The organism is Ectothiorhodospira sp. 9100, assembly GCF_022227565.1.
GTDB classification, from domain to species: Bacteria; Pseudomonadota; Gammaproteobacteria; order Ectothiorhodospirales; family Ectothiorhodospiraceae; genus Ectothiorhodospira; species Ectothiorhodospira marina.
The window spans coordinates 1-93,805 of the sequence record NZ_JAJNAN010000007.1; the positions used below are offsets into that span (position 1 = coordinate 1).

Annotated in this window: 87 protein-coding genes, 1 tRNA gene, 1 other RNA gene, 1 pseudogene and 1 riboswitch; of the genes and pseudogenes, 33 read left to right on the plus strand and 57 right to left on the minus strand. The window is 61.7% G+C overall.

The features are described 5' to 3' along the window. Positions 1–68: 68 nt before the first annotated feature. The 5 genes from LPW29_RS03620 to LPW29_RS03640 form a co-directional block, all read right to left on the minus strand. Positions 69–1,421 carry a vWA domain-containing protein gene (locus LPW29_RS03620; RefSeq protein WP_238626915.1) on the minus strand — a complete coding sequence of 451 codons (1,353 nt, stop codon included), beginning with the start codon at positions 1,419–1,421 and terminating at the stop codon, positions 69–71. After that, positions 1,418–2,518 (minus strand): ATPase, encoded by a 1,101-nt coding sequence (locus LPW29_RS03625; RefSeq protein ID WP_238626916.1) that lies wholly within the window; start codon positions 2,516–2,518, stop codon positions 1,418–1,420. Before LPW29_RS03625 ends, LPW29_RS03620 begins: the two co-directional genes overlap by 4 nt. After that, entirely contained in the window at positions 2,518–3,510 is a 993-nt protein-coding gene (locus LPW29_RS03630) for a hypothetical protein (protein ID WP_238626917.1), read from the minus strand. The genes LPW29_RS03625 and LPW29_RS03630 overlap by 1 nt, the downstream gene beginning before the upstream one ends. A 75-nt stretch (positions 3,511–3,585) precedes the next feature. Next, the gene (locus LPW29_RS03635) at positions 3,586–4,725 is read right to left on the minus strand and encodes a DUF5610 domain-containing protein (RefSeq protein ID WP_238626918.1); all 1,140 of its coding nucleotides are present in this window, start codon (positions 4,723–4,725) and stop codon (positions 3,586–3,588) included. 122 nt (positions 4,726–4,847) lie between these two features. Further along, entirely contained in the window at positions 4,848–5,267 is a 420-nt protein-coding gene (locus tag LPW29_RS03640; RefSeq protein WP_143050442.1) for a hypothetical protein, read from the minus strand. 106 nt (positions 5,268–5,373) lie between these two features. On the opposite strand from LPW29_RS03640, the gene LPW29_RS03645 reads away from it, so the two are divergent. Then, a complete protein-coding gene (locus LPW29_RS03645) occupies positions 5,374–6,315 on the plus strand; it encodes a sodium-dependent bicarbonate transport family permease (protein WP_238626919.1) in 942 nt (313 codons plus the stop codon). A 40-nt stretch (positions 6,316–6,355) separates the two neighbouring features. Here LPW29_RS03645 and trpB read toward each other — a convergent pair whose 3' ends face one another. Further along, on the minus strand, positions 6,356–7,585 hold the full coding sequence (trpB, locus tag LPW29_RS03650; RefSeq protein WP_238626920.1) for a tryptophan synthase subunit beta: 1,230 nt from the start codon (positions 7,583–7,585) through the stop codon (positions 6,356–6,358). 162 nt (positions 7,586–7,747) lie between these two features. Between trpB and zapE the strand changes: the two genes are divergently transcribed. Continuing rightward, positions 7,748–8,836: a cell division protein ZapE gene (gene zapE / locus LPW29_RS03655; RefSeq protein WP_370642777.1), complete on the plus strand. Its 1,089-nt coding sequence runs from the start codon at positions 7,748–7,750 to the stop codon at positions 8,834–8,836. Positions 8,837–8,872: 36 nt separating this feature from the next. Here zapE and tilS read toward each other — a convergent pair whose 3' ends face one another. The 4 genes from tilS to rnhB form a co-directional block, all read right to left on the minus strand. Continuing rightward, positions 8,873–10,159 carry a tRNA lysidine(34) synthetase TilS gene (gene tilS, locus LPW29_RS03660; RefSeq protein WP_238626922.1) on the minus strand — a complete coding sequence of 429 codons (1,287 nt, stop codon included), beginning with the start codon at positions 10,157–10,159 and terminating at the stop codon, positions 8,873–8,875. 6 nt (positions 10,160–10,165) lie between these two features. Beyond that, complete coding sequence (gene accA, locus LPW29_RS03665) at positions 10,166–11,122, minus strand: acetyl-CoA carboxylase carboxyl transferase subunit alpha (protein WP_238626923.1); 957 nt, start codon at positions 11,120–11,122, stop codon at positions 10,166–10,168. A gap of 87 nt (positions 11,123–11,209) precedes the next feature. Further along, a complete protein-coding gene (gene dnaE, locus LPW29_RS03670) occupies positions 11,210–14,737 on the minus strand; it encodes a DNA polymerase III subunit alpha (RefSeq protein WP_238626924.1) in 3,528 nt (1,175 codons plus the stop codon). A 116-nt stretch (positions 14,738–14,853) separates the two neighbouring features. Next, entirely contained in the window at positions 14,854–15,456 is a 603-nt protein-coding gene (gene rnhB / locus LPW29_RS03675; protein WP_238626925.1) for a ribonuclease HII, read from the minus strand. A gap of 185 nt (positions 15,457–15,641) precedes the next feature. Between rnhB and LPW29_RS03680 the strand changes: the two are divergent. The 7 genes and pseudogenes from LPW29_RS03680 to LPW29_RS03710 all read left to right on the plus strand — a co-directional run. Beyond that, positions 15,642–16,631 (plus strand): annotated as a pseudogene (locus LPW29_RS03680) (Gfo/Idh/MocA family oxidoreductase); the annotation flags it as partial. Between the two features lie 28 nt (positions 16,632–16,659). Next, positions 16,660–17,754, plus strand: a complete 1,095-nt coding sequence (locus LPW29_RS03685; protein WP_238626926.1) for a DegT/DnrJ/EryC1/StrS family aminotransferase — start codon at positions 16,660–16,662, stop codon at positions 17,752–17,754. Next, complete coding sequence (gene lpxB, locus LPW29_RS03690) at positions 17,747–18,919, plus strand: lipid-A-disaccharide synthase (RefSeq protein ID WP_255705495.1); 1,173 nt, start codon at positions 17,747–17,749, stop codon at positions 18,917–18,919. The genes LPW29_RS03685 and lpxB overlap by 8 nt, the downstream gene beginning before the upstream one ends. A 51-nt stretch (positions 18,920–18,970) precedes the next feature. Continuing rightward, a complete protein-coding gene (locus tag LPW29_RS03695) occupies positions 18,971–20,842 on the plus strand; it encodes a Na/Pi cotransporter family protein (protein WP_238626927.1) in 1,872 nt (623 codons plus the stop codon). After that, on the plus strand, positions 20,817–21,116 hold the full coding sequence (locus tag LPW29_RS03700; RefSeq protein WP_238626928.1) for a hypothetical protein: 300 nt from the start codon (positions 20,817–20,819) through the stop codon (positions 21,114–21,116). Before LPW29_RS03695 ends, LPW29_RS03700 begins: the two co-directional genes overlap by 26 nt. Positions 21,117–21,292: 176 nt before the next feature. After that, positions 21,293–22,150 carry a PH domain-containing protein gene (locus LPW29_RS03705; RefSeq protein WP_238626929.1) on the plus strand — a complete coding sequence of 286 codons (858 nt, stop codon included), beginning with the start codon at positions 21,293–21,295 and terminating at the stop codon, positions 22,148–22,150. Positions 22,151–22,179: 29 nt separating this feature from the next. After that, positions 22,180–22,356 carry a hypothetical protein gene (locus tag LPW29_RS03710; protein WP_238626930.1) on the plus strand — a complete coding sequence of 59 codons (177 nt, stop codon included), beginning with the start codon at positions 22,180–22,182 and terminating at the stop codon, positions 22,354–22,356. A 24-nt stretch (positions 22,357–22,380) separates the two neighbouring features. Here the strand turns inward: LPW29_RS03710 and lpxA are convergent, their stop codons facing one another. The 13 genes from lpxA to rpsB form a co-directional block, all read right to left on the minus strand. Beyond that, the gene (gene lpxA, locus LPW29_RS03715; protein WP_238626931.1) at positions 22,381–23,169 is read right to left on the minus strand and encodes an acyl-ACP--UDP-N-acetylglucosamine O-acyltransferase; all 789 of its coding nucleotides are present in this window, start codon (positions 23,167–23,169) and stop codon (positions 22,381–22,383) included. Continuing rightward, a complete protein-coding gene (gene fabZ / locus LPW29_RS03720; protein WP_238626974.1) occupies positions 23,166–23,615 on the minus strand; it encodes a 3-hydroxyacyl-ACP dehydratase FabZ in 450 nt (149 codons plus the stop codon). The genes lpxA and fabZ overlap by 4 nt, the downstream gene beginning before the upstream one ends. Before the next feature lie 62 nt (positions 23,616–23,677). Continuing rightward, complete coding sequence (lpxD, locus tag LPW29_RS03725) at positions 23,678–24,724, minus strand: UDP-3-O-(3-hydroxymyristoyl)glucosamine N-acyltransferase (RefSeq protein ID WP_238626932.1); 1,047 nt, start codon at positions 24,722–24,724, stop codon at positions 23,678–23,680. A gap of 5 nt (positions 24,725–24,729) precedes the next feature. Continuing rightward, a complete protein-coding gene (locus LPW29_RS03730; protein WP_238626975.1) occupies positions 24,730–25,212 on the minus strand; it encodes an OmpH family outer membrane protein in 483 nt (160 codons plus the stop codon). A 97-nt stretch (positions 25,213–25,309) separates the two neighbouring features. Beyond that, positions 25,310–27,613, minus strand: coding sequence for an outer membrane protein assembly factor BamA (gene bamA / locus LPW29_RS03735; RefSeq protein ID WP_238626933.1), 2,304 nt, complete (start codon positions 27,611–27,613; stop codon positions 25,310–25,312). 6 nt (positions 27,614–27,619) lie between these two features. Then, positions 27,620–28,981, minus strand: coding sequence for an RIP metalloprotease RseP (rseP, locus tag LPW29_RS03740; RefSeq protein ID WP_238626934.1), 1,362 nt, complete (start codon positions 28,979–28,981; stop codon positions 27,620–27,622). Then, the gene (ispC, locus tag LPW29_RS03745) at positions 28,981–30,192 is read right to left on the minus strand and encodes a 1-deoxy-D-xylulose-5-phosphate reductoisomerase (RefSeq protein ID WP_238626935.1); all 1,212 of its coding nucleotides are present in this window, start codon (positions 30,190–30,192) and stop codon (positions 28,981–28,983) included. Before ispC ends, rseP begins: the two co-directional genes overlap by 1 nt. Positions 30,193–30,300: 108 nt before the next feature. Next, positions 30,301–31,122 carry a phosphatidate cytidylyltransferase gene (locus tag LPW29_RS03750; RefSeq protein WP_238626936.1) on the minus strand — a complete coding sequence of 274 codons (822 nt, stop codon included), beginning with the start codon at positions 31,120–31,122 and terminating at the stop codon, positions 30,301–30,303. A 3-nt stretch (positions 31,123–31,125) separates the two neighbouring features. Then, on the minus strand, positions 31,126–31,872 hold the full coding sequence (gene uppS / locus LPW29_RS03755; protein WP_338018673.1) for a polyprenyl diphosphate synthase: 747 nt from the start codon (positions 31,870–31,872) through the stop codon (positions 31,126–31,128). Positions 31,873–31,898: 26 nt separating this feature from the next. Next, positions 31,899–32,456 (minus strand): ribosome recycling factor, encoded by a 558-nt coding sequence (frr, locus tag LPW29_RS03760; protein ID WP_238626937.1) that lies wholly within the window; start codon positions 32,454–32,456, stop codon positions 31,899–31,901. A 5-nt stretch (positions 32,457–32,461) separates the two neighbouring features. Next, entirely contained in the window at positions 32,462–33,190 is a 729-nt protein-coding gene (gene pyrH / locus LPW29_RS03765) for a UMP kinase (RefSeq protein ID WP_090252699.1), read from the minus strand. An 80-nt stretch (positions 33,191–33,270) separates the two neighbouring features. Next, the gene (tsf, locus tag LPW29_RS03770; protein ID WP_238626938.1) at positions 33,271–34,149 is read right to left on the minus strand and encodes a translation elongation factor Ts; all 879 of its coding nucleotides are present in this window, start codon (positions 34,147–34,149) and stop codon (positions 33,271–33,273) included. Between the two features lie 72 nt (positions 34,150–34,221). Beyond that, a complete protein-coding gene (rpsB, locus tag LPW29_RS03775) occupies positions 34,222–35,010 on the minus strand; it encodes a 30S ribosomal protein S2 (RefSeq protein WP_238626939.1) in 789 nt (262 codons plus the stop codon). Positions 35,011–35,216: 206 nt separating this feature from the next. On the opposite strand from rpsB, the gene map reads away from it, so the two are divergent. The 4 genes from map (at position 35,217) to dapD (ending at position 40,894) form a co-directional block, all read left to right on the plus strand. Next, the gene (gene map / locus LPW29_RS03780) at positions 35,217–35,987 is read left to right on the plus strand and encodes a type I methionyl aminopeptidase (protein ID WP_090252693.1); all 771 of its coding nucleotides are present in this window, start codon (positions 35,217–35,219) and stop codon (positions 35,985–35,987) included. A 10-nt stretch (positions 35,988–35,997) separates the two neighbouring features. Further along, positions 35,998–38,706 carry a [protein-PII] uridylyltransferase gene (gene glnD / locus LPW29_RS03785; RefSeq protein WP_238626940.1) on the plus strand — a complete coding sequence of 903 codons (2,709 nt, stop codon included), beginning with the start codon at positions 35,998–36,000 and terminating at the stop codon, positions 38,704–38,706. A gap of 85 nt (positions 38,707–38,791) precedes the next feature. Next, positions 38,792–39,985, plus strand: coding sequence for a succinyldiaminopimelate transaminase (dapC, locus tag LPW29_RS03790; RefSeq protein WP_090252691.1), 1,194 nt, complete (start codon positions 38,792–38,794; stop codon positions 39,983–39,985). Between the two features lie 87 nt (positions 39,986–40,072). Continuing rightward, a complete protein-coding gene (dapD, locus tag LPW29_RS03795; protein WP_238626941.1) occupies positions 40,073–40,894 on the plus strand; it encodes a 2,3,4,5-tetrahydropyridine-2,6-dicarboxylate N-succinyltransferase in 822 nt (273 codons plus the stop codon). Positions 40,895–40,974: 80 nt separating this feature from the next. Here dapD and LPW29_RS15465 read toward each other — a convergent pair whose 3' ends face one another. From LPW29_RS15465 to cysM, 4 genes are read right to left on the minus strand one after another with little or no spacing between them, the layout of a single operon-like run. After that, positions 40,975–41,103 (minus strand): hypothetical protein, encoded by a 129-nt coding sequence (locus LPW29_RS15465; RefSeq protein ID WP_255705485.1) that lies wholly within the window; start codon positions 41,101–41,103, stop codon positions 40,975–40,977. Between the two features lie 14 nt (positions 41,104–41,117). After that, positions 41,118–42,449, minus strand: coding sequence for a 23S rRNA (uracil(1939)-C(5))-methyltransferase RlmD (gene rlmD / locus LPW29_RS03800; RefSeq protein WP_238626942.1), 1,332 nt, complete (start codon positions 42,447–42,449; stop codon positions 41,118–41,120). Further along, entirely contained in the window at positions 42,446–43,246 is an 801-nt protein-coding gene (locus LPW29_RS03805; protein WP_238626943.1) for a 3'-5' exonuclease, read from the minus strand. The genes rlmD and LPW29_RS03805 overlap by 4 nt, the downstream gene beginning before the upstream one ends. Further along, the gene (gene cysM, locus LPW29_RS03810; protein ID WP_238626944.1) at positions 43,243–44,133 is read right to left on the minus strand and encodes a cysteine synthase CysM; all 891 of its coding nucleotides are present in this window, start codon (positions 44,131–44,133) and stop codon (positions 43,243–43,245) included. Before cysM ends, LPW29_RS03805 begins: the two co-directional genes overlap by 4 nt. Before the next feature lie 60 nt (positions 44,134–44,193). On the opposite strand from cysM, the gene LPW29_RS03815 reads away from it, so the two are divergent. The 4 genes from LPW29_RS03815 (at position 44,194) to LPW29_RS03830 (ending at position 51,299) form a co-directional block, all read left to right on the plus strand. Then, positions 44,194–46,185: a TonB-dependent receptor plug domain-containing protein gene (locus tag LPW29_RS03815; RefSeq protein WP_238626945.1), complete on the plus strand. Its 1,992-nt coding sequence runs from the start codon at positions 44,194–44,196 to the stop codon at positions 46,183–46,185. 7 nt (positions 46,186–46,192) lie between these two features. Then, positions 46,193–47,503 carry a TonB-dependent receptor plug domain-containing protein gene (locus tag LPW29_RS03820; RefSeq protein WP_238626946.1) on the plus strand — a complete coding sequence of 437 codons (1,311 nt, stop codon included), beginning with the start codon at positions 46,193–46,195 and terminating at the stop codon, positions 47,501–47,503. A 170-nt stretch (positions 47,504–47,673) separates the two neighbouring features. Next, on the plus strand, positions 47,674–48,552 hold the full coding sequence (locus LPW29_RS03825; protein WP_238626947.1) for an ABC transporter substrate-binding protein: 879 nt from the start codon (positions 47,674–47,676) through the stop codon (positions 48,550–48,552). Then, positions 48,552–51,299, plus strand: coding sequence for an ATP-binding protein (locus tag LPW29_RS03830; protein WP_238626948.1), 2,748 nt, complete (start codon positions 48,552–48,554; stop codon positions 51,297–51,299). The genes LPW29_RS03825 and LPW29_RS03830 overlap by 1 nt, the downstream gene beginning before the upstream one ends. Here LPW29_RS03830 and acpS read toward each other — a convergent pair. From acpS to rpoE, 14 genes are all read right to left on the minus strand, one after another. Further along, on the minus strand, positions 51,286–51,666 hold the full coding sequence (gene acpS, locus LPW29_RS03835) for a holo-ACP synthase (protein WP_090252672.1): 381 nt from the start codon (positions 51,664–51,666) through the stop codon (positions 51,286–51,288). The two genes, LPW29_RS03830 and acpS, sit on opposite strands and share 14 nt — an antisense overlap. Beyond that, on the minus strand, positions 51,666–52,406 hold the full coding sequence (gene pdxJ, locus LPW29_RS03840; RefSeq protein WP_090252670.1) for a pyridoxine 5'-phosphate synthase: 741 nt from the start codon (positions 52,404–52,406) through the stop codon (positions 51,666–51,668). The genes acpS and pdxJ overlap by 1 nt, the downstream gene beginning before the upstream one ends. Next, complete coding sequence (gene recO / locus LPW29_RS03845; protein ID WP_238626949.1) at positions 52,403–53,107, minus strand: DNA repair protein RecO; 705 nt, start codon at positions 53,105–53,107, stop codon at positions 52,403–52,405. The genes pdxJ and recO overlap by 4 nt, the downstream gene beginning before the upstream one ends. Next, positions 53,104–54,045, minus strand: coding sequence for a GTPase Era (gene era, locus LPW29_RS03850; RefSeq protein WP_255705480.1), 942 nt, complete (start codon positions 54,043–54,045; stop codon positions 53,104–53,106). The genes recO and era overlap by 4 nt, the downstream gene beginning before the upstream one ends. Continuing rightward, positions 54,042–54,725 carry a ribonuclease III gene (rnc, locus tag LPW29_RS03855; RefSeq protein WP_090252664.1) on the minus strand — a complete coding sequence of 228 codons (684 nt, stop codon included), beginning with the start codon at positions 54,723–54,725 and terminating at the stop codon, positions 54,042–54,044. Before rnc ends, era begins: the two co-directional genes overlap by 4 nt. Before the next feature lie 2 nt (positions 54,726–54,727). Further along, positions 54,728–55,099, minus strand: coding sequence for a DUF4845 domain-containing protein (locus LPW29_RS03860; RefSeq protein ID WP_090252662.1), 372 nt, complete (start codon positions 55,097–55,099; stop codon positions 54,728–54,730). A gap of 90 nt (positions 55,100–55,189) precedes the next feature. Then, positions 55,190–56,014, minus strand: coding sequence for a signal peptidase I (lepB, locus tag LPW29_RS03865; RefSeq protein ID WP_238626950.1), 825 nt, complete (start codon positions 56,012–56,014; stop codon positions 55,190–55,192). Between the two features lie 113 nt (positions 56,015–56,127). Beyond that, a complete protein-coding gene (gene lepA / locus LPW29_RS03870; protein WP_090252874.1) occupies positions 56,128–57,954 on the minus strand; it encodes a translation elongation factor 4 in 1,827 nt (608 codons plus the stop codon). Between the two features lie 125 nt (positions 57,955–58,079). Further along, positions 58,080–58,322, minus strand: a complete 243-nt coding sequence (locus LPW29_RS03875) for a glutaredoxin family protein (protein ID WP_090252657.1) — start codon at positions 58,320–58,322, stop codon at positions 58,080–58,082. Positions 58,323–58,326: 4 nt separating this feature from the next. Continuing rightward, on the minus strand, positions 58,327–59,778 hold the full coding sequence (locus tag LPW29_RS03880) for a DegQ family serine endoprotease (RefSeq protein WP_238626951.1): 1,452 nt from the start codon (positions 59,776–59,778) through the stop codon (positions 58,327–58,329). Positions 59,779–59,848: 70 nt separating this feature from the next. Then, positions 59,849–60,325 carry a SoxR reducing system RseC family protein gene (locus LPW29_RS03885; protein ID WP_090252655.1) on the minus strand — a complete coding sequence of 159 codons (477 nt, stop codon included), beginning with the start codon at positions 60,323–60,325 and terminating at the stop codon, positions 59,849–59,851. Further along, positions 60,322–61,308: a MucB/RseB C-terminal domain-containing protein gene (locus LPW29_RS03890; RefSeq protein WP_238626952.1), complete on the minus strand. Its 987-nt coding sequence runs from the start codon at positions 61,306–61,308 to the stop codon at positions 60,322–60,324. Before LPW29_RS03890 ends, LPW29_RS03885 begins: the two co-directional genes overlap by 4 nt. Before the next feature lie 4 nt (positions 61,309–61,312). Beyond that, positions 61,313–61,939 carry a sigma-E factor negative regulatory protein gene (locus LPW29_RS03895; protein WP_238626953.1) on the minus strand — a complete coding sequence of 209 codons (627 nt, stop codon included), beginning with the start codon at positions 61,937–61,939 and terminating at the stop codon, positions 61,313–61,315. 24 nt (positions 61,940–61,963) lie between these two features. Next, on the minus strand, positions 61,964–62,539 hold the full coding sequence (gene rpoE / locus LPW29_RS03900) for an RNA polymerase sigma factor RpoE (RefSeq protein ID WP_090252648.1): 576 nt from the start codon (positions 62,537–62,539) through the stop codon (positions 61,964–61,966). 347 nt (positions 62,540–62,886) lie between these two features. Here rpoE and nadB point away from each other — a divergent pair, with 347 nt between their 5' ends. Together nadB and LPW29_RS03910 are read left to right on the plus strand one after the other, a co-directional pair. Continuing rightward, positions 62,887–64,524, plus strand: a complete 1,638-nt coding sequence (gene nadB / locus LPW29_RS03905) for an L-aspartate oxidase (protein ID WP_238626954.1) — start codon at positions 62,887–62,889, stop codon at positions 64,522–64,524. A gap of 4 nt (positions 64,525–64,528) precedes the next feature. Continuing rightward, the gene (locus tag LPW29_RS03910; protein WP_238626955.1) at positions 64,529–65,374 is read left to right on the plus strand and encodes a sulfurtransferase; all 846 of its coding nucleotides are present in this window, start codon (positions 64,529–64,531) and stop codon (positions 65,372–65,374) included. Positions 65,375–65,380: 6 nt separating this feature from the next. Here the strand turns inward: LPW29_RS03910 and orn are convergent, their stop codons facing one another. Next, positions 65,381–65,926 (minus strand): oligoribonuclease, encoded by a 546-nt coding sequence (gene orn / locus LPW29_RS03915; protein ID WP_090252640.1) that lies wholly within the window; start codon positions 65,924–65,926, stop codon positions 65,381–65,383. Positions 65,927–66,022: 96 nt separating this feature from the next. Between orn and LPW29_RS03920 the strand changes: the two genes are divergently transcribed. Both LPW29_RS03920 and rsgA read left to right on the plus strand, forming a co-directional pair. Next, the gene (locus LPW29_RS03920; RefSeq protein WP_090252868.1) at positions 66,023–66,364 is read left to right on the plus strand and encodes a 4a-hydroxytetrahydrobiopterin dehydratase; all 342 of its coding nucleotides are present in this window, start codon (positions 66,023–66,025) and stop codon (positions 66,362–66,364) included. 19 nt (positions 66,365–66,383) lie between these two features. After that, the gene (rsgA, locus tag LPW29_RS03925; RefSeq protein WP_090252638.1) at positions 66,384–67,262 is read left to right on the plus strand and encodes a ribosome small subunit-dependent GTPase A; all 879 of its coding nucleotides are present in this window, start codon (positions 66,384–66,386) and stop codon (positions 67,260–67,262) included. A 24-nt stretch (positions 67,263–67,286) separates the two neighbouring features. Here rsgA and LPW29_RS03930 read toward each other — a convergent pair whose 3' ends face one another. The 8 genes from LPW29_RS03930 to LPW29_RS03965 form a co-directional block, all read right to left on the minus strand. Then, positions 67,287–68,132 (minus strand): hypothetical protein, encoded by an 846-nt coding sequence (locus tag LPW29_RS03930; protein ID WP_143050441.1) that lies wholly within the window; start codon positions 68,130–68,132, stop codon positions 67,287–67,289. Between the two features lie 22 nt (positions 68,133–68,154). Next, positions 68,155–68,499, minus strand: a complete 345-nt coding sequence (locus tag LPW29_RS03935; protein ID WP_090252631.1) for a histidine triad nucleotide-binding protein — start codon at positions 68,497–68,499, stop codon at positions 68,155–68,157. Positions 68,500–68,542: 43 nt separating this feature from the next. Beyond that, on the minus strand, positions 68,543–69,139 hold the full coding sequence (gene recR / locus LPW29_RS03940) for a recombination mediator RecR (RefSeq protein ID WP_090252627.1): 597 nt from the start codon (positions 69,137–69,139) through the stop codon (positions 68,543–68,545). 7 nt (positions 69,140–69,146) lie between these two features. Beyond that, on the minus strand, positions 69,147–69,473 hold the full coding sequence (locus LPW29_RS03945) for a YbaB/EbfC family nucleoid-associated protein (protein WP_090252624.1): 327 nt from the start codon (positions 69,471–69,473) through the stop codon (positions 69,147–69,149). A gap of 107 nt (positions 69,474–69,580) precedes the next feature. Continuing rightward, on the minus strand, positions 69,581–71,209 hold the full coding sequence (gene dnaX / locus LPW29_RS03950; RefSeq protein ID WP_238626956.1) for a DNA polymerase III subunit gamma/tau: 1,629 nt from the start codon (positions 71,207–71,209) through the stop codon (positions 69,581–69,583). A gap of 61 nt (positions 71,210–71,270) precedes the next feature. Next, an RNA gene (gene ffs / locus LPW29_RS03955) (signal recognition particle sRNA small type) lies at positions 71,271–71,367 on the minus strand. A 78-nt stretch (positions 71,368–71,445) separates the two neighbouring features. Continuing rightward, a complete protein-coding gene (locus LPW29_RS03960; RefSeq protein ID WP_238626957.1) occupies positions 71,446–74,991 on the minus strand; it encodes an ATP-binding protein in 3,546 nt (1,181 codons plus the stop codon). Continuing rightward, on the minus strand, positions 74,988–76,256 hold the full coding sequence (locus LPW29_RS03965; RefSeq protein ID WP_238626958.1) for a metallophosphoesterase family protein: 1,269 nt from the start codon (positions 76,254–76,256) through the stop codon (positions 74,988–74,990). Before LPW29_RS03965 ends, LPW29_RS03960 begins: the two co-directional genes overlap by 4 nt. A 110-nt stretch (positions 76,257–76,366) precedes the next feature. Here LPW29_RS03965 and ispG point away from each other — a divergent pair, with 110 nt between their 5' ends. Continuing rightward, the gene (ispG, locus tag LPW29_RS03970) at positions 76,367–77,596 is read left to right on the plus strand and encodes a flavodoxin-dependent (E)-4-hydroxy-3-methylbut-2-enyl-diphosphate synthase (protein WP_238626959.1); all 1,230 of its coding nucleotides are present in this window, start codon (positions 76,367–76,369) and stop codon (positions 77,594–77,596) included. Between the two features lie 20 nt (positions 77,597–77,616). Here ispG and LPW29_RS03975 read toward each other — a convergent pair whose 3' ends face one another. Next, complete coding sequence (locus LPW29_RS03975; RefSeq protein ID WP_238626960.1) at positions 77,617–79,053, minus strand: HDOD domain-containing protein; 1,437 nt, start codon at positions 79,051–79,053, stop codon at positions 77,617–77,619. 119 nt (positions 79,054–79,172) lie between these two features. Between LPW29_RS03975 and motA the strand changes: the two genes are divergently transcribed. The 7 genes from motA to LPW29_RS04010 all read left to right on the plus strand — a co-directional run bounded on the left by motA (position 79,173) and on the right by LPW29_RS04010 (position 84,277). Beyond that, positions 79,173–80,030 carry a flagellar motor stator protein MotA gene (motA, locus tag LPW29_RS03980; RefSeq protein ID WP_090252609.1) on the plus strand — a complete coding sequence of 286 codons (858 nt, stop codon included), beginning with the start codon at positions 79,173–79,175 and terminating at the stop codon, positions 80,028–80,030. Positions 80,031–80,036: 6 nt separating this feature from the next. Then, positions 80,037–80,891 carry a flagellar motor protein MotB gene (motB, locus tag LPW29_RS03985; RefSeq protein WP_238626961.1) on the plus strand — a complete coding sequence of 285 codons (855 nt, stop codon included), beginning with the start codon at positions 80,037–80,039 and terminating at the stop codon, positions 80,889–80,891. Positions 80,892–80,900: 9 nt separating this feature from the next. Next, positions 80,901–81,851 carry a LysR family transcriptional regulator gene (locus tag LPW29_RS03990; protein WP_238626962.1) on the plus strand — a complete coding sequence of 317 codons (951 nt, stop codon included), beginning with the start codon at positions 80,901–80,903 and terminating at the stop codon, positions 81,849–81,851. 57 nt (positions 81,852–81,908) lie between these two features. Further along, positions 81,909–81,983, plus strand: a tRNA-Val gene (locus LPW29_RS03995). A 319-nt stretch (positions 81,984–82,302) separates the two neighbouring features. Continuing rightward, positions 82,303–82,461 (plus strand): light-harvesting antenna LH1, beta subunit, encoded by a 159-nt coding sequence (pufB, locus tag LPW29_RS04000; protein WP_090252600.1) that lies wholly within the window; start codon positions 82,303–82,305, stop codon positions 82,459–82,461. Between the two features lie 90 nt (positions 82,462–82,551). Then, positions 82,552–82,749 (plus strand): light-harvesting antenna LH1, alpha subunit, encoded by a 198-nt coding sequence (gene pufA, locus LPW29_RS04005; RefSeq protein WP_090252597.1) that lies wholly within the window; start codon positions 82,552–82,554, stop codon positions 82,747–82,749. Between the two features lie 397 nt (positions 82,750–83,146). Further along, positions 83,147–84,277, plus strand: a complete 1,131-nt coding sequence (locus tag LPW29_RS04010) for a GGDEF domain-containing protein (RefSeq protein ID WP_238626963.1) — start codon at positions 83,147–83,149, stop codon at positions 84,275–84,277. Positions 84,278–84,863: 586 nt separating this feature from the next. On the opposite strand, the gene LPW29_RS04015 is transcribed toward LPW29_RS04010, so the two are convergent. Both LPW29_RS04015 and LPW29_RS04020 read right to left on the minus strand, forming a co-directional pair. Continuing rightward, positions 84,864–85,214 (minus strand): hypothetical protein, encoded by a 351-nt coding sequence (locus LPW29_RS04015; RefSeq protein WP_238626964.1) that lies wholly within the window; start codon positions 85,212–85,214, stop codon positions 84,864–84,866. A gap of 56 nt (positions 85,215–85,270) precedes the next feature. After that, entirely contained in the window at positions 85,271–85,645 is a 375-nt protein-coding gene (locus LPW29_RS04020) for a DUF6746 family protein (RefSeq protein ID WP_238626965.1), read from the minus strand. 241 nt (positions 85,646–85,886) lie between these two features. Here LPW29_RS04020 and LPW29_RS04025 point away from each other — a divergent pair, with 241 nt between their 5' ends. Genes LPW29_RS04025 through LPW29_RS04035 form a run of 3 tightly spaced genes read left to right on the plus strand, consistent with a single transcriptional unit; the run spans position 85,887 to position 87,884 of the window. After that, positions 85,887–86,330, plus strand: a complete 444-nt coding sequence (locus tag LPW29_RS04025; RefSeq protein WP_238626966.1) for a hemerythrin domain-containing protein — start codon at positions 85,887–85,889, stop codon at positions 86,328–86,330. 4 nt (positions 86,331–86,334) lie between these two features. After that, positions 86,335–86,580, plus strand: coding sequence for a DUF2249 domain-containing protein (locus tag LPW29_RS04030; RefSeq protein WP_238626967.1), 246 nt, complete (start codon positions 86,335–86,337; stop codon positions 86,578–86,580). Further along, a complete protein-coding gene (locus LPW29_RS04035) occupies positions 86,577–87,884 on the plus strand; it encodes a hypothetical protein (protein ID WP_238626968.1) in 1,308 nt (435 codons plus the stop codon). The genes LPW29_RS04030 and LPW29_RS04035 overlap by 4 nt, the downstream gene beginning before the upstream one ends. An 11-nt stretch (positions 87,885–87,895) precedes the next feature. Here LPW29_RS04035 and LPW29_RS04040 read toward each other — a convergent pair whose 3' ends face one another. Beyond that, a complete protein-coding gene (locus LPW29_RS04040; protein ID WP_238626969.1) occupies positions 87,896–88,375 on the minus strand; it encodes a DUF456 domain-containing protein in 480 nt (159 codons plus the stop codon). A 211-nt stretch (positions 88,376–88,586) separates the two neighbouring features. Here LPW29_RS04040 and LPW29_RS04045 point away from each other — a divergent pair, with 211 nt between their 5' ends. Continuing rightward, positions 88,587–89,243 carry a metal-dependent hydrolase gene (locus LPW29_RS04045; RefSeq protein WP_177169907.1) on the plus strand — a complete coding sequence of 219 codons (657 nt, stop codon included), beginning with the start codon at positions 88,587–88,589 and terminating at the stop codon, positions 89,241–89,243. A gap of 49 nt (positions 89,244–89,292) precedes the next feature. Here the strand turns inward: LPW29_RS04045 and LPW29_RS04050 are convergent, their stop codons facing one another. The 3 genes from LPW29_RS04050 to umuD all read right to left on the minus strand — a co-directional run bounded on the left by LPW29_RS04050 (position 89,293) and on the right by umuD (position 93,702). Next, a complete protein-coding gene (locus LPW29_RS04050; protein ID WP_238626970.1) occupies positions 89,293–91,368 on the minus strand; it encodes a TonB-dependent receptor plug domain-containing protein in 2,076 nt (691 codons plus the stop codon). Between the two features lie 151 nt (positions 91,369–91,519). Next, a riboswitch (cobalamin riboswitch) is annotated at positions 91,520–91,775 on the minus strand. A 221-nt stretch (positions 91,776–91,996) separates the two neighbouring features. Beyond that, positions 91,997–93,256, minus strand: a complete 1,260-nt coding sequence (gene umuC / locus LPW29_RS04055) for a translesion error-prone DNA polymerase V subunit UmuC (protein ID WP_238626971.1) — start codon at positions 93,254–93,256, stop codon at positions 91,997–91,999. Positions 93,257–93,267: 11 nt separating this feature from the next. Further along, a complete protein-coding gene (gene umuD / locus LPW29_RS04060) occupies positions 93,268–93,702 on the minus strand; it encodes a translesion error-prone DNA polymerase V autoproteolytic subunit (RefSeq protein WP_238626972.1) in 435 nt (144 codons plus the stop codon). Positions 93,703–93,805: the final 103 nt, after the last annotated feature.

Genomic DNA, 93,805 nt, shown 5'->3' on the forward strand with positions numbered 1-93,805 from the left:
ACAGGGGAGAGGGGCTCGTAACGTATCTTTCATCATCGGGGGTGCCTCACCGATGTGATGCATGAGAGTTAGTCCACCAGCACCAGCTTGCGGCCAAACGGTGCTGGCGTGGACTCATGCTCGGGTGGGACAACCCAAAGCACAGGCCAGTCCGGGCGGTAATGGGCCGGTCCCTGAAGGTCGGTAAGCACCACCCCTATGTCCGGTTGTTGCCGATCCGCCTCCTTGAGCAGGGGCGTGAAGTCGGTGCCTGCGCCCCCCTCGAAGACCAGATCCCGCAACGAAGACACCCCGGGCTCGAAGCGCTGCACCGAGCGCACGGCCAGATCCCCGATCACCAGGATCAGATTGGCGTCGGTGCGGCGCGTGATGGCCTCGATCTCGGTGGCAAAGCGCCCCAGCAAGCCCTCGTCGATGGACCCCGAGACATCCACCACCAGCACCAGCCGGGGGACGGCACGGGAGCCCACCATGCCCGGCTCCCAGGGCATGCGACGCCCGCCCGCCGTGCGCCCCTGATTGGCCAGGTAGGAGCGCGACGGGCGGGACCAGGACAGCTCGGGATGCCGGGTCAGACCACGGGTCAACTGGGTACGCAGCACCTGCTCCCAGGGCACCCGCACCCTGGGCAGATCCGCGAGCAGGGAGCGCAGCATGGAGAAGGCACCGTCACCCGCATGGGCCCGGCTGATGAGCTCGGCCCATTCCCGACTCTGCTCCGCCGCCGCCTCGGGTCGGCTCACATCCTCATCACTGGGAAGCAGATCCCGGGACTCTGCTCCATCCAGACGTCGCGCCCGTTCGGCCCGGGGGCCATCCTGCCTCGGACCGGGCTTGTCTTGAGCCCCGTCGCGGGTATCCTCACTACCCTCCCCCTCCGATCCCCCCTGATCGCCGCCCTCGCCGCGCCCGGACTCCCGCCCCTTGCGGCGATCGTCCACCTGGCGATAGAGCCGCTCGACGTCCCATTCCAGCAGGGCCTGTTCTGGCCCGTAGCGCATGTCGAGGGTCTCCTGCAGCAGGCGCTCCAAGGTGACCGCATCCTTGGGCAGTTCCAGCCAGTCCAGATGACTCAGGCTGGTATTGACGATGGCGTCGGCGCAAATATTGTACAGTTGGGCGTCCACAGCCCCCACCAGGCGTCTGAGTTCCTCCCGGCGCTGGGCATGGCGCAGGGCCACGTGCAGCACCTGGTGTGCCACCAGGCCCACCTGGCGCGGCAGGGGCAGATCCCCGAAGCCGGGCCCGTAATAGATGGTCTGACCATCATTGGCCGCCCTGACCGACTCCGGGAGTTCGTCCACGTCCTGGTGTTGCATCCACAGGGCCAGCCCCCCCGTGGACGGAGCGTACTCCACCATGGTCTGCACCGCTCGGGTCCCCCGGTGGCCAGCATGAACCGGGTCGTCGTAGCCCTTCATGCCCCTTGTTCCCGCTGGGCCATGTAGCGCTCATAGGCCGGGCTGGCCAGGATGGTGTTCTCCAGCCCGCGGGCCAGGCCCTTTTGCAGCAGCAGTTCCATGGTGAGGGTCTGGGCCTCGCGAATGGGCAAGGCCACATCGGCCCGGATATCCGGATACTGCTCGATGATCTCCAGGGCGCGGTTCATGGCTGTGGCATCCTCCACGGCGGCCAGCAGGCCATAGATCATGCCGTACAGGCCATCCAGGGAGCGCGGCAGCAGTTCCGCAGTGTCCGGCCCCGCATCCGCTGCCAGCAGCCGGGTGACGTCCACCCCCGACTGGATCTCCCGCAACACCCCGAAGAACTCTGCGGCATTGGCGGACCCGATGCGCCCCTGGACGAACAGACGCTTGGCCGTGTCGGAGATATCCGAGTGCAGCACGTTGGAGATATCCTCCCAGCCCCGCGGGCTTGAGCCGATCAGATAATCATTGGCGAGCTGGGTCTGGGTGTCATCCAGCTTGTCGGCCCGCACCTTCAGGTAGGCCATCACCTCCGGGGCAAAGCCACGCTCCAGGGCGTGTTCCAGGAAGGCGTCGATGGCTGTCTGCACGTTGAAGTGGAACATGCGATCGGCCAGGGCGGTGCCCATGTCGTGACTCACTGCCCCGTGAAAGCGGGCATTTCCTGCTGCCACCACCTGCCAGCCATCAGGCAAACGGTAGTGCCCCACGCGACGATCCAGGATGAGGGAATAGGCGGAGATCTGCAGGCGCTGATCGGCGGCGGTGAGTTCATCCAGGAACAGGATGCCCTCGGGCTGATCCGGCCCGGGCAGGAATTCCGGGGGAAACCAGACCGTACGGGATTGTTCCTCGTCGGCATAGATGGCCCCGCGGATGTCCACCGGCTCAATGGTGGTCAGGCGCAGGTCCACCAGGGGAACCCTGTAGTGCTCGGCCACCTGAGCAATGATGGAGGATTTTCCCACCCCGCGGGTACCCCAGAGCATGGAGGCGCGAAGCCGCAGCACCGGATCCGCGTATTGCTCGATCAGTGCCTGCTTGGCGGCGGCGATGGACACCGCCGGGATGTTCATGGGATTGCCCTGCATCAGTCGGGGACTCCTTCAGTGGATGGACCCTGTTCCCAGGCGGTGGCCATCAGTGGCTTGGGCAGCGGCGGGATCTCCATCACCGGCACCTCGCGGGACCAGCTCAGGAAGATGGCCAGCAGCATCACGGGTGGCACGCCGGTGGTCCACAGGGGCACCTGACCATCCTGCCCGAAATCGCCCCAGTACAGGATGGGGATGGCGGACAGAATGGCCAGCATCCCCTGTATGGCCAGGCTGCGCTGAAAGACCACCCGCCAGCGCTGCCACTTGAAGCGTTCATGAAAGTGCGCGGGGGATTGGGACAGGGTCTGTTCCAGGTGTGCCACCGTGGCCAGGAAGCGCTCCTCGGCCTCGCGCGAACGCTCCGGCTCCCGTCGGGACAGCTTCACGGTGGCCTTCCAGCCGCCGGGCATGAGTTGCAGGGGTCGCCAGGCCCAGCCCTGCACCGCCAGCAGGTCACCGGGCAGATGAATATCACCTTGGGGATGCCAGTCCAGGGTCAGCTTGGCCGGCAGACCCGGGACGGTGCGGGCATCAAACTGCAGGCGTCGCCCGCATACGCAGGCCTCACCCAGGGTAAAGCGCCGCCTCCAGCCCGGCTCGGCATTGGGTGCAGGGCGACGATACTCCAGGGCGTAACTGAGGGCCGCCAGCGTACCGGCCTGGTGCCGAAAGTGGTCAACTAGCGGCACACGGGCGCACTGGGCGTACACCGAGGCCGCGTCTTCACCGATGACCTCCAGCGTGGCGCTCAGGCCCGACGCATCGGTCAGTGTGCGCCGCAGACAGAAGCGGCCACGGGCCGGGTTTTCCAGTTGCAGGTGTTCGGTGAGCGAGAGGCTCGAAGGATCTTCGGGGTGGTCATGGGTGCGGGGCTCGAACACCACGCACCGGTTCTGGCGATCGGTGGCCGCCAGATCCACCCGCCAATCGTCGCGGGCGAAGGGGCCAACCAGGGTGAGGATTTCGTGATGGGTCAGCGGGGTCACCGGGCCTCCAGTGGTGGTTACCTGGAATTATGACCGTGAAGTGACCCGAATATTCCCCGCCGTGTGTACCCGATGCTACTGCCGCACTGTATCCAGCAACCGCGCCATGTTCTCCTGGAATCGCTGTTGTTGCTCGGTGTCGGCTTCCTTGAAGCGGGTATCCTGCTCCACCAGTGTCTTCATGATCAGCCCGCCATCGTCCATGGGATTGGCCAGGAACTGCAGCGACGGCTGGTTGAAACGCTCCTGCATGGCCTCCATCAGCTGCCCCAGACGTCGCCCCGGCATGGAGCGTTCCGGGGATTCCATCTGCTGGGTCTGCTCATAGCTCTGGGCCATACGGTAGGTCTCGGTGCGGGTCATGTTCAGATCCATGGACTGCAACTGGCTGGTGTCGAAGCGAAGATCCGGCAGCATCTCGAAGGCCTGTTGCACATCGCCATTGAAGAACTGATCCGCCAACTGCCCCACATCACGCACCAGGTCCTCCACGGCCCGGAGTTCATCCGGGTTCAGGTCGCCCTGGATCGAGAAGCTGTAGCCGCTTTGCTCGGTTCGGCTGACATCCAGCCACCCCCGTGAATCCCCGCCCTCCATTCGGGCCTCGGCCTGGACACGGGTGTCCTGGGCACTCTGGAACTGGATGCTCACCTGGGCGCCCGATTGCGTGGTGATGTTGAGTTCCAGGCTCTCGGCGCGCTGATAGCGTTCCATCATGGACAGGCGGGTCATGCCAGCCAGATCACGATCCTGGGGGTCGAGCGCGAGGTTCTTCAGAGCCGCGAAGGTCAGCGCCTCGGTCTCATCCACGTCCGCCTTGATCTTTCCATCGAGCAGATTGAGACCACCCAGGATCTCACGGGCCTCCTTGAAGCCCTGCTCGACACCGCGTGTGGCCTGCTCCTTCAGCGTTTGCAGTTGCTCTTCACTGGCGCCTCGAGCTCGGGCATTGGCCAGCCCCATCTCCACAAAGCCAGCGATGCGCTCGGCCACCTTTTCGGGAGTGAAGTCATTGGCATCCAGACGCTTCATGCCTCCCAGGCTTTGCCCGGGGATCTGCTTGGCCAGGTTCTGCAGAATCTTGTTCTGCAATGCATTCAGGCTACGAGCGGAGCCATTGTCACTCGAAGCGATGCCTTGTCCCGCACCCTTGGCACCAGGACGGAAATCGGGGGTCTTGAGTGAGACCGGGAAGACACTGTGATCGATAGCCACGGCGACACACTCCTGCACTGGGGGGTATGGACGTGGTATCGGCAGCCGGGAGGGATTCTTTAGGGTGATCTGCGCCCTTAGCCGCGCACCAGGTCACCGGCCCGCGACATTGACTGAACAGATCAGCGCAGGACGCGGGCGCGCTCCCGCTGGCACGTCCTCGCAAAGTCATCAAATTGCTCACAGCGGGTGTGTACGAATACATGCTGATCCGCGTGATAATCACAGCGCGTCTCAAAATTGCAGGTATTTGAAAAGTCATCCCAGTGCTGGCATTCCTCGACACACTCCTGCCCACCGACCCGGTGGATGCGTCGTTCAAATAGGCAGGCGTTATCAAAGTCGTCCCAGAACTGGCATTCCGTGATCACGATGGGACGCACACTGGATGGGGGGGGACCACACCAGACACGCACATCACCGCGCTGCCAGGACTCCCCCTCTTGAAGAATGACGGTCTGGGCCTGAGATGAGGCCACCACCCCAAAACTCAACGCTGCCGCAAGCAGCGGAATGATCGTGATGCGCAAGGAAGGTTTCATGGCCAGAGAGTGCCACCCGGTCGGGAAGGACTCAAGCCCCAGCACTGGCATCTAGCGGCCATTGGCCTCAAAATTCGCATCCCCTGAAGCTATCGCACCAACAACCATGCCAGATATTGTCGTCATGTTTTTCCTGCTTGGCCTGGTGGCCGGCTTGCTGAAATCCGATCTGACCATTCCCAAGGCCGCCTTCGACACCCTCAGCTTGCTGCTGATGCTGACGATCGGCCTCAAGGGAGGGATGGCGCTGCATGGCAATATCAGCCTCTCGGTCATTCAGGATCTGCTCGCCGTGGCCGCGCTGGGAGCGCTGATCCCGCTGATGCTGATGCCCTTGTTGATGCGTGTCATCTGCCTGTCGGCGGCCGACAGCGCCAGCATGGCTGCCCATTATGGTTCCGTGAGCGCAGGCACTTTCGCCGTCGCCCTGGCCTTCGCAGAGGGGCTGAAGCTGCCTGTTAGCGCCGAAGTCACCCTCTATCTGGTGATGATGGAATTGCCAGCCATCATGGTGGCCATCTTCCTTTATCGCCGCTACGGCGGTGCCAGCACGAGCGTCGGCATGCCCGGGCTGTGGCATGAAACCCTGACAAACCGGGGTGTCATTCTTCTGGTGGGCGGAGTCATCATCGGCCTGCTCTACGGACCCCAGGAAGGGGCGGCAGTCACCGACCTGCTCACCAACTCCTTTAAGGTAGTACTGGCTCTGTTCCTTCTGGAGATGGGCCTGACGGCAGCCGAGACCCTACGTCCTGTGCCCTGGCATCATTGGAGACTGCTGTGCTTTGCCGTCTGTGCCCCATTCTTGCTGGCGGGCGTGGGCCTGACCACGGGGCTGCTGCTAGGTCTGCCTGCAGGCTCTCTGCTCATCCTCACTGCGCTGACCGCCAGCGCCTCCTATATTGCCGCGCCAGCGGCCATTCGCGCCACCATCCCCAAGGCCAATATCGGTCTGGCCATGCTGGCCGCCCTGGGACTCACCTTCCCGGTGAATGTCCTCGTGGGCATCCCCCTGTATTACCAGTGGGTGCAGTGGGTGGGCAGGTGAGCGTTTTCATGGCACCCCCACAGAGGGGATCAGGAAGAGCTCAAAGCCCCAGCCTTTCAGCCACGAAGTCCGCGTCCTTGTCGCCGCGACCGGACAGGTTGATCAGGATGCGCGTGCCCGGCTTGGCCGCGCGTGCCGCCTGCATGGCCCAGGCCAGTGCATGAGAGGATTCCAGTGCGGGGATGATGCCCTCAAAACGGGAAAGATCCATGAAGGCCTTCAGACAGGCCTCGTCATCCATCGCATGGTACTCGGCGCGACCGATATCCTTCAGATAGCTGTGCTGAGGGCCCACGGAAGGGTAATCCAGGCCAGAGGCGATGGAATATACCGGCTGGGGCTGGCCTTCATCATCTTGCAGCATGTAGGAGTGGAAACCGTGCATGGTGCCGGGCTTGCCATAGGTCAATGTGGCGGCATGCTCGCCCAGACCCAGACCACGACCTGAGGGCTCCACACCCACCATCTTCACTTCCAGGTCGTGCAGGAAGGCCGTAAACAGACCCAAGGCGTTGGAGCCGCCCCCCACACAGGCCACCACGTAATCAGGCAGTTCGCCCTTCATGGCAAGAAACTGCTCGCGTGCCTCGCGCCCCACCACGGACTGGAAGTCACGCACCATCATGGGGAAGGGATGGGGGCCAACCACGGAGCCGATGGCATAGAAGAAGTTGTCCGGATCCTTCATGTATTCCTCAAAGGCGCTGTCCACGGCATCCTTCAGGGTGCGTGTCCCTCGATCCACGCTGATCAGGGTGGCCCCAAGAATCTTCATCTTGACCACGTTGGGGTGTTCCTTTTCGATATCGATCTCCCCCATATGGATCTCGCAGGGCAACCCCACCAGAGCACAGGCCGTCGCCATGGCCACCCCATGTTGGCCCGCTCCAGTCTCGGCGATCACCTTGGTCTTGCCCATGTGCTTGGCCAACAGGGCCTCCCCAAGCGCGTGGTTGATCTTGTGAGCCCCTGTGTGGTTCAGGTCCTCCCGCTTGAGGTAGATCTCGGCGTTGCCGCCGCAGTGCTCACTGAGCCTTCGGGCCAGGTAGATGGGGCTGGGACGACCCACATAGTAGGTATACAACTCTGCCAACTCATCCTGGTAAGCCCGGGTCTCACGGATGGCGAGATAGGCCTCGGCGATGGAATCCATGATGGACTTCAACTGAGGGGGCACGGCCTGCCCCCCATAGGGCCCGAAATGCCCATCGCGGTCAGGCATGGGCTGGTCAAGCAGGGCGTGAAGATCAGTTTCCGGGGCTTTATTCATGGATCACAGCTCTCTTTCACCAGATGACGAAACGGATAACCGCAATGCTAAACCCCGGCCCGGCCTCTGACCAGTCCTTTCCCATGGGATTCGCGGGGTTGGGTCTGTTGGTGGCTATGCTATGCTGCGGTGCCGAAGTCTTATCCCGATACTGCCATGCCCATGCCCCGTCACGGTCGACTGCAACCCGGACACGCAGCCGGACTCCAACTGGACCTCGGCCAGGAACGGGCCCTGGCGCATCTGCAACGCATCTCAAATGAGCTGGCGGCCACGCCCCGACCCAGGCAGCCCGGCCCACTGGCCCGCCTGCTGAGACGCCGGGAGGTACCGCAACCCGTACCCGGCCTTTACCTTTGGGGGGATGTGGGTCGCGGCAAAACCTACCTGGTGGATCGCTTCTTCGATGAACTGCCCTTCGAGGACAAGACCCGACTGCATTTTCACCGCTTCATGCAGAAGGTGCATGCCGAGCTTCGCGAGCTCAAGGACCAGAGCGATCCCCTTGCCATCGTCGCCCGCCGCATGGCCCATGCCCGCCTGCTGTGTCTGGACGAGTTTTTCGTCTCCGACATCACCGATGCGGTCTTGCTGCACCGCCTGCTGGCAGGCCTGATGGAAAATGGGGTCTGTCTGGTAACCACATCCAATCTGCCACCGGATGAACTCTACAAGGACGGCCTGCAACGGGATCTGTTCCTGCCCGCCATCCGACTGATCCATGAGCACCTGGAGGTGTTTCATCTGGATGGGGATGTGGATTATCGGCTGCGCAATCTTCAACAGGCACGCATCTATCACACGCCTTCAGATGAGGCGGCACGTGAACAACTCGTGAACACCTTCGATACCCTGGCACCCGACGCGCCACACGATTGCCGCCACATCCAGGTGGAGGATCGCAAGATCCCGGTTCAACGGTGCGCGGATGGCGTGGTCTGGTTTCGCTTTGCCGATCTGTGCGAGGGTCCGCGCAGCCAGATGGACTATGTGGAGATTGCCCGGGAATTCCATTCGGTGCTCGTCGCCGATGTGCCGGTCATGGATCACAGCATGGACAACGCCGCCCGGCGTTTTCTAGCACTGGTGGACGAATTCTACGACCGCAGGGTGAACCTGATCATTGCCGCCGAGGATCGACCGGAAGCACTGTATCAGGGGCAGCGGTTGCGCTTCGAATATCAGCGCTGTGTGAGCCGGTTGCTGGAGATGCAGTCTGAGGACTATCTGGCACAACCCCACCGACCTTGAGGGCAGCCTTCGCATCCCGTTATTCACTCAGATGCTTCACCACCTGCCCGCTCCAAGCGGGAGATCACAACACCACAAGCCCCAGACCACGGCAAGACGATCACCGGCATGAATCAAGGGGATGCGGTCCCGCTCCCAGGGAGGGATGCCTGCCTCCTGAAACAGCTTCTTGAGGATTCGGGTCTGCCCGCGCAGACGGCAGGTCTCGCCCCCACGGCGCAGGCGCACCGTCAGCGGAGGCTCCAGGAGGGCAGGCTCCAGCCCATGGAAACGCAGCATCTCCTGCGCCGACAGGGTGATCCCCAGTTCCGGCAAGGCCAGATCCCGAATGCCGTCCCATGACCAGACACTCGCCGGGTCCACGGGCGTCAAAGGCGCCATGGCATGAAGGCTGTCCCGATATCCCCTCACCTCGGCCCCAGGCCAGGTCACGAGCAATCCGCTGTCAGGGCCCACATCCCGGATCTGCTGCAACAGGGCTTCCAGCCGGTTCTGATTGGGCGCGGGCAGCCCCTTCTCCCGCCACCATTCCCGCAAGGCGTTGCGTTGTCGGGGACGGCGCAGGGCACGGATCGCCAGAATTGACAGTGTGCCTGCCGTCTCGCCTCTCAGGGTCTGCAGGTCCTCCCGCGCACGCTCCGCCAGCAGTTCCTGGGCCTCTGCCTGCAGGCCCGCAGCTCGAGCCAACGTGGCATCCAGGGACGGCCAACGCTGGCGCAGTTGGGGCATCACCTCATGACGCAGTAGATTGCGGTCCAGTCCCAGGTCGCCATTACTGTCATCTTCCACCCAGACCAGCCCATTTTCGCGGGCGTGGGCCTCGAGCGTGGAGCGATCCATATCCAGCAGCGGCCGCCCATGCCAGCCCGACCCGTGGGGCTGCCAGCGGGGCATGGCCGAAAGTCCGGCCGGGCCGGCACCACGCAGCAGCTGGAGAATCAGGGTTTCTGCCTGGTCACGGCGGTGATGGGCGGTGAGCAGGGCGTCACCGGGAGCCATCTGGTCGGCCAGTGCCTGATAACGTGCGTGGCGAGCCGCGGCCTCAGGACTTTGACCTCGATGCGGCCGGGCATCCACCCTCACCACATCCAGGGGCACCTCCAGGGCATCGCAAAGCGCCTGGCAGTGTTGGGCCCAGGCATCGGCACGGGCATGAAGCCCGTGGTGCACATGCACCGCGCACAAACCGGGGGAACCCACCCGAGCCCCCAGCTGTGCCAGCCCGTGCAACAGGACCACGGAATCCAGCCCCCCGCTCAACCCCACCAACCATCGTCGTGCCGGCGGAAAACGTTCCACGGCCTGGGCAAGGGCCCCGAGCATGGGGAGTTACTCCTTGAACTGCCCGTACTTCATGATGCGTTGGTAACGACGCTCCACCAGTTCATCCACATCCATGCACTGCAGTTCGTCCAGCGTCTCCTGAAGAGTCGCCTTCAGTGCCTGTGACATGGCTTCTGGATCCCGATGCGCCCCACCCAGCGGTTCGTCAATCACCTGATCGATCAGGCCCAATTCCTTGAGCCGAGTGGAAATGATGCCCATGGCCTCCGCAGCTTCGGAAGCCTTTTCGGCGCTCTTCCAGAGGATGGAGGCACACCCCTCGGGCGAGATCACCGAGTAGGTGCTGTATTGCAGCATTTGAACCTTGTCACCCACTCCCACGGCCAAAGCGCCCCCGGAACCCCCCTCGCCCACCACAGTACAGACGATGGGGGTGCGCAATTCAGACATCTCCATGAGATTGCGGGCAATGGCTTCGCTCTGACCCCGTTCCTCGGCACCCACGCCGGGATAGGCGCCTGGGGTATCGATGAAGGTGATGACCGGCAGAGAGAATCGCTCCGCCATCCGCATCAGGCGCAGAGCCTTGCGATAGCCTTCCGGGCGCGGCATACCAAAGTTGCGGACGATCTTCTCCTTGGTATCGCGGCCCTTCTGATGGCCGATCACCATGACGGGTCGCTCTCCCAGGCGCCCGATCCCCCCGACAATGGCGGGATCATCGGCAAAGGCGCGATCCCCATGAAGTTCCTCGAATTCCGTGAGCATGTGCTTCACGTAATCCAGGGTGTAAGGCCTTCGTGGATGGCGGGCCAACTGGGCGATCTGCCAGGCCGTGAGCTTGGAGAAGATCGACTCGGTGAGGCTCTTGCACTTGCTCTCCAGACGGGCGATCTCGTCCTGGATGTTCACTTCCGCATCATCACCCACGAACCGGAGCTCTTCGATCTTGGCTTCCAGTTCGGCGATAGGCTGCTCAAATTCAAGGAAATCCGGGTTCATTCGATGACTTGTCGGTTGGTGTGGGAAAGGGGCATTGTACACGCGGGAAACTGGATCGTCTCAAGTGCTGTCTTCTGCCTCGAGACCTCAGCGGTAAACGATCCGCACCGCCTCCTCCCCCAGCAACTCCCGCAGGTGATGGATGAGTTCCTCATTCGGGCGCACCTGCCAGCGAGCCCCCAGACGAAAACGGGCGCTGGCCTGGTCGTTAGAGTAGCTCAGGAATATGGGACACGGCCCCTCACAAAAGGGCACCAGGTGCGCATGCAACCCCTCCAGCAGCCCCGGGCTGGCATGACCGTTGACGGCCAGCTCCACCCGTTTGGCAAATTGTTCGCGGGCCTGATCCAGGTCCATGATCTGACGGCAGCGCATGCGCACGTTCCCGCTGAACTCATCAATGCCGGCACTGCCCTCCACCACCAGCAGACGATCCTTGACCAACAGGCTCTGGTAGCGTCGGTAGTCGTCCCCGAACAACCCGACTTCCACCCGGCCGCTGCGATCGTCCAGGGTGAGGAAGGCCATGCGTCCGGAGTTGCCGTTACGGGTCCGGATGGCCACCACCAGGCCGGCAACGATCACGGTCTGCTCCCGCTGCCGGCCCCGACCGTAACTACCCCCTTCCGCGTTGCCGCCCCCGTTGCTGGGGGCACTATCGGCCAGATCGCTGAGCAGATCGGCGATGCGCTTGCCCGTAATCTGTGCCAGTTCAGCCTCATAGCGGATGATGGGATGCCCGGTGAGATACAACCCCAGAGTTTCCTTCTCCGCCAGAAGACGGCTTTCCTCGTCCCATTCCGGCCACTGTTCGGTCGGGGCCACTTCCGGAGCCGGTGTGACCAGGTCCCCGAACAGATCCTCCTGCCCCATGCTCTGATTCCGCAGGTGTTGTTCAGCGCGAGACAGGGCCTGGGGCAGCGTGTGCATCAATGTGGCCCGATTGGGACCAATGGAATCCAGGGCGCCAGCGCGGATCAGGGCCTCCAGGGTGCGTCGGTTGATCTTCTGAGAATCGGCACGCATGCACAGGTCATCCAGACTGGCGAACGGGCCGCCCTGGCTGCGGCTGTCCAGGATCACCTGGATGGCGGATTCGCCCACCCCCTTGATGGCGCCTAACCCATAAACGATGGTGCGCGCATCGCGCACGGTGAATTCATAGCTGGAAGCATTCACATCTGGAGGGATCACCTCCAGGTTCATGGAGCGACACTCGTCGATCAGGTTCACGATCTTGTCGGTGTGATCCAGATCGGCGGAGAGCACCGCCGCCATGAAGGCCGCCGGATAATGACATTTGAGCCAGGCGGTCTGGTAGGAGAGCAACGCATAGGCGGCCGAGTGGGACTTGTTGAACCCGTAGCCGGCGAACTTCTCCATCAGGTCAAAGATGTAGGTGGCGGTCTCCGCCTGCACCCCCTTTTCCACCGCGCCCTTCTGGAAAATCTCGCGCTGCTTGGCCATCTCCTCGGGCTTCTTCTTGCCCATGGCGCGCCGCAGCAGGTCCGCACCGCCCAGGCTGTAGCCAGCCAGCACCTGGGCGATCTGCATCACCTGTTCCTGGTAGAGGATCACCCCATGGGTGGGCTTGAGGATGGGCTCCAGGGCCGGATGGGGATACTCCACCTTAGCCCGACCGTGCTTCCGGTTGATGTAGTCATCCACCATGCCCGATTGCAGCGGGCCAGGACGATAGAGGGCCACCAGGGCGATGATGTCCTCAAAATCATCAGGTTCCAGGCGCTTGATGAGATCCTTCATGCCCCGCGATTCCAGCTGGAAGACCGCCGTGGTCTCCTGGCGCTTGAGCAGGCTGAAGGTGGCCGGATCCTCCAGGGGTACATCGTTGATGTCCAGCAGGGCCTCACCCGCCTCCTGCCGTCGGGCATTAATGTTGTGCACCGCCCAGTCAATGATGGTCAGGGTGCGCAGGCCCAGGAAGTCGAACTTCACCAGGCCGATGGCCTCCACATCGTCCTTATCGAAGTGGGTGACCACTCCCTGCCCCCCCGGCTCGCAGAACAGCGGCGAGAAGTCCGTGAGCGTGGTGGGGGCAATGACAACCCCACCGGCGTGCTTGCCGGCATTACGTGCCACGCCTTCCAGCTTCAGCGCCAGGTCGATGAGGTCGCGCACCTCCTCATCGTCCTGATAGCTCTGGCGCAGGTCCTCTTCCTGCTCCAGGGCCTTGTCCAGGGTCATGCCGATTTCCATGGGGATCTGCTTGGCAATGCGATCGACAAAGCCATAAGGGTGCCCCAGCACCCGACCCACGTCGCGCACCACGGCCTTGGCGGCCATGGTGCCGTAGGTGATGATCTGCGAAACCTTGTCTCGACCGTAGCGCCGCGCCACATAGTCGATGACGCTGTCCCGTTTCTCCATGCAGAAATCCACATCGAAGTCGGGCATGGACACCCGCTCGGGATTCAGGAATCGCTCAAACAAAAGCTCATAACGAATGGGGTCAAGGTCAGTAATTTTCAGTGCGTAGGCCACCAGTGAGCCTGCACCGGAGCCACGACCCGGCCCTACCGGCACACCATTGTCTTTAGCCCACTGAATGAAATCCGCCACGATCAGGAAATAACCGGGGAACCCCATCTGGCAGATCACGTCCAGTTCCACTTCCAGACGGTCCTTGTAGGCCTGAATACGAGCCTCCCGATCCGGGTCATCCTCAGCCACCAAACGCACCAGCCGCTGGTCCAGCCCCTTGCGGGATTCACTGCGGAAGTATTCATCGGTGGTCATCCCCTCGGGGATGGGGAACTGGGGCAGATAGTTCTCGCCCAGTGTCAGTGTGAGGTTACAGCGCCGGGCAATCTCCACCGTATTTTCAAGGGCTTCTGGAATATCGCTGAAGAGCTCTGACATCTCTTCTGGGGTGCGTAGATACTGCTGTCGACTGTACAGGCGTGGTCGTCGTGGATCATCCAGCACCCGCCCTTCATGGATGCAGACCCGGGCCTCGTGGGCGTCGAAATCCTCAGCCTTGAGGAAACGCACATCGTTGGTGGCCACCACTGGCAGGCCTCGGGCTGCGGCCAGTTCCACCGCGGCGTGCAGATAGTCCTCCTCGCCTTCCCGCCCGGTACGCACCAGTTCCAGGTAGAAACGCCCCGGAAACAAGCCCGCCCAATGGTCGCACAGTGGCTGAGCCGTCTCCGGCTGGCTGGACAGCAGGGCGCGGCCCACTTCCCCCTCGCGCGCCCCGGACAAGGCAATCAGTCCACAACAGGTCTCCTGCGTGAACCAGTCCCGCTCCAGGATCGGGGCACCGCTTTGCTGACCTTCCTGATAGCCCCGGCTGATCAGGCGGGTCAGGTTGCCGTAGCCTGCATTGTCCTGGCAGAGCAGGACAATGCGTGTTGGCGCTTCTCCAGGTTGCGGTGCAGTGACCCAGGCATCGGCGCCGATGAGAGGTTTGACTCCGGCCTTGAGGGCGGCCTTGTAGAACTTGACCATGCCGAAAAGATTGTTTTGGTCCGTGACCGCACAGGCTGGCATGCCATGGGCTCGCGCGGCGTCCACCAGTGCACCGACGCGCACCAGGCCGTCCACCAGAGAAAATTCGGAATGCAGATGGAGATGAACAAAACTGGGTGTCATGGGTGCCGCGGAGCTGGTGAATCGAGCTGAACAGGCCAGGAGTATAAGGCCAGAGGGGGGCCTGTGATCCACCCTTGAGACCGACGGCATGCACGACCAGGAGCCGCCCCCATGGGTTATCGCAAACGGGCAGCCTCCCGGACGGGCGCGAAACTGCGGCGATGACAGGGGCTGGGGCCCAGCCTGACCAATGCCTCGCGGTGGGCCCGTGTGGGGTAACCCTTATGGGCAGCCATTCCGTAACCGGGATAGATCTGGTCCAGGTCAGCCATCAGCGCATCCCGATGGACCTTGGCGATGATGGAGGCGGCACTGATGCAGGGAACCCGGCCATCTCCCTTCACCACGGGATAGGCGACACAGGTCAGTTCGGGACAACGGTTGCCATCCACCAGGGCGATGGACGGCGGCCGGCCCAGGGTGGCCACGGCCCGGCGCATGGCCTCGAAGGTGGCATGCAGGATATTCATCTCGTCGATCTCCCCCGGCGTGCACAGGGCCACGGACCAGGCCAACGATTGCTCCCGAATCAGGGCCGCCAGGGCCTCGCGGCGCGCCGGACTCAGGGCCTTGGAGTCCATCAGCCCGGCAATGGGGCGGGCCGGATCCAGGATCACGGCAGCGGCCACCACGGGGCCTGCCAGGGGGCCGCGCCCCACTTCATCCACTCCTGCCACATCCGCTTGCGCCAAGAGTTCCACAAGTTCTGCTTCCGTCACACAATGCCCTCACGATCCATTAAAATAAAGAAGCTCAATACCACTTAAGCAGGTCAGCCGAGGCAAAGCCAGCCCCGCGGGCATCAGCGGCAGGGATGCATGACCAAAGAGGCCCGCCGTTCCATGACGGTGTATCCTGGCACCCCAAGACTGGCCATTTCATACGCCCCATTCCTGGAAAACCCATGACTCCAACCCGATGCGCCGTCATCGGCGTCGGCTATCTCGGCAAGTTTCATGCCCAGAAGTACGCCGCCTTCTCCCACGCTGACCTGATCGCGGTGGCCGACACTGACGCCGAGGCCGCCGCCCGGGTGGGCGCGGATTGTGACTGTCGCGCGGTGACCGATTACCGGGAGTTGCTCGGTGAAGTGGATGCGGTGAGCATTGCCGTGCCCACCACCCTGCACTATCAGGTGGCACGTGACTTCCTGGAGCGGGGCACCCATGTTCTGGTGGAGAAACCCATCACCAGCACCGTGGCCGAGGCCGCGGAGCTGAACCGCGTCGCCCGCGAGCACGATGCCATCCTGCAGGTAGGGCATCTGGAGCGTTTCAACGCGGCCCTGCTGGATCTGGCTGAGCAGCGCTGCGCCCCCCCTCTTCATCGAGTCCCACCGGCTGGCCCCCTTCAAGCCACGGGCCACCGACGTGAACGTGGTACTGGACCTGATGATCCACGATATCGACATCATCCTGGACATGGTGCGCTCGCCGGTGAAAGCCGTAGCGGCCAGCGGTGCCAAGGTGCTGTCCGAGGCACTGGACATTGCCAACGCCCGCATCGAGTTCGAAAATGGCTGCGTGGCCAACGTGACCTCCAGCCGGGTGAGCCTCAAGAGCGAGCGCAAGATGCGCATCTTCCAGAAGAACGCTTACGTCTCCGTGGATTTCCAGAATCGCGGACTGTCCATCCACCGCCTGGGCGAGCGGGAAATGTTCCCCGGCATCCCGGAAGTCACCACCGAAACCAGCATCTTTGAAGAGGGGGATGCCCTGAAGACCGAGATCGCTGCCTTCCTGGAAGCCATCACGAACGGCGGCCCGGTGATTGTCTCCGGTGAGGACGGGCAACGTGCCCTGGAGACCGCCATTCGCATCACCGAACAGGTGCGCCAAGGTGCCCATGTGCTGGGCGAGGACTGCTGACCTCCCACCCGGACGCCAACCCAACCCCCTATTCGCTTGCAGAAGGACCCCACCATGATCCCCATGGTCGACCTCAAGACCCAATACCACCAGCTCAAGACTGACATCGACGCCGCCGTGCAAGGCGTGCTTGACACGACCCACTTCATCCTTGGCCCGAACGTGCAGGCCCTGGAGCAGGAACTGGCTGACTACCTGGGTGTGGAGCACGCCATCACCTGTGCCTCGGGCACCGACGCTCTGCATCTGGCCCTCAGGGCCGCCGGCATCGGCCACGGTGATGAGGTGATCACCAGTGCCTTTACCTTCATTGCCACCGCCGAGGCCATACGCTACGTGGGGGCCACGCCGGTCTTCGTGGATATCGATCCTCACAGCTTCAATATCGATGTGGCCCAGGTGCGTGACGCCATCAATGACCGGACACGGGCCATCATGCCAGTGCACCTGTTTGGCCAGCCCGCCGATCTGGATACCCTGAAACAGATCTGCCAGCAAAACGACCTGATGCTGCTGGAAGACTGTGCCCAATCCTTTGGTGCCCGGGTGGGGGGGCAGCAGACCGGCGGAGTGGGAGATTTCGGCTGCTTCAGTTTCTTTCCCAGCAAGAATCTGGGGTGTTATGGCGACGGCGGCCTGGTGACAACACGGGACGAGGCCCACGCTGCACTATTGCGCAATCTACGCAACCATGGCAGCGATGTGCGTTACCACCATGACCGCATTGGCTACAACAGCCGCCTGGACGAGATTCAGGCCGCCATTTTGCGCGTCAAGCTTCCCCATATCGATGACTACAACTTCAGCCGCCGTCGGGTGGCCCATCGCTATAACGAACTACTGGCCGGCACCGGCGTGACCACGCCCTTTGAAGATGGTGTGGGTACTCACGTCTTCCACCAATACACGATCCTCAGCGAGAAGCGTGATGCCATCATGAAGGCCCTGCAGGCCCAACAGATCGCCTGCGCCATCTACTACCCCATTCCCCTGCACCGTCAAAAGGCCTTCGCCGACACCACCGCCGGAGTCAATCTACCGGTGACCGATTCGATTGCGTCGCGCTGCCTGTCCCTGCCCATCTATCCGGAGTTGCCCGATGCATCCATCGAGCGCATCGCCCAGGTCATCCGGGGTGCCCTTGACTGACCCTACCGGCCAACCCCTGCACGTCATGGTCGTGGCCGGAGAAGCATCCGGTGACCAGCACGCAGCCGCCATGGTCCGCGCCCTGGAGGATCTGAACCCGGGCAACCGCTATACAGGCATGGGCTGCAATGCACTGCGCGAGGCCGGCGTGGAGCTGGTGGTGGACGCACGGCGGCTGGCGGTGGTGGGTCTGTGGGAGGTTATTGCCCAGTATCGGGAGATCCGTCGCGCCCTGAACATTCTCAAGGAGCGCCTGCGCAGCGATCCGCCGGATCTGCTGGTCCTGGTGGACTATGTGGAATTCAACCTGCGCCTGGCCCGGGCCGCGAAACAGCATGGCATCCGCGTGCTCTTTTATGTCAGCCCGCAAATCTGGGCCTGGCGCCCGCATCGAGTGAAACGCATCGGCCGCGTCATTGATGCCATGGCGGTCCTCTTCCCTTTCGAAGTGGAAGTCTACCAGCGCTACGGCATCCCCGTGCGTTACGTGGGCAATCCACTGGTGGACAGCGTCCGGCCTTCCGCCAGTCGCGAAGAAATCATGGCCTCCCTGGGCCTTGATCCCCTTCGACCGGTGATCGGTCTGTTGCCAGGCAGTCGCTCGGGCGAACTGCGTCGTCACCTGCCCATCATCATGGAGACCTGCCGCTGGCTGCGGGCACGCCACCCTGACATCCAGTTCGTGATGCCACTGGCGCCGGGGGTGGATATCGAGGGGGACATCACGCCTCAAATAGATACCTCCCTGGGCATCCATCAGCTTGTGGGGCAGGCTCACGACGTGATGTCGGTGAGTCGGGCCCTGATCATTGCCTCGGGCACGGCCACCCTGGAGGCCGCTTTGCTCAAGACGCCCATGGCCATCATCTACCGCGTCTCGCCCATCACCCATGCCATCCTCAAGCGCATGATCCTCATTCAGGATATCGGTCTGGCCAACATTGTGGCCGAGCGGCGCGTGGTCAGGGAATTCATACAGGATGAGGCCAGCGCGGAGCGCATTGGTGCCGAACTGGATCGCCTGATCAACGATGAGGCCTATTATCAGGATGTCGTGGACTCTCTGGGAGAGATCCGCGAGCGGCTTGGCGAGGGGGGAGGATCGGAAAAGGTCGCCCGCATGGCCCTCGAGTTGATACGTGAGGGAAGACTGGCAGGAGAATGACCTCATCCTTCCCCAAAGGCCCACTACCGTGAGGACAGCCACATCACGAAGATGAACATCAGCCTGCTGGACCCTCGCCGCTACTGGCTCCCGGTGGTGTTCATCATTCTGGGCTATGGCTTCTGGGTCAGTCCGCACTTCAAGGAGATCGCCGCTGGCGTGGCCCTGTTCCTGTTCGGGATGATCTCCCTTGAGAAGGGATTCAAGGTCTTCACAGGCGGGGCTCTGGAACGCGTATTGCGTCGTTCCACCAATCGGCTCTGGAAGAGCATCGTCTTTGGCATCGGCTCCACCACGCTGATGCAATCCAGCACACTGGTATCACTGATCAGCATTTCCTTTGTCAGCGCCGAGATGATCACCCTGGCTGCGGGGATCGGCATCATCATGGGGGCCAACCTGGGCACCACCACGGGGGCCTGGCTCATTGCCGGCCTGGGGCTTCGGGTGGATATCGCCGCTTATGCCATGCCCGCCCTGGTATTCGGTGTGGTCATGCTGCTGCAGCGATCCAAGCAGGTGAAAGGTCTGGGATACCTGGCCATGGGCGTAGGCTTTTTATTCCTGGGCATCCATTACATGAAAGAAGGCTTCGAGGCGTTCCAGCAGGCCTTTGAGTTCTCGGCCTACGAAGTGCCCGGCCTTGGGGGTGTGCTGCTGTTTACCGGGATCGGCATGGCCATCACGGTGGTCATGCAGTCCAGCCATGCCACCTTGCTTTTGATCATCGCGGCCCTCGCCGCCGGCCAGATCACCTATGATGCCGCTCTTGCCCTGGCCATTGGTGCCAATCTGGGCAGCGCCGTCACCACCGCCATGGGCGGCATGACCGCCAACCTGGGCGGCAAGCGCCTGGCGTTGGCCCATGTGGTTTTCAACATCATGACGGCCTTAGTAGCCATCACCCTGATTGAACAGATGGGCTGGGTGGTGGAACAGCTGAGCGAAGTGATGGGCATTGAGGATGACCTGCTGCTCAAGCTGGCCCTGTTTCATACGCTGTTCAATCTGCTTGGCGTGATTCTGCTGGCCCCTTTCATCAAGCAGCTTGAATGGTTTCTGCTGCGTTACGTCCAGTTCACGCCCAAGTCACGGGCTCAGCCCCTTTACCTGTACCCGGGCGCCCTGGAGACGCCCGCCAGTGCCCTTAATGCCCTGCGCAAGGAGGTGGGCCATTTGTATGACAATACCCATGATCTGATCGCCCATGGAGTGAGCCTGCGCCGATCGGTCATCGCTTCGGAAGACTCCCTGTCAGAGGCGGTGAAGAAAACCCACCGGATCATCTCGCTGGATCTGGATGATCTCTACGAACACAAGGTGAAAAGCCTGCACAATGAGATTATCGCCTTCTCCAGCGAGATCCAGGGGCGTGAGATGTCCAAGTATGCCATCCAACAGGTCGATGCCCTGCAACAGGCCAGCCGGGATATCGTCGAGGCGGTGAAGGCCACCAAGCATCTCCACAAGAACCTCTCCCGCTACGGCATGTCCTCCCATGCCACCGTGCGGGAGAGTTATGACAGCCTCCGCCTGCGCATCGCCCGTGTATTGCGGGAGATTCGGCAATTAAGGCTTCAGGATCCGGACACTGTCACAAGCCTGTCACTGGATGCGCTTAGGCTATCCGTGGAGAAATCCGGTCGCCGATTCACCTCGGATATCAACCGGATGGTCCGCAGCCGGCTGTTGTCTCCCGCTATCGCCACATCCATGCTAAACGATGAGAAGTACACCTCGGAGATCTGCGAAAATCTCCTGGAGGCGGCGCAAGCCCTGCTCCAGACTGGCAGCACGCTGGCCGAGCAGGCGGCAGAGGGGACACTGGCTCTGGACGAGAACGATATCGAGCGGATGGCCCGTGCTGAACCTGACTCAACCCAACCGGATCATACCCATGGCGACCAAAAAACTGCTCGCTAAGCTGAGCAGGTTTCTGGATACAGACCGAGCCTCGCAGCAAAAGGAGATTGAGTCCATCCGCAAGGTGCTCAAGAAGCTCAAGCACAAGGAGCGGGATCTGCGCGAGAAATTGCCCAAGACCCCCGAGGGCGAGGAACGTGACAACATCACCGCCAAACTGGAGGTCATCTATGCGCAGCGGCGCAAAGGTGTGGATCGGGTGAAGGAACTTCGTGGCGGTCACGAACCCGCTGAACCCGAGAATGACCCTGACAGCCGGATGCAGAACTCCTGAGTTCCCAGTGGCCCGTTGGCCAATCAACCAGTACGGGATGCTCTGGTACAGCCCAGGCACCCATTCGCAGCCTTCGCGTTGCCCTGTTACAGGGACAATCCGGTGGCACCTCAGGCAAAATGGGGGGAAATCCCCATTGAGGGAATCACGCTGACGATGAATACTGGAGTCCGGCCTTGAACGACAAGCCCAAAAAAAGGAGTTTCTGGAGCCGCTGGCTTCCCCACATCCTGTTCTGGTCCACCCTGCTCAGCCTCATGGGCTCGTTGGTCTTTCTGGGACGAGCAGCGCTGTTCTCGCTGACCCTTTTCATCGTCCTGTTCCCCGTCACGCTGATCGTCATGCTGGTCCGCTGGTGGCCGTCGCGCCCTTGCCAGTCCCTGCCCAACAGCCGACGGTGGAAACGCCGCCTGAATTTCACCTCCGCTGGCGTGCTGGTGGCAGCCGCCATCAATGTATTCTCAGGGTTAAATTTTTTTGGCACGCCACTCGGCACGACCCTCCTGGTAGCCGGCACCCTGCTATTGCCCGCCGCCATGGTAGCCGCCCTGGTCTCCTTCTCGCTGAGTCGGGAGGAGGTTACCGAGGACCTGCTGGAACCTGACGAGGACATCCTGTTTCGCGCTGACACCCACTGGGCCATCTTCTTGCCACCCATCCAGCTCCTCACCCTCTGCATCCTGCTGTTGCTGGGGCCGTTTGGCCTGGGAGGTGAAGTGATCGCCGCAGTGGTGTATGTGGTGATCGTGCCGGGCGTGATGGCACGGGCTCTGGCCATTTTTCTCAATACGGAGGTGTCCGTCACCGACCGACGATTGATTACGGTCACCGGCACGCTACTGCGCAGAAAGCACATCGTGGACCTGGAGAACATCAAGGCCGCCGGGGTGGCTCGGGGCCGACTTGGCCGACTCCTGGACTACGGCAAAGTCGGCATCATTGATCGCGATGGCAGCAGCATCAAGCTGCCGGGGATTGCCGATCCATCGAGCCTGCAGGCCATGCTGGATCCAACCCACTCGGCCACGCTCTAAAGCATGGCTGAAGCGAGGAGGTAACAACCGTGAAAGTGGAAGTCACCGTGGAATTGGACGTCAACCTGAGCAAGGTCAAACTCTCTGACGTCAAGACCCTCGCCGAGCGCCTGATCGCCCCCAATCAGGTGGAGGCGGTTCAAAGTGTGCGCATCCTGGATGTGCGCCTCAAGGACAAGAACACTGGATCGGATGGGCCCGGGTAACGGGGTCTATACCGACATCGTGACTCAGTTCTCGCTGCGACGACCTGAGCGGATGATGCCACGCTGGCTGTTCTGGATAAAATCGACGAACTCGGCCACCTCGGGATGGATGCGCGCCAGCGGTTCCACGGCTTTCAGACCCTGGGTGCGGTCACGGCCTCTCAGCAGCAGCTTGAAGGCTTGGTGCAGGGCACGCACTGTCTCAGCCGGGACGCCGCGCCGCTTCAGCCCCACCTTGTTGATGCCCACCGCACGTGCGTAGTTACCCGTGGCCAGGCAATACGGTGGCAAATCCCGGTTCAAGGCAGCGCCCATACTGGTGAAGGCCTGGGTACCCACCCGGCAGAATTGGTGCACCAGGGTGAACCCCCCCAGAATCGCCCGGTCTCCCACATGGCAGTGGCCTGCCAACGACGCGGCGTTGGAGAACACCACATGATTACCGACATCGCAATCATGAGCGATGTGCACGTAAGCCATGATGAGATTGTCCGACCCCACCCGGGTGCAGCCCCCACCTTTGGGCGTCCCGCGACTCAGGGTTGTAAATTCGCGAATAATGTTGCGATCCCCCACCTCCAAACGGGTGGATTCGCCACGATAGCCAATGTCCTGCGGGGCCTCTCCCAGGGAGGCGAACTGGTATACCTGGCAGTCCTCACCCAAGGTGGTGTCACCGCTGATCACTACATGAGGGCCGATCCAGGTGCCTCGACCAACCTTCACATCGGGGCCAATGACGGAGAAGGCCCCGATGCTGACGCCTTCGCCTATCCGCGCGCCGGGATCCACTACGGCACGGGGATCAATCATGCTTCTACATCCTTGCCCGCACACATCAGCACAGCAGTGGCCACCACCTTGCCATCCACCTTGGCCTCCGCCTCAAAGCGCCAGATGCCACGCACGGTGCGCACATGTTTTACGTGCAGATGCAACTGATCTCCGGGCTCCACCTGACGGCGAAACCGGGCTTCATCGATGCCCACAAACAGGTACAACTGTTGTTTGTCTCCGGACTCGCCCCGCTCTTCCTGCGTCTTGAAGGCAAGCAAACCCGTCGTCTGTGCCAGGGCTTCGAGAATGAGTACCCCGGGCATCACGGGTCGAATGGGGAAATGGCCCTGAAAATAGGGCTCATTAAAGGAGACATTCTTGATGGCGTTCATGTACTCCCCGGGCTGGTAATCCAGCACCCGGTCCACCATCAGGAAAGGAAAACGGTGCGGCAGATAACGCAGCACCTCATGTATGGTCATTTGATCCACTTTATTATCCTGTTCTTATCCGAGAAAAACCGTCGTCGCGGCGGCGAAAGACCTCAACGACGCTGCCTGGCCCCTGGATTGCCTTCCTGCTCCAGCCCTCTCACCCTGCGAAAGAGTTCCCCCAGTCGGCGCAGATGGGCCAGGCTGCGGTTCCATTCCCGCGCCGGTGCCTGGGGAACCCCGGAAGAATAGACCCCCGGTTCGCGGATGGAATGGGTTACCAGCGTCATGGCAGTCACGGTGACATCATCCGCGATCTCCAGGTGCCCCAGTATACCCGCACCGCCACCGATACCGCAGCGGCGACCAATGCGGGCACTACCCGCTATGCCCACACAACCAGCCACGGCAGTATGGGCACCGATATGAACGTTGTGCGCCACCTGTATGAGGTTATCCAGTTTCACCCCATCCTCAATGATCGTGTCATCCAGGGCACCTCGATCAATGGTGGTATTGGCACCCACTTCCACGTCATCGCCAATACACACGCTACCCACCTGCGGCACTCTCAACCAGGCTTCACCCTGGCGGGCAAAACCAAAACCATCCCCGCCGATGACAGCCCCCGGCTGGACAAGAGCGCGCCGCCCAAGCCGCACCCGGGGGCCCAGGGTGACACGCGCCACCAGGCGAGAATCCTCTCCCACCTGGCATCCCGCCTGGAGAAAACACCCGGGCCCCATGATCACACCCGGACCGATTTGACAATCCGCCTCCACAACGCACTGCGGTCCCACCTGAGCCGTTGGGTGCACCTCGGCCCGATCGCTGATACAGGCGCTTGGGTGAATGCCGGGGATGGCCACAGGATCCGGGTGAATCCGTCGTGCAGCCTGAGCATACGCCACGTGGGGATGTTCACAGACCAGCGCCGGCACCGGGCAATGGGGCAAGTGCGCCGGAGACAGGATCACTGCCCCGGCCTGGGTTTCAATCAGTGAGTCCCGATAACGATCATGCGCCATGAAGGCCAATTGACGGGGACCAGCCCGATCCAGAGGCGCCAGTGATTCAATGGACGACCGCGAGTCGCCCCCATGCAATTCAACCTGCAGAAACTCGGCCAGGTCCGCCAGTGTGATGACCGTATCCGTCATCCCCCTCAGCCGCCAGCCTGATGCTGCCGGCGCAATTCTTCCAGCACCCCATCGGTGATATCGATACGATCGCTGGCAAACAGAACCGTGCGTTCGGTGACCACGAGATCCACCCCCTGCTCTCGGGCAATCTCCAGGATCACGTTATGTACCAATCGCTGCAGACGTGCCAACTCATCATTGCGCCGGACGTTCAGATCTTCCTGGAACATGTCCTGGGCACGCTTGAACTCCCGGGACCGGGTGCGGAATTCTCGCTCCAGATCCAGGCGCTCCTCGGAACCCATGATATCGGTGTCACGCTCAAGACGCTGCTGCAACCGGCGCAGCGCGTCGCGTTCGGCCACCAGTTCGGCGTCCCGAGGCGCAAATTCCTCCTCCAGGGCACTCAGCGAGGCCTCCGCCTGGGGGGATTGCTCCATGACTCGATTGATGTTCACGAAGGCGACGGAGTCCGCCGCCAGCACGCTCCCAGGCAGCATCCCCATCAGGACCAGTAGCAGTCCGGCGACAACTTGCGAGATATGGCTCTTCAAACGTGTTCTCCGCGGCAATGGGGACGCCCGTACAGTGACTCCCCGTATCTCAGAAGGAAGCGCCAATATTGAATTGGAAGGACTGGAGCTTGTCACCGGGTTCGTCATTTAAAGCCTCGGCCAGACTGAAAGTCAACGCGCCCACCGGCGACAACCAGGTCATGCCCACCCCGACCGAGGCGCGGATCTCATCGGCCTCAAAGTCCTCGTAACTGGGGTAGACCTGACCGGCGTCCAGGAACAGGCTCATGCGCACATTGGCGGCCTCTTCCATGAAGGGCGGCGGAAAGATCAACTCGGCCCCACCCAGCACACGGAAATTACCGCCAAAGGGGTCATGACGGCTATCGCGGGGACCCAAGCTAAGATCCCGGTAACCGCGCACGGAGCGCGTACCGCCCGCGAAATACTTCTCGAAGAACGGCAGATCCCCGGTATCCCCATAGGCCTCTCCATAGGCCACTTCCCCGGAAAGCTTGAAAGTGATCTTTTCCCGCACCGGCGTGAACAGTTCGTTGCGATAGTCGATCTTGTAGTACTCCAGATCGCTGCCAGGCACGGAGAACTCCAGCGTCCCCCGCTGCAAATTCCCCTTCTCGGCGAATACTGTACGATTGCGGGTGTCGTGACTGAGACTGGCCGTCAAGGTGTACAGATCAAACTGATCTCCCTCGGTGTCCAGGTACTCGAAGATCTCGTCGGGCGTATTGTCCGAGGTCAGGATCTCGATACTCTCGAATCCGGGCGTGATACGGAACGTATCGTACTCGGTCAGCGGAATACCGTAGGTGAGGTTGGCTCCCAGTCGGTTGGACGAGTAACGGGAGATATCCGCCCGGAATGCATCGGTCTCCCGATAAAACACATTAAAGCCACGGCTTACACCATCAATGGTGTAATAGGGGTTGGTGTAGGACAGGCTGTAGAGCGTACTGACCTGACTGTTGTTCACCGCCAGCGATACGCGATTGCCCGTGCCGAAGAAGTTTTCCTGCGAGACGCTGGTGTTGAAAAGAACCCCCTGACTCTGGGAATAACCTGCACCAATCATGAAGTTACCCGACAGACGTTCACGCACGGAAATATCCAGGTCCACCTGGTCCTCGGTACCGGGGACACGGCGTGTTTCCACATTCACTTCCTCCACGTAGGAGAGACGCTGTAAACGCACCTGGGAACGGTCCACATTGGACGCGGAATACCACCCACCCTCCATCTGTCGCATCTCGCGGCGGAAGACTTCATCGCGGGTGCGGGTGTTGCCACTGAAATTGATACGTCGCACGTAAACCCGCTGCCCAGGATCCACAAAGAAGGTCAGCGCTACAGTGCGGTTGTCTTCATCCAGTTCGGGAATGGGGTTCACGTTGGCGAACGCATAGCCCTCGTCTCCCAGCCGATCGCTGATGGCATTGGCACTGCGGGTAATGCGGCTGCGCGAAAAGGTGTCGCCGGACTCAACCTCCAGCAACGCGCGCAGTGCCTCCTCCCCCACGACCAGATCACCCGCCAGACTGACCTCACTGATGGCGTACTGCTCACCCTCATCAATATTGATGGTGACGTAGATATCCTTGCGATCCGGGGTCAGCGTGACCTGGGTGGAATCGATATTGAAATTCACAAAACCCGAATCCAGATAACGGGAACGCAAGGCCTCCAGGTCCCCGGAGAGGCGCTGGCGTGAATAGTGATCGCGACGGCTGAAGGGGTTGTACCAGGGGGGGGCTCCGGATTCGAAGCGACCGGTCAGTTCCTGGTCGGAATAGGTCTCGTTACCCACCAGGTTGATTTGCTGGATGCGAGCCACCCGGCCCTCGGCAATATCAATCACGACATCCACGCGATTACGGGGCAGTTCATCCACATCCACGTCCACCTGGACGTTGTATTTGCCCCGTGCGAAATACTGCTGAAGCAGTTCGTTCTCCATCCGCTCAAGCACGCTGCGATTGAAGACACGGCCGCGGGCCATTCCCACCTGCTGCAGGGCGTCCATCAACTGTTCGGTCTTGATGTCCCGGTTACCACTGATGCGAATCTCGTTGATGGCTGGCCGCTCCTCGACTGTCACCACCAACACCCCATCACGCCGCAGCAGGGAGACATCCGAAAAGAAGCCGGTACGGTAAAGGGCACGAATGACATCGGCACTCTGGGCCTCGTCGAAGGTGTCACCCACCCCCACCGGCAGATAGCTGAAGACGGTACCGGCAGCGATGCGCTGCAGGCCCTCCACCTCGATGTCTTCAATGACAAAGGCATCATTACTGGCATGCAGGATGGTCGGTGTACTCGACAAGGCAATGGCCAGGCCCGTACCGGCGATCAGACGTCGCACCTCAAGGAACATTCAGATTCAACCCAGGATTCGCATGAAATCGTTGTAAAAGGCCAGCGTCATGAGCATGGCGATCATCACCAGGCCAATGCGCTGGCCGATGGCTTCGGCGGTCTGTGAGACCGGACTGCCTTTGATGATCTCCACCACGTAGTACAGCAGATGCCCCCCATCCAGGATGGGCACGGGCAGCAGATTAATAATGCCCAGACTCAAACTGACAATGGCCAGAAAGCTCAGAAATGCCGACAAACCAATAACGGCGCTCACACCGGCATACTCAGCAATGCTCACGGGGCCAGCAATGTTACTGGCCGCCGCCTCTCCGGTGATCAGACGCCACATCACGCGCAGAGTCAGTACCGACATATCCCAGGTGCGTTCCACCCCCAGGGCGATGGCCTGGAACGGACTGTAACGCACCTGGCGCTGCATGGCCTCGGCGGCCTCGTTATCCACATGAGGCCAGGCGCCGATTCGGCCGATACGCTCCCCTTCTTCCTCGTGAACTTCGGTCTGCAGGGTCAGTGTGACAGGTGAACCGTCCCTCTCCACACGTACTTCCAGCGTCTCACCCGGACGCGCGCGGACATGATCGACCCAGGCGGCCCAACTGGAGAGGGCTGCCCCATCCACACTCAGGATACGGTCTCCCGTTTGCACGCCGGCACGGGCGGCCGGCCCGTCGGCCAACACCTCGCCAAAGACCGGTTCGGACCAGGGCCGCCAGGCCTCGATCCCCAATTTATCCAGGAGGGCACCGTCAGCCAGCAACTGGCGCCGATCGGTCAGGTCCAGTGTTCTCCACACCTCCCGCCCACCGGCGGTGCGCACGAGCACCTCCACCTCCCGGGCATCCAGCCCCTTTTCGAGCAGATTGAGCGCCACGAGTTCCCAGGTCGGCGTGGACTGATCTTCCACTCGCAGCACCTCATCCTGGCGTTCGAAGCCCGCCTGATCGGCCAAGGACCCGGGCATCACCTCGCCCACCAGCGGCTTCACTCCTGTGACACCGACGATGAACATCAGCGTGAAGGCAGCGATGGCGAAGAGGAAATTGGCAGTGGGACCGGCAATCACGATCGCCATGCGGCGCCAGACGCTCTGGCGGTTGAAGGCACGAGGTAAATCCTTATCGGCAACCGGTTCCTCGCGCTCGTCCAGCATCTTTACGTACCCACCCAGTGGGATGGCGGCAATCACATATTCGGTGCGGTCTCGACCGGCTACGCGACGCCAAAGCGGTCGCCCGAAGCCCACCGAAAAACGCAGCACCTTCACGCCACAGCGACGTGCCACCCAGTAGTGACCGAACTCATGCACGGTAACCAGCAAACCAATGGCCACGACAAAGGCCAGAACGCTGATCAGAAAGGTCATCAAGCCGTGACCCGCCGATCAAGCCCGCCGGCCGTGATACTTGCATAGGCCACTGCGCGGGCCGCCTCATCGGCTGCCAGAACCTCTTCCAGTGTATCGGCCGCCCCCAGCTCCATGGTCTCCAGGCAGTGGGATATCACCCGCGGAATATCGGTAAAGCGGATACGTGCATCCAGGAAGGCCTCGACAGCCACTTCATTGGCGGCGTTGAGAATCGCAGTGGCCGTCCCACCCGCCTCAAAGGATTCGTAGGCCAGACGCAGACACGGGAAGCGATCCATATCGGGACGCTCGAAGTCCAGCCGGGCTACCTGCACGATATCCAGTGGCTCCACGCCTGAGGCAATACGTTCTGGCCAGGCCAGGGCATGTGCGATAGGGGTGCGCATGTCGGGATTGCCCAACTGGGCCAGTACCGAACCGTCGGAGTAGGAAACCATGGAGTGAATTACGCTCTGGGGATGCAGCACCACCTCCACCTTGTCCGGCGTGGTATCGAACAGCCAGCACGCCTCGATCAGCTCCAGTCCCTTGTTCATCATGGAGGCGGAGTCCACTGAAATCTTTCGCCCCATCACCCAGTTGGGATGCGCACAGGCCTGCTCCGGGGTCACCGCCTCCAGATCCGAGGCGGCATAGGCACGAAAGGGGCCGCCAGAGGCGGTCAGCAGGATGCGTTCAACACCCACCCGGTTCAGGCCCCGATCGAAATCGCCGGGCATGCACTGAAAGATGGCATTATGTTCGCTGTCGATGGGCAGGAGTTCGGCGCCACTTTGACGGATCTGATCCATGAAGATTCGCCCGGACATGACCAGGGCTTCCTTGTTGGCCAGCAACACCCGTTTGCCGGCCCGCGCTGCGGCCAGGGAAGGCAGCAGGCCAGCGCCGCCGACAATGGCTGCCATCACGTAATCGGTCTCGGGCAATGAGGCCACGTGTGCCAAAGCTTCGGGGCCTGACATCGCCTCTGTCTCCAGCCCGGCGGCCTTCAATCCGGCGACCAGCATCCCTTCCTGAGCGGGATCGGCCACCACGGCGTAGGCAGGCCGATGAACACGGCACTGTTCCACCAGGCGGTCCACGTTACCGTTGGCAGTGAGCGCCACGGCCCGGTAAAGCTGAGGATGACGTGCCATCACGTCCAGGGTGTTGACGCCGATGGTTCCGGTGGCGCCGAGAACCGTTACGCCCTTGGGGGAAGCAGCCATGGAAAGACTCCCGGTACTCATACAGTCATGTTGACGCTGACGGACATCGCCGGCGCGTGCAGGATACCGGATCGGAGGCATCAAGAAACCCCGACCCCTTGCCGTGGGCTATCTTGCCATAATTCCGGCCCACAGGAGACCGATCAGGAAGACCGGCGCGGCGGCGGTCAGGCTATCGATGCGATCCATGACCCCACCATGTCCGGGAAGAAGGGTGCCGCTGTCCTTGGCCCCGGCCTCCCGCTTGACCAGGCTCTCGAACAGATCACCGGCCACCGAAATCAATGCGGTGATCACACACAGGGCCACGAAATAAAACCACCATCCCGGCGTCACCCCGAACCCCCAGGCACCCAGCAGCCCGAAGGGTATGATGGCCGCAACGGCCCCGAGCAGCCCCTCTCGGGTCTTGCCCGGGCTGATGGAGGGCGCCAGTTTCACCCGACCGAACCGTTTTCCGGTGAAGTAGGCTGCCGTGTCGGCGGTGGCGGTGAGCAACACCAGGTACAACACCCACAACGGCTGGGATTGATGAAACCAGACCAGTGCGATCCAGGCCGGGATCAAGGTCAGCGCCCCCGCCAATCCCAGCCCGTAACGGCGCAGTGCCTCACGCTCTCCTTGCCCCGGCGTGTACAGGGCAAGCACGCCCAGCACGCAAGCCCACCACACCACACCAACCGCCACGGGCCACAAGTGCGCCTGAACAAAGACGAGCCACCAGGTCACCCCTCCCAATATCGCCAGGGACCCCACATAGGCGGCCCGAACCGGCGCTTCATCCAGCCCGCACAGGCGACTCCATTCCCAGGCCCCAAGCAACGTGACTGCCAACATGGCCACCGCAAACACACCACTGGGCAGCAACAGGACGGTCGCCACCACGGCTGCCGCCAGGAATATGCCGGTGATCACCCGCTGCTTAAGCATCCCCTACTCCCGTCCCGCGATCTGTTCCTGGATATGCCCAAAGCGCCGTTGACGCCCGGCATAATATTCAAACGCCCGGCCCAGCTCCTCTTCCTTGAAATCCGGCCACAGCACGTCAGTAAAGAACAACTCGGTGTAAGCCAGTTGCCACAAGAGGAAATTACTGATGCGCTGCTCGCCACCGGTACGCACAAATAGATCCGGCTCGGGCAGGCCCGCAGTGGACAAGTGCGCCTCCATCACCTCGGGGGTAATGTGCTCAGGATCCAGTTCACCACAACGCACCTGCTCGGCCACTGCGGCCGCGGCATGGGCGATGTCCCAACGGCCCCCGTAGCTGACCGCCACCACCAGCTCCATCCGCTTGTTTTCACGGGTGCGCTCCTCGGCATCGGCCATTCTTTTCTGGAGCTTTGAGGAAAAGGCGGCGCGCTCGCCAATGAAACGCAGGCGGATGCCTTTCTCCACCAGTTCTGGCACCTCGCGGCCGATAGACCCAACAAACAGATCCATCAACGTGCCCACCTCCTGACGGGGGCGACGCCAGTTCTCGCTGCTGAAGGCGAAAAGGGTCAGAACACGAACACCCTGTTCGACACAGTAGCGCACCGCCATGCGGGCGGAATTCACGCCCTGACGATGACCTTCGGTTCGGGGAAGCATGCGCGAGCGGGCCCACCGGCCATTACCATCCATGATGATGGCCACATGGCGCGGCGTGCCCGTCGCATTCACGGGAAATGGTGTCACTGCGTTATCGAGTCCATCCGCGAGAATCAGACGGCCATGAGTTCTTTTTCTTTCTGGGCCAGCACCTTGTCCACTTCGGCAATGTACTGATCGGTCAGCTTCTGTACAATTTCCTGACCCTGGCGATCATCATCCTCAGTGATGGACTTATCCTTGAGCAGCGACTTGAGCTCGCTGTTGGCATCCCGCCGGATATTGCGGATCGCCACCCGGGCGTTTTCCGCCTCATGGCGCACCACCTTGACCAGTTCCTTGCGCCGTTCCTCGGTGAGGGCCGGCATGGGCACGCGGATCACGGTGCCGACGGACGAAGGGTTCAGGCCCAGATCCGAATTCATGATGGCCTTTTCCACCTTGCTCACCATATCCCGTTCCCAGGGCGTCACGGTCAGGGTACGCGCATCCTCCACGTTGACGTTGGCCACCTGATTGATGGGTACATTGCTACCGTAGTACTCCACCTGTACATGGTCCAGCAGGCTGGTGTGGGCACGGCCCGTGCGGATCTTGGCCATTTCCAGCCGCAGGGAATCGATACTCTTGCCCATGCGGGTGGCGGCATCATCTTTTATGGCATCAAGCATGTCACTCAACCTCTCTCGACCAGGGTACCCACGCGCTCGCCCATGACGAGCCGCATGAGTTCCCCCTCCTTGAATATGTTGATCACCCGAAGGGGCATATCGTTATCCCGACACATGACAATGGCTGTGGCATCCATGACCCCCAGACGCGCGGTCAGGACCTCGTCGAAGGTCAACCGCTCATAACGCTTGGCATCGGGATTGTGCATGGGGTCGGAATCGTAAACACCGTCCACCTTGGTGGCCTTGATCATGACATCGCAGTTCATCTCGATGGCACGCAGGCTGGCGGCAGTATCAGTGGTAAAAAAGGGATTGCCGGTACCGGCGGCAAATACGACGATGCGACCCTTTTCCAGATGACGCACCGCACGGCGACGGATGTAGTCCTCGCAGACCTGATTGATCTTGAGCGCAGACATGACCCGACAGAACTTGCCGACCCGCTCCAGGGCATCCTGCATGGCCAGGCCGTTCATCACGGTGGCCAGCATGCCCATGTGATCGGCGCTGACCCGATCCATACCGGCCTGGGCCATTCCAGCCCCCCGGAAGATATTACCTCCGCCGATCACGATGGCCACCTCGACGCCGAGTCGGCTCAGTTCAGCCACCTCGCGAGCCACCCGCCCCAACACATTAGGACAGATCCCGTATTCCAGATCTCCCATCAGGGCCTCGCCACTCAGCTTCAGCAGGATTCGCTTATAGGCAGGGCGGGTGTCGTCAGTCATGGGTAACCTTGATGGCTGGATTGTCGGTCCCCGGGGCCATGGGCCCCGGGTTTTGGGGCAGTGTTTTCTTTAAAACAATATCAGGAGCCCTTCGCTTGGGCCATGACCTCTTCAGCGAAGTTCTCCGTCTTCTTCTCAATCCCTTCGCCCACTTCAAAACGAGCGAACTGTCTTACCTGGGCACCGGCGGTCTTGAGCATCTGGCCCACCGTCTGGTCAGGATCCTTGACGAAGGGCTGACCCAGCAAGGTGACTTCGCTCAGATATTTCTTGATACGCCCGGTAATCATCTTGTCAATGATTTCAGCCGGCTTACCGCTTTCCTCAGCCTGGGCGCGGAAAACGGCCTCTTCCTTCTGGAGCAGGTCCTGAGGAACCTGACTCTCGTCCACGCACACGGGGTGGCTGGCGGCGATATGCATGGCCACGTCGCGAGCCAGATCCTGATTGCCGCCGATCATTTCCACCACGACACCAATGCGGGTGCCATGGAGATAATGGGCCAGCTCACCATCTTCACTGGCGAAGCGTTCGAAGCGGCGCACCTGGACATTCTCGCCAATCTTGGCCACCAGGGCTGCGCGAGTCTCCTCGAGGCTGCCTTCGGGGCCGGACAACGCCATCAGGGCGTCCACGTCGGCGGGCTGCTGTGCCAATGCCTGTTCGGCCACCTGGGCAACAAATGCCTTGAAGTTCTCGTCCTTGGCCACGAAGTCGGTTTCGCAGTTGACTTCGACGATAGCGGCACGACGATGATCGTCCGAGTTGGCCACCATCACCTGCCCTTCGGCAGCGACACGATCAGCCTTCTTGACGGCCTTGGCGGCACCGGACTTGCGCATCTGCTCGATGGCGGCGTCCATGTCGCCATTGGCGGCTGTCAGGGCCTTCTTGCACTCCATCATGCCTGCGCCGGTGGTCTCGCGCAGTTCTTTGACCATGGATGCGGTAATCTGCATGGGGATACTCCTGAGAATTCGTTTGCAGCGCCCCGCCGATACCCGATGGGCATCGGCAGAGCCCGGGAAGAGTTACCTGGCCTCAGCCTGGCCGGCTTCGGGGGCTGGCGTGGGTTCAGCGGCCGGGGCGGGCGCCTCGCCCTTCTCCTCGGCGAACTCTTCGCCGGCACCGGCACGGGCCACATTCAAGGCGTCATTGATGGCATCCGCAGCAGCGCTGACGTACAGCTGGATGGCACGCATGGCGTCATCATTGCCGGGAATCACGTAATCAACGCCATCAGGGGAGTTGTTGCTATCCACCACGGCCACCACCGGAATACCCAGCTTGCGGGCTTCGCTGATGGCAATGCGTTCGTAACCCACGTCGATCACGAACAGGGCATCGGGCAGGCCGGGCATATCCTTGATGCCGCCCAGGCTGCGGTCGAGTTTTTCCATCTCGCGGGTGCGCATCAGGGCTTCCTTCTTGTTCAGAACCCTGAGGCTACCGTCTTCCTGCATGGCCTCCAGATCCTTGAGGCGACGGATGGATTGGCGCACGGTCTTGAAGTTGGTCAGCATGCCCCCCAGCCAGCGATGGTTCACATAGGGCATCTTGCAGCGCTTAGCGTGCTCAGCCACCAGATCACGGGCGGAACGCTTGGTCCCCACGAACATGATGTTGCCACCGTTGGCGGCCATCTTGCCCAGGTAGTTCATCGCGTCGTTGAAGCACGGGACCGTCTTCTCGAGGTTGATGATGTGGATCTTGTTGCGGTGACCGAAGATGTACTGATCCATCTTCGGGTTCCAGTAGCGGGTCTGGTGTCCGAAATGAACGCCCGCTTCGAGCATCTGACGCATGGTCACGTTAGGCATAATGATTCTCCTGAGGGTTGAGCCTCCATACGCCCCGCATGGCAACCCGAAAAGGGCACCCAGCCATGAGTGACGGCGTATGTGTGGATTCGATAGAGTGGACGCTCCCGGCGGTCTGGTTTGCATGGAGCGCGGGCGCTTTATACCATAAACGGTCTTTCACAACAAACGCATAGCGCGTCACAACCCGCCATGGACCCCACCTGATGCCCGTATCCATCAAGACCCCGGAAGAGATCGAAAAAATGCGCGTGGCCGGCCGTATGGCCGCCGAAGTTCTGGAGATGATCACGCCCCATGTGCAGGCCGGGATCACCACCGGCGAGCTGGACGAACTCTGCCATCACCACATTGTCAACGTACAGAGGGCAATACCTGCGCCATTGAACTACCGGGGCTTTCCCCGCTCCATCTGTACCTCACTGAACCACCAGGTGTGCCACGGCATTCCCGGGGAACGTCGCCTGAAGGATGGGGACATCCTGAACATTGACATCACCGTGATCCACGACGGCTACCATGGCGACACCAGCCGCATGTTCATCATTGGCAAACCCTCGGTGAAGGCACAGCGCGTGGTGGATATCGCCCATGAGGCCCTGTGGCGAGGCATCCGGATGGTGCGTCCCGGCGCCCGCCTGGGTGACATCGGCCATGCTGTGCAAACCTACGCCGAGGCTGAACGGTGCAGCGTGGTGCGCGAATACTGTGGTCACGGCATCGGCCGGGAATTCCACGAGGATCCCCAGGTGCTGCACTTCGGTTCGCCCGGCGAAGGCATGGAACTGCAACCGGGCATGACCTTCACCATCGAGCCCATGGTGAATGTCGGCAAACGTCACACAAGACTTCTGGCCGACGGCTGGACAGTGGTCACCAAGGACCACAGCCTGTCGGCCCAGTGGGAACACACCATCCTGGTGACCGAGGAAGGCCACGAGATCCTGACCCTGCGCAAGGACGAGCGCATCAGCTGAGAGCCAGCCCATGCCCACCTTGAGGCCCCTGCCGGAATCCATTCAACAGCGCCTGGACTGGGAGGCGCAAGAGCAACGGTTGCGTGCCCATTCCCCGCCGCACCGGCAAACCTATGTGGATACGCTCAACCACGTACGCCAGGCGCTGGAGACCGCCTTCGCCGAAGGCTGCGCCGTGACCGACCTGGTGCAGGCCCGGGCCGCCACCATGGATCGATTACTGATCACCGCCTGGGAGGCCATGGACCTGCACCGGGAAAAGACGCTGGGCCTGGCCGCCGTGGGGGGGTATGGACGGGGCGACCTGCATCCGGGATCGGATGTGGATATCGTGATCCTGTATGAGAATGAGATCTCCCCGGCCACCGAGGAACGCCTGGGCGCCTTCGTGACGTTTCTTTGGGATATTGGCCTGGAACTGGGGCATAGCGTGCGTAGCCTGGAGGACTGCAGCCGTGAAGCCGCCGCCGATATCACCGTGGCCACCAACCTGCTGGAATCCCGTGCCCTGACCGGCCCGGACACCCTGTTCTCGGAGCTGGAATCACGCATCAGCCCGGAGCGCATGTGGAACAGCCGGGCCTTTTTTGCCGCCAAGCTGGATGAACAGGAGGCCCGTCATCAGCGCTTTGGCGAGACTGCTTATCGCCTGGAGCCCAACCTCAAGGAAAGCCCCGGGGGGCTGCGCGATATCCAGATGATCGGCTGGGTCACCCAACGCCACTTCGGCTCCAGCGCCCTGGCGGAACTGGTGGCCCACGGCTTTCTCACCCAGGCCGAATACCACGACCTGATGGATGGCCAAGCCTTTCTGTGGCGGGTGCGTTTTGCCCTGCACATGCTCAGCGGCCGCAAGGAGGATCGACTGCTGTTCGATTATCAGCGCCGCCTGGCCAACCTCCTGGGCTTTAGTGACCACGACCACAATCTGGCGGTTGAACAGTTCATGCAACAGTACTTCCGCACCGTGATGGAACTGGAACGGCTCAATGAAATGCTCTTGCAGCATTTCAGCGAGGCCATCCTGCTGGATGACACCGATGATGACATCGTGCCCATCAACCGGCGTTTCCAGGCAAGGCGCGGCTTTCTGGAGATCACCCACCCCCGGGTGTTCCGGCAGTACCCCCCTGCCCTGCTGGAAGTCTTCCTGCTGCTTCAGCAGCATCCGGATCTCAAGGGCATCCGCGCGTCCACCATCCGCGAGATCCGTGCCCACCGCGGCCTGATCGATGACAAGTTCCGCCAGGACCTGGCCTGCCGCAGCCTGTTCATGGAGATTCTGCGTCAACCCCATGGCGTCACTCACCAGTTGCGCCGCATGAACCGCTACGGGGTACTGGCCGCCTACCTGCCCACCTTTGCCCTGATCGTGGGACGCATGCAGTACGATCTGTTTCATGTCTTCACCGTGGACGAACACACCCTGGCTGTCATCCGCAACCTGCGGCGCTTCGCCAACAGTGAGCATGATCACGAACTCCCCGAGTGCTCGCGCATCTTTCGGCGCATCCCCAAGCCAGAACTGCTTTACCTGGCCGGTCTGTTTCATGATATTGCCAAGGGACGCGGCGGTGACCACTCGGAACTGGGCGCAGAAGAGGCACGGGAATTCTGTCTGCGTCATGGGCTGGCCCTGTACGATGCCAACCTGGTGGGCTGGCTGGTTCGCGCCCACCTGCTCATGTCCCTCACCGCCCAGCGCCGGGACATCTCGGATCCGGACGTGGTCATGGAATTCGCCTCCCAGGTGGGCAATACCATGCGCCTGAACTATCTCTATCTGCTCACCGTGGCCGATATTCGGGGCACCAACCCCAAGTTATGGAACTCCTGGAAGAACTCCCTGCTCTCCAACCTGTATGCCTCCACCCAGCGCATGCTGCGTCGCGGGCTGGACAATCCCCCGGACCAGGATGAGCTGGTAGGCGAGGTGCAAACCCACGCACTGGAGCTACTCAAATCTCGCGGCGTGGATGAGGCACACTGTTTCGCCATCTGGAATGACTTTGACGTGGACTATTTCCTGCGTCACTCCGCCGATGAGATTGCCTGGCATACCCGGGCCATCCATGAGGTGGACGAAGAGGATCTGCCGCTGGTCCAGGTGCGTCAGGAGACGGCCCGGGGCAGCACCGAGATCTTCCTCTATACAGAAGACCACCCCCACCTGTTCGCCCTGACCAGCACGGCGCTGACCCAACTGGGCCTGGACATCGTGGATGCCCGCATCATTACAACCAGCAGCGGCCGCACCCTGGATACCTTCCTGGTACTGGAAGATATCGGCCAGCCCATCGACAACCCTTTCAGGGTCCAGGAAATCGGGCGTCTGCTCAAGGAACGCCTGAAGGAGCCTGACCGCCGCCCCGGCATGGTGCGTCGCTCCACCCCCCGTCAACTCAAGCACTTCGACGTCCCCACCGAGGTGAGATTCGCGCCGCATACGCATCATTTGCGCACCGTGTTGAACATCAGCACGGCGGACCGTCCGGGCCTGCTCTCGCGTATCGGCATCATCCTCACCGACTGTCAGGTGAAGGTCCACAATGCCAAGATTGCCACTGCCGGCGAACAGGCCGATGACGTGTTCTATATCTCCAATCTGGATGACACCCCCATCAGCGACCCTGCACAACAGGCGCTGATCGCCTCACGGCTGACAGAAGCGCTGGAGATCGGTTCGGCGGAACAGCCTCCCAAGGAGTTGGCGGTCTAAACCCGTGCCTTCGCCGCCGCAGGCTGACCCTTCATCGTGGTGTCATCTGCCGTATACTATGGCGCCCTTTTCGTGCCCCCAAGACATGAATCCCGATCTGGATCGCCTGCAGCCCTATCCCTTTCAGAAGCTTGCGGCCCTCAAGCAGGGTATCACGCCTCCCGCGCATCTGAGTCCCATTCCACTTTCCATCGGCGAGCCAGCCCACGCGCCTCCGGAGATCGCCCTGCAGGCATTGCAGGCCAGCCTGGCGGGCCTGGGCCGCTATCCCATGACCCGCGGCGGACTGGAACTGCGCCAGGCCATTCGCAACTGGGCCGTGCGGCGCTTCCAGTTGCCATCGGCAAGCCTGGATCCGGAGCGTCAGGTACTGCCGGTCAACGGCACCCGGGAGGCCCTGTTCGCGCTGGCCCAATGCGTGGTGGATCGCACCCGAAGCAACCCCCTGGTGATGATGCCCAACCCCTTCTACCAGATCTATGAAGGCGCAGCCCTGCTGGCGGGGGCCCGGCCGTTCTTCATGAACCTGGAGGCGGATCAGGGGTTCCTGCCGAACCTTGATGCCATCTCCGAGGATCAATGGCAGGACTGCCAGCTCCTTTATATCTGCAATCCCGGCAACCCCAGCGGCACCGTCATGGATGAGGCCTTCATGCAGCGACTGCTCACCCTGGCCCACGCCCATGATTTCATCATCGCCGCTGACGAGTGCTACTCGGAGATCCATTTCACCGACACCGCCCCGCCTCCGGGGATGCTGGGCGCCGCGGTACGAGCCGGTTACACGGATTTTGAGCGGGTGGTGGTCTTCCACAGCCTGTCCAAACGCTCCAATCTACCCGGCCTGAGATCGGGCTTCGTCGCGGGGGATGCCCGGCTTCTGGAGCATTTCCACCAGTACCGCACCTACCATGGCTGTGCCATGGCACCTCCAGCCCAGGCCGCCAGCATTGCCGCCTGGAATGACGAATCCCACGTGCAGGAGAACCGGAGGCTCTACACCCGCAAGTTCGATGCGGTTCTCCCCATCCTGAACGGGGTGCTGGAGGTTCAGCGGCCCGACGCAGGCTTCTATCTATGGGCGCACACCCCCGTTGATGACGACACCTTTGCCCGCGAACTCTTTGCCCGTGAACACGTGACCGTGCTGCCTGGCAGTTACCTCTCGCGTTCCACCGCGACAGGCAATCCAGGCCAAGGGCGGGTTCGCATGGCGCTGGTAGCGCCGTTGGAAGACTGCATCGCCGCTGCCCACCGCATTCGCCGTTACCTGGAGTGAATGAATCCGACCCAGGCGCAATGACAGCAGTGATAATCACCCTTTAAAATTCACACATCAACCGTTTTGCCCCCCAGAGGAACTCCCATGAGCGACATTCAGACCCTGATTGAAGACGCCTTTGAACGACGTTCGGAAATCACCCCACGCAATGCCGAGACCCGCCTGCGGGATGCGGTGATGGAAACCATCGACATGCTGGATCGGGGCACGGCCCGGGTGGCGGAAAAGCGCGATGGCGAATGGGTCGTGAATGAATGGCTCAAGAAGGCCGTGCTGCTGTCATTCCGCATCAACGACAACCAGTTCATCAAGGGGGGCTTCACCAATTATTTCGACAAGGTGGATTCCAAATGGGCCGACGTGAACTCGCGGGAATTACGTGAAGGCGGCGTGCGCGTGGTGCCCCCTGCCACCGCCCGTCGAGGTGCCTTCATCGCCCCGGGCGTGGTCCTGATGCCCTCCTATGTAAACATCGGTGCCTTTGTGGACACCGGCACCATGGTGGACACCTGGGCCACGGTGGGCTCCTGTGCGCAGATCGGCAAGAACGTGCATCTGTCCGGCGGTGTGGGTATCGGTGGCGTGCTGGAACCCCTGCAGGCCTCGCCCACCATCATTGAAGACAACTGCTTCATCGGAGCCCGCTCCGAGGTGGTGGAAGGGGTGATCGTGGAGGAAGGCTCGGTGATCTCCATGGGGGTCTACCTGGGTCAGAGCACCCGCATCTACGATCGGGAGAAGGATGAGATCACCTTTGGCCGCATCCCGGCCGGCTCCGTGGTGGTCTCAGGCAACCTGCCCGCCAAGGATGGCAAGTACAGCCTGTACTGTGCGGTGATCGTCAAGAAGGTGGACGAGAAGACGCGCTCCAAGGTGGGCATCAACGAGTTGTTGCGGGACATCTGAGCTCTGGGGTCTCCCTTGACGCCCCTCTCCCGCTGGCGGGAGAGGGGTTGGGGTGAGGGCGGAGCGGCTGACCCATCACATCAGCCTTTTTTCTCCCTCCGCTCCCTCAACGCCCGCTTCACCGACCAGATCTGCCAGGCGCAACCGCCCAGCAGGATCGCAGCCGTCAAAAGGCCCTTGCTCAGGACCAGGGTGGTGGTATCGATCATGATCTGCCTCGCTGTCAGCGGCTGAACACCGCCATGGACTCCACATGAGCCGTGTGCGGAAACATGTCCATGACACCCGCCGCCTCCAGACGATAGCCATGTTGCCGGACCAGTTCGCCCGCATCCCGGGCCAGTGTGGCCGGGTTGCAGGAGACATAGACGATCCGGCCCGGCGCCAGGGCCGCCACCGGCCCCAGCACCTCCCGGGCGCCAGAGCGGGGCGGGTCCAGCAGGACCCGATCCACCGGCTCGGACAACCAGGGGGCCCCGGCAAGGTCCGCACTCAGATCGGCGGCAAAGTAACGGGTGTTGTGGATACCGTTTTTGACTGCATTCTCCCGGGCCCGTTCCACCATGGCCGCATCCCCCTCCACCCCCGTCACCCGGGCGGCCCGCCGCGCCAGCGGCAGGGTGAAATTACCCAGGCCGCAGAACAGGTCCAGCACCCCATGCTCCGGTGCCACCTGCAATAGCTCCATGGCCTGAGGCACCATAAGATGATTCACATCACGATTCACCTGGATGAAATCCACAGGGGAGAACGGGATACGCAGACCCTCCTCCGGATGAGTGAAACACAGATCCGCCGGGGGCTCCAGCCACAGGGGGGTGATGCTGTCCGGGCCACCGGGTTGCAGCCAGATCTGCAGGCTATGGTCCTGGCCGAAGGCCTTCAAACGCTCCCGGTCCCCCTCGGTGAGAGGATCCAGGTGACGAAACACCAGGGCAGTTGCATCATCGTCCCCCACACCCATTTCAATCTGCGGGATCCGGTCCCGCGCCTGCATGGCCGTGAGCAGATCCCGCAGGGCCATGATGCGCTCACCCACCGCCGGATGCAGCACGTGGCAGACCTCCAGTTCGGCCAGATAGGGGCTGCCCCGCTCCCGAAAGCCCACCAGCACGCCCCCCTTTTTGGGCACATGCTTCACGCCCAGGCGAGCCTTGCGCCGGTAGCCCCACCGGGGGCCGGTGATGGCGGGGAGCACCCGTTCGGGACTCACACCCCCAAGATGCTGAAGATTCTCCAGCATGGCCTGCTCCTTGGCCCGCACCTGGGCGGCTGGATCCATGTGCTGGAGCACACACCCGCCACAGATACCGAAGTGGGGGCAACGGGGTTCCACCCGATCGCTTGAGGCCTCCAGCACCTGGTCGACACGACCTTCGTCATAACGGCGGCGACGCTGGGTATATCGGAAGGTCACGGTCTCGCCGGGCAGCACCCCATCCACGAAGACGGCCTTGCCTTCCACGCGGGTGACACCGCGCCCCTCGTGGGTCATGGAGTCGATATGCGCCTGCACCGGCGTATCCGGCAGTTTATTGCGTTTTCTGGGACTCATTCCGGGGGGTGTCCGAGCCAGGCCTCATGGAAGGCCTGAAGATGGGTGGCTTCCGAAGCCTGCAGTAATTCGGCCATGCGCCCCTCCTCCCGCGACAGGCCCTCATCACTGAGGCGTCCTCTGAGATGTTCAAAGCGCAGAAAGACCAGGTAGGTGTTGAGCACGTCGGTCTCGCAGTAGTTGCGGATACCCTGGATATCACCCGCCAGCCAGGCATCCCACACATGGGCACCGCTCATGCCCATCTTGCCGGGAAAACCCAGCAAGGTAGCCATCTCATCCAGCGGTGCATTGGCACGCATCTGAAAACCGGCCAGCACATCCATCAGGTCCACGTGACGCCAGTGAAAGCGGGAAAGGTAATTGTTGTAGCGAAAGCTGCGATCATCATCGCCGTTGTCCCAGTACCGGGGCGCCGACACCTTGTGGAGCAGCGAGCGATAATGCAGCACCGGCAGGTCGAATCCACCGCCGTTCCAGGTCACAAGGGTCGGAGCATAGCGCTCAATCCCCTCGAAGAAGCGTCGGACCAGTTCGGCCTCGTTCGAGTCCGGGCCTCCCAAAGACCACACCCGCAACTGGTCACGGGTGGCCAGGACCACGGAAATGGCCACCACCCGATGCAGGTGGTGAGCCAGAAACTCGTTACCGGTCTTTTGCAGCCTCAGTTGGGACAGGGCCTTGGCGACCTTGGCATCATCCAGATCATCCAGGCCATGAATCCTGCGGCCACCCTCCACATCGGGGATGGTCTCAATGTCGAAGACCATCACCGGTTCCGCAAAGGCAGCCGTCATGCGGGAAACACGCCGGTGGAGATATAGCGGTCACCGCGGTCACAGACGATGGAGGCGATCACTGCATTCTCCAATTCAGCCGACAGCCTCAGGGCCGCCGCCATGGCGCCTCCCGACGACACGCCCGAGAAGATGCCTTCCTCCGCCGCCAGTCGCCGCATGGTCTGCTCGGCCTCGTCCTGGGAGACATCGATCACCGTGTCCACGGCGGCGGGATCAAAGATGCGGGGCAGATAGGCCTCGGGCCAACGGCGGATACCCGGGATGCTCGAGCCTTCGGTGGGCTGCACCCCAATGATCCGGATGTTCGGGTTCTGTTCCTTGAGATAGCGCGACACCCCCATGATGGTGCCGGTGGTGCCCATGGAACTGACGAAATGAGTGATCTGCCCCTGGGTGTCCCGCCACAACTCCGGGCCGGTGGTCTCATAGTGGGCACGGGGGTTGTCCGGGTTGGCAAACTGGTCCAACACACGCCCCTTGCCCTCGGCGTGCATTCGCTGGGCCAGGTCCCGCGCGCCCTCCATGCCCTCCTCTTTCGTGACCAGGATGATCTCGGCGCCGAAGGCCTTCATGGCGGCACGCCTTTCAGCACTCATGTTTTCCGGCATAATAAGGACCAGCCGATAACCCCGGATGGCCGCCGCCATGGCCAGGGCAATGCCCGTGTTGCCACTGGTGGCCTCGATCAGGGTATCCCCGGGCTGGATGTCACCGCGGGCCTCGGCATGGCGGATCATGCTCATGGCCGGGCGATCCTTGACGGAACCGGCCGGGTTGTCGCCCTCCAGTTTGGCCAGCAGGACATTGGAGGTGTCACCCGGCAGGCGCTGCAGCCGTACCAGGGGCGTATTGCCCACGCAGGATTCCATCGTCGGATAATTCATCGCTAAAGGTCGCCTCGAGACTCAGGGCCCATTATAACCATGCCGGACACCCCTTTCGAAATGCCCCCCGAAAGTCGCCGGAAGCTCCTGTCGTCAGGCAACTACCGCTGGATGGGGCTCACGGGTCTGGGCCTGGTGGGGATGAGCCTGATCTTCCCCGTGGTGGCCGAGGAGTCATGGCCTACCGAGGAGGACTTTTTCATGGATCTTCCCGTGGCCCTGACGGCTACCCGCCTGGAGCAGCCCCTGATCGAGGCGCCGGCCTCGGTCACGGTGATCGACCGGGACTGGATCCAAAACAGTCAGGCACGCGATATCCATGAACTGCTGCGCATGGTGCCGGGATTCGTGGTGGGATCCACCAGCGGTGGGCGCCCCATCGTGACCTATCATGGATTCGCAGAGCAGTTCGTGCGTCAGTTACAGGTATTGGTGGATGGCCGCTCCCTCTACACCTCAATCAATGGGGGTGTCCAATGGGGTGCCCTGGACCTGACGCCCGATGACATCGAACGTATCGAGGTGATCCGCGGGCCCAATGCCGCAGCCTATGGATCCAATTCCTTCTTTGCGATCATCAACATCCTCACCCGGCACTCCGCCGAGACTCAAGGCCACCAGGTGTCAACCCGCCTGGGCTCCAACGGGGTTCGGGATCTGCGCTGGCGTTATGGTGGCAGTACCGAGCAGAGCAGCTATCGAGTTGCCATTCAGCACAAGGAGGATGATGGTTTTCCGGACAAATACGATCAGCGGCACATCGATACCTTCAGCGCCCGCTCCGACTGGAACCCCCAACCCGGGATTGGCATCACCACCCAACTAGGTCTGGGACAAACCCGTAAAGGGACTGATCGCGTACGCAACCGCCTGCCATCTCGCGAATTCACCCGCGACCTTGGCCACTTTCACCTGCAAGTCCAGAACACGCGCGATCCGGACACGACCCACCGGCTTCAGTACTACTTCCAGTTCCACGACTTGCAGGATGGTTTCACTGCTTTAAACAATAATGGTCAGCCTTATCGGACCAACCGCAACTCCAGAGCGCAACGTCATGACCTGGAACTGGAGTCGTCGCACCGGATTTCTCCCGACTCCAGAATCGTCTACGGCGGCAGTGCCCGACTGGATCGTTCCGCCTCATCCTATTATTTCCATGGCCGGGGATGGATTGACAACGACTTGTACCGGGCGTTTGGCCATATGGAGTGGTCTCCAACATCCCAATGGCTGATAAACCTGGGCGGCATGTACGAATACAACGATATCACTGGGGATAACCTCATGCCCCGTGGCGCAGTGATCTACATGCCCCATCCGGAACACAGCCTGCGCTTCGTGGCCTCCCGGGCTGTGCGCACCCCCAGCCTGGCGGAAGAGGAAATCCGCATGGTCGATCTCACAGCGGACGGCCAGCCAACAGATCGCACGGTTTCAAGGGGTGGGCTCAAGCCGGAAGTGATTCATTCGCTTGAACTGGGCTACCACCTCCAGTTTGCCGAGGGTCAACTGAAGGCGGACGTGAAGCTGTTCCAAAACGAACTGCGTGACTTGATTCAAATGCCCTATGGCCTGTTTTACGGACTCGAAAATGAAGGTGAGTTTCGCAACGTCGGTGGATTGACCCTCCAGGGCATTGAGACCCAGTGGAATTACAGGCCCACGCACCGCCTGCGCCTATTGGCGGGCTTCGCGCTGCTGGACACGACCCAGGTGGCCACCGAGGCACGTCCCCAGGCCGATTCCATACCGGGTCACACCTTCAACCTTGGATTGATGTTTAAACCAGACAATGCCTGGACGCTGACCATGGAGTATTACCACTATGGCTCAATCGATTGGCTGGATGACCCCGGGGCGCCACCCACGGATGCGGGAGATGGTTTCCTGGACCTGAACCTGAGCCGAACGCTAGGATCCCATGCCTCGGCCACCCTGTCCGTGAAGGACGCTCTGGCCAGTGGCTTTGATAGCCGTTTGGATGGTCCCGTGTTGCGTGGCAACCATAGAACCACCGAAGCCTACCTAAGCCTTTCTCTGAATTTCTAGGAGCCCATTGGCAACCCTGCCCCGCCACATGGAACGCCCCAGTCATGACAAGGATTGCATACCGCCGATTCGTGGAGACTGGCAATTCTCGCCAGGACGGACACTGACAACACACGCCGGCCTCTTCCAGGCAGAGCGAGACTCCAGCGTATCCCAGCAGACGCATCCACCTTTTCGCAATGACAGTCTCGACTCCGGCCACCTCCAATTCAGGCTGGAAGATCATCGCGACATGGGCACACACCATATCTTTCAGTATTTTTTCCATCAAAACGAGGGTCGTGCTTTCTTTGCGAATGCCCCTGAAGATCCGGCCGACACCCTATCCCGCCGTCACGACATCGAGATGGAGCGCCACAGTACTCTGGGTCGGGACGCACGCTGGATCATGGGGGCGGGCGCGCGACGTGATCAATCACGATCCGAGTTCTACTACGACCATGACAAGTGGGTGAATAATGACCTGTACCGGGTGTTCGGCCACCTGGAATGGTCCCCTGACCCTCATTGGATGGTGCATCTGGGTGGAATGTATGAACATAATGAACGGGTGAGTGATGAGTTCCTGCCTCGGATCGGGATCACCCTCATGCCTGATAGAACACACAGCTTTCGTGCTGTCGCGTCCCGATCCATTCGCACGCCCAGCTTGGTGGAAACCGATGCCAAGGGCCGCATACCTCACACTGACATCTTCCTGCTCACCACTGAAGACGATCTTCAGGCGGAGGTCATCCGCGCTTACGAACTGGGTTACCATGGGCAATTCGACCAAGGGCATGTCACCGTCGATCTCAAAGGTTTTCATAAAACCATTGAACGCATCATCCAGATGCCTTACGAGGCCATCATCAATGCCAACCTACCCGGCATCATCAGGAACGAAGGCAACCTGAACATCCGGGGTGTGGAGGCGGAATTTGGCTATCGTCCCCATCGTCATCTCCGCCTGACGGGCGGTGTCAGCCTGATGCGCGCGCGCAGCGATGATCACGGCCAGATCCAGGCCGATTCCGTGCCCTCGAGCGTGGTCAATCTGGGCATGATCCTGCGTCCCACCGATGACTGGCATATCATGGGCAGCTATTATCACTACAGCAGCCTGAAATGGATTGACGATCCCGGCGGCCCGGCCAGCGATGGCGGGAACGGCTTTCTGGATCTGCATGTCACCCATTCGCTTACCCCCAAAGTGGAAGCCGCTCTATCCATCACCGATCTCCTGGCCAGCGGCCATGACAGCCGTTTGCCAGGCAGTGACTGGCGTGCCAACCCTCGCAAGACGGGAGCCTGGTTCACCCTCACCGCGGAGTTCTGAAACTGCCCATGGAACGGCCCTCCTCCTCCCTGGCAAACGCCTTCAGGTGCATCCACAGGTGCTCCCCGACAACGCTTCGCCCCGAACGGCCCCGGGCGCGGAGCCGACGCTGTCATGAGGTCATCACCTCGCTGACCTGGATCTGCCTGGGCATCGCCCTGGGGGCCGGAATGGGCGGGGCCGCCCTTGCTCAGGGCGCTGATCGGTCAGTCTCGCCGGTGGGGGAGTTTGAACGGCTGCTCTTTCTGGCCAGTGCTGACACCCCCTTGCATCAAGAGGTTTTCGAGGGCCTTTCCCGGGCCCTGCCTCCGGATCGACAGGCAATTTTTACCGCCGTCGATGCCCCGGATGCAGCCCTCTGGATGCAAAGTGCCGATTGCAATCGCTGCCTCGTGATCACCTCCGGGACACGGGCGCTGGAATCCGTGCAACGGCAAATGCGAAAGGCACGAGTGCTCAGCATCACCCTACCCCGAATGAGCCACGAGCAAATCATGGCCGGTCAGAAAGCCGATCCGCGTTTTGCCGCGATTTTCATAGACATTCCCCTGGACCGTCGATTGGAAATGGTTCGCCGACATATCCCTGCCCTGAACCGTTTTGCCATTGTCCAGAGCCCGGGGTTTGGCACCACCGGCGACGAAACCAACCTTCGGGAAAAGGACGACCCTCAGGCCTTGCAGCGATTTGCCGCCAAGGGCGACGATGATCTGATTCCCACCTTCATCCGGGCGTCCCGAGCAGCGGATGCCATTGTCACCGTTCCCGACCGCCGTATCTACAACCCACGCACCATCGTCAGTATCATGATGACGACCTACCGGCAGGGGACGCCACTGATTGGTCATTCCGAGGCCCTTCACCGGGCGGGAGCCCTGATGTCCATCCATAGTCCACCCTCGGCCCTGGGCCACGAAGCCGGCCGATTCATCCAATCCTTGCGGGGCCCCGCCGACTGGAAACCGATACGGCGTCATACCGGGGTCCACCAGGTATCCATCAACCACCAGGTAGCCCGCTCCCTGCGCATCACGGTGGAAGAACCCTGATGCAAGGTCGCATTCGCTATCGCATCCTGATGCTGTCCCTCTTACCCAGCCTGGCGGTGGCGCTGGCCCTGACCCTCTATTGGACAGACACCAAGGTGCGGGAACTGGATGCCCAACTGGCGCTGCGCGGTGAGATGCTGGCCGCATTTCTGGCGCCCGCGGCCGAATATGGGGTCATCTCGGGAAACCAGAACTACCTGGAAGCGATCACCGCCAAGGCCCGCATGCAGCCTGATGTGCTGGTGGTCTCCATCCGGGACCACCAGGGACATCGGGTCTACCATCACGAACAACGACCGGATGCCAGTGATCCCAACTCGCCCATGGCCTGGATGGCCTCACAGTTGTTTGGGGAGGAGGTCAGACACTTCCATGAGGAAATCCGTCTCACCGCCCTGGATGAATTCGACCTGCCCCTGCCCGATGCCCCTCAGGCCCAAGGCCAGGGTGATCCGCGTCTCATCGGGAGTGTCTCACTCAGCCTGACCAACGTCCCCACCACAGTGCACCAGACCCACTCCATGCTGCAGAGTCTGATGATTGCACTGCTTTTGATGGCTGCCACCTGGGTACTGGTGAGTCGCTGGAGCATGCGCCTGTCCACACCACTGGAAAAGATTGCCGCCACGGTAAAGTACATTGACCAGGGAGACCTGACAGCCCGCAGTCGCGCCCGAGTGGGCGGCGAAATCGGCGTGCTCCAGGCAGGCATTAACAGCATGGCGGAGAGTATCGAGCGTTCCCAGCAATCCATGAGTGAACGCATTCTTCAGGCCACCCAACGCTTGCAGGAGAAACTCGACGAGATCGATGAAAAAAACCATGCGCTGACCCGGGCCCGTGGCGAGGCTGATCAGGCCAATCGGCGCAAATCCGAGTTCCTGGCCAGCATCAGCCATGAACTGCGCACCCCCCTCACCGCGGTGCAAGGATATGCGGAGCTGCTCATCCAGCGGGGCACCCTGGATGAGCAAGAGCGGGCCTGGGTCAATATCATCGATGAATCCAGTCAGGACACCCTGAAGCTGGTCAGCGACTTGCTGGACATCTCCCGCATCGAATCGGGCAACGTTTATATCAACCGCACCGCCTTTAACCTGCGGCAACTGCTGGGCGAGGTCATCAGTGTCTGCGACAAGGCAGTCCCCGACCGGACCGTCAACATTACCCTGCTGATGGAACCGGGCACGACAGAGTACCTGATCAGCGATCCGCTGCGCGTGAAGCAACTGCTGACCAATGTACTCAGTAATGCGGTCAAGTTCACGCGCAACGGGCATGTCATCCTGCGTGTAAGGATCCGTGGGGAGCAAGGCACCCTTCTGGAGATGGAGGTGCAGGATTTCGGGCCGGGCATCGACGAGACCCAACTGGAACGCATCTTCGAACCCTTCTACCAGGTCCAACCCGACAACGCTCAACGGGTCGGTTCAGGTCTGGGGCTTGGGATTACGCGCGGTCTGATCAATGTGCTCGGCGGACGGATCTCCGTCAACAGTCGGCCTGGGAAAGGCGCTACATTCCGCCTGAATGTGCCTGTGGAGACCACCGATGCGCCGACCCGGGTATCGAGGCCCAAACCCATGGCTGGCGGTCTGGTCATCCTCGCGGATGATATGGAGGCTCGTGACCTTGCCCTGGCCTGCGGACGACGGCAAGGCCTGCAAGCATGGCCCGTGGACGGCATCAAGGGGTTGCTGGATGCCTTGGGCGCCTCGGATGAGCATCGGGGCCTGATCTGGCTGCGCCACCCGGATGCGGAAACACTGCGCGCGCTCCGGCAACACCCTCAACGGGCCCATCAGATGATCCTGGTCGCCTTCGCCAACCTACCGGAGGATCTCACCGCGGAATGGCGCCGCCGAGGGGCTCTGGTGGTGGCACCGCAACTGTCCGAGGGGATTCTACGGGACCACCTCTTGCGACACGGCAACGACTCCGAGCGTTCATTCAGCAGCGAGCGGCACCGGGTGGCTCGCCCAGGCCCCCGGTCCATCAGTGGCAAGCGGATTCTCATCGCCGATGACAACGCCATCAATCGCCGTTTGCTCACGGAATTCGTCAATGGCATGGGGGGGCTGGTGGATGAAGCCGCCAATGGCCGCCAGGCCGTGGAATCCTACCGGGCGCGACGCTGCGATATCGTATTCATGGATGTACACATGCCGGTTCTGGATGGTCCGGGGGCTTTACGGCTCATCCGTCGGGAAGACCCGGGTGCCAGGATCATTGCCGTCACTGCCGATGCCCGTCCGGAGTTTCATGGGGAACTGCTGGAGATGGGGTTTGACCGTATTCTGACCAAGCCGGTCTCCCAGCATGATCTGCTGGACTGTGTGCGAAAGGCCACTGACGATCCCCCCACGGTGGATACGGCTCCCCATGCCCTCCCGCTCGAGATTCCTCCCGGCGGGCCACTCCACGATCCGGAACGTGCGTTGCGCATGGCGGGCGACTCTCCGGAACTGGCGATGGAACTGCGACAATTGTTGGTCCGGGATCTGACACGCGCGCGGCAGGAATTATGCGATACCGGGCTGAAACGCCCGGCATTGCTGAAACTGGCGCACCAACTCAAGGGGGCCTCGCGCTATTGCGCCACGCCGCGCCTGGAAGCAGCCAGTACGGCCCTGGAAAAGGCATTGCGCGAGGGTGATGAGGTCTCTATCCCCGGTCTGCGACAAACCCTGCTGGTCGAAGTGGAGGCACTGCTCTCCACCTGGAACAACGTGATCAGCCTGACATGACCACGAAGGCCAGGGCGTACTCACGCTCATCGGAAAGACTGATCTGCGTCTCCCTGACCCCCAGGGCCTGGGCGGTTTCCTGCGCTCGACCATCCAGGCGCAGCACGGGACGCCCACTGGGCTCATGGTCAACGCAGGCATCCTGAAGCGACATCCGCGCCCCGATTCCCACCCCCAGAGCCTTGGCCACGGCCTCCTTGGCGGCGAAACGTTTTGCCAGAAATGCGGCCGGGGTGGAGCTATGGCGAAAACCTTGCCACTCATCCGGATGCAAAATGCGCCGGGCAAAACCTTCCCCATGGCGGGCCAACGAGGCCTCGATGCGATGCACGGCAACGATATCGGTGCCGATGCCCATCACGCGCATCAGCGGGCTGTGTCCATGGCAGATCGCATCTCGGCCACGGCTTGCTGTACGCCACAGAACAGGGCCCGGGCCACGATGGAATGGCCGATATTCAGCTCGAAGAATTCAGGGATTGCGGCGATAGGCCCCACGTTGTCGTAGTCCAGACCGTGACCGGCACTGACCACCAGCCCCAACTCATGTCCGTACCGGGCTGCCCGGCCAATCTGTTCCAGCAGGATATTGCGCTCCTCCGGAGTGCTGGCATTGGCGTAGGCTCCGGTATGCAGTTCCACCACCGGCGCACCGATGCGGTGGGCGGCATCCAGATGCTGGGGATCCGGCTCCACGAACAAAGAGACCTTGATACCGGCCTCCACCAGACCAGCACAGTAGTCCGCGAGGCGTTCCTCATGCCCCAAAACATCCAGCCCTCCCTCGGTGGTCAGTTCCTCGCGCCGTTCGGGTACCAGACAACAGGCTTCGGGCTTCACCTCCAGGGCAATGGCATGCATTTCCGCCGTTGGGGCCATCTCCAGGTTCATACCGCTCTGAATCGTACGGCGCAGCCCGTAAACGTCCGCATCCTGAATATGGCGCCTATCCTCCCGCAGATGCAGCGTAATGATATCCGCGCCGGCGGCCTCAATGCGGCGCACAGCGTCTTCCAGATCGGGGTAGGCGGTGTGACGCACCTGACGGATAGTGGCCAGATGATCAATGTTCACACCCAGGCGTAAACGGGGAAAGACAAAGCTCATGATGTGGCATCCGATCGCCCGCGGGCGATGAGTTGACGTGAAACGAGGGGCTGACCCTCCAGATGGTAATCCAGCAACAGGCGCAGCAACCGCCTTGCCTGACGCCGGTCTTCGCGATCTTCCAATTGACCACGCAACAGGGCGGCCAGTGCCCGCCCGGTAATGCAGTAAGGTGAATCCATCTCACCAGCACGAGCGAGGTACGGCATGTGCTGAGGTCTCACCAGGTAATAGGCAACGGGATCCAGCGCCTCGGTCGACAAAAACTCCAGCCCTTCTCCCAGCCATTGCAACAGAGCCAGTTCGTACTGGCGCAGCGGCATCTCCACCGCAGTGCCGACATTCGTCAGTTGGTGCAACACCCGCTCATACGCTTCAAACAGCTCGGGTATCTGGATCTGCCGGGGAAGCAACTTCATGGCCAGTTCGTTCACATACAGACCGCAAATCGCCCGATCCCCCGTCAGCCGCAGTGCGCTGGTCTCGTCGCACTGATTGAGCGTTGCTACCTGACCCCGTCCGGACCAGGCCAACTCCATGCGACGAAAGGGCTGGGCTGCATGGCGACCCCGGCCACGGGTACCACGCAGCACGGCCGCCATGCGCCCTTCGGATGCGGTGAACAATTCCAGCAGCTGGCTGGTCTCCCGGTAGGCGCGGGCATGCAGCACATAGCCAATGCTGCGTGAAACGCTGCTCACGACTCCACGTCGATCCCCATGCGACGGATGCCATCCAGGTCATCCTGCCAGCCGTCACGCAGCTTCACCCAGAGCTTGAGCATCACCTTGCGTTCAAGCATCTGTTCCAGTTCCAGCCGGGCCCCGCTGCCCACGCCCTTGATCATGCGGCCGCCCTTGCCCACCACGATGGCCTTTTGGCCCTCGCGCTCCACCCAGATCACCGCACCGATATGCAGCGCCGTGCCGGAATCTTCCCATTGCTCCACCTCCACCGAGGTGGCATAGGGCACTTCCTGGCCCAGACGCTCCAGGAGTTGCTCGCGGATCACCTCGGTGACACGGAATCGCTGGCTACGGTCAGTGATCTCGTCATCGGGGAACAGATGAGGGCCCGGGGGCAGGAGCTGCATCAGTGTCGCCACCAGGGGATCCACGTTCTGGCCCTTGAGGGCTGAGAGCGGCACCACATCATGGAATGGCAACCGTCCCCGCACCTGATCGATATAAGGCAGTAGGGCCGACTTGTCCTTGAGCCGGTCCACCTTGTTGATGACCAGCACCACAGGGCGGTTGCCGTTTTCGAGCCGTTGCGCCAAGGCCTCATCGGAGGGTTCCCAGCGGCCCGCCTCCACCACCAGGACCACCGCGTCCACGTCATCCACTGCCGCCTGGGCGGTGCGGTTGAGCACCTTGCCCAACAGCTTGGGCGTGGAGGGGTCCACTCCCGGCGTATCCACTAAGACCAGCTGGTCCGGGCCGTGGGTGATCAGGCCACGTATCCGGTGCCGCGTCGTCTGAGCCTTACGGCTGGCAGCGGCAATCTTTTCCCCGACCAGATGGTTGAGCAGGGTCGACTTGCCCACGTTGGGGCGCCCAACAATGGCCACATAGCCACAACGTGTGGATGAGAGGTGATCACCCTGGCCCAGAAAGCCAGGATCGGAATGTTCAATCAAGAGTTTTTCTCCACGGCCTGGAGTGCTTCCATGGCCTTGACAGCGGCGGCCTGCTCGGCCCGACGACGGCTGCTGCCCTCGCCTTTCACCGATAAATCCCGAGCAGGGATATGGCAGGCTGCCTTGAAATGCTGATCATGGGGTTTGCCCGACACTTCAAGAATCTCGTAGTCGGGAATGTCCAGGTTTCTGCGTTGCAGCCACTCCTGCAGACGCGTCTTGGGGTCCTTGAGGGACTCGGCACTGGGCAGACTGGCAAAGCGGGAGGCATAGAGTTCGAGTACGAACTCCCGCGTGGTTTCAAACCCGGTCAGGACGTATACCGCACCGATCACCGCTTCCAGGGCATCGGCCAGGATGGAATCGCGCCGATGCCCCCCGCTCTTGCGCTCTCCCTCACCCAGGCTGAGCAACTCCCCCATGCCCTGATCCCGGGCGATCACTGCCAGGCTGTCCTTGTTGACCAGAGCGGCCCGCAGGCGGCTGAGTTCGCCCTCCGGGGCCTCGGGGCGTACCTGAAAAAGGCGGTCGGCAATGATGAAGTTGAGTACGCTATCGCCCAGATACTCCAGGCGTTCGTTATGGCGCTGACCTGCGCTACGGTGGGTCAGCGCCTGTTGGAACGCATCCGAATCCGGTACCGATGCCGGTAACAGCGCCATAAGACCAGGACGTGCCATACTCAATCCGCCAGAGGGAACGCGCGATCAAAGCTCACCACCGCATCCACATTGGCAATCATGGCGGTGCGCACCTCGTACTGCACCCGCAGGACCTGTCCACCCCCCTGCTGCTCGAGGGTGACATGATCGCGATCGACATTCTCCACCGAATTGATCTGGAAGCGGCGGTTGACATCCGTCCACAACTGACGGGCATTCTTGTCGGCGGCCCCCGGTTCGCTGGCCACATCCTTCACAATGGACATCACGTTCCAGTACTCGGTATAGACCGGAAACAGACGCAGGCCCACAGTCCCCAGCAGTACGAGGAGACCAATGATCAACAGCAACGGAATGAATCCCGCACCGGATTGTGTATGCAGCCTGTTCATGTAGGGAACCCCCGGCAAAATGAATGGAAAGGCGAAGAGTATAACGCCTGTTGGGACGCCCCGGAGCCGTGGCCGATGCCCGTGATCATGCTATTGGATCCGGGTACCCAAGCGACCAAGATCCATCGCCTTCGCGGCATGGTCCCAGTGCATCCAGATGAACATCGCCCGACCCACCAGGTTCGCCTCGGGCACGAATCCCCAGAAACGGCTGTCGTTGCTGTTGTCACGATTGTCCCCCAGGACGAAGTAATGCCCTTCGGGGACCACCACTTCCCCTTCGGCGGACTGGCGATCCGGCCAGGCCAGCACCTGATGTGTTACGCCGTCAAGGCGCTCTTCCATCAAACGGGCTCCGGTCATCACCGCGCCTGAGCCTTCCCCCTCGTAGGTGCCAAGCACCTCCTGGGGCACGATGTCGCCGTTGATATACAGACGTTTATCGTAGAAACCGACTCGATCGCCGGGAATACCGACGATGCGCTTGATATAGTCCTCACGCGGATTGGCAGGATAGCGGAAGACCGCCACATCCCCACGCTGAGGCTGTCCCGTCTCCATGATGCGGGTACGCACCACCGGCAAGCGGATGCCATAGCTGGACTTGTTCACCAGGATGAAGTCGCCCACAAGCAGGGTGGGCATCATGGAGCCGGAGGGAATACGAAAGGGTTCGGCCACAAAGGCTCGCAGCACGAGCACGATGAGCAACACCGGGAAAAACGCCTTGGCATAGTCCACATACCAGGGCTCTCGGGCCTTGGCCGCGGCCTTTGCCGCCCGCTTGTCCCGCTGGGGCCCTGTCTCCTCGACCTTGGCCATGCGCGACTTGCGCCACCAGATCATGTCCGCCAGCCACACCAGGCCGGTGACCAAGGTCCCCAGCACCAGAATCAATTCCAGATCGAATGTCATAGCCCCAGTCTCCGGTCACCCTGCGGCGTCAGCGTGCCGTTGTTTGTTATTGATGATAAAGACGCCAGGCGCCCTGGATATTTCCGGATAAAACACGCAGTGCTTGTGCCGGATCAGTCCTTGTTGTCCACCTGCAGCACGGCCAGGAAGGCCTCCTGGGGGACCTCCACACGGCCGATATTCTTCATGCGTTTCTTGCCCGCCTTCTGCTTTTCCAGCAGCTTGCGCTTGCGGCTGGCGTCCCCCCCGTAGCATTTGGCGGTCACGTTCTTGCGCAAGGCCTTCACGGAAGAGCGGGCAATGATCTTGGACCCGATGGCAGCCTGGATGGCCACCTCGAACATCTGCCGGGGAATCAGTTTGGCCATGCGCTCAGTGAGATCCCGCCCGCGGCTCTGGGCCTGATCCCGATGGGTAATCATGGAAAGGGCATCCACACGCTCGCCATTGATGAGCACATCCACCTTCACCAATGGGGCCGCCTCAAAGCTCTTCAGTTCATAGTCAAAAGAGGCATAGCCACGGCTGACCGACTTGAGCCGGTCAAAGAAGTCCAGTACCACTTCCGACATGGGCATGTCGTAGCCCAGTGAAACCTGTTTACCCAGGTACTGCATGCGCGTCTGCACACCCCGTTTTTCCACGCACAGGGTGATGACCGCGCCCACATAATCCTGGGGCAGCAGGATGTTGGCGCTGATGATGGGTTCGCGGATCTCGGCCAACTCATTGACCGGTGGCAGCTGTGAAGGATTGTGAATCGTCATCACCTCACCGCTGGTGGTTTCCACCTCGTAGATCACGGTGGGCGCCGTGGTGATCAGATCCAGGTCGTATTCCCGCTCCAGACGTTCCTGGATGATCTCCATGTGAAGCATGCCCAGGAAGCCGCAACGAAAGCCGAAGCCCAGGGCCTGGGAGGTCTCGGGCTCATAGTGCAGTGAAGCATCATTGAGGCGGAGCTTGTCCAAGGCATCCCGCAAATCATTGAAGTCGTCGGCGCTGACCGGAAAGATGCCCGCGAACACCCGGGGCTGAACCTCCTTGAAGCCTGGCAAGGGGGAATCGGCCGGGTGATCAGCGCTGGTCAGGGTATCCCCCACCTTGGCGCCGGTGATGTCCTTGATGGTGGCGATGACAAAACCCACCTGCCCCACACCCAGTTCATCGCAAGGGGTGGGCTTGGGGTTGAACACCCCCACCTTGTCCACCAGGTGGTTGCGCCCCGTGGACATGGCCATGATCTTCTGCTTCGGCCGGATACTGCCCTGCTTGACGCGTACCAGTGCCACCACGCCCATGTAGTTATCGAACCATGAATCGATGATCAGGGCCTTCAAGGGGCCATCCGCGCTTCCCTGGGGTGGCGGGATCCGAGCCACCAGGGCTTCCAGGAGATCCGAGACACCCTCGCCGGTCTTGGCGCTCACCCGCACGGCATTCTGTGCCTCGATGCCGATGATTTCCTCGATCTCGTGAGCCACGCGCTCAGGCTCGGCGGCGGGCAGATCGATCTTGTTGAGTACCGGCACCACTTCCAGCTCCTGATCGATGGCAGTGTAGCAATTGGCCACGCTCTGCGCCTCGACTCCCTGAGAGGCATCCACCACCAGCAGGGCGCCCTCACAGGCATACAGGGACCGGGAGACCTCATAGGAAAAGTCCACGTGCCCCGGAGTATCGATGAAGTTCAGTTGATATTCCTGGCCATCCCGAGCCTTGTAGAACAGCGACACGCTTTGCGCCTTGATCGTGATGCCCCGTTCCCGCTCCAGGTCCATGGAGTCCAGAACCTGCTCCGCCATCTCCCGCTGGGTCAGCCCACCACATTCCTGAATGAAGCGATCGGCCAGGGTGGACTTACCGTGGTCGATATGGGCAATGATGGAAAAATTCCGTATGCGCTGCTGTTTATCGTTGATCGGGGGACGACTGCTCATGGGGCGATGCTCGAAATGATGCGCACCCGCCCGTGCCCCAGAATCCTGGGCCCGTGGCGGGTGCAGCCAGATGGGTTGCGCGCATTGTACAGACTCGGCCGAGACAGGAACAGCAACGGGGGGGATCAGTCCGGCTCCAGCGCCCGTTCAAAGCCCGGCACATCCAGGACATGGCAGCAGAGGATCTCATCCTCCACTGCCAGCACGGGCACCTTGACGTTGAAACGCGCCCTCAATGCGGGATCTTCGTCGATATCCACCGGCTGGACATGAAAGTCCAGCCGGTGCTGTAACGAACGAAGCTCATCGAACATGCGATCGCAAAGATGACAACCCTCACGATGATAGACAGTCACCTGGGTTGCCATGGACTCACTCGGGCACTTCCAGTGGCATCCAGATAGGGCCCTGGCTTCGCTGCACCAGCACCCGCGCAGAGCGACCCGCGGGAAGTTCCTCGAGCACCTGGAACATCTGCTCCGGGGACTCCAGGGCATGACTGTTGATCATCAACAACACATCTCCGGGCCGGATACCCGCCCGCTGGGCGGTCCCCTGGCCCAATTCCTTCACCAGGACGCCCCCTTCCGGAAGGTCCAGCGCCTCACGGATCTCATCGGGGACCGGCCCCACTTCCATGCCAAACATCTCCATGGCCAACGACGGTGGCGCGGCAGGAGCACTGGAACGCTCGCGAGCCGAGTCATCCTCGGGCAACTTGGCGATGGTCACGGGGAGGGTCTTGGGCTCACCGTCACGCAGGATATCCACCTGAGCGGTATCACCGATGGGGAAGCGGCTGACAATGGGTGGCAGCGCGGACGACCGGGGTACTTCCTTGCCGTCGAAGCCCACGATCACATCACCGCTCCGGAGGCCGGCCGCCTCCGCAGGGCTGTCAGGCAGGACCCGAGCCACCAAGGCGCCCATGGGGCGATCCATGCCAAAGGAGTCGGCCAGATCGCGCGTGACCTCCTGGATCATTACACCCAGCCAGCCCCGGCTGACTGCCCCTGTTTCCCTCAATTGATCCACCACATCCATGGCCACCTCGATGGGGATGGCAAACGACAAGCCCATGAAACCGCCAGTCCGGCTGTAAATCTGGGAGTTGATGCCCACCACTTCTCCATCCAGGTTGAACAGCGGGCCGCCGGAGTTACCCGGATTGATGGCCACGTCAGTCTGAAGGAACGGGACATAATTCTCGGTGGGCAGGCTACGTCCCTTGGCACTGATGATGCCGGCCGTCACCGAATGATCGAACCCGAAGGGAGATCCGATGGCCAATACCCACTCTCCCACCTTCAGGTCCTGAGAGTCGCCAAGCTCCAGGGTAGGCAGATCCTTTGCGTCAATCCGCAGCAAGGCCACATCGGTGCGGGCGTCGGAGCCCACCAATTCTGCCTCAAAGGTGCGCCGGTCGCTGAGTCGCACCTCGATCTGATCGGCATCCTTTACCACGTGGTGATTGGTCACCACGTAGCCATCATCGGAAATAATGAAACCCGACCCCAGAGAGCGGGAGTCAAATCCGCGCCGGGGTACCCCCTGCCCGCCCTCACCGAAGAAGCGGCGCAACAGATCCCCGAAAGGTCCGTCCTCGGGAAAACCTTCGGGCAGATCGATGGGGGGATGCCCCGGCCCCATCTGCCTTTCTACTGTGCGCGAGGTGCTGATATTCACAACGGCCGGGCTATTGGCCTCCGCCAACGGCACGAAGTCGGGAAGGCTCCTGGACTGGGCAGTTCCGGTCACTGAAAGCAACAGCACCGTGGCCAGAAGCAGAGTGAAAAGTTGTTTGAAACCAGTGTTCGGCATCATGAACATGCGCTCGCAGGTCGATCCGTGGATTGAATTGCGGTGGATTGATTGCGGATGGGGGGTTGCCGGATCAAGGCGCCAGCACACCGTCCATGGGTATGATCGGCTGACCCAGGCGGCGAACCACCACGGGCTGAAAACGGGGATCACGACGAATCCTTCGCGTATACAGGGCCAGTAGACCCAGGCCACCACCCAGTCCCAACAGACCGGCAAGCACCACAGGAAGTTCACCAGCACCCGACCACAATGCCTGGGCCACCAAGGCAGCGACGAGCATGGTGAGCAAGGGCAGGATATACACCGCCAGGGACCCGCGCACCAGCGCCGATTCCTCAATGCCCACCATCACCTGCTCGCCCAACTCGACGCCCAGGGGGTCGATCACCCGGACCTGAGTCCGCTGACCGCTGAATAATTTGGCGATGACGCTGGTGCCACAACCACTGGCCACAGCACAGGAGCCACACGCCGTCTTGCGCTGGGTATCCACCCAGGCAAAACCCGGCTCATCCACGGCAATCACGCGGGCAGTCTCTTCTATCACGGGCTTTCCTCGTGGACGACGGATTCGGCAATCAGGCGTACCGTGGCGGCAGGCACCTCACCCAATACGGTGATCTGGTAATCTCCCACCGGTCTGGCCGCTGCATGCAGCGCGCCCGAGCGCGTCACTCCCATCAGGAGGTCATCGGGGCGCTCAGCCTGGGCGATGAACACCGATACCGTGGCCATGCCATCGGATAGCAGCATGTGTTGCACCGGATGGGGGTTGGCTTCCATGGTGCGTTTACGCACCTTGGTGACACGAAAGCCCTCAGGCAGATTGCGTAGATGCCAGTGGGGGTCAGGTTCCATGAACTCCCGCTCGGCACGCGCCTCCTCCATGCGCTGTACACTGAACCCCTCCCCCTGGATCGCTGGCTCAAAGCGCTCTTCGTCCAGGGAGTCGGGGAATTCAATATGAGTAAACATGAACTGCTCAAGCACAACACCCTCCTGCCCCTGGAGTTGCGCCTTGAGGAGCATGCCCGAATCTTCGTGTATGCACAGGAGATGACCGTAACGCAGTGCATCCCTGGGGAGGATGGTCACTTCACGACAGGAAAGACCGGCAATCCTCTGGGAGCCGCCCACGCCCAGGCGATAGTTGTCGCGCAAGCCGTTTGTTCCGTCCTGCAAAGGACTCATGCCCGGCATGCCCAGCAGGGTCTTGCGCGGCTCCATGCACACCGAGCCCCCGTCCGCCCGAATGCAGGTGATGGATTGGTCATCCTTGATCACCTCACGAGGCTCACCGGTAAGGGCGGTCAAACGTTCGCGAGAGCCCTGCTCGTTCCGGCTGTGCAGAATATGCATCGTTTCCATGTGACCGTCCCGGGCGAACACGAAAACCCCTTCGTAGTTCAACCGATCCACCGCCCCAACCATCTTCCCGATCAATGCGTCGGCCCCTGTTTCGGACGCAGCGGCCATTGCCGAGACCAGCAACATGGCCATCACCAGGGAGGCTGGGAGCCAACGCATCATGGGATCATTCACCCGAGGCGCCGTAACCCACATTCCGCGTCTGGGGGAACGCACCCGCCCCGACCGTCGATTCTGCGTGATTGATCAGGTAACTGTTGAAACGCGCGTCACCCATATCAATGCGCAGGGCCCGCTGACCACCGATCTCGACCGGAGAGTGCTGAACCTGGGTGCCACGGGCGTTTGACGGGAATACGGACTGATAGCGCGACGCCTGGCCCTCTCCGAGCTGCACCGATCGCATGCCTGACTCGCCGCTCGCCATTGCCGGCTCAGCCGCCCCAGGATCGCTGCCGTCCCCGGTGAAGTTCTGCACACCCACCAGCACCGCCACGGCCACGGCTGCCGCCATGCCCATGCCGGCCACCGGGCGCAACATCCAGCCGTGCCTGGCCCAGGGCGAAACCGCGGGAGCGGGCTCTTCCTCTATGGCCTGCATGACCCGTTCGCTGAAACCCGCAGGGGCACACAAGGTGTTACCGCGCATGACGTCCCCGATGAGGTGGTAACGACCCCACTGGGCCCTGTCCTCCGGGTGTTTCTCCATCTCGTCCACCAACCGGCGGAGCTCGAATGCATTGGCCTCGTCATCGACCAGTGCAGAGAGTCTTTCCTCTTTAGTGGCTGTCATGTGACTTCTCGCTTATGTAGAGCTTTAATCCAGCAAAGGCCGCAAGGTTCGGTCGATCGCCTCACGGGCCCTGAAAATCCGGGAGCGCACCGTCCCGATGGGGCACCCCATGGTCTGCGCGATCTCCTCATAACTCATGCCCTCCAGTTCACGAAGCGTAATGGCGATTTTCAGATCTTCCGGAAGACCGCCGATGGCTTCCTGAACGGCTGCGCGTATCTCATCGGACATCATTTCCCCTTCCGGGGTTGCATATTCCTTGAGAGCCGACTCACCGCCCATCTGCTCGGCATCCTGGGCATCCACCTCGAAATCTGGCGTTCTGCGACTTTGCGATACCAGATAATTCTTTGCGGTGTTGATCGCGATCCGATACAGCCATGTGTAAAAAGCACTCTCTCCACGGAAGTTGGCCAGGCCCCGATAGGCCTTGATGAAGGCTTCCTGGGCCACGTCCAGTGCCGTGGAGGGGTCATGCACGTAGCGCGAGACCAGATTGACGATCTTGTGCTGGTACTTCAGAACCAGCACATCGAATGCCTTCTTGTCCCCGGCCTGAACACGCCTGACCAATTCCTCGTCGGTAACTTTATTGCCCATGCGGGCACTCCCCCTTTGAGGGCACCTCCTGTACCCTAACTGCGATGGACATGAAAACCCTTTTTAAGTTCTGGCAAATGGGTGAAACTCTTCCCCATCTGCAGGCCTCTTCCCGCAAACACTTGGCATAGGTCAATTTTTAAGCCCACCCCCCGGCACGTGTGACAGCGCAAAAAACTGTGACAAAATAACCCAGATAACAATACCGCCTCAAGCAAGCCCTGCGCGGCGCTCCAACACCCGGATACGGGTTCCGACGAAGTCGAGCACTCCCCGTACGCCCGGAAGTGCGCGGTGCCCCCAGATGAATCGAACGAGGCAGACATCTTACGCGAGGCTGTAGATCCATGCAGGAAGGTACCCAGGGGCCCAAGCGCCAATCAGCGGATATCCTGATCATCGGCAGTGGCGCGGCCGGACTGAGCCTGGCACTTCATCTGGCCACCGAGCGCCAGGTGGCCGTGCTGAGCAAGGGGCCGATCACCGAGGGCAGCACCCTCTATGCCCAGGGCGGCGTATCAGCCGTACTCGATCAGCAGGACTCCATTGACGCCCATGTGCGCGACACCCTGGGGGCCGGCGCGGGCCTGTGTGATGAAAAGGCGGTGCGTCATACGGTGGAAAACGGCCCCCAGAGCATCCAGTGGCTGCTGGATCTGGGCGTGCCCTTCACCCGCGAACCCACCCAGGACGGCCGCGTACAACTGCACTTGACCCGTGAAGGGGGGCACAGCCACCGTCGCGTGGTGCATGCTGCCGATGCCACCGGCCAGGCCATCGAATCCACCCTGGTGGACCAGGTGCGCCGTCACGACAATATCCAGCTATTCGAACACCATATCGCTGTCGACCTGATCACCAGCGCCAAACTGGGGCTGCCCGGCCAACGCTGCCTGGGCGCCTATGTGCTTGATCTGGAGGCCCAGCAGGTGGAGATCTTTGATGCCGCTGCCGTCGTGCTGGCCACTGGCGGCGCCAGCAAGGTCTATCTGTACAGCAGCAACCCGGACGGCTCCACAGGCGATGGCATCGCCATGGCCTGGCGGGCCGGCTGCCGGGTCGCCAACATGGAATTCATGCAGTTTCACCCCACCTGCCTGTTCCACCCCAAGGCCAAGTCCTTTCTCATCTCCGAGGCGGTGCGCGGTGAGGGTGGACGCCTGCTGCTGCCCAGCGGCGAGCCCTTCATGCACCAGTTCGACGCCCGTGCCGAACTGGCTCCGAGGGATATCGTTGCTCGGGCCATTGACCACGAAATGAAGCGTCTGGGTGCGGACTGCCTCTTCCTGGACATATCCCACAAGCCGGCCGACTTCATCAAGGAGCACTTCCCCACCATCCACGGGCGCTGCCTGGAATACGGCTTTGACATGACCCGCGACCCACTGCCGATCGTGCCCGCCGCCCATTACACCTGCGGCGGGGTGGTCACCGACCTCAGTGCACGCACAGACCTGGACGGCTTGTATGCCATCGGCGAAGTGGCCTATACAGGCCTGCACGGGGCCAACCGCATGGCCAGCAATTCGCTACTGGAATGCCTGGTCTTCGCACGCTCCGCCGCTCAGGATATTCTCGAACACTCCGGGCAGGTCATGCCTTCTCGCGAGATTCCTCCCTGGGATGAGAGTCGGGTGACCAATTCCGACGAGGAGGTGGTGGTCTCACACAACTGGGACGAATTGCGACGCTTCATGTGGGACTATGTCGGCATCGTGCGTTCCAGCAAGCGCCTGCAACGCGCCCAGCGCCGCATTGAATTGCTGCAGGGTGAAATTCACGAGTATTACAGCAACTTCCGGGTGAGTAACGACCTGATCGAACTGCGTAACCTGGCGGTGGTGGCGGAAATCATCATCCGCAGTGCCCTCGCCCGCCGGGAAAGCCGAGGCCTTCACTACACCATCGACTACCCGGACACCGACCCGTCTCTGGATGGCATTCCCACCCTGCTGACCCCGGGGGCCAACCACGGGTTGGACTGACCCCATGCGCGACCTTCTCGAGGAATCGACGATGCCTACGGAGACACCATTGATCATCGACGCCCGTGCCCTGGAGGCCCGACTCCAGGACACCACCCTGAGACTCATTGATGTGAGTGACGCCGACTGTTACGCGCAGGGACATCTTCCCGCCGCGGTACATCTGGAATACGCCCGCCTGTTACGCAATGATCCGCCGGCCATGGGCATGATTCCCGAACCCGATGACCTGGAACGGTTGTTCAGGGCACTGGGCATCCACCGGGGTAGCCACGTGGTGGCTTATGACGACGAGGGGGGAGGCAAGGCCTCACGCCTGCTGTGGACGCTGGCGGTGGCAGGGCATGAGCGACTTTCGCTACTGGATGGGGGCCTGGACGGCTGGCGACGGGAGAATATGCCGGTCACCACTCAGGAGCCGAGCATCGACCCGGGTCACTACTCGGTGAGTGGATTCGACATGTCCCACGTGGCGGATCGCGAGTGGATCATTGAACATCTGAACACCCCCCAGGTGGCCTTCCTGGACGCCCGAAGCCCAGAGGAATTCGATGGCCGGGACGTCCGGGCCAAACGCGGCGGGCACATCCCCGGCGCCGTTTCGTACGAATGGACCCAGGCCATGGATCCGAACAAGGATCGCCAACTCCGCCCGCAAAGGGCCCTGCTGCAGGAACTGGGCACCCTGGGGATCACCCGTGACAAGGAAATTGTCACCTACTGCCACAGCCATCATCGCTCTGCCTACACCTGGGTGGTGCTGAGACACCTGGGATTCGAGAAGGTACGCGGCTATCCGGGAAGCTGGTCCGACTGGGGCAACTGCCCGGACACTCCCATCGAGCCCTGAGCCTGACTACACCTTGAGCAGATGCTCCCGGTAGTGGCGCAACTCGGTGATGGAGTCCCGGATATCCTGTAGCGCTTGATGGGTCGCATCCTTGGACAACGTGTTGAGCACACCTGGCGCCCAGCGCCGGGCCAGTTCCTTGAGCGTGCTCACGTCCAGATTTCGGTAATGGAAGAAGGCTTCCAGATCCGGCATGCACCGATACAGGAAACGCCTGTCCTGGCAGATGGTGTTGCCGCACATGGGTGACGTTCGGGGCGGCACGTAATCCTTCAGGAAACGCAAGGTGGCCTGTTCGGCATCCACCTCGTTGTACATGCTGCTTCGCACCCGCTGCAGGAGGCCGGAACGGCTGTGGGTACTGTGGTTCCAGTCGTCCAGGCCACCGAGGATCTCCTCATTTTGATGGACGGCGATGACCGGCCCCTCAGCCAGGATATTGAGCTCCTTGTCCGTGACGATGGTGGCAATCTCGATGATGTAGTCGGACTGAGGGTCCAGACCGGTCATCTCAAGGTCAATCCAGACCAGGTTATCCGGGTGCGGGTTCATGGGGTTCCTTTTTTGTTCGAACATGACGTCTGTGGCACAGTCTACACTGTAGAGACGCGCATTTTCGAGGCGGCCAGCGCCGCCGTGGGAGGTTGCATGAACGAATCACTGAGTCAGAAACAATGCCTGCCCTGCGAAGGTGGAGCTTCCCCTCTTGATGAGGGGGCGGCCAAGGGCTTGATGGAAAAGCTTGCCAGCGACTGGCAGTTATCCGACGACGCTACGACATTGAGTCGCACCGTACGCTTTCGCAACTACCATGAAACCATGGCCTTCGTGAATGCCGTGGCCTGGATTGCCCACCAACAGGATCATCACCCGGACATGGCCGTCAGTTACAATCAATGCCGGGTGGATTTTGCCACCCACGCCATTGGCGGCCTGTCGGAAAACGACTTCATCTGTGCCGCCAAGGTGGATCAATTGCTGCACACATAGACAACCCACGGGACACGCAATGACCCAATCCATGGCCGGCAGAGTGGTCACCCGCTTCGGATCACAGGTACTGGTGGAAGACGACCAGGGAACGGTCCACCGCTGCACAACCCGTCGGCGCCTGGAAAATGGCGTGTGCAACGACCGGGTGCAGTGGCATCGGGATGCCCAGGGACACGCCGTGGTCACCGACATTCTGCCCCGTTCCAACCTGCTGGAGCGGGTCGATCCCCGCGGCACTCCCAAGAGCGTGGCTGCCAACCTGGATCAGGTGGTCGTGGTCATCGCACCGGCTCCGGCACCCAACTGGTCGCTGGTGGACCGCTATCTGGCGGCGATTGAGCGCATGCCGGCTCGGGGAGTGATCCTGTTCAACAAGGTGGACCTGATGCCTGCCGGGACCCCACTGCCTCCTCCCCTGGCGGAGTATCGGGATCTGGGTTACGAGGTCATACACGCCAGCGTGCCACACAACCACGGCATGGAGGTTCTCCGCGCCACGCTGTCGACGGGTGTCAGCGTTCTGGTGGGGCAGTCCGGCGTGGGCAAGTCATCCCTGGTCAAGGCCCTGCTCCCGGACCTGGAGATCCGCATCGGGGCCCTCTCCGAGATGGGGGGTGAAGGGGGGCGACATACCACCACCAATGCCACGCTGTATCCCCTGGCCTGCGGTGGAACCCTGATCGACTCCCCTGGCGTCCGTGACTTCACGCCGGGGCCAGCCTCCCGGGAGGCGCTGGTGCAAGGCTTTGTGGAGCTTCGAAATCTGGCCGGGGAATGTCGCTTTCAGGACTGCAGTCACACGGTGGAGCCGGGTTGCGCCGTTCTCGAAGCAGTGAAGGCCGGCCGCATCAGCCCGCGACGATATGAGAGTTATCGGAGTTTGCTGCCGGGGTAAGAAGACGGCGAGCGGGCGTCGGATTCAGAAATTCATGCCCATCTCGATACCGAAGATTTCCACATTGCTCTGTGAGGATCCGGTGCTGCAGTCGACGCAATCCAGCCCGGATGCTTCGAGGCCACCGCCCCCAAAGCCCGGGGATGACAACCGATACCGATCATAATAGAAGTCCAGACGGAATTCGCTCCCCCCCACCAGGAAGAGATTACTGAAGTTCACGAAGCTTCCAGAGTGATACTGGGACATATGCGCCGGGTCCTGACCAAACATCAGGGAGGCCAGATCCAGTTCCTCATCCAGATCCAGGGGATACTTCAGACCCATGTGAAGACGGCCCCGCCACTGTTCCGTTTCAAAGACCGGGCCAGCACCAATTCGAGTGTAAAACACCGGATGCAATTCATCCTGGAAGGCATCGACCCCGCCAGCGCTCTGGATGCCCTGGTTCCAGGCCTGACGAACGCGGTCGTAGCCCACCCCCATCACCAGGTCATAACGTACCCGATCCGCCACATAGCCCAGTTGGTAACCGCCCACGGCCTCCATCCCAGTCCCCGTCATGCGACCCGTGGGTACCGGCACATGGTCGGTCTGTCGACGCAGGTCATAATCCAGGCGCTCGCGGAACAGGCGGCCGTCCAGGGCTGTGAGGTGTCCGTTCCCCTGGGTAAGGAAATTCTCCCAATAGGGCCCGACGCTGAAGCGCGGACCCACCTCTGACTCGAGACCCCAGGCGCTGGGGACATCCCACTGAGCCAGGCTGACCCCCGGGGAAAGGGCCGGGTGCACCGCCTCATCCGCACTCACACCCGCAGGGCACCACAGCAACACACCCAGGCATAGAGTTGAGAGAGACGACTTGTTCATTCCGGCAATCCTCGGTGTGCAATCAGCCTGGGGGCCACTCCATCTGGCGCCCCCCCAGAAGGTGCATGTGCAGATGATAGACGGACTGGCCACCGTCTGCATTGCAGTTCATCACGGTTCGATAGCCATCCTCGGCAATCCCCTCCTGTCGCGCCAGGTGTGTAGCCACCCACTGCAGCCGCCCGATGAGGGCACTGTCTTCATCGGTGATGTCGTTCAAGGTGGCAATATGCTTGCGCGGTATCAACAGCACATGCACCGGGGCTTGCGGATTGAGATCACGGAAGGCCACCACCTGCTCATCCTCATACACCTTGTCGGCGGGGATGGATCCTTGGGCAATCTTGCAAAAGATACAGTCGGTCATGCATTCACCATGGCAGATTCAGGCGGATAGCGTGTCCGCTCTTTCAGTAATCCCGGCGCCCGTCAAAGGCATGTGACAGGGTGCCGCGATCCACGTATTCCAGTTCCCCCCCCAGGGGGATGCCGTGGGCGATCCGGGTAGTACGGATACCCCGGGACCGGGCCATCTCGCTGATGTAGTGGGCTGTCACCTCGCCCTCCACAGTGCTGCCCGTGGCCAGGATCAGCTCGGCGACCTCCCCTTCACTCAGGCGGGCCTCCAACTGATCCAGCCCCAGCTCCTCGGGCCCCACCCCGTCCAGGGGAGATAACTGGCCCAGCAGGACATGATACTGACCGCGAAAGCCAGTGGCCTGCTCAATGGCCAGCACATCCGCGGGTGCTTCCACCACGCACATCACCTGCCGGTCACGCCTCGAATCGGCGCACAGGTGACACACCTCATGTTCGGTGAGGGTGCGACACACCCGGCAGTGTCCAATCCGTTCCACAGCCTCGCGCAGCACGGCGGCCAGGCGCAGGGCCCCCTCGCGATCCCGCTCCAGCACATGCAATGCCATGCGCTGAGCGGATTTCGGGCCCACGCCGGGGAGGCATCTCAAGCCCTCCACCAGGCGCTCCAGCAGGGAGGTCTCGGCCACGGAGGACTCAGAACGGCATCTTGAAGCCCGGGGGCAGACCCATGCCCTGAGTCAGATTACCCATGTGTTCCCGGGTCATGTCTTCCACCTTCTGCACGGCGTCATTCATGGCGGCGGTCAGCAGGTCCTCGAGCATGTCACGGTCATCTTCCAGCAGGCTGGGGTCGATGCTGACCTTGCGCACGGCGTGCTTGCCGGTCATGATCACGTTCACCAGGCCGCCACCGGACTCACCGGTCACTTCCATCTCGGCCAGCTCGGCCTGAGCCTTGGCCATGTCTTCCTGCATCTTCTGGGCCTGCTTCATCAAATTGCCAAGTCCGCCTTTCAGCATATCTTCACCTTACAAACGTCAGTGGAATCAAGAGGCCTAGTGTATCGCCTCGGGGTCAATGAAACATCCTCGCCAACCCGAATTCATGATCTGGAGCGGGTCGGGCATTACTGCCGATCGCGTGGCCGCACGGAACCCGGGATCAGCTCAGCATCAAACTGATCTTTCAACCCCTGCGCCCACTGATCCTCTTCAATGGATTGCTCGGCCGCCCGCTGGCGGTCGGACTCCCGACGCGCGGCCATGGCGGCCGGCGTTTCCCCCTGGGTATCGCCTACCTGGATGGTGAGTTTCACCTCTTCGCCCAAGTGCCGGCGTAGCGCTTCCTGCAGCTTGTCCTGAGCCTTGGTTGTCCTGAAGTTGTCATGCTGGCGTGCCAAACCCAGGACCAGCTCCCCCTCCTCGTAACGCAACAGCGCGCAATGGCTGGCCAACTGACCCGGGATCCCCCCCAGTCCGAGGCTGGCAGCCAGTTGCGGCCAATCCAGATTCCCACTCCCGGCAGCCGGAACCGAAGTGTCCACAGGGGGCGCGGAAGGGGCAGAAGGCGGCGCAGCAGGCCTGGGGGCGGCCTTTGGAGCCGGCGTCGAGCGATCGCCAGCAGGTGCGGACGAGGGGGATTGAGTGATCGCGGCCTTCGGCTGCTGGGCCTCCACCGGCCGGAACGCCAACATGCGCAACAACACCATTTCCATCCCGGCGCGGGGCTCCGGCGCCAACGGCAGGTCCCGGCGCCCGATCAGGGCCACCTGGTAGAACAATTGAACATCTTCGGGCGACAGGCGCGCCGCCAGTTCCCTGAGCATGGATGGCTCATCGGGCAGACTGTCCGCCACCTCGGGCACCTGCTGAACGAGGGCCAGATGATGCAACAGGGTCATCACCTCTCCCAGTACCGCCGCATAATCCGGGGCCTGCTCCGAGAGCGCCTCCACCGCCGCCAACAACTCACGGGCATCGCCCTCGGCCAGGGCCTGCAGAAGCCGCTTTAGATGATCCCGGGAGATCGCCCCGAGCATATCCAGCACCTCGGCCTCGCGCAGCGCACCGCCACCAAAACCAATGGCCTGATCCAGCAGGCTCAGTGCGTCACGCATACTGCCCGAGGCAGCACGCGCCACCTGCATCACTGCAGCAGGCTCCGCCTCGATGCCTTCACGTTCCAGCAACTGGAGCAGATGACCCTGGATCATCTCCGGCGGCATGGCCTTGAGATTGAACTGCAGGCAACGGGAAAGCACGGTGACCGGGAGCTTTTGCGGATCCGTGGTGGCCAGCAGGAACTTGACGTGGGGCGGGGGCTCTTCCAGCGTCTTGAGCAGGGCGTTGAAACTATGGGTGGAGAGCATGTGCACCTCATCCACCAGGTAGACCTTGAAGCGGCCACGGGTCGGCGCATAGGGCACGTTTTCCAGCAGATCCCGGGTGTCCTCCACCCGAGTGCGGGAGGCGGCATCCACCTCGATCAGATCGACAAAGCGGCCTTCGTCGATCTCACGGCAGGCGCTGCATTGACCGCAGGGCTCAGCCGTGATGCCCGTCTCGCAGTTGAGGCATTTGGCCAGAACGCGGGCGATCGTCGTCTTGCCCACGCCGCGGGTGCCAGTGAACAGGTAGGCGTGATGAAGACGGTCTTTGCGCAGGGCGTTGGAGAGGGCACGCACCACATGGGGCTGACCCACCAGTTGTTCGAAGGTGCGGGGACGCCATTTGCGGGCCAGGACCTGATAGCTCATGGATCTCGTTACGGGTCGCTGAAGAGTGCCAAGCCCGGCATGGCCTCGAAAGGGTGGCAACCCACACCAGCCACACCCCGGCGCCCAAGTCCACTGCTACCGTTGCTCCCTTCCGGGCCTGGCGGGGTTCACAGCTTGTTGTCGCGAGGGGACCGGTGCAGGTCACCATTGCTCGGTACGTTTGGCGCACGGGCGCCAAAAAGGTGTTGAATTATGCGGGCTTTGCTGTGGGAACGTCAACCCGCGCAACGCTCCATCCCCAGTTCATGGATGCGCAGAGCATGGGCATCCACTGCCCCTCGGGCCACCTCCAGCAAATGTCTGTGATGGGTGAACAGCATCACCTGCCCCGCTCCGGCGAACTGCGCCAACGCCTGCAGGATCAGGCCGGCGCGAACATCGTCAGAAGTCATGAGCACATCATCGAGGATCAGCGGCATGCCGGGGTGAGAGGCTCGCCGCAACTCCAGGGCCGCCAGACGCAATGCCAGGTAAAGCTGGTCCCGGGTGCCCTCACTCATGGCATCCACGCCGATCAGATTGCCGTCATCCCGCATGGCCTTCAGTACGGGCACGTCCTGGGACTCGTCGGCCTCCAGGTGCGTGTAGCGCCCTCCCGTCATCAGTGCCAGATACTTCGAGGCTGACGCCACCATGGGCGCCTGGGAACGCTGACGGAAGTGTTTGAGGGCCTCCTGAAGCAATGCATGGGCCAGCCGCAGGCGCATCCAGGGACGGATGGCTCCCTGGATGCGCGCAGCAGCTGATTCCATTGCCTCCCGAGCCTGGGCTGCCTCATCGGAGGTATCCACGGCTTCCAGATCCCTACGGGTGCGCTCTTCCACCCTGCGGGCCTCGGCAACCCTCTGCCCCAGACGCTCGATGTCCGCCTGACAACGGGCCTGATCCGCCTCGATCGCGATTACATCCAGCCCCTCAAGGCGCTTGCGCAGCTCCGCCTCTGACTGGCTGGATGCCTGGGTGAGCTGCCGCTGCCGCTCTTCCAGTACCCTGCGCACCTGGCGCTTGCGATCCGCTCTGGCCTCGATCTCGGGCAGATCCTCCTCAACGGCCACCCCTGCGGTCTGACACAGGGTCTCAAGCACTCCGGCCTGGATGTCGAGTGCTTCCCGGGCTCGGGCCCGGGAAGCGGCTGCCGCGCTCTGCTCCTGAAGCCCCATGGCCCGCTGATGATCCCGCTCCCGGGCAACCCGCAGCCTTGTCTGTAGCTGCCCCGTATAGTCATCGGGTGAACCGGGCGGTGGCTCACCCAGCAAATCCGCCAGGGTGGCCACCTGATCCTGGAAATCACGCACCAGCGACTGCTGACGTGCTTGAGCGGCGAGAAGATCCTCTCGCTCGACACGCAAAGCCTCCAGGGCATCCAACTCCTCCAGGCGTGCTCGCACTGCCGTCGGCACCGCCTCCACAGGCAGCCCGAGACGATCATGCCAGGCTGCCACGGACCGGGAGCGGGCCTGCCACTCCTGCTTCATGACCTCGATTTCCCGAATCAATGCGGCCCGATCCTTTTGCCGCAGCCTTGCATGGTGTTCCCGTTCCTGACGACGCCCCTGCGCGGCAGTGGCCTGACGTTCCCAGGCGCCGGCCTGCTCGATCAGGGTGGCAAGATCAGTTCCAGCCGGTCGCTCGCCCACGGCAGTCAACGCCTGCCTCAATGCCTCAACGGCCTGTCGACGCTGCTCATGGCGTGCTGACTTGTCGCGCTCCAGCCTTTCCAGGCGTCTTGACAGTTCCAGCAGGGCCTCGCGGCGCCCCTGCCATTGGCCCAGGGCATCGGGCGACAGATCCGGCAACCCCTGGGCATGCAGGCGCGCCCGCCACTGCTCTCTCAATGCCTCATGCTCCCGCACCCCCTGCATATGCTGGGCCTGGATCTCCTGGTGGCGTTCCTCCATCGCCTTGAGCCTGCTCTGACACTCCTGGATCCGGGCTGCTTGACCGGCATTTTCCCTGAGCTGATCGGCCTGATGATCAGCCTGCACCTGGGCCGCCTCGAAGCTTTCCGGCAAGGGACGAGCGAGATCAAGATCATTGATTGCGCTCTCAGGCGTTCCTTCACCCGCCACATAGACCTGCCGCAGACGCGACCACAAGGCATCGCGCCATGCCCGAGCCTCACGCAGGGTATCCAGGGTCACCACCCGCCCCCCGGCTGTCAGCTGTTCCAGTTGCCGGGATTGTTCCTGCCTATCCCGCTGCAGTCGGGTCGCCTCCTCCTTCAGCCCCCGCAAGGTATCGTCCACCGCATCCATGGCATCCCGGGTTTCGTCCAGCTGAGCCTGCATCAGGGGCTGAATTTCCCGCACGGCCTGAAGATTCGTCTGGCCCAGGTCGATCAGATGCTGCTGCACCTGGCTACGCAGATCGTCCTGATCCCGTTCCAGGGCCTGGGCATCCGTGGTCATCTCTCCGAGAGCCCGGGCCTGATGCAAGGCCTGTGCAAGATTTTCACTGGCCGCCACCTCGGGTTCGAGCGCGTCATCCCGGGCTTCCCGCTCGGCAGCCTCCAGCGCCTCGAGGCGAGCCCGGCGGTCCTCCAGGCGAGGTCCGATCACTGCCAACGCATTGAGATCAGCCTCCAGACCGGCCCGATCCGCCGCTGAGGGCAGGTTTTTCAGCAATCGCTTCACATCGGCCTCGCTCCCCAAGCGATGGACCTGTTCAGCCAGACGCACATCCAACTGCTCCACGCGAGCCTGTTGACGATGCAGCTCCACCCGGGCCTCGGTCACCGTCTCCAGGCGCCCGGACAAACGCTCAATGCTGGCCGCATGCGCCAACAAGGGCATTTCAATCACCTGGGCCTGCAATCGGCGCTCGCATTCCTGCCATTGGGCCTCGGCATCCCGCAGATCCTGCTGGGCGCGGCTGCGGGCCTGCTGAGCAGCCAGGCGTTCCTCGCGGGCCTCTGCCGCCAGATCGGGGATGGCGTCCAGTGACGTCAGTTCCTTGCGCAACCGGTCCAACTCTTCCAGGAGCGGCGCCACGGTGCGCAGGGCGGCCAGGTCCCGTTCATGGCGCTGGGCCTCCTCCCGCCGGGTTTCCAGGGTGGTGAGTTCTTCCAGAGCCTGCTGGTGGGCGCGCTCCAGGGACTGCCACTGGGCAGGTCGCGTCAGCGCCTCCCTGTGAACTTTGCGCTGCGCCTCCAGGGTCGTTCGGGCCTCATTGATCACGGCCTGGGTGGCACGCGAGTGTGGACTGAAAAGGCCTTTGGCATCCGCATCCAGGGCCTCAAGAATGCTGGCGATACCTCGGGTACCGGCACTGGCCTCGAACAGGGCAGACCCCAATTCCCCCTCTCCCTTGAGTAAACGGTTCCCACCCTCGCGCAATCGCAGGTGATCCAGACCGAACATGGCCTCGAATGCCTCTCGGGTCAGCCCGCCGGTGAGTTGCTGCTCCTGCTCCGGCGTGGCGGCGGGGGCATCGGTCAGGGGGGTCTCTTTCGTATCCGGCCGGTGCAGGGTCACACCACGCCCCTTGCGACGCACCAGATAGACAGGCTGCCTCCGAGCATCCACAAACATCCCGGCAATGCGCAGCCGTTTAAAATCATGAACGAAGTTGTCTCGGCTGCGCTCGGGGATGCCAAAGCGCAGATCGGTCATGGCTCGCAGTGCTGAGGATTTGCCGGCCTCGTTGGGGCCATGGATCAGGTGAAGCCCATTGGCGTCCTGCCCATCGTCTGCTTCGCCAAAGACGATCCGGGTATCGGTAAATGGCCCAAAGGCCTGAAGATCCAGCCGAATGAGTTTCACGATGCGCCCTGCCCTTCATCACTCAGCCGTGCCAGCACAGTGGATTCGGCATCCAGCAGCAGATCGCGCATCTGCTGGGCATCCCGCAGGTCCACCCCGTCCAGAAGGTCCAATTCGCTGGGGAGTTTATCCAGGAGACTCGCAAGCGGCTGTTGAAGGAACTGGGCCGCCTCGTCCGGATTTTCCATCATTGCATCCACCAGACGCAGCAACTCGCCCACTGCGTCATCCCTTGCTGCCACCTGCGTCCGCTCCAGTGGGCGAGCCAGGCGCACACGCACCTGCTCCACCCATACCTGGGGTCCGTCCAGATCCTGCGCAGCGGCACGCACCTGTGCCTCCAGCGTGCCCGGCTGACGTGCCTCCAGGTCTCTCAGGGCACTTGTTCCGGTCAGGTGCACACGCACCGCATGCAGACGCTGCAGATCTCCTTCCAGCACCTCATCCAGTGCCCGCGTGATCCGGCGCACAAAGTGAGCAACATCCTCCACATCAGTGATATCCAGTTCGAGTCGATGCCAGCGCACCACATCCAGGGGCATGAATTCGGACTGAATCCCCGCCGGGGTCACCCGCACCAGATCGCAGCCCTTGGGGCCAATCTCGTTGGCATGGCGGCCCTGCAAATTGCCTGGGAAAACGATGCGCGGGCTTTCACACACCACCTCACGATGGTGCACGTGCCCCAGGGCCCAGTAGTCGTAGCCCTTGGCCGTCAGCGCCGTCACCTCGGTAGGGGCATAGCGATCATGGCCTGCGCGTCCACTCAGACTGGTATGCAACAGCCCGATATTGAAGCAACCCGTCACCGGCGCCGGATATTCGGGCACCCAGTCCTCATCCACCGCGCGATCAGGAAAGCTGCGCCCATGGAGGGCCACGGGCAGATCTTCCAGCTGTACCGTCTGTACCGTTCGACTGGAAAACACAATCACGTTTTCGGGCAGAGGTAACTGGCGACTGATCACCCCCTGGGCATCATGATTGCCCTGCACCATGAAGACCCGAACCCCGCCCCGTTCAAGACGCACCATCTGCTCGCGGAAGAAGAGGCCGGTGTGAAAATCCTGCCAGTCCCGATCATAGATATCGCCGGCCAGCAGCAGGAAATCCACCCGGGCATCCAGGGCCATGGCCACCAACCCCTCCAGGGCCTCACGCGTGGCGTTGCGCAAGCGCTCCACCGGCGCCCCGTCATAGCGGTCCAGCCCCTTGAGCGGACTGTCCACATGCAGGTCCGCCGCATGCAGGAAAGTGAAGTTCATTCAGTCGTCCCGATGTCCGTTTGACCGCAGCAGGATCAAGCCACGCCCGTACAAGGGAGGCGGGCAACCTGCTACCATTATGTCACCTCAATCTGCCAGTACCGTACGCCATGATGACGAACAATCCTGAGTACCGTCGGCACACCACCGTTCCGGTGCGTGTGGGCCATGTCACGGTGGGCGGCGACGCCCCAGTGGTCATTCAGTCCATGACCAACACCGACACCGCCGATGTTGACGCCACCGCCCGGCAAGTGGCCGACCTGGCACGGGCCGGCTCCGAACTGGTGCGCATTACCGTGAATACCGACGAGGCCGCCGATGCCGTCCCCCGGATCCGCGAGCGCCTGGATGCCCTGGGGGTGAACACCCCCCTGGTGGGGGATTTTCACTTCAATGGGCACAAGTTGCTGAGCAAGTATCCCGCCTGCGCCGAGGCCCTGGCCAAGCTGCGCATCAACCCGGGCAACGTGGGCCGCGGGGCCAAGCGCGATACCCAGTATGCGCAGATGATCGAAATGGCCTGCCAATATGACAAGCCGGTGCGCATCGGTGTGAACTGGGGCAGCCTGGATCAGGACCTGCTGGCCCGCATGATGGACGAAAACGCCCGTCAACCCCAGCCCCTGGGCATGCATGACGTCAATCGCGAGGCCTTGATCCAGTCGGCGCTGGGCAGCGCGGCGCGGGCCGAGGAGATCGGCCTGCCCCGGGACCACATCATCCTCTCCTGCAAGGTCAGCGGCGTACAACCTCTGATCCGTGTCTACAAGGATCTGGCATCGCGCTGCGACTATCCCCTGCACCTGGGCCTCACCGAGGCCGGCATGGGCGTGAAGGGGATTGTCGCCTCCACCGCCGGCCTGGCAGTGCTGCTGCAGCAGGGCATCGGCGATACCATCCGCGTCTCGCTTACACCGGAGCCAGGCGCGGAACGCACCAAGGAAGTCATTGTGGCCCAGGAAATCCTGCAGAGTCTGGAGCTGCGCCGATTCCTGCCAGCCGTGGTGGCCTGCCCCGGTTGCGGCCGCACCTCCAGCGATTACTTCCAGCATCTGGCACAGGACATCCAGAACTACATCCGCCACAAGATGCCCGATTGGAGTCGACAGTATCCCGGCGTGGAGGAGATGACTGTGGCGGTGATGGGCTGCGTGGTGAATGGCCCCGGTGAGAGCAAGCACGCCAATATTGGCATCAGCCTGCCGGGGACCGGGGAGACCCCCATTGCACCAGTCTACGAGGACGGCGAAAAGACGATCACCCTTAAAGGCGAACGCATCGCCGAGGAGTTTCAGGTGCTGGTGGAACAATACATCGAACGCCGTTACGGGCGGTAGACACCCGGGTCACCGAAGCGTCAGAAACCCTGGCCTGTCCGTCGCAACGACTCCAGGTGAGCACTGGCCAACTCGACCAGCGCCTTGAATCCCTTCAGCGCCCGCCGATCCAGCGCACAGGCTTCGGAACGGCGGTCGGCATAGATCAGACCGTAGGGCTGATCCCCCACAAATACTGAATGGGCGAAGAACTCACGCACGCCGATCAGGGTGCGCATGGAATGCGGCACCCGTGGCCAGACCTCATCACAATTGGAGGGGTTCAACCAGAAGGCCGAAGGTCGCTTCATCATCACCGCAATCAGGTGTCCCCCAGCCAGGTTGAGTTCGAACCGATTGAAAGCTGGCTCGTGATCCGTACCTTCCATGCGCTCAGCCGACAAGGTGTCGCCAATGTCGCTGAGTCGTGCAAATACCGCCCGGTTGAGCCCCAGGCCCTCGTGCAACCCCTTCAGCAGCACATCCAGCACCTGATCACTGTCCTGCAGTGAATGGGAGGCCAGTTGGCGGCGTGCCTGCTCGAACCGATCCGAGCGGGGCATGAGGCAAAATACCGGCTCGGGCGGCCTGGCACCCTCTTCGCGATAGGCCTTCACCCTGTCCTCGTCCAGCAAGGGAACGGGATCCAGGCCATAGAGATCCACATGGGTATTGAAATGCTCAGTGGCGCCGTTGATGTAGTCGGCCAGCTCCCCGGAGCTGCAATCCAGATAGCGGGCTGCCTGCTCCAGGTTGCCCCCCACCCCCGGATGGTCCCAGGCGGCCATGGCATCCCGCGCCAGGTTGGAGGCCAGCATCACCCCCATGGCACGGGCATGACGCGCGTTGGCAGGGCACATGCATTCGCGCACCATGGCCGGCAGCTGCCAACGCTCTGCCAGGGCGTGACCCACCGTTTCCAGACTGACATCCAGGGCCACATACTCGGCTTCATGAGGCAGCACCTGGCCGTCCAGGACCAATTCCATATAACGTGACATGCGGCGCTCGTCATGGATTGTCCAGATCAACTCCCCAAGGTCGTACAGCAACGCTGCCAGGCCCACTTCAGAGGGGATCATATCGTGGCGATTTTCTGCCCAGGTCTCCGCAAGGATCGCCGCATAGGCTACCCGCCCCGCCAGATAACGGTAATGCGACTGGGCCTGCGCGGAGAGGAGATCCGGGAGCTTGTCCGTCTCGCGGATGACCCGTTTCAACCCATCAGTGCCGATCATCATCACCGCTTCATCCAAGGACACCACCTCGGTACGAAAATGACGATGGGGCACACCATTGGCCACCCGAATCAACTTGAGGGCGAGCCCGGGATCCCGCTGCACCAGACGCCCCACGGCTCGCATGCTCATCCGGGAGTTGGCCTCCACAACGGACAAGAGAACGGGGGTTCCCTGGAGCAGCGGCAGGTCCCGGTCACCCAGGTGGTGCACCCAGTCCGCCAGCGATTGCTTGTCCATTAATGTGGCTCCTTAGCCCAGTTGAGTGTGATGGGCGTCTCGATTGCGCTATTATCGCGTGGTTTTTTGTCGGCAAGCCAGCCCCCTAGTCATCGCGCCACCCCGGAGGATAGCGGCTCGTGAATCTGATCATTGGTTCAATCATCGTGATCGTCGCCGTGCTAGGTGGCTGGTCCCTGCACGGTGGGCAGCTGATCCTCATCTGGCAGCCCTACGAATTCATCATCATCTGTGGGGCGGCGCTGGGCGCCTTTGTCATCGCCAATCCCATGAAGACGATCATCCAGGTGTTCAAGTCCATCCCCAGACTCCTGGGCGGGGCCACCTACAAGAAAGACGATTATCTTCAACTACTCGGCCTCATGTACGAGATGTTTTCCAAGGCCCGCAAGGAAGGCTTGATGTCGATCGAGGCGGACATCGAGGAGCCGGAAAGCAGCCCGCTGTTTGAAAAATACCCTCGCATTGCCAAGAACCACCACGCGGTGGAATTCATCTGCGATTACATGCGCCTGGTGGTCAGCGGGGCCATGAATCCATTCGAACTGGACAACCTCATGGATATCGACCTGGAAACCCACCATGAGGAGGCGGCCGAACCCTCCCATGCGGTGGCCCGGGTCGCCGACGGCCTCCCGGCCTTTGGTATCGTTGCGGCAGTACTCGGGATCGTGAACACCATGAGCGCCCTGGATGGCCCCATCGACAAGATTGGCGCACTCGTTGCCGCCGCCCTGGTTGGCACCTTCACCGGTATCCTGCTTGCCTATGGCTTTGTTGGCCCCATGAGCTCCGCCCTTGAGCGGCGGGCTGAGGAAGAGGCCAAGTTCCTGGCCTGCCTCAAGGCCTGCATCCTGGCCAACGTGCAGGGCTATAGCCCGCAGGTGGCGGTGGAATTTGGGCGCAAGGCCATGGCCTCCGACCTGCGCCCGAGCTTCGCGGAACTGGAATCCCATCTCCGCGGCGCCAAGGAGTAAGGCTACATGGCGGCCGAAGACAAAAAGCAACCCATTGTCATCAAGCGGGTGGTCAAGAAGACCGGCCACCACGGTGGCGCATGGAAAATCGCCTTCGCGGACTTCGCCATCGCCATGATGGCGTTTTTCCTGTTGCTATGGATCCTGGGCATGACCGACGATCGGCAAAAGGCCGCCATTTCGGAGTATTTTCAGAATCCATCGGCCGCCATGGGCATCAGCCCCACACCCCCCTACCCCACCGAGGGGGACGGTGCCTCGCCATCCATTATCGATTTTGAAGGGGCCATTGACATGGATCGTGCCGAAGAGACGGCACGGGAGCAGGATGAGGCGCGCCTTGAGTCGTTGATGGAGGTACTGGAAGAGGCATTGGACAAGAGCCAGGCTCTGGAACCCTTCAAGGACCAGTTGTTGCTGGACATCACCCCCGAAGGGCTACGGATACAGATCGTTGATCGCGAAAACCGGCCCATGTTTGACCTTGGCAGCGATAGCCTGCGCGATTACTCCCAGGCAATCCTTGCTGAACTGGGCTCCATCATCAACGAAGTGCCCAATCGGGTCACCATCACCGGACATACCGACGCCCGCCCTTTCCCCAGGACCAACTACACTAACTGGGAGTTGTCCGCAGACCGGGCCAACGCAGCCCGCCGAGCGCTGGTGACCGGCGGCATGGAAAGTGACAAGGTGGGCCGCGTGACGGGCCTGGCCTCCACGGTCCTGTTCAACAAGGATGACCCCGCCGACCCCATCAACCGGCGCATCAGCATCATCGTGATGAACAAGGAGGCAGAAGATGCCATGCTTGAAAGCACCGCGGTGGAGTATGAAGGGGGTGAGGCGAGTCCCCTCTGACGCGAATTGATGAACTTCACCTTCCGCCAGCTCAAGGCCTTCGAGGCCGTTGCCCGACATCTGAGCTATACCCGCGCGTCGGAGGAACTCCATCTCACGCAGCCTGCCGTCTCCATGCAGATCAAGCAGCTTGAGGAGCATGTGGGCCTGCCGTTGTTCGAGCAGATCGGCAAACGCATCCATCTCACCGACGCAGGGCGCGAGCTCTACCACTACAGCTGCGCCATCGCCGCGCAACTGGCAGAAGTGGAGATGGTCCTGGACGAGATGAAAGGCCTGCGTCGCGGCCATCTGACCATCGCCGCCGCCAGCACCGCCAACTACTTCGTGCCCCGCCTCATCGCTGCATTCTGCAAACGTCATCAGGGCGTCTCGGTCACCCTGGAGGTGACCAACCGTGAAGAACTACTGAACCTGCTGGCCATCAACGCCATGGACCTGGCCATCATGGGGCAGCCCCCCACATCCGAGCCCATTGCCCACCCTTTCATGGACAACCCCCTGGTCATCATCGCCCCACCGGATCACCCACTGGCCGGCGAAAGGAACATCCCGTTGAGCCAGCTCTCCGGGGAGTGCTTCGTGATGCGAGAGAAGGGCTCGGGAACACGGGGCGCCGCCGAACGCTTCTTTGCCGAGCACGGCGTGGCACTGCGCGCAGCACAGCAGATGCATAGCAGTGAGGCCATCAAGCAGGCGGTAGAAGCGGGCATGGGCCTGGGCGTACTGTCCATGCACACCCTGGAGATGGAGTTATTGTTGAACCGACTGGTGGTACTGGATGTGGAAGGCTTCCCCATCCGTCGGCATTGGTATGTGGTGTATCCACGGGGCAAACGCTTCTCGCAAGTAGGGCAGGCCTTCCTGGATTTCACCCTTCAGGAGGCGCCGCACGTGCTCAGAGTCCCCCCTCTGACGACCGGCCGTGACACCTCGCCAGGCCTGGAGACACCGACCTGACAAACAGGTATTGACGACCCTCACCGCCCTCCCTATAATCTGCGCTTCTTTCGTATCGGGCGGTTAGCTCAGCGGTAGAGCACTGCCTTCACACGGCAGGGGTCAGTGGTTCGATCCCACTACCGCCCACCAATAAGTGTCAACAAAATTAGCGGCTTACGGTTCAACCGGGCCGCTTTTTTTGTGTCTTCGCGGAGTCCACTCCGAAAGGCGTCATCGTGACCCCGGATACCGCCCCCCTGATCTGTTACCTTCACACCACGGGCTTCGTGGGCTTGACGCCCCCTGCGCGCCAGGGCCTCACGAAGCTGACTTCAACCAAATTTCGGTTTTTTTCCTGTGCTGGATCATGATCCTGGAACTTATCCTGTTGTAGTGTCTACATCGACGTACGTGATGGCGTTGAGCCACCGCGGTATTTGCCAATAAGACTCACTTGGAGGGTATTGAAATGGTTGGTGAAACAAAAGGTTCGCTCTCGGGGCTCAACGAAGAAGAAGCCATGGAGTTTCATGGGGTCTTCATGTCCAGCATGATGGGCTTTCTGGGCGTTGCCGCTGTAGCCCACGTTCTGGCCTGGATGTGGCGTCCCTGGGGTGTGGCTTGGTAAGACTTCTCGCCTGAACGGCGAATCAAGTCTCAAGCGGTCCCTTTAGCGAAGCATTAAAAGCAGTTTCTTTCCGATATAGGAGATTTCAATATGTGGCGTACTTGGCTGCTGTTCGATCCGCGCAGAGCGCTGGTTGCCCTGTTTGCATTCCTGGCCGTGCTGGCTCTGCTGATCCACTTCATCCTGCTGAGCACCGAACGCTTCAACTGGATGCACACGGCCTCCCTGGTCGACACGACCGAGCAGGTCGCAGTACAGGGTCAGACGGACAAGGCAAACCTGGCCTAAGCGTCTGACGCCCATGCCTCCGGGCGGGATGGCAGTGCAATTCGCATCCCGCCCGGTGTCTGCTCGGCTTACCGGCCGAACAGCCCCCCCCTCGCAATATCTGACCACCCTGCCCCCACGGGATCGTCCCGCACCGTACCGTCGCGCTCAGCCATGAGCTCGAACAATCCCCCTCCAGACCTTTGTCATTCGCGTAGGCGTCCTGCATCGAACGGCCTTTGCGCGCACCTTCCATTCCTCAGCGCCCCCTGTGTCATCGACCTGATTCGCCGGTGAGTTGCATCGCCGATACAGATCATGCGCTGGAGAATGTATCATGCAAGATGGTATTCGGTTGATCTTCCTCCAGCGCGTCTTTCCAGCAGCGCTCCGGTTCCATTAAAGGGGGCCCCTTCCCATGCGCGCATTCCAGTGGAACGCCAACTTTGTTACCGGCCTGTCGGCCGTCGATGAGCAGCATCAACACCTGGTCGAACTCATCAACCGCCTGGGTAACTTGCTGGGAACCAACAAGATTCATCGTGAGGACCTGGAAACACTCTACGGACAGTTGGTAGATTACGCCGACTACCATTTCAGGGAAGAGGAAGGGCTGATGGTGACCATGAACCTTGATACTCGCCATGTGGATGCCCATATCCAGATGCACCGCGACTTTCTCGAGGAAGTCACCCGGCTGCATGAGTCCCTCATTCAAGACAACCCCCTGGCTGGCAAACATCTTCTTGACTATCTGGTCCACTGGTTGGCCTTCCACATTCTGGGCCAGGATCAGCACATGGCCCGGCAGATCGAGGCCATACGCGAGGGCGCCGCCCCTGAAGCGGCCTATGCCGACGTTGAAAAGACCAGCCATGAATACGTCGAACCGTTGCTGACAGCCGTAAGCCACCTGTTTGCCCAGGTATCGGAACGCAACCGACAACTGGATCACCTCAATCAGTCCCTCGAGGCCCGGGTGGCCGCCCGCACCCTTGAACTCTCGGAGGCCAATCGCCAGCTGGAAGTGCTGTCGCGCACGGATGTGCTCACCGGCCTGCCCAACCGGCGCCACGCCATGCAGCACCTGGAGGCCCTGTGGGAAGAGTCCGACCGATTGGGGAAACCCCTGGCCTGCATGATGATCGACGCGGATCACTTCAAGGAAGTGAATGATACCCACGGTCATGAGGCCGGTGATCGGGTACTGATCGAACTGGCCAGGACCTTGCAGCACGCGCTTCGCAACGATGACATCGTCTGCCGGCTGGGCGGCGATGAGTTTCTGGTCCTCTGCCCGGCCACCCCGTATCAGGGCGCCATGCACATCGCCGAGCAGATCAAGGATGCGGTGGCCGCCCTGAGGGTCCCCACGGGCCATGATGCCTGGCAGGGTAGCGCCAGCATTGGCGTCGCCGTGCGCAGCCCAGCCATGAAAGACCCGGATGACCTCATCAAACTGGCGGACGACAGCGTCTATCTGGCCAAACGAGCAGGCAAGAATTGCGTGCGTTCCACCAACGACATGCCCCCTGCCCCCGAGAAATAAAGGGGACAGACCCCTTTTCCCATTGGTGGTGGCCAGGGGGTGGCCCTGGCACTGGAGCGGAACTGAGCAGGACGTGGCTTAAGGCCCCATCCAGGTATTCCAGGATGTCGGCCTCGTTGGCGTTATCCAGCGCCAGTCGGTTGAGCCGCGAGCCGTCAAAGCCGGCGCCCAGGTACAGGTTGTAACGGCCGGGAGCAGCCGCTGATACGCACGGTGATCGTGGGCGCGACCCGCACATCGCCCACCCTGGCGGACATCTTATTCCCGTCGCGGCGCAACGAGTGACAAGACCCGCCCGGTTTATTGGCCCGAAGGAGAGCCCCGCCTTGCTACCCAGCAGGATTGACCAAGGTCAAGGGCTGCCGGGTCAGAGACTCGCGACAATCCTCCACGATATCTGACCCTCCCCTTTAACTCCCTGCCTACGGTGCCCGCATGCCCACCTTCATGAAACAGACCTGGCACCACTACAGCGCCGCCCCGCAGTAGCCCACGCCTTCCTTGTGGGTGCCCGAGTTGTCCTGGGCAACAGGTCCAGATCCAGCGCCACGTGGCCGCAGGACAACGGCGTCACTGGGTCCTTCGCCTACTGAAGGAAGGTCAGGTTGGCCCGATCCAGGGCGCGGGCATAGCCCATGGCCGAGGCATCCATCCGTTGACGCAAGCGCGCTGCCGACAGGCCGCGCTTCAAGCCCATGCAGGACAGAAAGAATGGATCCTTGCGGACTCCCTCGGCGGCTTCAAAGTCGCTTTTGCCCAGGGTGAGCAACCCCAGGTAGGTGCTGAGCGCCTGACCATGGTCGGCGCCCCGGTAAGATCCCATCGACTTCACCGCCTGATCCAGGCGGGATGCCGCAATCGCCTCGCCAATCAGTGCCAGCCCCGCATGGGCGGTGAGAATCCGGCGCGGCGACTGCTCAAGGCGAGATTTCGTCACGGATTCAGGTACTTACCCCTCCCGGGAGATGGAGGGGCAAGTACCGGGATCAATGATCAGTCAACGATCTTGTCTGCCACCTCCAGATATTTGCGACCTTCTTCTCGAATCTTGTCCACGTCATTCACTTCCGATGCCAAATGCACTTCTTCCAGGGTAACGGCCAGCGCTGACAGATCCTGATTCATGCGTTCCAGGGCATTTTCCAGCGTATAAGTCAGTTCGTGGATATACGCCACATCTTCCAGAGTCAGTTCGTCTTCGGCCAAGGTGGCCTCCAGCTTGCGATTGTGTTCCACGAAGTTTTCCACTGCCTGTTCCAGGCTGTCGACGGACTCCCCTTCATAATGCTCCACCCGCTCGGCCAGCGCAGCAGAGGAAAACAGGAACATACCGGAGGCCAGGGTGGCCATCATGAGGTGTTTTTTCATGTGAAACTCCATTGAACGGACAATGAATGAAAAGGTTCCGAGGGTGAATCCACCCCGGAGGGAAGCGCAAAGTCACGTTGGATTCTACCCGAACTGAAATCAAATGCAATCAATAATGATTCTTATTGTATTATTTGATTGATCCCCACCAGCCGCCTTGATCCGGGTCAAGTTCAAATACCTCAGCGGTTGGCTAACGTAACGATACGCCATCCTGCTGACACATCCACGGGGCATCGCCATGCAGACCATCCAGGACTTTTTCACCCACGACCACCGCGACTGCGACCATCGCCTTGCCGCCCTGGAAAGCGCGGTCGCTGACCAGGACTGGCCCGCCGCCGAAACCGCCTGCGCACGCTTCCATCACGACCTGGAGCGTCACCTGCAGCGCGAGGAGACCTTGCTGTTTCCTGCCATCGATACCTTCACGGGCAGCAGCGGCGGCCCCACCGAGGTCATGCGCCGGGAACACGATCAGATGCGCGCTCTGCTCACTGACGTGCAGGACACACTGGCCCGGCGGGCGGTGGATCCCTGCCTGGGCAACATCGAAACCCTCATGACGCTCATCCAGCTCCACAACGTCAAGGAGGAACAGATCCTCTACCCCATGGCCGACAAGCACCTGAGCGCGGGGCGCGACCATCTCATGGACCAGGTGCGCACCCTGGAACCGGCTTGACCCCATGGGCACCACCTACATCCTGGACGTTCGCGGTCTACCCCCTCCAGAGCCCCTGCAGCAGGTGCTGGACAGGCTGCCCGACCTGGCCCCGGGGGATGTGCTGCACATGAAGCACCGGCGCGAACCCTTTCCCCTCTACCCGATGCTGGCGGACATGGGTTTTGCCCACCGGGTGATCACCCCGCCGGATGTCCCCTTTGAGATCCTTATCTGGCGGGCCGACGGCCCGGAGCCCGGCACTCCATGAATCTTTCCCGTCTGTCTTTGGATCGCACCCCACCTCTTTGGGTACCGTTGCAGTTCATGATCACGGCGCCCCTGTTCGCCGTGCTGTTCGCACTGCTGATGCTCTGGCTGGGCCCTCAGACCCTGCTCTCCCGCTGGATGCCCGGCCTGATCGGTGCCACCCATATTCTGGTCCTGGGTTATCTGGCCATGGTGATGTTCGGTGCCATGCAGCAACTGCTCCCGGTGGTGGCAGGATCCCCGCTACCCAAAGATCTGCTCACCAGCCGTGTCACCCATGGACTGCTGGCCCTGGGCACACCGTTTCTGGGAATTGGCCTGGCAACTCAGGCTCATTGGGCCGTGATGCTGGGAGGCATGCTGGTGTTGGGCGCCGTGGCACTTTTCATTCTGGGTGCCCTGATCAGCCTGGCGCGCAGCCGGGCCCGGGGGCCAACCCTCACCGGACTCTGGCTGGCGGTGATCTCCTTGCTGATGGCCATGGTGCTTGGCGGCTGGCTCGCCAGCGGCCATCTGGGCCAGGGGTGGCCCCTGCCCCGCTACCTGACGAACATTCACCTGATCTGGGCCTTGTTCGGGTGGATCGCCCTGCTGATCGCCGCCGTGGCCTATCAGGTGGTGCCCATGTTCCAGATGACCCCGGAATATCCCCGCCTCTTCGCCCGTGGCTATGCCCCGGTGGTGTTCAGTCTGCTGGTCCTGTTGACCTTGCCAGCATGGCTGCACCTCCCGGAGTGGCTAACCCTGCTGATGGGCATGGCCCTGGCCATCGCCCTGGCGGCCTTTGCCGTGGTCACCCTGTGGCTGCAGTCCCGCCGACGCCGCCGTAACGCCGATGTCACTGTGTATTTCTGGCGCACCGGGCTCATCGCCCTGCTGGCGGCCATCGCTCTGTGGGCCCTGGCTCACCTGCTGCCCGGCTGGCCCCCGCGTGGCCCGCTGATGCTCCTGCCTGTCTGGCTGTTCCTGGCCGGCTTTGCCATGTCCATCATCAACGGCATGCTCTACAAGATCGTCCCCTTTCTGGTGTGGCTGCACCTGAACAACCAGCGCCTGAGCACCGGCAACCTGCGCGCGCCCATCCCCAACATGCACGAGGTGATCCCCCTCAAGCTCACCCGCTGGCAACTGTACCTGCACTGGCTGGCCCTGACCGGCACTGTGGGGGCGTTGTTCTGGTCGGGTTTGTTCGTGCCAGCCCTGCTCCTGCTGGCCGCCTCCAATGGGCTGCTCACCTGGAATCTCGCTCAGGGTGCCCAACAATTCAGGTGCTGGCACCGTCGGTTGAAGCCCTCCGCAAACTAGAGGCCAGTCAGTCAGAAGAATCGCACCGCCAGAAAAAGAGCCACCATGGCAAGGCCCAATGCCACCTTGGCAGCCGTGCCCAGGATGAGCCCCAGGGTGGCACCCCAACCGGCCCGGCCTGCCGCCAGCAGATCCCGACGGGCAGACAACTCCCCCAGCACCGCGCCGATGAACGGCCCCAGGAGCAGGCCGATCAACCCAAAGAACAGACCCACCACGGCGCCGATCGTGGCTCCGATCACGGAGCGCCCCGAGGCCCCGTAACGATGGGCCCCAAAGGCGCCCGCCACGAAATCGGCCAGCGAGGCCAGACCCGCCATGCCCGCCAGCACCAGCAAGCTGCCCAGCCCCACGTGCACGAAACTCTCTGCCCAGGCCGCCGCCCAGAGCCCGAGAAACAACACCAACGGCCCGGGAATCGCGGGCAGCACCAGGCCGACAACGCCCAAAACAACCAGTACAACGGCAAGAACCCAGGCAAAAATATCCATGGGCGAGGAGTTTAGCAGGGCTTCAAGGGGAGAAAGGAGCCCAATACCTTCGAATCGGTGAAACGACGCGGCCATTGGCTTAAGCCTTGCTCCTCTCTGATCACCTCTGTCCATTCATTCAGCTTTAGTGATAACATTCTGAATGAATGTGATTTTTAATAACAACAAATACTCAATGGCCAATTTCGCAACGCATGTAAGTGTCGCAGGAATGTTCGCGACAGGACTGGCCGGGGCCACCCTGGCCACAGGTCGACTTGATGGGTGGGAGTCCCTGGGACTGATGCTCTTTCTGGTGGCCGGCACCCTTCTGCCCGACATCGACGTGGATGGCGGACGCCCCCAGCGGGCCCTGTTTGGGGCGCTCTCGTTGGTGGCTGCCACCGCGGTGATTGCACTCCTGCCCGCTTCCTACAATCACCGGGTGGACTGGCTTCCCCAGATCGAGCCAATCGGCTGTGAGATCTTGGCTCTGGCCCTGCTGGCCTGGTTTGTGGTGCGTTATCCCCTGGCCATGCTTTTCCAGCGCCTCAGCCGACACCGGGGGCTGTGCCACAGCCTCGTGGTCGGTCTATGCTGGAGCCTGGGATGGGTTTACGTGGGCTTGCAGTGTCTGATGGCCGATGTCCTGGTGGTCTGGCTGCAGGGCGTTGCCATCTTTCTAGGATTCGTGATCCACCTGTTGTTGGACGAACTCTACAGCGTTGACATCAACAACGCCCGCATCAAGCGCTCCTTCGGCTCTGCCTTCAAGATCCTGCAGCCCGACTTTCCACTGGGTTCCATCGCTGCCTGCATGCTCCTGGGAATGTTGATCTGGCTACTGCCCTACCCCGAGGAACTGCTGCAATGGCTGGCCTCGTTCTGACACCGAACCAGTACGCTCTTGTGGTCGTCAACACTCACCATTGACACACTCATTCGAAGTCGTACCTCACCCCCACCCGGACAAACTGCCCCGGGTCCGCATACAACGAGGAGCGATTATCCCGATTGAAGAGATTGTCGATCCCGCCGTGGAGTACCACCCCACCCCAGGTGTCCGGTGCGTACTGCACATCAAGGCCTGTGAGGGTATAAGCATCATCCCATGCATCTTGGCCCATATGGATCTCATCCACATACCGGCTTCGCAGCTGCAACTTCAGGGCTTTGGATGGCGTCCAGACAGCCTTGGCCAACGCGATCCACTTCGGCGCCTCGGTGAGTCTTTCCCGGGTACCGCGATCAATGGCGTCCAGATAAGTGGCTGATAGCCGCAGTTCCAGGTCTGGACGGAAGATGATTCCAAGATCAAGATCAACTCCCTGGGCGCGTGCACTGTCCAGGTTCTTGAAGGTGCGGTAGTCGCCGGATCCACCGACCTGCGCAATACGATCCTCATACTCGGTGTAGAACAGCCCGATGTCATAACCTGCAGCCGTGGCTCCGGTCAGTGGCACGTCCCCGGACAAACCCATCTCGACGTTGCGGCTGCGCTCTGGATCCAATTCATGGCGGTCCTTGCCAGCGGCCGCATCCACCACGGAGGCACCCAGCACCCGGATCCCCCGCGGGTTACGCGTATCCACATGGAACGACCGCAATTCAGGTAGTTTGAAACCCTCGGCATACTGCAAACGCAACCGCGCCTGCGGGGCAAAGCGGTAAACGCCGCCCACCTGCAGGGAGGTACTATTCGTCTCGGCGGAAGTCTCATCACGTCGTGCGCCATAGACCAGATCCAGGCGATCGTTCACCTGCCATTCATGCTGCAGGAAAACACCGCCGACCCACTGACTGAACCTGGGCTCTGCCCGGGGTTCGTGGTCCTGATAGATCTGCTTTTTGTGCTCAAAGCCGGCCAGTACAGTATGGTCTGCACCGGGCCGCCAAGTGGCAAGCAAGTCATTGACCCGGTCTTTAAACGTGACCTCCCGTGGGCCGAATTCGCTCTCGGATGAGGAGACAAATCCAAAGCCCGTTGGATCCAGAAAGGCGTTGGAGCGATCCAGGTTGAACCGGCTCTCGTAGATCTGATACCGAAATTCCAGGGCGTCGGTAACGAGCCAATCGGCGCTCGCCGCCAGATCCCGGCGGCCACTGTCTTCGCTGCGGCGGGCGGGGAAACTGCCGGCCTTGACGGTTTCACCACTTTCCGCGAGTCCGGTAGAGACAGGAGGCGTATCGTGCAGGAACCGTGTCTGCCGCTCCTCCTGCATCCATCCGCCTTCGATCTCAACCTGCAGATTGTCTGTCACCCAGTGGTTCACCCCGGCCCGAAGGTTATAGACGTCTGCCTGTTCCCGGTGATCCCGATCAAAGTCGTAGGGGGCCACATCAACGAACGGCCGGGCATCCACGTTTCCCGTGGCCCGCTCATGATAGGCATCCCGTTCCATGACGTCAGCAAACAGGCGCACTCGGGTATCCGGCGTACCGCCCCCCAGATACAACGCACCGTGGCGACGCTGACCACCCTCAGCATGGGCGGGTACTCCAACCTGGGCCCCCACGCCCCCCTCAAACCCGGACTTGGGACGTCGGGTAATGATATTGATCACGCCGGCAAGGGCATCGGCACCGTACACCACGCTGCCCGGTCCTTTGACGATCTCGATCCGCTCAATGTGACTGACCGGCAGGCGGTTCAACTCCCCGCCCCGACCGGACGTGCCGGCAACACGGCGACCGTCGATCAGGTAGATGATGTCGGCCCGGCCGCCGCCGCGTATGGAAAAGGCGTTGCCATCCGAGCCGGTGAAGAGGCTCGACTCGGCCCGTAACACCTCGTCAAGCATGGTCGCCCCGCTGCGCCGGACCGCCTCGCCGGAGATGACCTGCGTACTGGCCGGCGTGCGTTCGACCCTACGCTCAGTGCGGGTGGCAGCCGTCACGGTCATCTTCGGGAGGGTATATGCAGAATCCTCGGCGGATGCTGTAGACCCGGCAACAAGCAAGGACAAGGTCGTGGCACTGCTCATCAGCGCCGTCATCAGGGTTCGATCACTCATTGAAGCTGACTCCTGGGCGCGCACGACCCCGTGCGCGCATGGAAGGTCCATGGGCCGCGGGGAGTCAGCAAGGCAGGCAGTATCAGGCAGGACACAACCACATAACGGTGTCGCGCACTCGGCGCCCACCCCGGCTTGCCGCGCCCCGCGGTACTCGGGTACGCCATAGGCCGGTATCCGGGCTTGTGGGTCTGAGGCATCGATGCCTCAAGGTCGCAGTCCACCTTCCCACGAAACCCGCCGTTGGAGGACGAGGACTTCGCAGTGGCTCATCAGGGTCTGCAACCACCCACCTACCGTTGCGGGGGCAGCGCCGGCTTGATCATCATCGGACGATTGAACCGGTCTTCCCGTTTAACCCACCGGAGGAGAAAATCCCGGCAGGCACCTATGGCGCGGCGGAGGGTATCACGAATGGAAAGAAGACCTATTTGCAAAAGGTCAATCAGCTGGACTCGCGCAACGGATGCAGTTGATCCCTCGCAATGCCGATGAAGTAGGGTGCTAAGAGCGCCACAAGCAGACGCTGACAAAAAAAGAACGTCTTTCTGACCCCTGCTCGGGCGAGAGGCCCCGGAGCAGCCGCCCAAGTTGCTGTTTTCGCACATCGAGCTGCGCGTCCTGGATGTCAATAAACGCGCAGCAGATCGCTCCAACACGTGGTGTAAGCGGGTGAGAGTCGTCCGCGCTTCATCACCCAGGGCTGGTGAATACCCTGACCGGCCAGCCATACCCGCCCCCTGCCCTGCCCGTTGATTTGATCCATCACCTGCATCAGTGCATCACTGCGCTGGGTGTCGCGTGGCTGAGCAAACAGGTCGGTCTGCCACTGACCGGGGGCGTACAGGTCGCTCAACATCACCCCGGCCTTGGCATAGGCAAACCCGTCTCGCCAAAGCTCGTCCAGCACGGTCAGCGCCAGACGGTTCAGATCCCGGGTATCCCGGCTGGGCTCGACCAGGGTTCCGGTGGCGGTGCGGGCGTACCGGGGCAGATCATCGCGATACAGCGGGGTCTGGATGAACACGCTCACCTGACGGGCCAGGCGGTCGTTCTGGCGCAGCTTCTCGGCAGCACGGGCCACATAGGTGCTCACAGCCTCGCGCATCCGATGCTTGCAGGTGATCTGCTCGCCGAAGGAGCGAGAACAAAGGATCTGCTGGCGTGCTTCGCTATCAGGGGCGAATTCCAGACAGGCCTCCCCGCGCAGTTCCCGCACCGTGCGCTCCAGGACCACGGAAAAATGCTGCCGGATCCACCCCGGATCGCTCTGGGCCAGCTGTGCGACCGTGTGGATACCCAGGGCCTGCAAGCGGGCCTCCAGCCGCCGCCCAACGCCCCAGACCTTCGACACCGGCAGCATCGAGAAGACGGCCAGTTGTTGACGAATATCGCTCAGTACCACTACACCCCCGGTCCCTGGATCCCGCTTGGCCATGGCGTTGGCCAGCTTGCTCAGGGTCTTGGTGGGCGCGATACCCACGCAGGTGCGGATCCCGGTCCACTGTTGGACAGTCTCCCGAACCTCGTGTCCGAAGGCCTCCAGATCCCGGTGTTGCAGGCCATCCAGGTCCAGGAAGGCCTCATCGATGGAATAGACCTCCACCTGCGGTGCCAACCCTTCCAGCGTCTGCATGACCCGCGCAGACAGATCCGCATACAGGGCATAGTTGGACGAGAAGACCGCCACCTGGTGTCGCCTGAGCAGCGAGCGGATCTGAAATGCCGGCACGCCCATGGCAATACCAAGGGCCTTGGCCTGCGGGGAGCGAGCCACCACGCACCCATCGTTGTTGCTCAGGACCACCACCGCACGACCGCGCAAATCCGGGCGAAACAGTTGCTCGCAGGCGGCATAGAAGTGGTTGCAGTCCACGAGAGCAAACATGCCAACCCGGCTCACGGTTGGCGCGCAAGCCGGCGCACGACCCCTGTCACCACACCAAAGACCTCGAAATCCGAGTCCTCGCTGACCTCGATGGGGGCATAGTCCGGATGACGGGGCACCAAACGCACACGGGGCCGCAGCTCCAGCACCTTGACGGTCATCTCGCCGTGAACGCTGGCGATCACGATGTCCCCGTGCCGGGCCTTAAGTGATCGATCCACCACCAGCACATCCTCTGGCTGGATGCCGGCCTCAATCATGGATTCCCCCGCCACCCGGACAAAGAAGGTGGCCGCCGGGCGCTGGATGCACAGCTCGTTGAGGTCCAGAGCCTGCTCCACGAAATCCGCAGCTGGCGATGGGAATCCCGCGGACACGCGCTCCAGGAACAGGGGAATCGCCAATGGCTGGCCGGGGCCCGCGCGGCCCAGCAGGGAAACGGGCATGGGTGCCTCCAGGAATACTGATGATTTATCCAGCATTATAGGGGAGACGGATGCATAAGCCGAGGAGGCACCTACTCAACGCCAACGTTGAGCATCGCCCACA

What these genes read in the sequence shown, in the direction of transcription:
- LPW29_RS03620 (WP_238626915.1), bottom strand. Translation starts at nt 1,421, where the DNA reads ATGAAGGGCTACGACGACCCGGTTCATGCTGGCCACCGGGGGACCCGA.
- LPW29_RS03625 (WP_238626916.1), bottom strand. Translation starts at nt 2,518, where the DNA reads ATGCAGGGCAATCCCATGAACATCCCGGCGGTGTCCATCGCCGCCGCC.
- LPW29_RS03640 (WP_143050442.1), bottom strand. Translation starts at nt 5,267, where the DNA reads ATGAAACCTTCCTTGCGCATCACGATCATTCCGCTGCTTGCGGCAGCG.
- LPW29_RS03645 (WP_238626919.1), top strand. Translation starts at nt 5,374, where the DNA reads ATGCCAGATATTGTCGTCATGTTTTTCCTGCTTGGCCTGGTGGCCGGC.
- trpB (WP_238626920.1), bottom strand. Translation starts at nt 7,585, where the DNA reads ATGAATAAAGCCCCGGAAACTGATCTTCACGCCCTGCTTGACCAGCCC.
- zapE (WP_370642777.1), top strand. Translation starts at nt 7,748, where the DNA reads ATGCCCCGTCACGGTCGACTGCAACCCGGACACGCAGCCGGACTCCAA.
- tilS (WP_238626922.1), bottom strand. Translation starts at nt 10,159, where the DNA reads ATGCTCGGGGCCCTTGCCCAGGCCGTGGAACGTTTTCCGCCGGCACGA.
- accA (WP_238626923.1), bottom strand. Translation starts at nt 11,122, where the DNA reads ATGAACCCGGATTTCCTTGAATTTGAGCAGCCTATCGCCGAACTGGAA.
- dnaE (WP_238626924.1), bottom strand. Translation starts at nt 14,737, where the DNA reads ATGACACCCAGTTTTGTTCATCTCCATCTGCATTCCGAATTTTCTCTG.
- LPW29_RS03685 (WP_238626926.1), top strand. Translation starts at nt 16,660, where the DNA reads ATGATCCCCATGGTCGACCTCAAGACCCAATACCACCAGCTCAAGACT.
- LPW29_RS03695 (WP_238626927.1), top strand. Translation starts at nt 18,971, where the DNA reads ATGAACATCAGCCTGCTGGACCCTCGCCGCTACTGGCTCCCGGTGGTG.
- LPW29_RS03700 (WP_238626928.1), top strand. Translation starts at nt 20,817, where the DNA reads ATGGCGACCAAAAAACTGCTCGCTAAGCTGAGCAGGTTTCTGGATACA.
- lpxA (WP_238626931.1), bottom strand. Translation starts at nt 23,169, where the DNA reads ATGATTGATCCCCGTGCCGTAGTGGATCCCGGCGCGCGGATAGGCGAA.
- fabZ (WP_238626974.1), bottom strand. Translation starts at nt 23,615, where the DNA reads ATGACCATACATGAGGTGCTGCGTTATCTGCCGCACCGTTTTCCTTTC.
- lpxD (WP_238626932.1), bottom strand. Translation starts at nt 24,724, where the DNA reads ATGACGGATACGGTCATCACACTGGCGGACCTGGCCGAGTTTCTGCAG.
- LPW29_RS03730 (WP_238626975.1), bottom strand. Translation starts at nt 25,212, where the DNA reads ATGGGGATGCTGCCTGGGAGCGTGCTGGCGGCGGACTCCGTCGCCTTC.
- bamA (WP_238626933.1), bottom strand. Translation starts at nt 27,613, where the DNA reads ATGTTCCTTGAGGTGCGACGTCTGATCGCCGGTACGGGCCTGGCCATT.
- rseP (WP_238626934.1), bottom strand. Translation starts at nt 28,981, where the DNA reads ATGACCTTTCTGATCAGCGTTCTGGCCTTTGTCGTGGCCATTGGTTTG.
- ispC (WP_238626935.1), bottom strand. Translation starts at nt 30,192, where the DNA reads ATGGCTGCTTCCCCCAAGGGCGTAACGGTTCTCGGCGCCACCGGAACC.
- LPW29_RS03750 (WP_238626936.1), bottom strand. Translation starts at nt 31,122, where the DNA reads ATGCTTAAGCAGCGGGTGATCACCGGCATATTCCTGGCGGCAGCCGTG.
- frr (WP_238626937.1), bottom strand. Translation starts at nt 32,456, where the DNA reads ATGCTTGATGCCATAAAAGATGATGCCGCCACCCGCATGGGCAAGAGT.
- pyrH (WP_090252699.1), bottom strand. Translation starts at nt 33,190, where the DNA reads ATGACTGACGACACCCGCCCTGCCTATAAGCGAATCCTGCTGAAGCTG.
- tsf (WP_238626938.1), bottom strand. Translation starts at nt 34,149, where the DNA reads ATGCAGATTACCGCATCCATGGTCAAAGAACTGCGCGAGACCACCGGC.
- rpsB (WP_238626939.1), bottom strand. Translation starts at nt 35,010, where the DNA reads ATGCCTAACGTGACCATGCGTCAGATGCTCGAAGCGGGCGTTCATTTC.
- map (WP_090252693.1), top strand. Translation starts at nt 35,217, where the DNA reads ATGCCCGTATCCATCAAGACCCCGGAAGAGATCGAAAAAATGCGCGTG.
- glnD (WP_238626940.1), top strand. Translation starts at nt 35,998, where the DNA reads ATGCCCACCTTGAGGCCCCTGCCGGAATCCATTCAACAGCGCCTGGAC.
- dapC (WP_090252691.1), top strand. Translation starts at nt 38,792, where the DNA reads ATGAATCCCGATCTGGATCGCCTGCAGCCCTATCCCTTTCAGAAGCTT.
- dapD (WP_238626941.1), top strand. Translation starts at nt 40,073, where the DNA reads ATGAGCGACATTCAGACCCTGATTGAAGACGCCTTTGAACGACGTTCG.
- LPW29_RS15465 (WP_255705485.1), bottom strand. Translation starts at nt 41,103, where the DNA reads ATGATCGATACCACCACCCTGGTCCTGAGCAAGGGCCTTTTGACGGCT.
- rlmD (WP_238626942.1), bottom strand. Translation starts at nt 42,449, where the DNA reads ATGAGTCCCAGAAAACGCAATAAACTGCCGGATACGCCGGTGCAGGCG.
- LPW29_RS03805 (WP_238626943.1), bottom strand. Translation starts at nt 43,246, where the DNA reads ATGACGGCTGCCTTTGCGGAACCGGTGATGGTCTTCGACATTGAGACC.
- cysM (WP_238626944.1), bottom strand. Translation starts at nt 44,133, where the DNA reads ATGAATTATCCGACGATGGAATCCTGCGTGGGCAATACGCCCCTGGTA.
- LPW29_RS03815 (WP_238626945.1), top strand. Translation starts at nt 44,194, where the DNA reads ATGCCCCCCGAAAGTCGCCGGAAGCTCCTGTCGTCAGGCAACTACCGC.
- LPW29_RS03825 (WP_238626947.1), top strand. Translation starts at nt 47,674, where the DNA reads ATGGGCGGGGCCGCCCTTGCTCAGGGCGCTGATCGGTCAGTCTCGCCG.
- LPW29_RS03830 (WP_238626948.1), top strand. Translation starts at nt 48,552, where the DNA reads ATGCAAGGTCGCATTCGCTATCGCATCCTGATGCTGTCCCTCTTACCC.
- acpS (WP_090252672.1), bottom strand. Translation starts at nt 51,666, where the DNA reads ATGCGCGTGATGGGCATCGGCACCGATATCGTTGCCGTGCATCGCATC.
- pdxJ (WP_090252670.1), bottom strand. Translation starts at nt 52,406, where the DNA reads ATGAGCTTTGTCTTTCCCCGTTTACGCCTGGGTGTGAACATTGATCAT.
- rnc (WP_090252664.1), bottom strand. Translation starts at nt 54,725, where the DNA reads ATGGCACGTCCTGGTCTTATGGCGCTGTTACCGGCATCGGTACCGGAT.
- LPW29_RS03860 (WP_090252662.1), bottom strand. Translation starts at nt 55,099, where the DNA reads ATGAACAGGCTGCATACACAATCCGGTGCGGGATTCATTCCGTTGCTG.
- lepB (WP_238626950.1), bottom strand. Translation starts at nt 56,014, where the DNA reads ATGACATTCGATCTGGAATTGATTCTGGTGCTGGGGACCTTGGTCACC.
- lepA (WP_090252874.1), bottom strand. Translation starts at nt 57,954, where the DNA reads ATGAGCAGTCGTCCCCCGATCAACGATAAACAGCAGCGCATACGGAAT.
- LPW29_RS03875 (WP_090252657.1), bottom strand. Translation starts at nt 58,322, where the DNA reads ATGGCAACCCAGGTGACTGTCTATCATCGTGAGGGTTGTCATCTTTGC.
- LPW29_RS03880 (WP_238626951.1), bottom strand. Translation starts at nt 59,778, where the DNA reads ATGATGCCGAACACTGGTTTCAAACAACTTTTCACTCTGCTTCTGGCC.
- LPW29_RS03890 (WP_238626952.1), bottom strand. Translation starts at nt 61,308, where the DNA reads ATGATGCGTTGGCTCCCAGCCTCCCTGGTGATGGCCATGTTGCTGGTC.
- LPW29_RS03895 (WP_238626953.1), bottom strand. Translation starts at nt 61,939, where the DNA reads ATGACAGCCACTAAAGAGGAAAGACTCTCTGCACTGGTCGATGACGAG.
- rpoE (WP_090252648.1), bottom strand. Translation starts at nt 62,539, where the DNA reads ATGGGCAATAAAGTTACCGACGAGGAATTGGTCAGGCGTGTTCAGGCC.
- nadB (WP_238626954.1), top strand. Translation starts at nt 62,887, where the DNA reads ATGCAGGAAGGTACCCAGGGGCCCAAGCGCCAATCAGCGGATATCCTG.
- LPW29_RS03910 (WP_238626955.1), top strand. Translation starts at nt 64,529, where the DNA reads ATGCGCGACCTTCTCGAGGAATCGACGATGCCTACGGAGACACCATTG.
- orn (WP_090252640.1), bottom strand. Translation starts at nt 65,926, where the DNA reads ATGAACCCGCACCCGGATAACCTGGTCTGGATTGACCTTGAGATGACC.
- LPW29_RS03920 (WP_090252868.1), top strand. Translation starts at nt 66,023, where the DNA reads ATGAACGAATCACTGAGTCAGAAACAATGCCTGCCCTGCGAAGGTGGA.
- rsgA (WP_090252638.1), top strand. Translation starts at nt 66,384, where the DNA reads ATGACCCAATCCATGGCCGGCAGAGTGGTCACCCGCTTCGGATCACAG.
- LPW29_RS03930 (WP_143050441.1), bottom strand. Translation starts at nt 68,132, where the DNA reads ATGAACAAGTCGTCTCTCTCAACTCTATGCCTGGGTGTGTTGCTGTGG.
- LPW29_RS03935 (WP_090252631.1), bottom strand. Translation starts at nt 68,499, where the DNA reads ATGACCGACTGTATCTTTTGCAAGATTGCCCAAGGATCCATCCCCGCC.
- LPW29_RS03945 (WP_090252624.1), bottom strand. Translation starts at nt 69,473, where the DNA reads ATGCTGAAAGGCGGACTTGGCAATTTGATGAAGCAGGCCCAGAAGATG.
- dnaX (WP_238626956.1), bottom strand. Translation starts at nt 71,209, where the DNA reads ATGAGCTATCAGGTCCTGGCCCGCAAATGGCGTCCCCGCACCTTCGAA.
- LPW29_RS03965 (WP_238626958.1), bottom strand. Translation starts at nt 76,256, where the DNA reads ATGAACTTCACTTTCCTGCATGCGGCGGACCTGCATGTGGACAGTCCG.
- ispG (WP_238626959.1), top strand. Translation starts at nt 76,367, where the DNA reads ATGATGACGAACAATCCTGAGTACCGTCGGCACACCACCGTTCCGGTG.
- LPW29_RS03975 (WP_238626960.1), bottom strand. Translation starts at nt 79,053, where the DNA reads ATGGACAAGCAATCGCTGGCGGACTGGGTGCACCACCTGGGTGACCGG.
- motB (WP_238626961.1), top strand. Translation starts at nt 80,037, where the DNA reads ATGGCGGCCGAAGACAAAAAGCAACCCATTGTCATCAAGCGGGTGGTC.
- LPW29_RS03990 (WP_238626962.1), top strand. Translation starts at nt 80,901, where the DNA reads ATGAACTTCACCTTCCGCCAGCTCAAGGCCTTCGAGGCCGTTGCCCGA.
- pufB (WP_090252600.1), top strand. Translation starts at nt 82,303, where the DNA reads ATGGTTGGTGAAACAAAAGGTTCGCTCTCGGGGCTCAACGAAGAAGAA.
- pufA (WP_090252597.1), top strand. Translation starts at nt 82,552, where the DNA reads ATGTGGCGTACTTGGCTGCTGTTCGATCCGCGCAGAGCGCTGGTTGCC.
- LPW29_RS04010 (WP_238626963.1), top strand. Translation starts at nt 83,147, where the DNA reads ATGCGCGCATTCCAGTGGAACGCCAACTTTGTTACCGGCCTGTCGGCC.
- LPW29_RS04020 (WP_238626965.1), bottom strand. Translation starts at nt 85,645, where the DNA reads ATGAAAAAACACCTCATGATGGCCACCCTGGCCTCCGGTATGTTCCTG.
- LPW29_RS04025 (WP_238626966.1), top strand. Translation starts at nt 85,887, where the DNA reads ATGCAGACCATCCAGGACTTTTTCACCCACGACCACCGCGACTGCGAC.
- LPW29_RS04030 (WP_238626967.1), top strand. Translation starts at nt 86,335, where the DNA reads ATGGGCACCACCTACATCCTGGACGTTCGCGGTCTACCCCCTCCAGAG.
- LPW29_RS04035 (WP_238626968.1), top strand. Translation starts at nt 86,577, where the DNA reads ATGAATCTTTCCCGTCTGTCTTTGGATCGCACCCCACCTCTTTGGGTA.
- LPW29_RS04040 (WP_238626969.1), bottom strand. Translation starts at nt 88,375, where the DNA reads ATGGATATTTTTGCCTGGGTTCTTGCCGTTGTACTGGTTGTTTTGGGC.
- LPW29_RS04045 (WP_177169907.1), top strand. Translation starts at nt 88,587, where the DNA reads ATGTTCGCGACAGGACTGGCCGGGGCCACCCTGGCCACAGGTCGACTT.
- LPW29_RS04050 (WP_238626970.1), bottom strand. Translation starts at nt 91,368, where the DNA reads ATGAGTGATCGAACCCTGATGACGGCGCTGATGAGCAGTGCCACGACC.
- umuC (WP_238626971.1), bottom strand. Translation starts at nt 93,256, where the DNA reads ATGTTTGCTCTCGTGGACTGCAACCACTTCTATGCCGCCTGCGAGCAA.
- umuD (WP_238626972.1), bottom strand. Translation starts at nt 93,702, where the DNA reads ATGCCCGTTTCCCTGCTGGGCCGCGCGGGCCCCGGCCAGCCATTGGCG.